Genomic DNA, 111,085 nt, shown 5'->3' with positions numbered 1-111,085 from the left:
ACCGCGCCACCCACCTGGCGCAGGAGGCCAGCAAGGTCGCGAACGAAGGCGGCAGCGTGATGCGCAATGTCATCGCCACCATGCAGGAGATCCATGTCCAGTCGCAAAAGATCACGGACATCATCAAGGTGATCGACGACATCGCGTTCCAGACCAACCTGCTGGCCCTCAATGCGGCCGTCGAGGCCGCCCGCGCGGGGGAGCAGGGGCGGGGCTTCGCCGTCGTGGCCGGGGAAGTGCGGGGGCTGTCGCAGCGCAGCAGCACGGCGGCGCGCGAAATCCGGGGGCTGATCACGGCGAGCGTGGATGGGGTCGAGCGGGGCTCGGCGCTGGTCGGCCAGGCGGGCGAGCGCGTGGCCAATACGGTGCGGCATGTCGATCAGGTGGTGGAGCTCATCAGCGAGATCCGGGACGCCGGCCAGGAGCAGTCCCGGGGCATCGCGCAGATCGGTGAAGCCGTGCGCCAGCTTGACGCCGCGACGCAGAAAAATGCGGCGCTGGTGGATGACAGCTCGTCGGCGTCCGCGGGCATGAAGCACCAGGTGCGGCGGCTGCTGGAAGTGATCCACCAGTTCCGCCTTGCCCCCGACGGCGCCGCCGCGGCGGTGGACGGGACGGCGCCGCAACCATCGGGCGGTGCGCGGCAGCTTCTGGCGGCACCGCCACGGCCCCAGGCGGCGCACAAGCGCCTGGCCACGGTGCCGCGCTAGGACGGAGCCCTTTCCATGAACAGGACCGATGTACTGATTGCCATTGCCGAGGTGGCGCGCACGGGAGGCGCTTCGAGCCCCGAGGACTCCATTTCGCAGCTGGCCATGGTCATCGACGGCCTGGAGCTGTCCAGCAGTGGTTCGGAGATGGCGATGGAGATGCTGCTCAAAAGCGCCGCCTGCCTGTGGAACCTGCAGCAGGAGCGGCTGCGCCTGTGAAGCACCGGGAGGCGGGCGCTGCCCCGGTGCGCCTTCTCAGCGCGGGGCCGGTGGCGGCTCTTGCGGGGCGGCCACGTCGAGGGACGCGATCTGGTTGCGCCCCTGGTGCTTGGCCAGGTACAGCGCCTGGTCGGTACGGTCCAGCATGTCGCGCAGGCTGCGGTCGCTTTGCCGGAAGGCGCCCAGCCCCAGGCTGGCGGTGATGCCATAGCCGTGGCCCGCCTCGTCGGCCAGGCGCAGCGCGCGGATGCTCTGGAGAATGCGCATGGCCACTTCCATGCCCTCGGCCAGCGCGGTCAGCGGCAGCAGCACGCCAAACTCCTCGCCCCCCAGCCGGCCCACCGTGTCGCTGGCGCGCAGCTGGCTCTTGACGGCCTGGGCAAACGCCACCAGCGCGCGGTCGCCCTCCAGGTGGCCAAAGCGGTCGTTGATGGACTTGAAGTGGTCCAGGTCCAGCATGAGCAGCGCGAGCGGCTCGCCGTTGCTGCGCGAGCGCGCGTACACCGATTCGGCGCATTCCAGGAACGCGCGGCGGTTGGCCATCCCCGTCAGCATGTCGGTGGTGGCCAGGCGCTGCAGCTCGCGCTCCAGGTTCTTGCGCTGCGTCACGTCGCGGTAGATGCCCTCCACGCCCGCGAAGTTGCCCGCATGGTCGTACAGCGCGTGGCTGCTGATGGAGATGTCGATCACCTGCCCGTCGCGCCGCACCATCTGGCCGGGAAAGTCCGACACCTCGCCTTTTTCCACGATGGCGGCCTTGAACGCGTCGCGGTCGGAGCTGTGCGGGTAGTACGACTCGGCGGTGCGGCCCTCGATCTCGTGGGGCTCATAGCCCAGCACGCGCCGCACGCCCGGGCCCACGTGCTGCACGACACCCTTGGCGTCCGTGCGGTAGTACACGTCCTGCATGTTCTCGAACAGGCGGCGGAAGTTCTGTTCGCTTTCGCGCAGCTGGTCCTCGATCTCGCTCTGGTGCGTCATGTCCAGGCCGCACATCAGCACGGCGGGGGCGCCCTGCCACTCCACCGCCACGCTGCTGATCAGCACCATGCGCAGGTTGCCCCGCAGCGTGCGGATGCGGAACTCCGACGGCTTGTTGGGCCGTCCTCCCTGCCCGGGCACGGTGACCTGCTGGACACGGTGGTTGGAGCGCACGCGGTCCATGGGATGCACGAAGTCGTCCGAGGGCCTGCCGATGAGGCTGTCCGGGCCCGGTGCCTCCAGGAGATCCAGGCCGGCGGCGTTGGCAAAGCGGATGATGCCCCCCTGGGTGACCAGTACAGCCGCTGGCAGCAGTTGCAGCAGACGGAGGTCGTTGAACATCGGCGTGACGTAACAAAAGGTAATGCCCCATTGTGGCACCGGGGTGGGCCGGTGGGAATCGATGTTTGTCACAGGCGGTACCATCGCCCATGAGAAAAACTTTCCAACTCCATGTTGAAGGCAAGAACCGCGACCGCGTTCTGGATGCCGTCAAGCACGAAATCCGCAAGTACATCAAGCGCGAACGGCGCCGCGAGCTGCCCGAAGGCGCTGACTTCTGGGACTTTGACTGCCAGTTCGGCCGGACCAGGGAAGACGCCGCCGTGGCGCACCTGTCGGCCTTGACCGGGCTCATCAACGAAGTGGCGGCAGAAGGCGGCCCGCAGTTCCATGTGGAGATCGTCGCCAGGCCCGGCAAGCGCACGCCCCGGCCCGAGGGCGAGCCCGGGGCCCCGTCCGGCCAGGACGGCGGCGGAATGGACGAGGCCGGCGAAGGGGCTTGACCCCGGGCCGTGGCGAGCGGGCGGCCAGGAGCCCCCGCGGGTGTTCGACAGGCTCCTTCTAGGAGTCTTTTTTGTTTGCGGCCGCCGCAGCGCGCAGCTTGTCCTTCTTGCTGGGCCGCTTTCCCTTGATGCCGCCGGTGCCCTGGGGGTCGGCGGCCGAGGCCGGCGCGGGGGCCTCGGTGGGCTCAAAGCCCGCAATCTGCTCGCGCGGCAGGCTCAGGTGCTGGCGTTTTTCGATGAGCCGGAAGTGCGCTTCGGCATCGGCCGTCACGAAGCTCACGGCCACACCGCTCTCGCCCGCGCGGCCCGTGCGGCCGATGCGGTGCACATAGTCCACGGCCGAGCGGGGCAGGTCGTAGTTCACCACGGCCGGCAGCTGCGCGATGTCGATGCCGCGCGCGGCCAGGTCGGTGGTCACCACCACCTGCCAGCGTTCGTCCTTGAACTCCTGCAGCACCTGCTTGCGCGCGCCCTGGCTCAGGCCGCCGTGAAAGGGGCTGGCGAAAATGCCGGCCTTGTACAGCTTTTCGGCCACATGCTCGGCCGCGTACTGCGTGGCCACGAACACCAGCACGCGCGGCCAGCCGTGCTCCTTGACCAGGTGCCGCAGCAGCTGGGTGCGGCGGGCAGCATCCACCGCGATGGCGCGCTGCTCGATGGCGGGCTCGTTGCCCGGGGTGTGGGGCACCTCCACGCGCACCGGGTTTTTCAGCAGGCCGTCGGCCAGCGCCTGCACGGCGGCGGGAAAGGTGGCTGAAAAGAACAGGTTCTGCCGCTGGGCGGGCAGCAGGGCCAGCACGCGCGCCAGCTCTTCGGCGAAGCCCAGGTCCAGCAGGCGGTCGGCCTCGTCGAGCACCAGGTGCGCCACGGCGGACAGCCGCAGCGCGTTGTGCTCCACCAGGTCCAGCAGGCGGCCCGGCGTGGCCACCACGATGTCGGCGCCGCCGCGCAGCCCCAGCATCTGCGGGTTGATCGACACGCCGCCGAACACGATGGCGATCTTCAGCGGCTGCTGCAGGTGCTGGGCCAGGCTGCGCAGCACCTCGCCCACCTGGGCGGCCAGCTCGCGCGTGGGCACCAGCACCAGGGCGCGCACCCTGCGCGGGCCGCCGGTGGCGCCCAGTTGCAGCTGCTGCAGCAGGGGCAGGGCGAAAGCGGCCGTCTTGCCCGAACCCGTCTGCGCGGCGCCCAGCAGGTCAGCGCCTTGCAGGACGGCTGGAATGGCTCCCGCCTGGATGGGCGTGGGTGCCACGAAACCCGCCTTTTCGGCAGCGTGGACAAGGGCAGGGGACAGACCGAGGGAGGCAAAGGGCATGGAGGCAGCGCTGGAGCGGCGTTGAAAGCGGACGCACGACAGCGCGAACGAGGAAAGATGGGGGGATTGTCGCCGCAGTTGCCCTTGGGGCCCGTGCGCCGCCTCGGCGCGCTGGCGTGCCGGGCTTGGCGGCGGGCCCCGTGGGTGGCCACCGCCCTGATAATCAGGCACCGGCGGTTCGCCGGTTTTTCCCTTGTCTTTCCCCGCACCATGGCCCTTACCCTTGATTCCTCTGCCATCACCCACGGCATCCAGCTGGCGGTGGCGCCCGTGTTTTTGCTCACGGCCGTGTCCGGCATGATCGGCGCCGTCGCGGGCCGGCTGGCCCGCATCATCGACCGGGCCCGCGTGGTGGAAGACCGCGCCCGTGCCAACACCGAGCCCGAGTTTCTGGCCCGCGCCTACAGCGAGCTGGCAGACCTGCGGCTGCGCGGGCGGCTGGCCAACGGGTGCATCGGGCTGCTCACGTTCTGCGCGTTCCTGATCGGCACCACCATCATCCTGCTGTTCCTGGGCGAGACCACCAACTTTCAGTCCAACCGGCTGGCGGTGGCGGGCTTCCTGGCGGGAGTCGCGTCGTTCTTGCTGGCGCTGGTGTGTTTCCTGACCGAGACGCTGCTGGCCACGCGGTTGCTCAACTTCCACATGCTGCAGCAAGAGGTGGAAGGTAAAAAGCCATGAAGTCGTTTGCCGACCTGGGCGGCCTGGTGTATTCCACCGACTCCGGCCGCATGTGCCCGGGCTGCCGCCAGCCCGTGGCGCAGTGCACCTGCCAGCAGAACAGACCCCTGCCCACGGGGGACGGCATCGTGCGCGTGTCGCGCGAAACCAAGGGGCGCGGCGGCAAGGCCGTGACGCTGGTCAAGGGCGTGCTCGTGGACGGTGCCGCGCTGGAGCAGCTGGGCAAGCAGCTCAAGGCCGCCTGCGGCAGCGGCGGGACGGTGAAGGACGGTGTGATCGAAGTGCAGGGTGACCATGTGGAGCGCGTGATGGTCGCCCTCCAGAAGCTGGGCCACAAGGTCAAGCGCGCGGGAGGCTGAGGCCCCCTGAAACGAAAAGAAGGCACCGCACCATGATGGATCCCGAAAAACTGCAGCGCCTGGTCACCCTGGAGATGCCCTATGGCAAGTACAAGGGAACGGTGCTGGCCGATCTGCCGGGCAACTACCTGAACTGGTTTGCGCGCGAGGGTTTCCCCAAAGGCGAGCTGGGGCAACTGCTGGCACTGATGCACGAGATCGACCACAACGGCCTGTCGGACCTGCTCAAACCGTTGCGTGGGGCGCGCGAACTGAACACTTGATCGCTGGTCGCGCACGCCTGCCTGCCTGCCTGCCTGCCTGCTGCGCGATCAGCATGGGCCCATGAATTGGCGAGGGCATACGAAGACCTGCCGAGCCCGTGCCGGTCCTTGCACCGGCCACAGGCCTCACCCCGGAAGTGGTTCTGTGCGCCCCTCAGCCCTTGTGCTGGCCTGTGCTGCTGTGCAAGCTGGCGTAGTTGATCGCAATGAGTTGCGCGATAGCGAGAATATCGGCGCGCGAGTGGTCGGCTCCGGGGAACAGATCTTTCGCCAGGCTCTGGGCTTCTATCACTTGTTTCGAGGCGAGTTCGCTGGCTCGATAGAGCCCTCGTGCAAGGACGATGTCTGTGTTCTGGGTCACGTTGTTCTCCTGATTTTTCTGAGAGCCTCAGTATGAACTCCCACCCGTTCTATGGGCTTGGGGGAATGCCATTGGCGCCTCCGGTGGGAGGGTATCGCCGGGCTGGCGCATAGAGATCAAAACAACCGGCTGGCGGACACAGGGAGCCACCAGTGGCACGGCGGCGGCCAGCTTCACGGCATTGAGCCTGCGGGACTCCTGGGGAGTCTGCGTGCCGCCATAATCGCCTTCGATACCAACTCACCACTCCGAGGGAATGCACATGAAGGGCAATATTGCGGCGATCGTCCTGGTCGTGCTGGGCGTGTTTTTTCTACTGACCAATCTGGGGCTGATCAGCATCAGCCTGCGCGAGTTGCTGCGGGTATGGTGGCCGGTCGCGCTGATCGCGGTGGGCGTGGCCCTGTTCTTTACGCCCGGTACCAAGGGCAAGTAAGGCCGGGTTCGCGGGGCACCCGCAACACCGACCATCGCCCCGCGCGCGGGGTCAGCCGCCGGCCCGCCGTGGGCCGTGCCCGTCGTCTTCGCGCGGCGGCACAAAGGCCGGGTCGCTGCCGAAATAGCCCCGGAACAGGTTGCGCGCGATGCCATGCGCCGCCACCTGCAGGCTGTCCGCCACCTCGGGCGTGAACAGGCGCTCGGTGTGGTGCTGCCACAGCCTTACCCAGGCGGCGAAGTGGGCTGGCGTGACGCCGTCCAGCGCCATGTGCTTGCCGAAGACATCGCCGCGGAAGCTGCGCGTGCCCAGCGCCACCGTGCTCCAGAAATCGACAAGCCGCTGCAGGTGGTTCTCCCACTGGCCGTGCAGTGCCTTGTCGAAAACGGGCCCCAGGAGCGGGTCGGCCCGCACATCGGCGTAAAAGCCATGCACCAGTTGCGTGATGCTCTGCACGCTGGGTGCCGAGGCCTTCCCGGGGGGCGTGGCTGCCGGATCGCTCATGGCCGTGCGGCTCCCGCTCAGCTGCACCCGCAGCCCGACGAACCGCAACCCTGCGAGGGGGCCGCCGCACCTGCCTCGAACGGCGGGAACAGCACGTTGTTTTCGAGGTGGATGTGGTTGACGAGGTCGTCACCCAGCTGGGCGATGCCCGCATACAGGGCGCGCCAGGTGTTGCAGGCGCCCTGGGGGGGCGTGGCGTCGTTGGTCAGGGCGTTGAGCTTGTCCAGCGCGGCGCCATGGTCCACGTGCTCGGCACGCATCATGCCGATGGGCTGGCCCACGAAGGGGTTGCCCCCGGCCTTGAGCATCGGAAACAGCACCTGTTCCTCCTTGGCCATGTGCGAAAGCAGTTCACCGTGCATGTCTTCCAGCAAGTCGGCCAGCCCGGCAGGCACCATGGGGTTGTCGCGGTGCACGGCTTCCACGCGGCGGGCCATGCGGATCAGTTCGGGCAACTGGGCGCGGTGCACCTCATGGTAGCGCGCCAGGATGTGGTCGATGAGCGCGCCGGGCGAGGCGGCTTCGGGCAAGGCGTCGCTGCGCTGCAGGGCCGCCAGTTCCGCCAGGACGGCATGGGCGTCCAGCCCCTTCTCGGCGGCGGCATGGGCCAGGCTGACCTGCCCGCCGCAGCAGAAGTCGAGCTTGAGCCGCCGGAACACCGCCGTGGCGCCGGGCAGCTGCACGGCAATCTGGCCGATCTGCTGATCCGCGCCGAGGGGCGCGTGTGCGGGGTGGGCGGTTTGCAGGTGATCAACGCGGGCGTTCATGGCGATCCTTTAAAGATTCATTTGATGTGAATATTTTATCCAATAAAATTCTCGGTAGATGCATCTTTTAATTGACCTGGGGCAAATCCCATGCGCCTGACCCAATGGACCGACTACACGCTGCGGGTGCTCATGTACTGCGCTGCCACCGAAGGCCGCCAGCAGCCGGTGACCATCACCGAGGTGGCGCAGGGCTACGGCATCTCGCGCAGCCACCTGATGAAGATCGTGCAGCAGCTGTCCGCCCAGGGGTTGCTGGAGACGACGCGCGGCCGGGGAGGCGGCATGCGGCTGATGCGGCCTGCGGGCACCATCAACATTGGCGCGGTGGTGCGGGCCACCGAGACGGATTTCAATCTGGTGGAGTGTTTCGACCCCGCCACCAACCAGTGCCGCCTGAGCAGCCATTGCCGCCTCAAGGGCGTGCTGTGGCAGGCCATGCAGGCCTACCTGGCGGTGCTCGATGGCGTGACGCTGGAGGATCTGATGGCGCCACAGGCCGCCGCCCTGGGCTTCGGCGCCCTGCCCACCGTGGCTGTGCCTCGCAACGGGGCCGCGCGGCGGGCCGCGCCGGATGGGGTTGAATTCTGAGCGAAAAAGGGCTGTGGCGCTTTACTGTCAAGCGCAAGGTGCTATTAAAAACATAGTCATCGAGGTGGGTTACCCCGGCTCCCCGAACGCCTGCCGGTAGCGGGCGGGGGTCAGGCCCACATGGCGCGCGAATTCGCGCGTGAAATGCGGCTGGTCCGCGAAGCCGCAGGCAAAACCGATCTCCGCCAGGCCGTGGCGCTCCTGCAGCAGCCACTGCGCGGCGGCGCGGGCCCGGGCCTCCGCCACGATGCTGCGGCAGCTCAGGCCGGTGCCTGACAAGGCCCTTTGCAGGCTGCGGCGCGCGAGCCCCGCCTGGCGCGCCAGCGCATCCACGGTGTGCGGGGCGGCGGGGTCTTGCAGCACATGGCGGGCAAGCGCATGCGCGAGGGGCGGCCAGGGCAGGGGGTCGCACAGGCCGGTGGCGGCACTCGGCGGTGGTGCCTCGGGGGCGCGTGCGCCGCTGGCTTGCCAGTGCAGCACCCACTGGTCCACCTTGCCGTGCGCCATGAGTTGCGCGAGCCGTCCGTCCAGGTCCCCGTCCAGTCCCCCTCCCCGCCGGTCATCGGCATCCCATCGCAGGCGGGACGCAGCCATCTCCACCCCCAGTGCGCGCACGCCCAGGGCCTTTCCGGCGCCCAGCAGCACACCCAGCACGGCGAGGCTTTCGGTGGGCAGGGGCGGCTGGGCCACGCCAGCGCGTGCATGATGGCGCAGTTGCAGGCGCCCTGGGCCCAGGGCCTGCACGCTGACCTGATGGCGGGAGTGGACGTAGCGCTCCAGGCGTTGCCAGCGGGCGAGCAGGGCGGCCATGTCGGCGGCGCCCATCAGGGCCCGGTGCACGGGGTCGCCTTGCAGCAGGTCCACCCGCTGGGCCAGCCGCAGCAGCATCGCGGGCCCGCCCTGCCGCAGGATGGCTTCCACCACCGCGCGCTTGCAGGCCAGGGGCACGCGGCTGCCCTGGGGACCGCCGTGCAGGCCATGGGGCGCGGGCGGCGGCGCCAGGCCGTGCGCGTGCATGGCGCGCACCAGCAGGCGGACCATGGCGGCGCTGGCGAAGTCTTGCATGGGGCCGGATTGTGCCCGCGCGGCCTAGCGCGGGGCCAGCGCGTGTTGCACGTCCGCGCGGCGCACGGGCAGGCGGGTGAACCGCACGCCGGTGGCGTCGCGCAGCGCGTTGGCGATGGCCCCCGCCCCCGCGACCATGGCGGTCTCGCCGGCGCCCGTCGGGGGCTCGCGGCTGTCCACCAGGTGCACGTGCAGCGGCGGCACGTCGCCCATGCGCGGCAGCGGATAGTCGGCGAAGGTGGCCGCCGCCACGCCCGAACGCGCCACGGGGACTTGCTCCAGCAGCACCATGCCCAGGCACCAGACGAGGTTGCCCTCGGTCTGGGCGCGCACGCCATCGGGCTGCAGGACGAGGCCGCAGTCGTGGGCGCACCAGATCGCGGTCACGCGCACCTCGCCCGTGCCCCGGTGCACCTCCACATCGGCCACTGCGGCGGCGTAGCTCACGCCCTTGTAGATACCGCCCGCGATGCCGCGGCCGCGCAGCGTGGTGGCGTCGCTGCGGGGGCGTTCGCCCCAGCGCGCGTGGCTGGCGGCTTGCGCCAGCACGGCGCCAAGGCGCGTGTCCGAGGTGTGGCGCAGGCGCCAGTCCAGCGGGTCGGCCCCCGCGAGGCGCGCGCATTCGTCCATGGCGCTTTCCACGGCCAGGGTGTTGGGCCCCGCGCCCAGGCCGCGCCAGGGGCCCGTGTGCACGGGCAGCCGGGCGGCGGTGAATTCGATGCGCTGCCGGGGCACGCCATACGGCAACTGCGCGCCGCGCGCCACGCCGCTGTCGCCCGCCAGGTCGGCCAGGCGTTGCATCCACACCGGCATGGCGGCGGGCGTGAACAGGATGTGGCTGCTGGCGAAGGCATGCCACCAGTGGGTCAGGCGCCCCTGGTGCACGCGGGCGCGGATGCGGTGGCTCGACGGCGGGCGCTGGAAGCCCTGGGCAAATTCCTGCGCGCGGCTCCATTGCACCTTGACCGGCGCGCCCGCCGCCTGGGCGAGCACGGCGGCTTCCAGCTCCACCGTGCACAGCGTGCGCCCGCCAAAGCCGCCACCCACGCGGCAGGCCTGCACCGCGATGCGCCCCGCCTCCAGGCCGAGCTGGCGGGCGAGCACGTCGCGGATGTAGAACATGTCCTGCGTCCCCGCCCATACGCGCAGCGCGGGGCCTTCGCCTTCCTGCGGCATCCACTGCGCGGTGGCGCTGCGGGGCTCGATGGGAGCGTGGGCGGCCAGCGGGATGTCCATGCGCAGGTCCAGCGTCCACAGGGTGTCCCCGGGCACGTCGTCCTGGCGCACGGCATGCTGCAGGCGGCCACGGCGCAGGTGCTGGTCGATGTCGATGCGCTCGTCGATGGCCGGCTGCCCGAAGGCGCCATCCACCTCCCACTGCACGGCCAGCGCGGCCTCGATGCGGTCGAGCGCGGCGGGCGTGCGCGCCACGATGCCCAGGCCCCGGCTGCCCATCTGCCGCAGGCGGGGGCTTTGCAGCACGGCCACGCAGGCGGGGTCGGCGCGCGCGGCGGCCTCGTCGAAGGACCGGGGGTGCGAGGTCAGCTCGGCCGACGCCGGTGCGCGCAGCACGCGTCCGTACAGCAGCCCGGGCAGGCGCGTGTCGCCCGCGAACAGGGGCTGGCCCGTGACGATGGCGTGCAGCTGGCCGGGGGCCGGGGCGGCGGGCGGCCGGGCGCCTGCGCGCGGCTGCAGGCTGCGCAGGGCGCTGGCAGGGATGGCGCGCGCGCCGAGCGTGCCCGTGGTCCGCCCCTGGGCCAGCGCCTCGCGCAGGGTGGCGCAGGCGCGTGCCAGCGGCAGGGCGAAGTCCTGCACGCTGGCGCTGCCCACGGTGGCGCGCATGCGGGCGATGTCGGTGGTGGCAGGCAGCCGCAGGTGCACCTGCGCGGGCGGCACGCCCAGCTCCTGGGCCGCCAGGCCTTGCAGCGCGGCGCTGATCTGCTGGCCCATCTCGGTGCTGGGCAGCCACAGCGTGTAGCGGCCGCCTTCGTGGCGTATCCAGCCCAGGGCGTCATCGGCGGTGGAGGTGGGGCGCTGGGGGATCACCGGCACCAGCGAGCAGCCCGCCAGCGTGACCGTGAGCGCCCCGGCGCCAGCGGTGGCCAGAAACTGGCGGCGCTTCATGGCGCGGTGCCCTGGGCGGCCTGGTGGATGGCCGCCCGCACCCGGTGCTGGGTGCCGCAGCGGCACAGGTGGGCCGACATGGCGGCGTCGATCTGCGCATCGGTGGGCCGGGGCGTGGCGCGCAGCAGCGCCACCGCGCCCATGATCTGGCCGCTCTGGCAGTAGCCGCACTGGGGCACGCGCAGGTCCAGCCAGGCCTGTTGCACGGGGTGCAGCGTGCCGTCGCCCGCAGCCATCCCTTCGACGGTGGTGACGGCGCGCCCCTGCAGCCCGCGTGCGGTGTGCAGGCAGGCGCGCTGCGCCACCCCGTCAACGAGCACCGTGCAGGCGCCACATTGGCCCACGCCGCAGCCAAAGCGGGTGCCGACCAGGCCCAGCGGCTCGCGCAGCAGCCAGAGCAGGGGTTCGTCCTCCCAGCCGGGCGGCACGGGCTGGTGTTGCTGGTTCAGGGTGATGTGCATGCGGGCCTCCGGTGGTGGTATGGAGGCCAGTGTGCAAAGGCAGGGGCGGCAGGTCTTGAAGATCTGCGCCAGACGGACCGGTGCGGCAAGGGGCTCGCCACACCAGGGATATGAATGAAAATGGCCGCTAGCGCTTATTCTTCAAGCGCTGGTAGCTATTATTTCGGGAGCATTGCATTCCACTGCGGCATGGTCTGCGCCCACCACAGGCGCAGGCGCATCGCCCATTGCGGCGTATAGCCCGAGGTGGCGAACCGCACCTGGCCCTGGGCGTCGATGACCACCAGCGCGGGCACGGCGCGCACGCCCCAGCTGCGCGAGAGCGTGCCCTGCGGGTCCACCGCCGTGGGCCAGGCCATGCCGCGTTGGCGCTGCACCTGCGCGACCCGCTCGGCATTGCCCGATTGCATGGCCACGCCCAGCAGGGGCCAGTCGGTGGACAGGCTGGCGATGCCGGGCTCTTCCAGCTTGCAGACCGCACACCATTCGGCCCAGAAATGCAGGGCCACGGCCTGGCCGGGGTGCTGCGCGCGCCATTGCGCCAGGGTGGTGCCGGCGGGCGGAGTGGTGGTGGCGCCGGTGGGGGTGGATGCCATCACCAGCAGTGCATCGGGCGCGGGCCCCCGGGGCAGATCGCGCGTGCGCCAGGTGTCCACCGCCACGACGGCGATCCACGCCAGCGCGAGGGTGGCCAGGTGCTGCTTCCAGCCAGTGCGCAGTGAGAACCATGCGCGGGCGAAGAAGGACCGGAGCATGGCGGGGCGATGCGCGGGCGAAGGACTGTGGATCAGCGCAGCACTTCCAGCAGGCGGTCCAGCCCGCCCTGGTTGATGGCCACCTTGGCCTGCGCACGCACGGCGGGCTTGGCGTGGTAGGCCACCGACAGGCCCGCGGCATCCATCATGGGCAGGTCGTTGGCGCCGTCGCCCACGGCGATGGCCTGGGATGGCGCAATGCCCATGAGCGAGGCCACTTCCAGCAGCGTGCGGCGTTTTTCCGCGCCGTCGCAGATGTCGCCCCAGGCCTGGTCCACCATGCGGCCGGTGAGCTGGCCGTTGTCCACCTCCAGCATGTTGGAGCGGGCGAAGTCGATGCCCAGCCCGGCCTTCACACGGTCGGCAAAGAAGGTGAAGCCGCCCGAGACCAGCAGCGTGGTCAGGCCCGCGGCCTTGGCGGCGGTGATCAGCTCCTGGGCGCCGGGGTTGAAGCGCAGGCGCTCGCTGAACACCTGCTCCATGTGCTGCACCGTCACGCCTTTGAGCAGGGCCACGCGCTGGCGCAGGCTTTCCTTGTAGTCGGTGATGATGCCCTGCATGGCGGCTTCGGTGATGGCGGCCACCTCGGCCTTGCGGCCGGCGGCATCGGCGATCTCGTCCACACACTCGATGTTGATGAGGGTGGAGTCCATGTCGAACGCGATGAGTTTGTAGGCGGACAGGGACAGCGGGGGTTCGATGCCCTGGACAACAAGGCCGGGGGCGAATTCGGTGGCGTTTTTCATGGCGGGGCGCTCTTGGCAAATGCGGAGATCGGAACCCGCAATGGTATCGCCCGTGCCCCGGGGCTCGGGCGGAGGCGGGCAGGGCCGCATCGGCCCGGCGCCTGCTGGCGATGCCGGCGTGGAAAAACGGCAACGCTCCCCGCACAGCGGGCCGGAGCGCGCACGGCCGGGCGCATATGATTCCCGCACAACATGCAACGGAGGGAGGCAGGCGATGGCGATGCACAGGGGACGCAGGGCGGCTGGGCAGGCCGGCGCCGCACCGATCAACCGCAGGCAGGCCACGGCCGTGCTGCTGGCCGGTGCCGCCGCACCCTTCGCGGTGGCGGCCGCGCAAGATGCCGCGGCGCCCGCACCCCAGGCCGCCCCCGCCGTGGCCCCATGGCCGGGCGACGACTGGGCCGAAAGCACGCCCGAGGCCCAGGGCATGGACTCCGCGGCGCTGGCCAGGCTCATCGGCTACGGCGCCGCGCAGGGCATGGACAGCCTGCTCGTCACGCGCCACGGCACCCTCGTGGCCGAAGCCTTCTACGCCCCCTACCGCGAGGGGCTCCAGCACGCCGTCAACTCCACCACCAAGGGCATCGTCGCCACGCTCACCGGCATGGCCATCCAGGACGGGCTGATCGCCTCGCGCGACGTGCCCGTGCTCGACTTCTTCGAAGGCCGCCAGGTCGCCAGCGCCGATGCCGCCAAGCAGGCCATGACCCTGGGCCACCTGCTGGACATGACCTCGGGCCTGCACTGGATCGAGCCGCTGAGCGACGCCGTGCCCGAGACCATGCTGCAGCTGGCCCGCGCGCGCGACTGGCAGGGCTTCGTGCTTGACCGGCCCATGGCCCAGGCGCCCGGCGCGGGCTTCAACTACAACAGCGGCAACACCCACCTGCTCTCGGCCATCCTCGCGCACAAGACCGGCGGCAGCACCCTGGCCTATGCGCAAAAGCGCCTGTTCGGCCCCCTGGGCATCACCGACGTGCGCTGGCGCAAGGACCCGCAGGGCATCGAAGTGGGCGGCTGGGGCCTGTACCTGCACCCGCGCGACATGGCGCGCATCGGGTACCTCTACCTGCGCCGGGGCCAGTGGAACGGCCGCCAGCTGCTGCCCGCCGCCTGGGTGGAGCAGGTCTTCAATCCGGTGGTGGACATGGGTTTCGGCAGCGCCGCGCCTGCCTTCAGGTACGCCAACGGCTGGTGGAGCATCCCGTCCAGGCGCGCCTACTTCACGGCCGGCTTCAACCGCCAGCTCATCGTGGTGCTGCCCGACCTGGACGTGGTCGTGGCGGTCACGGGCCGGCGCAACTACCCGCTGCCTCCGTTCCTCGACCAGATCATTGCGGCGGCCCGCTCGCACGAGCCGCTGCCCGCCGACAGCGCCGCGCAGGAGCAGCTGGCCGCGCGCATCCGCGACGCCGGGGTGGAAAAGCCCAGCGCCAGCCCGGCCATCACCCCCGAGCTGGCCGCCACCGTCTCGCGCAAGGCCTGGGTGCTGGAGCGCAACCCCCTGGGCATCCAGCGCCTGGTGCTGGACCTGACCCCCGCCAATCCGCGCTATGAAGTCACGTTCGATCCCGGCCGTCCGGAGCTGCCGCGCGAGCCCGTGGCCGGCCCCCTGGGCCTGGACGGCCTGTACCGCCCCGCCCCGCAGGGCCCCGACAGGGTCATCGCCATCAAGGGCCACTGGCTCGATGCGCAGAGCTTCCAGCTCATCTCGCGCTCGGTGGCCGATGGGGAGGTCACCGTCATCACGCTGACATTCGAGGATGGCGGGAAGGCGGTGAACGTGGGGCTGGAGAACAACTGGGGGGTCAGGGGGCAGGTGCGGGGGCGGGCTGCCGGGTAGGGGCGGCATGTGCGAGTTCCCTGGGCAAATTTCCACTGCAGCCTTGGCCCGGTTTGGGACATGATGGACGCACACCCGTGCCAAGACGCCTGAACAGCCATTTCGACCAGAAGCCCATGACCCTCGCCCAGTCCGCAGCACCAGCGCCATCCAGCTCCCTGGGCCGCCTGCGCGGCCTCCAATCCATCGCCCGTGAAATGTCCGACTCCCCGGTCGAGATCCGCGGCCAGATTCCCCCATGGCTCATCGGCGGCAGCCTGCTGCTCAACGGCCCGGCGCTGTGGGACCTGCCGCACGGCAGCTACGAACACTGGTTCGATGGCCTGGCCATGCTGCACCGGGTACGGCTGGCCCCGGGGGACATGGGCGGGGCCAGTGCCACCTACCGCAGCCGCTACCTGCAGACCGACGACCTGCGCGAAAGCCTGGTGGCGCGCAAGCCGGCGCGTGCGGCCTTTGGCACGCCGGACCCGGCGGGCTTCTTCACGCGCTTGCGCCACCTGCGCCACCCCAAGGTGACGGACAACGGGGCGGTGGTGATGGCGCGCATCGGCTCGCAATGGGTGGCGCAGACCGAGACGCCGCTGCTCACCAGCTTCGATCCCGACACGCTGGCCACCACGGGGCGCATCGTGTACGACGATGCCGAGGTGATCCACGTGATGTCGGCCCATGGCATGACGGACGCGCAGGGCGCCTACTGGAACGTGGGGCTGGAGGTGGGCCCCCAGTGCACCTACAAGCTGTTCAAGATCGTCCAGGGCAGCCGGCGGCGCGAGGTGCTGGCGCGCTGGTCCGTGCGTCAGGCCGGCTACCTGCATGCGTTTGCGATGACGCCCACCCATGCCATCGTGTGGCAGCCGGCCATGCGGCTCAACGCGATCAAGCTGGCGCTGTCGGGCAGGGGTTTCATCGACAGCTTTGCGTGGAACCAGTCCCTGGGCTCGCGCATCGACGCCATCTCGCTCATCGACGGCAGCGTGCGCAGCTGGGCCGTGCCGGCGATGACCGGTTTTCATGCCGTGCAGGCCTGGGACGAGCCCAGCCCCGACGGCCGTGGCGCACCCGTGCTGGTGCTGGACCTGTGCACCACCGATGGCCCCGAGATCTTCAGCGCCCTGCGTCTGGAGCGCCTGCGCGCCGGGGTGCCGGTGGGCGTGCAGCACCGCGTGCAGCGCTACCGGCTGGAGCCCGGCCGCAGCGATGCGCAGCCCCGGACGCTGGTGGAAGGCGCCAGCGTGGAGCTGCCCGCCGTGCATGGCGCCTACTGGGGCCGGAAGCAGTCCCGCCACGCCTGGTTCGCGGGCTTCGACCCCGAAGGCAAGACCCCCATGTTCGACCGCACCGTGAAGCTGGACCTGGACGGCGGCCGCATCGCCGGCACCTGGCAGCGCGAGGCCGCCGTGCAGATGGAGCCCCTGTTCGTGGACCGCCCCGGCTCCAGCGCCGAGGACGACGGCGTGCTGCTGGTGCCCACGCTGGCCGAGGACGACACCGGCACGGTGATCGGCGTGGTCGACCCGGCCAGCATGCACTGCCTGGCCACGCTGCACCTGCCGCAGGTGGTGCCGTTCGGCTTCCATGCGGCGTGGAAGCGGGCCTGAGATGAGCGTCTTCACCTGCACCGCAACCGCACCGCGCCGGTAGCCGCGGTGCGCCCGGCGGTTTGTGCCTTGCCCTGGGCCCGCCTTGCCGAGCCAGGTGGCCGGCGCTAGAACAGGTCCTGCTGGGCCGAGGTCAGGTGGGAGAAACTCTCGCCCAGCGGCTGCAGGATGGCGTCCGCGATCGGCTGGATCTGCTTGGTGAGGTAGTGCCCGTAGTCGATGGGGGAACGGCGCGCCTCCAGCGGCTCAGGCCCGTTGCGGGTCATGACGTAGCGGATCCAGCCACCGCTCTGGTACTGCTGGGGCCGGTCCCTGCGGGCGTTGTACTCGTCGGCCATGCGCGCCGCACGCACCTGCGGGGGCACGTTGGCGACGTAGGCGTCCAGGCGGTGGCGCAGGCGCTTGCGGTAGACGAGCAGGTCGTCCTTGTCGCCGGCCAGGGTGGCCTGCGCGTAGCCGGCCACGAAGTCCCGGTAGGGCGCGCCCTGGAACACGCGCGAGAGCAGGCCCTCCTGGAACTGCCGGGCCAGGGGCGTCCAGTCGCTGCGGGCCATTTCCAGGCCGCGGTAGACCATCTCCTCCTTGCCCTGCACGTCCACGCTCAGGCCGGCGTAGCGCTTCTTGCTGCCCACGTCCGATCCGCGGATGGTGGGCATGAAGAACTTCCTGTAGTGCGTGTCGAACTCGATCTCGAGGTAGTTCTCAAGACCCTGCTCTTCGCGCAGGGTGCGCGTCCACCAGGCGTTGATGTCCTTGACCAACCCCGCGGCCACGGCGTGCGCCTCGGCGTTGGTGTGGGTGCGCCTGAGCCAGATGAAGATGGAGTCGGTATCGCCGTAGATGGCCTCGTAGCCGCGCTGCTCCACGAAGTCGCGGGTGGCTTTCACCATCGCATGGCCGCGCAGGGTGATCGCCGAGATCACCTGCGGGTTGAAGAAGCGGCATTCCGACGCACCGAGCACGCCGGCGAACGAGTTCATCACCAGCTTCAGCGCCTGGGACAGGGGCTCGTTCTTCGCGCGCTTGGCCTCGTCGCGCGCGTGCCAGAGGGTGGTGACGATCTCCGGCAGGCAGTGCCTGTCGCGCGAGAAGCGCGTGCCCAGCGGGCCCCGGATCAGCGGCGCCGCATCGCTGGCGTGCAGGCCCTCCACATACCCCACCGGGTCGACGAGGAAGGTGCGGATGATCGAGGGGTACAGGCTCTTGTAGTCCAGCACCACCACGGAGTCGTAGAAGCCGGGCCGGGAGTCCATCACGTAGCCGCCGGGCGAGGACTTGCCCTGGATCTCGCCCACATTCGGGGCCACGTACCCCAGGCGGTGCATGCGTGGCAGGTAGTGGTGGCTGAACGCGGCGATGGAGCCGCCGAAGTGGTCCATCTGCAGGCCGGTGGTGTGGGCCCGCTCCATCACGAACTGCAGCAGCCGGGCCTTCTCGAAGATGCGCAGCACCAGCTCGCAGTCGCGGATGTTGTAGGTGGCCAGCGCGGGCTTGTCGTGCTGGTAGCGCCGCTCGATCTCGGCCATCTTGTCGTACTCGTCCCCGATCTCCTTGCCCTCGCCCAGCAGCTGCTGCGAGACGTTTTCGAGGCTGAACGACGCAAAGCTCCACACGGCCGCACGCAGCGCCTCGATGCCGTCGATGACCACCCGCCCGGGCATGGGCGCGAAGAGGTAGCCCTGCTTGCCCGGGTGCGTGCGCCAGGCAATGGGCCGGCGCTCGCGGCCCGGCAGCAGCGGCGTGGCGCACTCGTCGGCGGTCTTTTGCAGCACATGCAGGTCGAACTGGATCACGTTCCAGCCGATGACCACGTCCGGGTCGTTGCGCTCGAACCAGTCGTTGAGCTGCTCGATCATCGCTTGGCGGGTGGGGCAGTAGATGAGCGCAAAGCCCGGTGGCTCCGTGGGTGCGGAGGGCGGCTCGCCCAGCATGTACACCACGCGCTCGGCCACGCCGTCGAGCGCGATGGAGTACAGCGCCTGGTGCTGGCTGGTCTCGATGTCCAGCGACACGACCTTCAGCGTGGGCCGGTAGCCGGGCGCGGGCGCCAGCCTGCAGTCCACGCGGGCGCCGTTCTCGGTGCGCCCGCCTTCCACTTGCACACCGGCGGTGATGAAGCGTTCCATCAGGTAGCGCTCGTGCGGGCGCACATCGGCTTCGAGCAGGGAGATGCCCAGCTGCTGCAGCGAGCGCGCCAGGCGCCCCAGCTGGCGATAGTGCCTGGCGTAGACCCCGATCACGGGCTCCTGCTGAAAGCTCCTGAGGTCGAGCGCGCGCAGCTCCACGTCCGGCAGGGCCAGGAGCTGCGCGTCCACCGTGCCCTGGTGCCGCGCCTCGACGAAGGCCACCGAGGTCTGGCCGGTCAGCAGCACCTTCAGCGGCCCGGCATCCGTCGCCAGCCAGTACTCGATCTCGGTGCCCGCCGGTGTGTCCCGCCAGTGGCGCGTGAGGACGAAGCCCTTCATGGGGATGGAGGCCACGGGCAGGCAGAAGGCACGCAAGGGGGTGGGAAGATCGTCGGGGTGCTGATTCTCGCCGAAGCAGCGGGCGGATGCCGTTGCCCCGCCACGCTCACCCGGTGTGGCGCTGGCGCCTTGATTCACCGGCCCGGAGTGGGGCCTTTGCCGGCGATGCCCGGCGCTACGATGGCAGCCCCTGCAAGCACGGAGCATTCCGATGTTCAGTTTCCTGGTCGATATTGTTGTTGGCTTTTTCGAGTTCGTGGTCGATGTGCTGCTGTTCCGGTCCCAGCGCGACAGGCGCGGAAGCCGGGAGCGCAGCGTGGCCGAGGACACGCTGGCGGTGGCGCACTTCGACTTCGTGACGCTGGTGCTGATCTCGCTGGTGAGTGCGGGCCTGATGCTGCTGCTGGCCTTCGCAGTCGGTGTCCCGGTGGGCTGGAGCGTGGCCATCGGCCTGGCCGTGGGCGTGGCCTGGGGGCTGTGGCGCTATGCCCGGTTGCTGCGCGAGCCCTGACCGTACCGCCGCGTTGACGGGGTTGCCGAAGCCCGGCAGGTCCGCAGAGTGCCAGATCCATGGGTGTGGGTAGATTCTTCGGGGATGGTGCAGGCCTTTCGGGGTGGGAGGTCCGCCAGGGCGGCGGCCTACTGCGGCACCAGCCCCGCCGCCTTCACCAGCTCGGCATGGATCCTGATCTCCTGCGTGATCGCGTCCTTGAGTTGCTGGCTGGTGCCCGGCGCCACTTCCATGCCGCTGGCGGCCAGTTTGGCCTTGGTGTCAGGGTCGGCCAGGGCGGCGTGGGCGGCGCGCTGCAGCCGGTCGATGACGGGCTGGGGCGTCTTGGCCGGTGCCAGCAGGCCCACCCAGGCCGAGAGGTTCATCTCCGGCGCGCCCACTTCGGCCATGGTGGGCGTCTGCGGCAGGGTGGCGGTGCGCTGCGAAGCCATCAGGCCCAGCGCATGCAGCTTGCCCGACTGGATGTGCGGCAGCGCCTCGGGCAGCACGGCGAACAGCATGTCCACCGTGCCGGCCAGGGCGTCGTTGATGGCCGGGGCGCCGCCCTTGTAGGGCACGTGCAGCAGGTCGGTTTTGGTGCGGGTGGTGAACATCAGCCCCGCCAGGTGCTGCGGGCTGCCGTCGCCCGACGAGGCGTAGGTCAGCTTGCCCGGCGCGGCCTTGGCGGCGGCCAGCACGGCGGCCACGGTGGGGAATTTCTGCTTGTCCTTGACCACCAGCACCATGGGCTGGTTCACGAACTTGGTGACGGGCACGAAGTCGGCTTCGGGGTCGTAGGGCAGGGTCTTGAAGATGCTCTTGTTGGTGGTGAGGAAGGACGCCGGCGAGACCATCAGCGTGTAACCATCGGGCGCGGCGCGCGAGACCAGCGGCGTGCCGATCTGCCCGGATGCGCCTGCCTTGTTGTCCACCACGAAGGGCTGGCCCAGCTCGGCCGCCATCTTCTGCGTGACCACGCGCGCGATCATGTCGGCACTGCCGCCCGCGGGAAGCGCCACGATGACCTTGACGGGGCGGTCGGGGTAGGTGCCCTGGGCCCAGGCAGAGGCTGCGCAATACAGCGAAAGAACGGTACAGGCCAGGGCCGGGGCAAGACGTCGAAATTGCATGGAACAGCTCCCAAGGGTGGACGGACAGCACGCCAGGCGAGCCCCCGCGGGCGCGGATGGGCATCGCCTTTTCGCAGGTATACCGCGTGTTCCGTTCTCAAGCAATTCCTGCACCAGACCTCCCAGCACGCCAGGAAGAGGCCCCTCGAAGCGCACGTTTGCTCTTTTTTTGATAGCTGCTTGCGCTGAATGAAAAAGCGTTTCAGCCCTTTTTCTGATGCAGGTACAGATCGTCCGACCAGGTGGCCAGCCATTCGGGCTTGAACGCCACGAACACCGCGCACAGCATGCCGGTGACCACCGCGTCGCCCCAGGCCATCAGCCAGCGCGCCACGAGCGAGAGCTGGTCGCCCACACCGGGCAGCGTGTGGCCGCTCCATTGCGACAGGGTGCCCGCCACGAACAGGCACAGCGCAGTGCCCAGAAACCCCCGGCCCAGCACATAGACGAAGGCGCGCACGCCCGCGAGCGATCGGGCCCCCGCCAGGCGGCGCAGCGCCACGCCCAGCAGCAGCGCCAGCGTGGCGGGCACCACGCCCTGCCACACGGCGATGCCCAGCGCATCCCATCCGCCCAGGCCGGGCGAGACCCACGCAGCGATGGCGCCCACCGCCAGCAGCGTCGGCACGGCCAGCGGCCAACCCAGCATGAGCAGTACCAGGCACGCGCCCGACCACTGCAGTTGCAACGGCATCTGGTGCAGCGTGGGCAGGGCCCAGACCCAGGGCAGCAGGACGAGCGTGGCCAGCAGCGGCGTCCACAGCGGGGCGGGGGCGCCGTGCCCTGCCTCATGCGCCAGGGGCTTTCGGCTGGCCAGCAGCCGCCAGGGCCGGGCGGCCAGCGCGGCAACCAGGGCGATCAGGGCCAGGGCGGCTTCCATTTCTAAATTGCTATTGTTTTGATAGCTTCTGGAGCTTGATGGATAAGCGCTGGAGGCCCATTCGAATCATGTCTGCACGCGCTAGGCCACCACCGGCTGCCCCAGCGAGCGCAGGATGTCCCGCACCATCTGCGCGCGGTCCTTGGGGTCCTTGAGCTCGCGCTCGATGCGCAGCTTCTCGTTGCCTGCCAGCTTGATGTGCTTGTTCTTCTGGATGAGCTCGATGATGCGCATCGGGTCGATGGGCGGCTGGGGCTTGAAGGTGATGTGGATCACGCCCGGGGCGGCATCGACCTTCACCACGCCGTAGGGCTGGCTCAGCACGCGCAGGCGGTGCACGTCGATCAGGGTCTGGGCCTGCGGCGGCAGCTTGCCGAAGCGGTCCACGATCTCTTCGAGCAGGCCGTCGATCTGGTCGGGGTTCTTGGCGGTGGCCAGCTTCTTGTAGAACGACAGGCGCAGGTGCACGTCGCCGCAGTAGTCGTCGGGCAGCAGGGCGGGGGCGTGCAGGTTGATGTCGGTGGTGACGCTCAGGGGGCTGAGCAGGTCCGGCTCCTTGCCGGCCTTGAGTGCCTTGACGGCTTCGTTCAGCATCTCGTTGTACAGCTGGAAACCCACCTCCAGCATGTTGCCGCTCTGGTTCTCGCCCAGCACCTCGCCGGCGCCGCGGATCTCCAGGTCGTGCATGGCCAGGTAGAAGCCGCTGCCCAGTTCCTCCATCTGCTGGATGGCATCCAGGCGCTGGGCGGCGTGCTTGGTCAGGCCCTCGGTGTCGGGCACCATGAGGTAGGCATACGCCTGGTGGTGGCTGCGGCCCACGCGCCCGCGCAGCTGGTGCAGCTGCGCCAGGCCGAACTTGTCGGCGCGGCTCATGATGATGGTGTTGGCCGTGGGCACGTCGATGCCGGTCTCGATGATGGTCGAGCACAGGAGGATGTTGTAGCGCTGGGCCACGAAGTCGCGCATCACGCGCTCCAGTTCGCGCTCCGGCATCTGGCCATGGGCCACGGCGATACGGGCCTCGGGCAGTATCTCTTCGAGCTTCTGGCGGCGGTTCTCGATGGTCTCCACCTCGTTGTGCAGGAAGTAGACCTGCCCGCCGCGCTTGAGTTCGCGCAGCACCGCCTCGCGGATCACGCCCGTGCCCTCGTTGCGCACGAAGGTCTTGATCGCCAGACGCCGCTGCGGCGCGGTGGCGATGACCGACAGGTCGCGCAGGCCTTCGAGCGCCATGCCCAGCGTGCGCGGTATGGGTGTGGCCGTCAGCGTCAGCACGTCCACCTCGGCGCGCAGGGCCTTCATTTGCTCCTTGTGGCGCACGCCGAAGCGGTGTTCCTCGTCGATGATGAGCAGGCCCAGGTTGTGGAACTTGGTGGATTCGGAGAGCAGCTTGTGCGTGCCCACCACGATGTCCACCGTGCCGTCGCCGATGCCCTTGATGGCCGAGGTGATCTCCTTGCCCGAGCGAAAGCGCGACACCTCGGCCACCTTCACCGGCCATTTGCTGAAGCGGTCCACCAGCGTCTGGTAGTGCTGCTCGGCCAGCAGCGTGGTGGGCGCGAGGAAGGCCACCTGCTTGCCGCCCGTGACGGCCACGAAGGCCGCGCGCAGGGCCACCTCGGTCTTGCCGAAGCCCACGTCGCCGCAGACCAGGCGGTCCATGGGGCGGGGGCTGATCATGTCCTGGATCACCGCGTGGATGGCGGCGTTCTGGTCGGCCGTCTCCTCGAAGCCGAAGTCGTTGGCAAAGGTCTCGTAGTCCTGCGGGCTGTAGCGGAAGGCATGGCCCTCGCGCGCGGCGCGGCGGGCGTAGATGTTGAGCAGCTCGGCCGCGCTGTCGCGCACCTGCTCGGCGGCCTTGCGCTTGGCCTTTTCCCATTGGCCGCTGCCCAGCTTGTGCAGCGGCGCCTCGTCGGCACTCACGCCGGTGTAGCGGCTGATCAGCTGCAGCTGGCTCACAGGCACGTAGAGCACGGCCTTGTCGGCGTATTCCAGGTGCAGGAACTCCTGCATGGCGGGCGTGCCGTCGGGGTTCTTGTTGCCCACGTCCATGTTGACCAGGCCGCGGTAGCGGCCGATGCCGTGCGCGCTGTGCACCACGGGGTCGCCTACGTTGAGCTCGGCCAGGTCCTTGATCAGCGCCTCGACGTCGCTCACCTGCTCCTGCTTCTTGCGCCGGCGCGTGGTGGGGCCGGCGGCAAACAGCTCGGTCTCGGTGACGAAGTCGATGCCGTCCTCGACCCAGCTGAAGCCCACCGTGAGGCCTGCGGTGGCAATGCCCACCTTTTCGTCGGCCGTGCCCTGGAACTCGGCCAGCGAGTCGAAGGCCGGCGGGTTCACCCCGCTGGCGCGCAGAAAGTCGAGCAGGCTCTCGCGCCGGCCGGCGCTTTCGGCCAGCAGCAGCACGCGGTGTTGCGTGTTGCGGATGTGCGCGTGCAGGCGGGCCAGCGGGTCCTCGGCCCCGCGCACCACCGACAGGTCGCCGAGCTTGTGGAAGTGCGGGTTGTCATCCACGTCCTCCACGCCGGGGCGGATGGACAGCTGCGCATGCTCCTTGGCGCGCGTGTAGAACTGGTCGGCCGAGAGGAACAGCTCCTCGGGCGGCAGCACCGGGCGCTCGGGATCGCCCTGCACCAGTCGGAAGCGGTCTTTCGTGTCCTGCCAGAAGCGCTGGAAGGCGGGCTCCAGGTCGCCGTGCAGCACCACGGTGGCTTCTGACCCGAGGTAGTCGAACACCGTCGCTGTTTCATCGAAGAACAGCGGCAGGTAGTACTCGATGCCGGCCGTGGCCACGCCCGCGCCCATGTCCTTGTAGATGCGGCTCTTGGTCGGGTCGCCCTCGAGCATCTCGCGCCAGCGGCTGCGGAACTTGGCGCGCGCCTCATCGTCCATGGGGAACTCGCGGCCGGGCAAGAGGCGCACCTCGGGCACGGGGTACAGGCTGCGCTGGCTGTCGGGATCGAAGGTGCGGATGCTGTCGATCTCATCGTCGAACAGGTCCACCCGGTACGGCACCAGCGAGCCCATGGGGAACAGGTCGATCAGTCCGCCGCGCACCGCGTACTCGCCCGGGCTCACCACCTGCGAGACGTGGCTGTAGCCCGCCAGCGTGAGCTGGGCCTTGAACTTTGCCTCGTCGAGCTTTTGCTTGACCTTGAAATGGAAGGTGTAGCCGGCCAGGAAGGACGGCGGCGCCAGGCGGTACAGCGCCGTGGTGGCGGGCACCAGCACCACGTCGGCCCCGGTGTCCTTGTCCTTCTGGCTGATGCGCCAGAGGGTGGCCAGCCGCTCGCTGATCAGGTCCTGGTGCGGCGAGAAGGTGTCGTAGGGCAGCGTCTCCCAGTCCGGGAAGAGCGCGCAGCGCAGCGTGGGCGCGAAGAACGCCATTTCCTCGATGAGGCGCTGCGCATCGGTGGCATCGGCCGTGACGATGGCGGTGGTGCGGCCGGCGGCCTTGTCGCGCTCGGCCAGGCGGGCCAGCAGCAGCGAATCGGCGCTGCCCACGGGGCGGGGCAGGGTGAAGCGTTTTCCGGGGGAGAGTTTGGGCAGTTCCATGCGCGCTGTGTCGTCTGGGCCCACGGCATCCCCTGGCGCACAAAACGCACGCAGGCCGCACGGGTGGGCAACCGGAGATTCTAGAATGGGCGGGCCATGACTGCTGTGCTGTTGCCAACACCCCTCGTTCCCTTGTCCGCCCACGGACGTTTCTGGGCGCTGGTGCCCTGCGCGGGAACGGGGTCGCGCGCCGTGGCGGCCCCGCCTGCGGCAATGGTGCCGGCCCCGGGCCTGTCTGCCGGGTCCACGCTGGGGGTCTTTTCCGCGTCCGAGGCGGCGGCACCACCCGTCGCTGCGTTGCCCAAGCAATACCACCTGGTGGCGGGGCATCCCATGGTGCTGCACACGCTGGCGGCCTTTGCCGGGGTGGGCCGGCTGCTGGGCACGCTGGTGGCCGTGGCGCCGGGCGACCGTTTCCTGGATGCGCATGCGCACCCGGCGTACTTCGCGGTCGAATGCGGCGGCCCCACGCGCGCCGATACGGTGCTGGGCGGCCTGCGGGCGCTGCTCGCGCGGGGCGCGCAGCGGGATGACTGGGTGCTGGTGCACGATGCGGCGCGCTGCCTGGTCACCACGGCGCAGATCGACCACCTGATCGATGTGTGCGCGCAGGACAGCGTGGGCGGCTTGCTCGCACACCAGCTGGCCGACACGCTCAAGACCTCGATCGACGGCCCCGGGGGCGTGCGCGTGGCCTCCACCGTGGACCGCAGCAACAAGTGGCTGGCGCAGACGCCGCAGATGTTCCGCATAGGCCCCCTGATGGACGCGCTCGACAAGGTGGGATCGAACGTGACCGACGAGGCCAGCGCCATGGAAGCCATGGGCCTGCACCCGCGCCTGGTGCCCGGCGGCGCGCAGAACTTCAAGGTCACCTACCCCGACGATTTCGCGCTGGCCGAGGCCGTGCTGGCGCAGCGCGGCCATGGCACCACGCTGGCCCGCTTTGGTGGCGAACGCGGGCAGGGGGCGACCGAGACGGGGCGCAAGACGATTTTCTGAGCCTGCCCGCGCAAGGGCAGGACGACCATGAGCCCCGTGCGGGCAGAAGGCGAACGAACGGATGAACTTCAGGATTGGAGAAGGCTGGGATGTGCACGCACTGGTGCCCGGGCGGCCGCTGGTGATTGGCGGGGTGACCATCGAGCACACCCTGGGCCTGCTGGGCCATTCCGATGCCGACGTGCTGCTGCACGCCATTACCGATGCGATCCTGGGGGCCGCGGGCCTGGGGGACATCGGCCGCCATTTTCCCGATACCGATGCGCAGTTCCGGGGCGCCGATTCGGCCGTGCTGCTGGCCGAGGCCGCGCGCCGCGTGCGCGCCGCGGGCTACGCCATCGGCAATGTGGACAGCACGGTGGTGGCCCAGGCGCCTCGCCTGGCGGCCCACATTGCCGGCATGTGCGAGTGCATTGCGAAGGCCCTGGGGGTCGACCCCGGCCAGGTCAACGTGAAAGCCAAGACCGCCGAACGCCTGGGGCCCGTGGGGCAAGGCCTGGCGATGGAGGCACGGGCCACCGCCCTGATTTTCAAGGCCTGACCCTCTGCGGCGGCAGCGCGTCCTGGGGCGCGCTTCGTCAGGCGCTTTCGCGCCCGATGATCGCGAAGCCGATGTCCACCACCGGTTCGGCCACGGGTCGGCCCTCGGCGCGGTCGGCGATCAGTCGGGCAGCCGTCTGGCCCATGCGCGTGCCGTCGATGCGCACGGTGGAGAGGCTGGGGCTCACGGTCTGCGCGAAATCGATGTCGCCAAAACCCATCACGGCCAGTTGTTCCGGCACGGACATGCCGCGCACGCGGGCTTCGGTCAGCACGCCCAGGGCCAGCATGTCGGAGCTGCAGAACACGGCGTCGATGTCGGGGTGCCCGGCGAGCAGCGCGGCCAGGCCGTCGCGCCCATCGGCATGCGTGGTGGGTGACTTGCCCAGACGCACGGCAGGCGCGCGCAGGCCCAGGCGCTCGGCAGCGGCTTCGAAGCCCCGTGCGCGGCGTGCGGCGCGCTCGTCGCCGCCACTGAGCAGTGCCAGGCGGCGCCGGCCTCTGGAGTACAGATGCTCGCACACGGCAGCGCCCAGCTGTTCGTGCCGCAGCCCCACCAGCATGTCGATGGGCGTGGAAGTGAAGTCCCAGGTCTCCACGATGGGGATGCCCGATGCCATGAGCATGCGGCGCCCTTCGGGCGAATGCATGATGCCGGTGACCACGATGCCTTCCGGGCGCCGGCCGACGATGGCGCGCAGCAGCTCGTCCTCGCGCGAGTGTGCATAGCCGACCTGGCCCACCATCACCTGGAACCCTCGCAGCTCCAGCGCATCGGTGAGCGCCTGCACCATCTCGCCGAACAGCGGCCCCGTGAGCGTGGGCACCAGCGCGGTGACCACATGGCTGCGCGCCGATCGCAGTCCCCCGGCGACCAGGTTGGGCACGTAGCCCATGCTGGAGACGGCCTCCTGTACGCGCACCCGCGTCGCCTCCGACACCTGGTGCGGTGTGTTGATGGCGCGCGAGACGGTGATCATCGAGACCCCGGCCCGCTCGGCCACCTCGCGCAGCGTGACCGAAGGACGGTCGCGGGTGGCGGGCGCAAGGGAGGGGGAGGGCGGGGAGGCTGGCATGCGGGGAAGTCTATAAGAACCTGTTCAGTCTCCTTGGGGAGTCGCACAAGTGCTTTGCCGGGACGGGATGCCAGGCGCGGTGCGCAGCCGATGGCCCGTGCTATCGGCAAGCGCCGCAACGCCGCAGACCGCCCGGCAAGGCTGTTGCCCTTCTGGTTGGAGTGAAAACGGACGATTGGACGCCCCGGCTGCCTGCATGGGCATGAGCCCACGCGGCGCACCCGACGCGCCACTCATCCCGATTGCCCTCCGATGCGACCTCCAAAAAGAGACTGAGCCGGTTCTGAGACCCGTCGCGGCGGATGGCAGGCGGAGGCGGCCAAATGTCATTGCATCGACAGTCACGGACGGCGTCCATGCCTAGCATGCCGCCATGACCTGTTCACAAACACCTCCATCGCCGTTGGCACACGCTGTGCTGCGCGACTCGAACGCGCCCGTCCCCGCTCATGAGCTACAACGTGCTGTGGACTGGGCCATCGTCTCGCGGCGCAGCATCCGCGCATTCCTGCCCACGCCGGTCTCCCGCGAAGAGGTGCATTCCATCCTCGACGTGGCGCGCCATGCGGCCTCGGGCATGAACACGCAGCCCTGGCGCGTGCACGTGCTCACGGGGGCCGCGAAGGAGCGGCTGAGCACCGCCATCGCCGCCGTGGACAACGATGAGGATGGGGCTGCGACCCTCACCGAGCCCTACCACTACTACCCGCTCGAATGGGTATCGCCCTATGTCAACCGGCGCCGCAAGGTGGGATGGGACCTGTATGGCCTGCTCGGCATCGCCCGGGGCGACAAGGCGCGCATGCACGCCCAGCACGGCCGCAACTACCGCTTCTTCGATGCGCCCGTGGGGCTGATCTTCACGGTGAACCGGGTGATGCAGGCCGGCAGCCTGATGGACTACGGCATGTTCCTGCAGAGCGTGATGGTGGCGGCCCGCGCGCGCGGGCTCGACACCTGCCCGCAGGTGGCGTTCACCAAATTCCACCAGGTCATTGCCGCCGAACTGGGCATCCCCGATACCGAGATGGTGGTCTGCGGCATGAGCCTGGGCCACGCCGACCCGGCGGGCATCGAGAACACGCTGGTGACGGAGCGCGAGAGCGTCGAGTCGTTCACCACCTACCACCCATGAACGCGCAAAACAGGAGACCAGCATGAGCCAAGCAACCCACCACAGCCCCTACCAGCACGGCCTGGAACGCACCCCCGCCAACCACCTGCCGCTCACGCCGCTGGGCTTTCTGGACCGCAGCGCGCAGGTGCATCCCGAAGGCACTGCCGTGGTGCATGCGGGCAGCACGCAGACCTGGGCACAGACGCGCGAGCGCGCCTACCGCCTGGCCAGCGCGCTGGCACGGCGCGGTGTTCAGCGCGGCGACACCGTGGCCATCCTGGCGCCCAACACGCCCGCGATGCTGGAGGCGCACCTGGGCATCCCCCTGTGCGGTGCGGTCATCAACGCCGTCAACTGCCGGCTCGACGCCGAGGCCATCGGCTTCATCCTGCGCCACGGCGAGGCGCGCGTGCTGCTGGTGGACAGCGAATTTTCGGCGCTCGCGGCCCGGGCCGTTGAGGGCCTGGCGCAGCAGCCGCTGGTGGTCGCCATCCACGATGCGGGCCTGCCCGCGCAGCCGGCCCTTGGTGAGCTCGACTACGAAGCCCTGCTGGCCGAGGGTGATCCGGCCTTCGAAGGCCTGTGGCCCGAGGACGAGTGGGACCCGATCGCACTGAACTACACCTCGGGCACCACCGGCGACCCCAAGGGCGTGGTGCCCAGCCACCGCGGGGCCTACCTCATGAGCCTGTTGCAAATGACCGACTGGGCGATGCCGCGCCGCCCGGTGTATCTGTGGACGCTGCCCATGTTCCACGCCAACGGCTGGTGCTTCACCTGGGCTGTCACGGCGGCGGCGGGCACGCATGTGTGCCTGCGCAAGGTCACGGCCAAGGCCATCTTCGAGGCCATTGCCGAGCACGGTGTGGACCATTTCTGTGCCGCGCCCACCGTGCTGGCCATGCTGGCGAATGCACCGGCGCACGAGCGCATCGCGCTGCCGCGCCCGGTGCGCGTGCTCACAGCGGGCTCGCCGCCGCCGGCCGCCATTCTGCAGGCGATCGCCGCGATGGGCTTCGATGTGGACCATGTGTACGGCATCACCGAAGTCTCGGGCACGCCGATGAGCTGCGTGCGCCAGTCCGGCTGGGCGGCCCTGCCCGAAGCCGGGCGTGCCCGGCTGCAGGCGCGCCAGGGCGTGCGCGCCGCGGCGCTGGAGCACCTGCGCGTGCTCAACCCCGACACGCTGGAGCCCGTGCCGGCGGACGGTGTGACGGCTGGCGAAATCATGATCCGGGGCAACACCGTGATGAAGGGCTACCTCAAGAACCCCGGCGCCACGGCCAAGGCCTTTGCCGGCGGCTGGTTCCACACCGGCGACATCGCGGTGCTGCACCCCGACGGCTATGTGCAGATCACCGACCGCTCCAAGGACGTGATCATCTCGGGCGGCGAGAACATCTCCTCGGTGGAGGTGGAAGACGTGCTGCACCGCCACCCCGCCGTGCTGCTGGCCGCCGTGGTGGCCCAGCCCGACGAACGCTGGGGCGAGGTGCCCTGCGCCTTCGTGGAGCTCAAGCCCGATGCCGCAGGCAGCGTCAGTGCCGAGGAGCTGATCGAGTTCTGCCGTTGCCATCTGGCGCGCTTCAAGTGCCCGCGCCAGGTCGTGTTCGAGGTCTTGCCCAAGACCGCCACCGGCAAGATCCAGAAGTTCCGCCTGCGCGAGATCGCGGGCAGCCGCGAGGCCATCACGCGGCTGGCGCAGATTCAGACCGAGCCCGCAGGCTGAGCGTTCAGCCTTCGCGGGCAATCGACTGCAGCACCTTCAGGTCGATCACCTCGATCGAGCCATAGCCCAGGCGGATCGCACCCCGGTCCTGCAGTTCCTGCAGCGCCCGGTTGGCCACCTGGCGCGACACGCCCGACAGGCGCCCCAGCTCCTCCTGCGACAGCGTGATGCGCCGCGCGGTGTTGGGGAACAGCGCATCGTTGAACAAGCCCGACAGGCTGTAGGCCACCTGCGCCGTGGTGTCGCCCAGCCGGTCGGTCTGCACCTGCGCCACGTAGTGCGCCAGACGCGCGTTGAGCTGCCCGATCAGCCACAGCGCAAAAGGGTGGCTCCCTTGCAGCAGCCGCAGGAACTCGCTGCGCGGCAGCAGGGCCACCACGCTGTCGGTCAGCGCCGTCACGGCGTAGGGACGGGGCTCGTCCTTGAGCACCGAGCCCTCGCCGAACCAGGCGCCCGAGGGCACGCCCGCGAAGGTGCTGGTGCGGCCTTCGGCGGTGATGTTGTCCAGCTTGAGCATGCCTTCCATCACCCCGGCCCAATGCGCGGTGGGCGTGCCCTTCGAGAACACCGCGCCGCCCGCAGGGTAGCTGCGCAGCGTGATCGCCCGGCGCACGCGCGCGGCCTCCTCGGCGGTGAGGGCGGACATCCAGGGCGACTGGGCAAGGAAGAGGTCGAGGGGATCTGCGGTCATGGTGGCGTGGAAACAGGCACCGCCGGATTCTGCGGGAGATCACGCTCCGCGCCAATGGGGCCGGCCGGAAGGTTCAGGCGATGCCCGTCACATGGTCGCGCAGCAGCGGCACATGCACGATCAGCGAGCCCTTGTTGGGCTCGATGCGCACGATGCCCCGGCGCTTGAACACGCTGAGCGCCACGTTCACCCGCTGGCGCGAGAGCCCGCAGATCAGGGCCAGTTCCTGCTGCGAGATCAGCAGCTCCTGCACCGCCTCGCCCTGGCTGTCGGCCAGCATCAGAAGGGCCCGGGCCACCCGCGTCTCGGGCCCGCGCAGGCGCGATGCCTCCAGCATGCCCACGAACACCCCCATGCGCGCGTTCATGATGTCGCAGATCACGTGGTTGAACGCGATGGACGACTGGCGCAGCGTCTCGAAGGTCTCCACCGGCACCAGGCACAGGTGGGCCGGCGTGAGCGAGCGCAGGTCGTACTGGCGCAGTTCCTTCTTGAGCAGCGAGCCCTCGCCGCCCCATTCGCCCTCGCGCAAACAATACAGCGTGGTTTCGGCACCGTCCGACGCCACCACGTACATCTGCAGGAAGCCGCGCACCAGCCCGTGCCAGGGCGAGCTGTTCTGGGGCGGTGACCGCATGGAGTTGCTGGCACGGCGCCTGGAGGCCTTGCGCAACAGTGCAGATGCCAGTTGACGTGCGGCGAAACGAGCCAGAGGACGGGGTGGTGCGGGATGTGCAAGCAGGTGTGAGGGTGGTGGGGCTGGCCCGGCCCATGACGCCAGAATGACCCATTGCCCAAGCACTACCGGAAAGCCCCATGCCCCGCTGGAATGCCCTGTTGATGAAGGCTGTGCTGGCCGCCACCGCTCTCGGGCTGGTACATGCTGCGCTACCCGGGCCCGCTGCACGGGCGCGGACCGGTGGGTGTTGCTGAGTAGCATGGCCGGCGTCGAGGCCGAGAGTGCCGGCGGTGCCAACGTGCAGGGCGTGTACCTGGTAGCCACCGGGGCCGATGGCTACCAGCCCTGGTGTCGCTGGACAACCAGCGCGTGCTGATCGCCTGTCGGCTGGACGGCCAGCCACTGGCACGCGGTATGGCGCGGCTGGTGGTAGCGGGCGATGGCAAGGCCGGCCGCCCGGTCTCGGCGCTCGAAACCATCGAGGTGTTTGCGGCCGCGCCTGCGGTGCGGTAGCCGAGAAGGGGCACGCCGTCGGCACAACGGTCTCGTACCCGGCGTCCTCGGGGCATCGACGGGGGCCGTTCGGGCCAGCTCCGGTCAGCCCACGCCCCTTCCGCAATCTCCCAAGATGTCGCATAACAAAGGGTTTTCCCTATGGTTTGTGGAAATGTTAACGTTAACATTCATGCGTTGCTACCGTTCAGGCATGGTCTGAAGCGGGTTTTCAAGTCGCTTTGGTCGGTCTGAAAGGCGGCTCGTCCCCTTGAACATTGCTTGATACCGCCGAAGGCAGGGTGCTGCAAGCCGCTTGTACGACCTGTTGATACGCCCTGACCACCCACCAGACCTGATACCACCATCCATGACCCCGCAAGACCTCAAATCCATCATGGGCTCCGGCCTGCTGTCCTTCCCCATCACGGACTTCGACGAGCAGGGTGAATTCCGCCCCAGGACCTACATCGAGCGCCTGGAATGGCTCGCCCCCTATGGCGCCAGCGCCCTGTTCGCCGCCGGCGGCACGGGCGAGTATTTCTCGCTCTCGGGCCCCGAGTACGGCCAGGTCATCAAGACCGCCGTGGACACCTGCCGCGGCAAGGTGCCCATCATTGCCGGCGCCGGCGGCCCCACCCGCACCGCCATCGCCCATGCCCAGGAGGCCGAGCGCCTGGGCGCCCACGGCATCCTGCTGTTGCCCCACTACCTGACCGAAGCCGGCCAGGAGGGCCTGATCGAGCATGTGGCCGCCGTGTGCAACAGCGTGAAGTTCGGCGTCATCGTCTACAACCGCGACCGCACCAAGCTGACTGCCGATTCCCTGGCCATCCTGGCCGACCGCTGCCCCAACCTGATCGGCTTCAAGGACGGCGTGGGCAATATCGAGACCATGTCTTCCATCTTCATGAAGATGGGTGACCGCTTCTCCTACCTGGGCGGCCTGCCCACGGCCGAGGTGTATGCGGCGGCCTACAAGGCGCTGGGCACGCCGGTGTACTCCTCGGCAGTGTTCAACTTCATTCCCAAGACGGCGATGGACTTCTACAAGGCCGTGGCGGCCGACGACACGGCCACGCAACACAGGCTGCTCAAGGAGTTCTTCATGCCCTACCTGGCCATCCGCAACCGGGTGGAAGGCTACGGTGTCTCCATCATCAAAGCGGGCGCCAGGATCGTGGGCCACGACGGTGGGCCGGTGCGCGCGCCGCTGACGGACTTGAAGCCCAGCGAGATGGAAGAGCTCAAGGCGCTCATCGACAAGCTCGGCCCGCAGTAGGCGCGCCCCCCCTGTCCCACGCCAACCCTTCAACCCAAGGCCCCGCAGAGGGCCGCCGACCACCACCACCACCTCAGGAGACATCCCTCATGTTCGTCAAGCAACTGCTGCTCGTGGCCAGCGCCTGCACCCTGGCGTTTTCCGCATCGGCCCAGACGGCCGCCACGCCCTGGCCCGAAAAGCCCGTCACCATCGTTGTGCCGTTTCCGGCGGGCGGCTCCACCGACATGGTGGCGCGCGCCATGGCCCAGCACATGGGCGACAAGCTGGGCCAGAACTTCGTGGTGGACAACCGCCCCGGTGCCACGGGCACGCTGGGCGCCGGCGCGGTCAAGCGCGCCGCGCCCGATGGCTACACGTTGCTGGTGTCGTCCCTGGGCGCCTTCGTGGTGGCACCGCACCTGCTCAAGAGCGTGCCTTACGACGCGCTCAAGGATTTCGACTACATCACCGTGCCCGTGCAGGCGCCCAATGTGCTGGTGGCCTCGCCGGCGCAAAAGGCACGCACCGTGAAGGAGGTGATCGCGCAGCTCAAGGCCAACCCCGGCAAGGTGAGCTTCGCGAGTTCGGGCAACGGCTCGTCGGACCACCTCTCGGCCGAGGTCTTCTGGCAGCAAAGCGGCACCGAAGGCCTGCACATCCCCTACAAGGGCGGCGCGCCGGCCATCAACGACCTGCTGGGCGGGCAGGTGGAGTTCTCGTTCCAGAACGTGAACGCCGTGCTGCAGCACATCCGCGGCGGCAAGCTGCATGCGATTGCCGTCACCGGCGACAAGCGCAGCCCCGTGCTGCCCGACGTGCCCACCCTGGCCGAGGCCGGCGTGGCCGGTGCCGAGGTGTACTCGTGGCAGGGCATGGCCGCGCCCAAGGGCCTGCCTGCGGCCGTGAAGAAGAAGCTCTCGGACGCCGCCATCGCCGCCATGAACGATCCCGCCGTGAAGAAGCGCATGCTCGACCAGGGGCTGGAGATCGTGGCCAGCACGCCCGAGGCTTTCACCGCCTACCAGGCACGCGAATTCGCGCGCTGGAAGACGGTCATCGAAACCCGAAAAATCACTGCCGATTAAGCCTTGTCACGGGGCGTCTTTGCGCGCCCATCTTCGTTTCCAGACCACCATGACCACCTCTTCCATCCCTTCTGCCACCAGCACCCCCGTCGTCACCGAGCTGCGCGTGGTGCCCGTGGCGGGCCACGACAGCATGCTCATGAACCTGAGCGGCGCGCACGGCCCCTTCTTCACACGCAACCTGATCATCCTGCGCGACAGCGCGGGCAACACTGGGGTGGGCGAGGTGCCCGGCGGCGAGAAGATCCGCCAGACCATCGAGGACGCACGACCATTGATCGTGGGCCGGCCCATCGGCCACCACAACGCCGTGCTCAACGCCATGCGCGCCCGGTTCGCCGACCGCGATGCGGGCGGGCGCGGCCTGCAGACCTTCGATCTGCGCATCACCATCCACGCTGTGACGGCGGTGGAGTCGGCCTTCCTGGACCTCTTGGGCCAGCACCTGAACGTGCCCGTGGCCGCGCTGCTGGGCGATGGCGTGCAGCGCGAGGCGGTGCAGATGCTGGGCTACCTGTTCTACGTGGGCGACCGCGCAAAGACCGACCTGGCCTACCGCACCGAGCCCGGTGCCGACAACGACTGGTTCCGCCTGCGCAACGAGAAGGCCATGACGGCCGACGGCATCGTGCGCCTGGCCGAGGTCGCGTACGAGCGCTACGGCTTTGCCGACTTCAAGCTCAAGGGCGGCGTGCTGCGCGGCGAGGAAGAGGTCGAGGCCATCCGCGCGCTGCACGAGCGCTTTCCCGAGGCGCGTGTGACGCTGGACCCCAACGGCGGCTGGCTGCTGAAAGATGCGGTCCGCATCACGCGCGACCTGCACGGCGTGATGGCCTATGCCGAGGACCCCTGCGGTGCCGAAGGCGTGTTCTCGGGCCGCGAGGTGATGGCCGAGTTTCGCCGCGCCACGGGCCTGCCCACCGCCACCAACATGGTGGCCACCGACTGGCGCGAAATGGCGCACAGCCTGGCCCTGCAGTCGGTGGACATCCCCCTGGCCGACCCGCATTTCTGGACCATGGCCGGCTCGGTGCGCGTGGCGCAGATGTGCCAGGCCTTCGGCCTGACCTGGGGCTCGCATTCCAACAACCATTTTGACGTGTCGCTGGCCATGTTCACCCACGTGGGCGCCGCCGCACCGGGGCGCGTGACGGCCATCGACACGCACTGGATCTGGCAGGACGGTGAGCGGCTGACGAAGGAGCCTTTCCAGATCAAGGACGGCTTCATCCAGTTGCCCACCAAGCCCGGCTTGGGCGTGGAGCTGGACATGGAGGAGGTGGAGCGCGCCCACCGCCTGTACCTGCAGCATGGGCTGGGCGCGCGTGACGATGCGATCGCCATGCAGTACCTGATCCCCGGCTGGAAGTTCAACAACAAATCGCCCTGCATGGTGCGCTGAACGGGCCTGCGGCCCGGGGAGCGGATGCTTGAGTCAGGCGGTCTTGTCTTCCGCCCGGCGTCTTGGCAGCTGGCGCTTGATGGACGGCCGCTGCAGGCGCTGCTTGGGGTCGGCGCCGTCGGGCAGGTCGGTGGCACGCTGCAACTGCAGGTGGGCCACCAGACCGCCCGTGCTGGAATTGGCCAGCGCGAAGATGCCGCCCATGCGCTGCACCGTCTTGTCGACGATGGACAGCCCCAGCCCCGCACCGGCGGCGGCCGTGCGGGCGGAATCCCCCCGGAAGAAGGGTTTGGTCAGGTTGGACAGCTGCTCGGGCGGCACGCCCGGGCCATGGTCGCGCAGTTTGACCAGCACCCAGTTCTCCCGGCCTTTCGCGACGATGTCCACGCTGGTGATGCCGGTGTCCTCGGTCTTGCCATAGCGCCGGGCGTTCTCCAGCAGGTTGGAGATCACGCGCGCCAGTTCCACTTCATCAGCCAGCACGTTCAGGTCTTCGGGCACCGACATGGTGATCTGGAGTTCGCGGTGGTCCTGCACGGCGTACACGCAGGACGAGACCACCGCATGCAGGTTGACGGGTGTCAGCGTCACGTGGTCAGGCCGCGCGTAGTCGAGGAACTTGTCGATGGTGGCGTCGAGCTGCACGATGTCGGCCACCATGTGCTCGCGCGCGACTTCATCGTTCACGCTCATCTCGGTTTCGAGCCGCAGGCGCGCCAGCGGCGTGCGCAGGTCGTGCGAGATGCCGGCCAGCATCACGGCGCGGTCCTGCTCCAGCTTGGCGAGCTTCTGCGCCATGCGGTTGAAGCCGATGTTCACCTCGCGGATTTCACTGGTCACCACCTCTTCATCCAGGTGGCTGGCCGCGAAATCGCCGTCCTTGACGCGGTTGGCGGCGTACGACAGCTGCTTGAGCGGCCGGTTGATCAGCCGTGCAATGGCCGCGGCGCCTGCCAATGACAGCGCCCCCGCCGTGATCAGCCAGATCAGCCAGGTGCGGCCGCCCGCCGGGCTGAAGCGCGAGCGGTCCATCAGCAGCCAGTTGGGGTCGCCGTTGATGTTGAAGCCGACCCACAGGCCTGTTTCTCCATTCACGTTTTGCGCCACGATGGTGTCGGGGCCCAGGCGCTGGGTGAGCTCGTCGGTCAGGCGGTTGCCCAGGGCCGTGCCCTCCAGCAGTTCGAATTTGTCGCGCGGCTCGCGCGGCAGGATGCGCACGCCTTCCTGGTCGGCCATGGTCTTGATGAGCGACACGCGGGCGATGGCATCGGAGTGCACGAGCGCGGCGCGGCTCAGGTTCACCAGCGAGGCGATCTGCTGCGCGGTGTGCAGCGTGCGCGGTTCAAACTCCAGCGCCCGCAGTGTCTGCAGCCATGCCAGGATGCTGCCCACCAGGAGCAGCGCCAGCAGGAAGAAGGTGCGCCAGAAGAGATTGAGGCCCACGCGCGCCCGTTGCTCCCGAGCCTGTCTCAGGGACTCGAGGGGGGCGGGGCTGGTGGCGTCGGAAGGAGCGGTCACGGACTGCCGGAACGATGGTGATCTCGACCTCGGATGGCCGTCGGATTTGCGCATACAAGAAAGAAGGAAGGGGTCAGCTCGTTCCGTCCGGCACGAAAACGTAGCCCACGCCCCACACGGTCTGGATGTAGCGCGGCGCGGCGGCGTCCACTTCCACCAGCTTGCGCAGGCGCGAGACCTGCACGTCCAGGCTGCGGTCGAAGGGCTCGAACTCGCGGCCGCGTGCCAGCAAGGCCAGCTTTTCGCGCGACAGCGGCTGGCGCGGGTGGCGTACCAGGGCCTTGAGCATGGCGAACTCGCCCGTGGTCAGGGGCAGCTCTTCGCCATTGCGCTGCAGTGCGCGGGTGCCCAGGTCGAAGGTAAAGGGGCCGAAGGTCACGACCTCGTTGTCGCCCGAAGGCGCACCGGGGGCTTCCTGCGCGGGGCGGCGGCGCAGCACGGCGTGGATGCGCGCGAGCAGTTCGCGGGGGTTGAACGGTTTGCCCAGGTAGTCGTCGGCGCCCACTTCCAGGCCCACGATGCGGTCCACGTCCTCGCCCTTGGCGGTGAGCATGATGATGGGCGTGCGGTCATTGGCCGCACGCAGGCGGCGGCAGATGGACAGGCCGTCCTCGCCCGGCATCATCAGGTCGAGCACGATGATGTCCACGGTCTCGCGCAGCAGCAGGCGGTTGAGTGCCTTGCCGTCTTCGGCGACCATGACTTCAAAGCCTTCCTGGGTGAGGTAGCGGCGCAGCAGATCACGGATTCGTGCATCGTCATCCACCACCAGAACTTTGTCGGTGCGATTGGTTGTTGTGGCCATCTTGATCCCAAGTCCAATTTGTAACAGAGCCGATTCTGACCACTTGGAACGCCGAAGTTCGGGTTTTGGCCTTGGGTTTGACCAACTGTTACAAGTTTTGCCCAGCTTCGCACAGTGCGCGGCGGGGCTTCATCACGGGCGGGATGCCACGCGGTTATCGTGGTGCCCCGCGCTGCCCAACGAAGGGCGGCGCTTTGATGCCAAGGATGTTTCCGCCATGAAGATGACTACAAAAATGATAGCTGCAGGCGCCTTTCTGGCTTGCGCTGGAGCCGCATTTGCTCAGAATTCCCCAGCGACGGAGCCGCGCAATGTGGTGCAGCTGTCAGCCACGGGCACGGTCGAAGTGCAGCAGGATCTGCTGGTGCTCAGCCTCGCCACCAGCAAGGAGGCCGCGGATGCCGCCACCGTGCAGGCGCAGCTCAAGCAGGCGCTCGACACGGCGCTGGCCGAAGCCAAGCGCAATGCCCAGCCGGGCCAGCTGGATGTGCGCACGGGCCCGTTCGGCCTTTTCCCGCGCTACAACAAGGACGGCAAGATCAATGGCTGGCAGGGCCGCGCAGAACTGGTGCTGGAAGGCCGCGACTTCGCCCGCATCACCACCACGGCGGGCAAGATCCAGACCATGGCCATCCACCAGGTCGCGTTCGGCCTGTCGCGCGAGGCGCGTGCCAAGGTGGAGGATGAGGCCCAGACCCAGGCCATCGAGCAGTTCAAGGCCCGCGCGGCCGAGCTGGCCAAGGGGTTTGGCTTCAGCAACTACAGCCTGCGCGAGGTGGCGGTGAACAGCAATGAGATGGCGCCCGGTCCCCGCCCGCGCATGATGGCCGCCGAGGCCAAGATGGGCGGGGCCTATGCGGACTCCGCCGTCCCGGTGGAAGCGGGCAAGGCCCAGGTGGTCGTCAACGTGTCGGGCTCGGTGCAGATGCGTTGAGACCGGCCGGCCCGGCCGCAGCGCCAAGGCTGAAAGTCAAATCCCGCCTGAAAGTGCCGTCTGTTCTGGGCTGAGCAGCGGCACCTGCTGTTGAAAATGGAGCATCTGCCGGGGGCATGTGGCCGTGGCCCCGTGCCCCCGGGGGCCCAGCCCCTTACTGCGCCGCCCAGCCGCCGTCCATGTTCCAGGCCACCCCGCGCACGTTGTTGGCGGCGGGGGAGCAGAAGAACACGGCCAGCTCGCCCAGTTCTTCCGGCGTGGTGAACTGCATGGAGGGCTCCTTTTCGCCCAGCAGCAGCTTCTTGGCGTCCTCGTTGGACAGGCCATGTTCCGCTGCCTTGGCATCCACCTGCTTTTGCACCAGGGGCGTCAGCACCCAGCCGGGGCAGATGGCATTGCAGGTCACGCCGGTGGTGGCGTTTTCCAGCGCGGTCACCTTGGTCAGGCCGACGATGCCGTGCTTGGCCGCCACGTAGGCGGCCTTCTGTGCCGAGCCCACCAGGCCGTGCACCGATGCCACGTTGATGATGCGGCCCCAGTTGGCGCCCTTCATGGCGGGCAGCGCCAGGCGCGAGGTGTGAAAGGCGCTCGTGAGGTTGATGGCGATCACCGCGTCCCAGCGTTCCACGGGGAAGTCTTCCACGTTGGCCACATGCTGTATGCCGGCGTTGTTCACGAGGATGTCCACGCGCCCGAACTGCGCGGTGCTGTACTTTATCATGTCTTCGATGTCGGCCACACGGCTCATGTCGGCGCCGTGGTAGGCCACCTGGACACCTGCGGCCTCGCCAGCGGCCAGCACCTCGGCGCGCGGGCCTTCCACGTCTCCGAAGCCATTGAGCACGATGTTGGCGCCCTGGCGGGCCAGTGCCTTCGCGATTCCAAGACCAATGCCACTGGTCGAGCCGGTGACGAGGGCGGTTTTGCCTTTCAGCATGAGAGTCTCTCCGAATGAATTACGATGAACGCAAGGGAAGGGCGGCACGGATTGCGTGGCACGCGGCCACCCGGATCAGGATGGATGCAGGGCGCAAATCGCAGCGACAGCCACGGCGGTCGGGGATTTGCAGCGCGGCAGACACCCGGGACTGCGGATGGACGCAGTGCGGCGATCCGTGCCGACCTTCCCGGCATTATCAAGCGCTGCCCCTCGATTCCGCTCCCCATGATTGAACCTACGCTGAACTACGTACTGTGCCCTGGCCCCGCGGCCACCGGGGTGTCTTCTGGTAACGCCTCCGTTGCCGAGTCTCGCCACCGCATGGCGTACTGGGAGTGGAATGCCACGGGCAATCCAGCACATCCGCACGTGGTGCTCTGCGTGCACGGCCTCTCGCGCCAGGGGCGGGACTTCGACACCCTCGCGCGCGCGCTGAGCGCGCATGCCCGCGTCATCTGTCCTGATGTGGTCGGGCGGGGCCAGAGCGACTGGCTGGCCGATCCCATGGGCTACCAGATCCCCCAGTACGCGGCCGACATGCTCGCGCTGGTGGCCCAGTTGCAGGGGCAGGGCCCCATCGCCACCCTCGACTGGGTGGGCACCAGCATGGGAGGGCTCATCGGCATGGGCGTCGCGGGGCAGCCAGGGCTGCCGCTGCCCGTGCCCGTGCGGCGCCTGGTGCTCAACGACGTGGGGCCGGTCATCCAGTGGGAAGCCCTGCAGCGCATCGGGCTCTATCTGGGACAGCTGGCACGGTTCGAGTCGCTGCAGCAGGCGGCGGATGCCATGTGGGCCATTTCGACGAGCTTTGGCCCGCACACGCCGCAACAGTGGCTGGAACTTTCGCGCCACATGGTGCGCACGCTGCCGGAGGGCGGCATCACACTGCACTACGACCCTGCCATCGCGGTGCCGTTTCGGGCATTGACGCAGGAGTCCGCCGCGGCGGGGGAGGCCATGCTCTGGCAGCTGTACGACCATATCGCCGCGCGCACGCTGCTGCTGCGCGGTGCGCAATCGGATCTGCTGTCCCGCGAAACCGCGCAGGCCATGGCGCAGCGAGGCCCCCGTGCGCGCTTGGTGGAGTTCGAAGGCGTGGGGCATGCGCCCACGCTGGTGGCGGCCGACCAGGTCGCTGCGGTCACCGGTTTCCTGCTGGCGGCGGAAGGTGCTTTGGCCGGATGAAAACCTACCCTCCCGCACAGGCGTCCCTCGCCCCCCAGGCCGAGGTTCTCCCCCAGCTCATTGCAGCCACTGCGCACACGCTGCCCGAGCAGGTCAACGCGCTGGCCCGCGCCCGCGCCTTCGCCGAGCCCCTGATGGCGGGCGAGACCCTGGACTCGGGCGAAAACACGCTGGCCCATGCCGATGCCGTGGCCGCCATCCTCAAGGGAATAGGCGGCTCCGAGGCCATGCAGGCGGCCAGCTACCTGGTGCACGCATGCATTCACCTCAACAAGCCCGAAGAGGTCATTGCCAAGGCCTTTGGCGAGAACTTCGCGGCGCTTGCGGTGGAGACCACCAAGCTCATGCGCGTGCAGCAGCAGGCCCGCGCCGCCGAGCACCTGGACGACCCCGCCATCCAGACGGAGAACGTGCGCAAGATGCTGCTCGCGTTCTCGCGCGACCTGCGCGTTGTGATGCTGCGCCTGGCCTCGCGCCTGCAGACGCTGCGCTTTCATGCGTCCGCCAAGCGCCCCGTGTCGCCCAGCCTGGCGCGCGAATCGCTGCAGGTATTCGCGCCGTTGGCCAATCGCCTGGGCATCTGGCAGGTCAAGTGGGAGCTGGAGGACCTGTCCTTTCGTTTCCTGGAGCCCGACACCTACAAGGAAGTGGCGCGCCTGCTCGACGAAAAACGCGGCGAGCGCGAGGTGTACATGGAGCAGCTGCGCGCGCGGCTCGAAGCTGACCTGCGCGCGCGCAGCATCAGCGCCAGCGTGCAGGGGCGCCCCAAGCACATCTACAGCATCGTCAAGAAGATGCGCGGCAAGTCGCTCAACTTCGACCAGGTGTTCGACATCCGTGCGCTGCGGGTTGTCGTGCCCACGGTGAAGGATTGCTACGCCGCCCTGAGCTGGGTGCACGAGCAGTTCAAGCCCATCGTGGAGGAGTTTGACGACTACATCGCCAAGCCCAAGCCCAACGGCTACCAGTCGCTGCACACCATCGTGCGCGACGACCACGGCAAGCCCATCGAAATCCAGATTCGAACCCAGGCCATGCATGACCATGCCGAACACGGCGTGGCCGCCCATTGGGCCTACAAGGAGGCGGGGAGCAAGGGCTATGCGGGGGTTTCTGCCTCGGGCGAATACGACGCCAAGATCGCGGTGCTGCGCCAGCTGCTGGCATGGGAGCGCGACCTCTCGGGTGCTGTACCCAATCGGGGGCTGTTCGAGGACCGCATCTACGTGCTGACGCCCGATGCCGCCGTGGTGGAGTTGCCGCAGGGCGCCACGCCCGTGGACTTCGCATATGCCGTGCACACCAGCCTCGGGCACCGCTGCCGGGGGGCCCGGGTGGATGGCGCCATGGTGCCACTCAACACCCCGCTGCAAAACGGGCAGACCGTGGAGATATCGACTGTCAAGGAGGGCCGCCCCTCACGCGACTGGCTCAATGCCGAGCTGGGCTACCTCACCAGCCATCGCGCCAAGGCCAAGGTGCGTGCCTGGTTCAACGCCCAGGCGACACACGAAACCGTGGCGCGGGGCCGCGAGGCGGTCGAGAAGCTGCTGCAGCGCGAGGGCAAGACCGCCGTCAAGCTGGACGACCTTGCGGTGCAGCTGGGTTTCAAGTCCGCCGACGCCTTGTTTGAGGTGGTGGGCAAGGACGAGTTCTCGCTGCGCAACATCGAAACGGTGCTGCGACCGCCCGAGCCTGTGATGCAGCCGGATGACTACCTGCTGCTCAAGAAGGCCCGCACGAATGCCGCTCCGAAGGGCGGCGTACTGGTCGTCGGCATCGACTCGCTGATGACCCAGCTGGCCAAGTGCTGCAAGCCGGCACCGCCCGATTTGATTCGCGGCTTCGTGACGCGCGGCAAGGGGGTCAGCGTGCACCGGGCCGATTGCAGCAACTTTCGCGAGATGGCCGCGCGCAGCGTCGAGCGTGTCATCGAGGTGGAATGGGGCGCGCCAAAGTCAGCGGCGGTTGCAGCCGTGTATCCCGTCGATGTGGCCGTGGAAGCCGCCGACCGCCAGGGCCTGTTGCGCGACATCTCTGAAGTCTTTGCCCGGGAAAAAACCAATGTGATCGGCGTGCAGACCCAGTCGGTGAAAGGCACTGCGTGGATGACCTTCACGGTGGAGGTCGCCGATTCAGGCCGCCTCAACAAGGTCCTCGGCATCGTGGCCAGCGTGCCGGGCGTGCGCTCGGCACGCCGCCGTTGAGCGGCTTGCAGGACAGGCATGCAAAGGGCGCCAGTGAGTTCTATGCGAAGTGTTGCCTGTTTTTTGGCAAGCCCCTCATTTTTATGGCTATAATCGTAGTCTAAACAACGACAGGCGCGTAGCTCAGCTGGTTAGAGCACCACCTTGACATGGTGGGGGTCGTTGGTTCGAGTCCAATCGCGCCTACCAAGTTTCCTTCTGAAGTGAACCAGACTTCGGGTTTTCGGGATTCTTGAGGACCCTGTTTTTTGGGTTCCTGATCAAATTAAGCCGCCTCCACTGGGCGGCTTTTTTGTTTCTGCGCCACGTCCAGCTTTGCCCTGTCTGTCCTGGCCCCAGGCCGTTGACCCATTCCGCATGGCGGTTGAAAGGCAACTGGGCAATCCCGCGGCCTGTCTGTGGGGCGACGGGTGAGTGGCTCGGCCCGCGCCACAATCACTCGTGATCGCATATGTGCAATGCTCCACAGGCGCTTGCCACGGAGGCATCCATATAAGAAGGGTGATTGATGTCGTGGCTCATGGTGCCTTGTGGCGAGATTTGGAGCCTGGCGCACACCCATCGGCGGGTGGCTGCACGCAGATTGGCGTTTGTCTGACACGGCGAGATGTTTCGCCGCGTTAACTTGGGGGCTCCAGAGAGAAGGGTCACCACCATGAACACACCAGCCAATTCTTCCCGCATGCAACACGTTCTCGTGGATACGGATCCAGAACTGGGCATGTACGACACCCGCGTCTTCTGGCTTGCCGCAGTGGTTGCCACGGTGGCGGTGCTGGCGGTGGCGTATTTCAAGATGGGCTATTGAATCGTTCGATGCCGCCATCGCCTGTGCCGGCGTTCCCGTCTCCCATCAACCGCACCGCCAAGCGCGGTGCTTCATCGCGCTGGTGCTATCTCTTGAGTGCAAGCGGCACCGCTGGTCTTGATTCTTGACGTATCCCTGTATACCAGCAGCCTGCACGGCGCATGACATGGCTGGCACTTTGCGCCCACCAAAGGCCGCGTGGCCCATCTCTGCCGCAGCCCTTCGCGACCCTGATCGCGCGGCCATCCTGAGCGGTAAGAAACTTCATCCCTCCCCTTCGAAGCACCGGCGCCACGCGGTGCGGGCCGACCTGAGCTGCTTTCGCCGAAGCCGCCCGCTAGCTAGAAGTGGGGCGGCGGGTCTTGCACCGGGGGTGTGCCTGGCTGCGCTGGCGGATCGACCTGGGGTGGCTCGGGCGTCCAGGGGGGCGGGGTGTCCACGGGAGGGAAGGGGGGTACGGGGGAGGGGGCGGGTACGTGGGTGTGAAGCATCGCGGTCTTTCCTTTCGAGTGGACCTGGGCAATGGCCTCACGTTATCGCCTTCCCGTGGCGCTTTGTGCCAGCCAACACGCCGACCCGGCCTCAGCCTCGTGCGATAGGCCCGGGCAGGGGCCGTTACGTCTCGACAGGCAAGTTGCTTGCGTTGTCAGCGCGTAACGCCGATAGGGGCCTACGATGCTTCTGTCAGGCTCTCTCCCTGACACCTCCCCTCCTCTTGCTTTTTTCATGCGAGAGTTCGGCCCGCCTGGTGCGGGCTTTTTTTTGCCTGGGCTGGGGGCCTCCCCACGCGCGCCGCGCGCCTGCCCCTGGGGTGCAACGCCTGCCACTGCGGGCAGGCGTCAGCCCACGTCCGGAGCGGGTGAGGCGGCACCTGCGGGCACCGGGGGGCTGCCTTGCCCGTGCAGGCGCACCTGTGGGAGGCAGTCGGGATGCTCGCGCTGGATGAAGGTCATCAGTGCCTCGCGCACGCGGCACCGCAGGTCGAAGGCCAGGCCCGAAGAGCGCGCGGAAACCAGCACGCGTATCTGGAGGGTGCGCTCGGTCACGTCGGTCAACTGAAGAATGCCGACGCGCCGGTCCCATTCGGGGGCCGCCTCCAGCACGCGCTGCAATTCGGCGCGCAGGGGATCGAGCGGCAGGCGGTAGTCGGCGAAGAGGAACACGGTGCCCAGAATCTCGGAACTGGTGCGCGTCCAGTTCTGGAACGGGTGTTCGATGAACCACTGCAGCGGAATGATCAGGCGCCGTTCGTCCCAGATGCGCAACACCACATAGGTGCCGGTGATCTCTTCCACGCGGCCCCATTCGCCCTCGATGATGAGCACGTCGTCGATGCGAAGCGGCTGGGCCAGCGCGATCTGCAGGCCCGCGATCATGTTGCTGAACACCGGGCGCGCTGCGATGCCGGCGACGATGCCCACCACGCCGGCCGATGCCAGCAGGCTGGCGCCCACCTGCCGCGCCCCTGGAACGGTCATGAGCATGAGGGCCACGCCGGCCATCACCACGCCGGTCATCGCGGTGCGAGACAACACGCGTGCCTGCGTGGCGATGCGCCGCGCCGTGAGGTTGTCCTCCACGTCCGCAGGATGCTGCGCGATGATGCCATTGGCAAGTCCGCCAATGGCCGCGATCAGCAGCCAGCACGCTCCGCCGATCACCAGCAGGCCGTTGAGATGCCGCACGCTGCCGATGTACCTCAAGTCGTCGCTGGCCGCCTGCCAGACGAGCTGGAGCGCGATCAGCGGCAGCAGAACCCGCATGACGGGAATGCAGGCGATGACCACCGCGCGCACCACCGGAACCGGGGCCGTGGCACGGCGCAGCACCACCGCGGCGATGCGGTGGGCCATGGCGGCGACGGCCACGGCCAGGAGGGCGGCGAGGGCGGTGGCAGACCAGGGAGACAGGTGAAGTCCTTCGGGCATGGCTGGGCAGGGTGGGGCGAGGCCGCGAACGGCAGATGGGCGGGAACAGCGACTCTCGCATCGGCACCGGGCGCTGTCTGTCGGACGGGGCGCCGCGCCTGTTCGCCGTGCATGCGCGTGGGCCCCGCCGTGGGCTGCCGGCAAGCGGGTGCACAACCCGTTGCAGGCGCTCCTGCGGCAGCGGTGGACAAGTTGCCATCAGGGTATTCCTTTGCAATTGCCGGGGCTCTCCCTCCCTAGAATGTGTTGCACTGCAATACATGGGTTTCCGAGCCCGAGGAGTTCGTTGTGTCCGAACAGAAAAGTGCCGCGTCCAAATCGGCCCAGCGCGTGATCAAGAAGTACCCCAACCGTCGTCTGTACGACACGGATACCTCCACCTACATCACGCTGGCGGAAGTGCGCCATCTGGTGATGGACCACCAGAGCGTGGTGGTGCGCGACGCCAAGACGGGCGAGGACCTCACGCGCAGCATCCTGCTGCAGATCATCCTGGAGGAGGAGGCCGGCGGCGCACCCATGTTCACCGAGGCCGTGCTGGCCAACATCATCCGTTTCTATGGCCATGCCATGCAGGGCTTCATGGGGGCCTACCTGGAGAAGAACGTCCAGGCTTTCACCGACATCCAGGCCAAGCTGGCCGAGCAGTCGCAAAGCGTGACCCCGGAGATGTGGGCGCAGTTCATGAGCCTGCAGTCGCCCATGCTCAAGGGCATGATGGGCAACTACGTGGAGCAGTCGCAGTCCATGCTCACGCAGATGCAGGAGCAGATGCAAAAGCAGACGGAGCAGATGCTGGGCGCCTTCGGCATCAAAAGATAGCCCCCTGAGTCACTGGCGACGCGGATTCCACGGCGTCCGCTGGCCCCGGGCGCGCCGGTTTCACGGGCCGCCGGGCACGGCAAACGTTCGGGAAATGGGCAATCCCACCCTGTTGCACGCCGGAACTGGGACAATACGGGGATATGAGCGAAGTACTGTCCCCCACGAAAACACCCAAAGTCGGTTTTGTGAGCCTTGGCTGCCCCAAGGCCCTCACGGATTCCGAGCTGATCCTCACGCAGCTGAGCGCCGAGGGTTATGAAACCTCCAAGACCTTCCACGGGGCTGACCTCGTCATCGTCAACACCTGCGGCTTCATCGACGATGCCGTGAAGGAAAGCCTGGACACGATTGGCGAGGCCCTGGCCGAGAACGGCCGGGTGATCGTCACCGGCTGCCTGGGCGCGCGCGCGGGCGAGGATGGCGGCAACATGGTGCGCCAGATGCACCCCAGCGTGCTGGCCGTGACCGGCCCGCACGCCACGCAGGAGGTGATGGACGCTGTCCACCTGAACCTGCCCAAGCCGCACGACCCCTTCATCGACCTGGTGCCCGGCAACTTCGGCATCGCGGGCATCAAGCTCACGCCCAAGCACTACGCCTACCTCAAGATCAGCGAGGGCTGCAACCACCGCTGCACCTTCTGCATCATCCCCTCGATGCGCGGCGACCTGGTGTCGCGCCCCATCGGCGACGTGCTGAGCGAGGCCAAGGCCCTGTTCGAAGGCGGCGTGAAGGAGCTCTTGGTGATCAGCCAGGACACGTCTGCCTACGGCGTGGACGTGAAGTACCGCACCGGCTTCTGGGACGGCAAGCCCGTCAAGACCCGCATGCTGGAGCTGGTGCAGACCCTGGGCGAGATCGCCGAGCCCTACGGCGCCTGGGTGCGGCTGCACTATGTGTACCCCTACCCGAGCGTGGACGAGGTGCTGCCGCTCATGGCCACGGGCAAGGTGCTGCCGTACCTGGACGTGCCGCTGCAGCACAGCCACCCCGATGTCCTGAAGCGCATGAAGCGCCCGGCCAGCGGCGAGCGCAACCTGGAGCGCATCCAGCGCTGGCGCGAGGTGTGCCCGGAGCTGGTCATCCGCAGCACCTTCATCGCCGGCTTCCCCGGTGAGACGGAAGAAGAGTTCGCGCACCTGCTGGACTTCGTGCGCGAGGCGCAGATCGACCGCGCGGGCTGCTTTGCCTACAGCGACGTGAACGGCGCTGCCGCCAACGAACTGCCCGGCATGCTGCCCATGGACGTGCGCGAGGAACGCCGCGCCCGCTTCATGGCCGTGGCCGAAGAGGTCTCCATCGCCCGCCTGCAGCGCCGTGTGGGCGCCACCATGCAGGTGCTGGTCGACTCCGCCCCGGGCCTGGGCCGCAAGGGCGGCGTGGGCCGCACCTACGCCGATGCGCCCGAGATCGACGGCACGGTGCAGCTGCTGCCGCCCGAGAAGATCAGCAAGACCATGAAGGTGGGCGAGTTCACCAGGGCCCGCATCGTGGGCGTGCGCGGGCACGACCTGGTGGCACAGCCTATCTGAATGGGTGATTGAAAAAAGTGAGCTGCTAGCGCTGGTGTGTAGCGGGTTTCAGGGTGTTTTCTCCTGGGAACCTATAGGCAGCAGGCGGCGGCAGCTCATTTTTTGATAGGGCCGTGGGGCAGGCCCCCATGAAAAAAGGCTTCCCGAGGGAAGCCTTTTTGCTGGGTGCCACACGATGCTTACACGCGCTTGCGGTATTCGCCGGTGCGGGTGTCGATTTCGATCTTGTCGCCTTGCGAGACGAACAGGGGCACGGGCACTTCGAAGCCGGTGGCGATCTTGGCGGGCTTGAGCACCTTGCCGGACGTGTCGCCCTTGACGGCGGGCTCGGTCCAGGTGATTTCGCGCTCCACGCTGGTGGGCAGTTCGACCGAGATGGCCTTGCCGTCGTAGAACACCACTTCCAGGGACATGCCGTCTTCCAGGTAGTTCAGTGCGTCGCCCATGTTCTCGGCTTCGACTTCGTACTGGTTGAACTCGGTGTCCATGCAGACATACATGGGGTCGGCGAAGTAGGAGTAGGTGCACTCCTTCTTGTCCAGGATCACGTTGTCGATCTTGTCGTCGGCCTTGAACACGTTTTCGGTGCCGAAGTTGCCGATCAGGCTCTTGAGCTTCATGCGCACGGTGGCGGCACCGCGGCCGCCGCGGGCGTATTCGGTCTTCAGGACCACCATGGGGTCCTTGCCGTGCATGATGACGTTGCCGGCGCGGATTTCTTGAGCGATTTTCATAGCAAGTTGCTTGGGTTGGGGCCGCTCAACGCGCGGGCCGGCAAATTCGCTGGGTGGACCAGCTGGTTTTGCCCTGCCGATGCATGTTCCGCGGCGGGAATGCGCCAGGGCTGGACACCGGTGTGCCGCCCCTGTTTTGCGCAAAGCCCTGGATTTTACCGTTTTTCAGCGACAAAGCCCAAAAGCTGTGCGACGAGATTGTCCTGCGTCAGCAGCCGTGCACGGGCCGCCTGGATGCACGCGGTCCATTCCGCCAGGGTGGCGTCATCGGGCCACTGCAGCGCAGCCTGGTCCAGTCCGTTCCAGGTGGCATGAAACCGCCGCAGCGAAGGCGGCGCCTGCAGCCAGTCCAGGAACGCCCGCAGCTTGTCGTGGTGCGCGTTGTCGTGCTGGGGATAGATCTGCCAGACCAGCGCCTGCCCGGCCCAGAGTGCGCGCACCAGCGAGTCCTCGCCCCGCACGGCGTTGAAGTCGCAGGCCCACAGCATCTCGTCGAAGGCGGGCTGGGGCCGGTGGGGCAGGTATGAAATGCAGAGCTGCTCGCGCTTGTCGGACAAGGGCTGGCGGTCAATTTGGCTCGTCGTCTTGGCGCTGTCTTCCGCCAGCGCTGCCCGCACGGCGGCGGTGGGGCGACCGGGTGTGACGAGCAACTGCGTGGGCTGTGCCTGGCTGTGGCGCAGCAGCTCAGGCAGGGCGGCGGGTTCGTAGCAGAATAGCGAAACCCAGCGCTGCTCTGGGCCGCCATGGCCCAGGCCGAACGCCGACGCGTGCCGTGCACGCCAGGCGCTGCGGTCAAACACCACGCGCCGTGCCATCAGGCCGGGCTCGCGCAGCAGCCCGCCCGTGCCGGGGGTGAAGCCGGGATAGAAGAACCAGCGTGTCCAGCCGGCAGCGGGGCCGGACGAGAGGAGCGAGGAGAGCCTGTGATGGCGCTCCACATAGCTTTCAGCCGACAGGTATTCCAGATTGATCCAGACCGGTTTTGGGTGCTTTGGGCTCATGGCGCTTGATTGGCAAGCGCTGTAAGCTATGAATTCAGGAGCAATATCGCAACCGAACGCTTCCACCATCACATCGGGTGGCGGCTCGCCGGGGCCGGGCGGTGGCGAGCCCCAGGCGCGCAGCTCCACGCCGGGGCAGCCTGTGGGAGCCATCCATTGCAAGGCCGAGGCGTCGTCCACCCACAGCCGAACGCGGTGGCCCAGGCCGGCCAGCTGCGCCACCAGGCGCCAGCACACGCCAATGTCGCCAAAGTTGTCGATCACGCGGCAGAACACGTCCCACTGCAGGGGGGCGGAAGACTGGGTCATGGGGCGGGGGGGGATGGCGGGGGGCTGCGCAGGTGATCGACCAGCAGCCGGGCGACGCTGGAGAGCGCCTCTTCCGAGCGCACGCACAGCGCCAGCCGCCGGTGTGCCCAGGGCTCGTTCAGCGTGAGGGTGCGCACGGCCAGCTTGCCCTGGTACAGCGCGGCGCTGCCGCGCGGCATCACGCCCACGCCCAGGCCGGCGTTGACCATGAGGCACAGCGCGTCGTAGCTGGTCACCTGGATGCGCAGGCGCAGGGGCAGCCCCGCCGCGGAGGCCGCCCGGGCCAACTGGTTGTTGATGGCGCTGTTGGGGTGGGCACCCACGAAGTCGAACGGGAGGGCATCGGCCAGCCGCACCGCCTTGCGGCGCGCCAGCGCGTGGCCGGTGGGAACCACCAGCACCAGTTCGTCGGTGCGGTAGGGCAGCAGCGTCACGCGCTCGCCGTAGTGGCCTTCGTTGAGGATGCCCACGTCGGCCGCGTTCTCGGCCACGGAATGGGCGATGGCACTGCTGATCTGCTCCTGCAGGCGCACATCCACCTGCGGGTGCAGCGCCATGAAGCTCTGCAGCTCGGCCGGCAGGAACTGCGTGATGGCCGAGATGTTGGCCACCACGCGCACATGGCCGCGCACGCCCGTGCCGTAGTCATGCATCTGCGTGGCAATGCCGTCCAGGTCGTTGAGCACGCCCCGTGCCATGTTCAGCAGCGCAAACGCGGCGGCGGTGGGCTCGGTGCCCTTGTTGCTGCGGGTGAACAGCTCCACGCGCAGGGCCGCCTCCAGGTCGGCCAGGCGGCGGCTCACGGCCGAGGCGGCCAGGTGCTCGCGCGCGGCGGCGGCGGCGATGGTGTTTTCTTCCATCACGGCCACGAACAGGCGCAGGGAGACGGGGTCGAGTTTCATGGACCGTGGATGGTACCCCGCCATGCTGGTTTGCGATGGCAGCTTCGTGCTTGAGCGATTTACGGCGCCGCGCGTGCTGCGCATGATTCGCGCACACCGGCCCGGAGCGAGGCCGCAGGAGACTGTATTTCCATGGATTCCGTTGCTTCCCCCGCCGCGCTGCAAGGCGTGCGCGTCATCGAAATGGGCCAGCTCATCGCCGGGCCCTTCTGCGGCAAGACGCTGGGCGAGTTCGGCGCCGACGTGATCAAGATCGAGGCCCCCGAGACAGGCGACCCCCTGCGCAACTGGCGCCTCATCAAGGAGGGCACCTCCGTCTGGTGGCAAGTGCAGTCGCGCAACAAGCGCTCGGTGGCACTCGACCTGCGCCAGAAGGAAGGCCAGGACATCGCCCGCCAGCTCATCGCCGAGGCGGACGTGCTCGTCGAGAACTTCCGCCCCGGCACGCTCGAAGGCTGGGGCATGTCGCCCCAGGAGCTGCACGCGCTCAACCCCGGCCTGGTCATGCTGCGCATTTCGGGCTACGGCCAGACGGGGCCGTACCGCGACCTGCCGGGCTTTGGTGCCATTGGCGAGGCCATGGGCGGCCTGCGCCACCTCACGGGCGAGCCCGGCCGCGTGCCGGTGCGCGTGGGCGTGTCGATCGGCGACACGCTGGCGGCGCTGCACGGCACCATCGGCGTGCTCACGGCGCTGTACCACCGCAAGGTCAACGGCGGCCAGGGCCAGGTGATCGACGTGGCGCTGCACGAGGCGGTGTTCAACGTGATGGAAAGCCTGATCCCCGAATACAGCGCCTTCGGTGCCGTGCGCGAGGCCGCGGGCAGTGCGCTGCCGGGCATCGCGCCGTCCAACGCCTACCCCTGTACCGACGGCTGGGTGCTGGTGGCGGGCAATGGCGACAGCATCTTCAAGCGCCTGATGGACGCGATTGGCCGGCCCGACCTGGGCGCCGCGCCCGACCTGGCCAACAACACCGGCCGCGTGGCCCGCGTGGAAGAAATCGACGCCGCCATCGGCGCCTGGAGCGCGCAGCGCACGGTGCAGCAGGTGCTGGACGCCCTGGGCGCTGCCCGCGTGCCCGCCGGCAAGGTCTACACCGCCAAGGACATTGCGCAAGACCCGCACTACCGCGCCCGCGACATGCTGCTCACGCAACAGACGCGCGACGGCTACAGCGTGGAGGTGCCCGGCATCGTACCCAAGCTCTCGGCCACGCCGGGCAGCATCCGCAGCAGCGCTCCGCACCTGGGCGACGACACCGATGCGGTGCTGGCCGAGGCAGGCCTCACGGCCGAACAGATTGCGCTGCTGCGCAGCAAGGGGGTGATTCAATGAGTGCATCCAATACGGTGTGGCAGGGCGCAGGCCGCCGCATCCACATGCAGGAAGTCGGCCTGCGCGACGGCCTGCAGATGGAGAAGGCCTTTGTGCCCACGGCCGACAAGATCGCGCTGTGCAATGCGTTGTCGGCAGCGGGTCTGGCCAAGATCGAGGTGACTTCGTTCACATCGCCCACCGCCATCCCCGCGCTCAAGGATGCCGAGGTCGTGATGCGCGAGATCACGCGCCGCCCTGGCACGGTCTACACCGCGCTGGTGCCCAATCTGCGCGGTGCGGAGCGCGCCATCGAGTCGCGCACGGACGAGCTGAATCTCGTCATGTCGGTGAGTGCCACGCACAACCTGGCTAACCTGCGCATGACGCCGGAACAGTCGTTCGCGGCGCTGGCGCAGGTGGTGGCCCTGGCGCAGGGCGCCAAAGTGGCGGTGAATGTGTCGCTGTCGTGTGTGTTTGGCTGCCCCATGGAAGGTGACGTGCCCCAGGCCGATGCGTTCGGCTGGGTGCAGCGTTTTGTGGATCGGGGCGTGCGTGGCATCACGCTGTGCGACACCACGGGCATGGCCTATCCCACGCAGGTGCACGAGCTCACGGCGGCGGCCCGCGCGCGCTGGCCGGGTGTGGAGTTCACCCTGCATTTCCACAACACGCGTGGCATGGGGCTGGCCAACGTGCTGGCGGCCATTGACGCGGGTGCGGACCGGTTCGATGCCTCGCTGGGCGGCCTGGGCGGCTGCCCCTATGCGCCGGGCGCCAGCGGCAATGTGTGCAGCGAGGAGATCGTGCATGCGCTGGCGCTGATGGGTTATGACACCGGGGTGGATCTGGTGCAACTCGTGGCGGTGGCGCAGCAACTGCCTGCGCTCATCGATCACGACATTCCCAGCCAGATCGCCAAGGCGGGTCCGCGCCTGGCGCTGCACCCGGTGCCTGCCGATTTCGAGGCGATCCGCGAAAGGGCGCTTGCCCGCTGAACACGGGTGAGCCCGCATTACCCCAATAACACGAGGAGACAAACGCCATGACATTTCACACCCCGCTGTCCCGCCGCATCTTTACCGTCGCCGTGCTGTGCTCCGCCGCCTTGGCCGCGGGCGCGCAGGACAAGTACCCCTCCAAGCCCATCACCGTGGTGGTGCCCCAGGCGGCGGGCGGCGCCAACGACGCCATTGCGCGCGTGGTGGCGCAAAAGCTCGGCGAGCAACTGGGCCAGAGCGTGATCGTGGACAACCGCCCCGGCGCGGGCGGCACGCTGGCCACGGGCGCCACGGCCCGTGCGCGCAACGATGGCTATACCTTGCTGCTCACGGCCGACAGCGCCCATGTGATCGGCCCCGCGCTATACAAGAACCCGGGGTTCGATCCCGTCAAGGATTTCGCGCCCGTGGCGCCCGTGGCCACGGCGGGCTATGTGTTGGTGGCACACCCATCCTTCCCCGCCAGTACGGTGGCTGAAATGGTCGCATTGGCCAAGGCCAGCCCCGGCAAATATTCGATCGCCTCGGCCGGCAATGGCACGCTGAACCACCTGATCGGCGAGATGCTGCAGAAGGCCGCCGGCATCCAGCTGCAGCACATTCCGTACAAGGGTTCCGCCGCTGCAGCCACCGACGTGGTGGGCGGGCAGGTGCCGCTGTCGGTGCAAAGCCTGCCGTCGGCCATTGCGTTCATCAAGGCGGGCAAGCTCAAGGTGCTGGGCGTGGTCAATGAAAAACGCGTGGCGGCCTTGCCGGATGCCCCCACCATTGGCGAGACGATCAAGGGCTTTGGCCAGGCGCCCTGGTACGCGCTGTTTGCCCCGGCCGGCACGCCCGCGCCCATCGTGGCGCTGCTGCAGGCCGAGGTGGCCCGCGCGCTGGAGCACAAGGACGTGGTGGACAAGCTGGCCACCGTGGGCTGCGAGCCCTTCAAGGGCACGGCGGCGCAGCTGGCCGCGCTGGTGCAATCCGATCTGCCCAAGTGGAGCCGTGTCGTCAAGGACACGGGGGCGACGGTCGATTGAGGGGCGGCCGCCGCCCCTTTCGGCTTTTCACTTTTTTGGGGGTCAAACCCTTCGCAACAACGACAACGGAGACATCGCGTTCATGAACACAACCCGCAAACAATTCACCATCCTGGCCCTCGCGGCCCTGGGCACCTGCTGTGTTGGCAGCGTGGGGGCGCAGGGCGCTTACCCGTCCAGGAACGTGACCCTGGTGGTGCCCACCGCCGCCGGCGGCACCACGGACCTGTCGGCCCGCATGCTGGCGCAGGCGCTGGCGCCCGTGCTCGGCCAGTCGGTGGTGGTGGACAACAAGGGCGGCGGCAACGGCAACATCGCGGCATCCGCCGTGAAGCGCGCCGAGGCCGACGGCTACACGCTGCTGATGCAGTACTCCGGCTACCACGTGATCTCGCCCCACATCACCAGGCAAAAGCAGTGGGAGCAAGGCGACTTCCAACCCGTGGCCAACGTGATCTCGGCCCCGCAGATCATCGTGGTGCGCAACGACCTGCCCGTGAAGACGCTGGCCGAGCTCATCGCCTACGCCAAGGCCAACCCGGGCAAGCTCAACTACGCCTCGTCGGGCAATGGTTCGCTGCAGCATGTGACCGGCGCCATGCTGGAGCAGCAGGGCGGCGTGAAGATGGTGCACGTGCCCTACAAGGGCACGGGCCCCGCGCTGCAGGACCTGCTGGGCGGCCAGGTGGACCTGACTTTCGGCACCGCGCCCCCGTTCATGCCCCACATCGCCAGCGGCAAGCTGCGCGTGCTGGCCGTGACCGGCAAGCAGCGCCTGCCCAGCCTGCCCGACGTGCCCACCACCGCCGAGGCGGGCTACCCCAAGGTCGATGCCACCTCGTGGTTCGCGGTGTTCGCCCCGGCCGCCGTGCCCAAGGCCGTGGTGGACAAGCTCACGGCCGACATCCGCACCGTGGTGCAGAACCCGGCCTTCCAGCAGAAGGCCCAGGAGCAGGGCGCCACGGCCGACTACCAGTCGCCCCCGCAGCTGGGCGAGAAGGTCAAGGCCGACCTGGCCAACTGGGCCTCGGTGGTGAAGACCTCGAAGATCGAAGCGGAATAAGGATCAAATTGGTCTTCGGTGCTTGATTGACAAGCGCAAGTAGCTATCATTTGTGTAGCATTTCGGGGGGAGGTGGCTGTGCGCTGTCCTGCGCGCAGCCACAATATGCGGCATGTCTGATGTGCATTCCGAAGAACTGCTGGCGCAGGTGGCTGCGCTGCCCGCGCTGCCCGGTGTCTACCGCTATTTCGACGCCCAGGGCGCGCTGCTGTATGTGGGCAAGGCGCGCCACCTCAAGCGCCGCGTATCGAGCTACTTCACCAAGAACCATGGCGGCACGCGCATCGGCCACATGGTCGGCAAGATCGTGCGCATGGAGACCACGGTGGTGCGCTCCGAGGCCGAGGCGCTGCTGCTCGAAAACAACCTGATCAAGACGCTGAACCCCAAGTTCAACATCCTGTTCCGCGACGACAAGAGCTATCCCTATCTCAAGATCACCGGCACGCCGGGGGCTGCCGGGGCGGGCCGCGGGGATTCGCCCTCGCAGGTTTTTCCGCGCATGGCGTACTACCGGGGCGCCGTGGACAAGAAGCACCGCTACTTCGGCCCGTACCCCAGCGCCTGGGCGGTGAAGGAGTCCATCCAGCTGCTGCAGAAGGTGTTCCGCCTGCGCACCTGCGAGGACACGGTGTTCGCCAACCGCACGCGGCCCTGCCTGCTGTACCAGATCAAGCGCTGCACGGGGCCGTGTGTCAACCTGATATCGCCCGAAGCCTATGCCGCCGACGTTGCGCATGCCGAGGCCCTGCTGCGCGGCGAGACGCAGGAGGTGCTGCAGGCCATGGAGGCGCGCATGATGGCGCACTCCGGCCAGCTTGAGTTCGAGCAGGCCGCCGAGGTGCGCAACCAGATCCAGGCGCTGTCGCGCGTGCTGCACCAGCAGTCCATCGAGATTGCGGACGACAAGGATGTGGACATCCTGGCCGTGCGGGTGTTGGGCGGCCGTGCCTGCGTGAACCTGGCCATGGTGCGTGGCGGGCGGCATCTGGGCGACCGCCCGTACTTCCCCGTGCATGTGGAGGACGCCGCGGCCGTGTTCGAGGAAGAGGGGGGCGAAGGCGCCGACGACGCCACCCCCAACCGCGTCGCCCGCCGCGTGGAGGTGCTGGTGCTCGAGGCCTTCATTGCACAGCACTACATCGGCGTGCCCGTGCCCCCGGTACTCGTCACCAGCGAGCCGGTGGACAAGGCGCTGCTGGAAGCCCTGGGGGACCAGTGCGGCCTGCGCGTGACCGCCGTGCACCAGCCCCGCGAGCAGCGGCGCGCCTGGCTGGACATGGCGCAAAAGAACGCCGACCTGCAGCTGGCGCGCCTGCTGGCGGAAGAGGGCTCGCAGCAGGCGCGCACGCGCGCCCTGGCCGAAGCGCTGGACCTGCCGCCCGAGGACCTGGACCAGCTCACCATCGAGTGCTTCGACATCTCGCACACGGCCGGCGAGTCCACCCAGGCCTCGTGCGTGGTGTTCCACCACCACAAGATGCAGAGCAGCGAATACCGCCGCTACAAGATCGAAGGCATCACCGGGGGCGACGACTACGCCGCCATGCGGCAGGTGCTCACGCGCCGCTACAGCAAGGTGGCCGAAGCCGCGCGCGAGGCGGGGGGCATCGACTTTGCGGCCAACCCGGCGCCAGGGGCCGGCGAGCCCGTTCAGCCCCGGGGCGTGGCCCGCCTGCCCGACCTGGTGCTGATCGACGGCGGCAAGGGCCAGGTGGGCGTGGCGCGCGAGGTGTTCACCGCGCTGGGGCTGGACCTCACCCGCATCGTGGGCGTGGAAAAGGGCGAAGGCCGCAAGGTGGGCCTGGAGGAGCTGGTGTTCGCCGACGGGCGCGAGAAGGTCTACCTGGGCAAGGACTCGGCCGCGCTGATGCTGGTGGCCCAGATCCGCGACGAGGCCCACCGCTTCGCGATCACCGGCATGCGCGCGGCTCGCGCCAAGGTGCGCGTGGGCGGGGGCCAACTGGAGGAGATCGCGGGAGTGGGCCCCAAGAAGCGCGCCCGGCTGCTGCAGCGCTTTGGCGGTGTGCGGGGCGTGGCATCGGCCAGCGTGGAAGACCTGGCCACGGTGGACGGCATTTCGCGCGAGCTCGCCGAGGAAATCTACCGCGCATTGCGCTAGACGCCGTGCTGATCGCGGCGCACCCGGAGTTCCCGGTGCCGCCGTGACACAATCGCCGCCATGTTCTGGACTATCCCCACCTTGATGACCTGGACGCGCATCGTCGCGATACCTTTGATCGTGGGGGTGTTCTATGCGCCGCTGGACCCCGCCACGCGCAACCTGATCGCCACCGTGATGTTCGTGGTGTTTGCCGCCACCGACTGGCTGGACGGCTATCTGGCCCGCAAGCTGAACCAGACCTCGTCCTTTGGCGCCTTCCTGGACCCGGTGGCCGACAAGTTCCTGGTCTGCGCGTCGCTCCTGGTGCTGGTCCATCTGCAGCGCGCCGATGTGTTCGTGGCGCTCATCATCATCGGGCGCGAGATCGCCATCTCGGCCCTGCGCGAGTGGATGGCGCAGATCGGCGCGAGCAAGAGCGTGGCCGTGCACATGATCGGCAAGGTCAAGACGACGGTGCAGATGATCGCCATCCCGTTCCTGCTGTACGACGGGCGTCTGTTCGGAATGATCGACACCGGGGTGTGGGGCACCTGGCTGATCTGGGCATCCGCCGTGCTCACGGTCTGGTCCATGGTCTACTACCTGCAAAAGGCATTGCCCGAGATCCGCGCGCGCGTGAAGTGACATGGAACCGTGGGCCGCAGGCGCCATGGCCTGGGCCAGGCCCGACTTTTCGCCCCCTTTCGGCGCGCGCCCAGGCCGGGGCGCCGGCTCCCTGGGGGGCGGGGGCCGCGTACTTCTTGTCACCCCGCCGACGCCCTGCATTCCGGTGCGCGGCAACGTGTTTCAGCCCGCCGTGCAGTGCTGGAACTGGGGTGTCAATACGGAATGCTGCCCATACGGCATGTTTGAGACAAAAACGCCCCACAAGCCCTGTCGCAGCGTGAAATACGACTAGAATTCGACGCAACGCTGCTCCAAAGCAGCGTGTTGTATTGACACCCGGAAACTCGATGGCTTTAATCTGATGCAGCAGCCACTGCTGTGTATGCCAGTCATTCCCCCGTCTGTTTTCAACCAGCCCTTGGCTGTGCTTTCGGACGTGTGAAGACCAGATATCCGCGAGACATTCCATCAACTCTTTTCCGAGAGGCTTCTTGTGAACAAAACCGAACTGATTGAGCACATCGCTACCAACGCCGACATCTCCAAGGCCGCTGCTGCTCGTGCCCTGGAATCCACGATCGAGGCCGTCAAGAAGACCCTGAAGAAGGGCGGCACCGTTTCGCTCGTCGGTTTCGGCACTTTTGCGGTCGGCAAGCGCGCTGCCCGCACGGGCCGCAATCCCCGCACGGGCGCAACGATTAAAATCAAAGCTGCTAAAGTTCCGAAGTTTCGTCCTGGCAAGGCATTGAAAGATGCCTTGAACTGAGGATCAGTTTAGGTGGGGTCCTTAGCTCAGTTGGTAGAGCGGCTCCTTTACACGGAGTAGGTCGGCGGTTCGAGACCGTCAGGACCCACCATCACCGAACAAAGGCGAACGCAAGTTCGCCTTTTGTTTTTTGCCTTCTGAAAGATCGACCATGTTTGAATCCATCCGCAAGCACTCCAAGATCGTCATGGTCTTATTGTTCTTGCTGATCATTCCATCGTTTGTGCTGGTGGGCATTGACAGCAACTACTTCTCTGAAAAGAGCCCTGTGGTCGCGCGCGTCGATGGCAACAAGATCAACCAGACCGACTGGGACAACGCACATCGCATGGAGACTGACCGCGTGCGCGCGCAGTCTCCCTCGGTCGATCCCAAGCTCCTGGACTCGCCGCAGGCCCGCTATGCCACGCTGGAGCGGCTGGTGCGCGACCGGGTACTGGCCGCCGCCGCGAAGGACATGCATCTGGTGACGAGCGACTCGCGCCTGGCCCGCAGCCTGCAGGAGATCCCCGCGATCGCCGGGCTCAAGCGCGCGGACGGCACGCTCGATGCGGAGGCCTACCGGGCCCTGGTGGGTACGCAAGGCCTGACACCCGAAGGCTTCGAGGCGAACGTACGGCGTGATCTTTCCACCAGCCAGGTCCTTGGCGGCGTGATGGGTTCGGTGTTCGGCACCAATGCCCAGGTCAAGGTCGCGCTGGATTCGCTGTACGAGCAGCGCGAAGTCCAGGTGGCCCGTTTCAAGTCCACGGACTTCGCCGGCAAGGTGGTGCCCACGGATGCGGACCTGGAGGCGTACTACAAGACCCACTCCGCCCAGTTCCAGCAACTGGAGCAGGCCGCGGTGGAGTACGTGGTGCTGGACCTCGACAGCGTGCGTTCCGGCATCACGCTCAATGAGGATGATCTGCGCACCTACTACAAGGAAAACGTGGCGCGCATGGCAGGCAAGGAAGAGCGCCGTGCCAGCCACATCCTGATCAATGCCCCCAAGGAGGCCTCTTCGGCCGACCGCGAGAAGGCCAAGGCCCGCGCCACCGAACTGCTGGCACAAGTGCGCAAGGCGCCCGCCACGTTCGCGGAGGTTGCCAAGAAAGCTTCGGACGACAAGGGCTCGGCCACGGGCGGCGGCGACCTGAATTTCTTTGGGCGTGGCGCCATGGTCAAACCGTTTGAAGACGCGGCCTTTGCGCTCAAGAAGGGCGACATCAGCGATGTGGTGGAAACAGACTTCGGCTACCACATCATTCAGCTGACCGACATCAAGGCGCCCCGCCAGCCTTCCTTCGAAGAGCTGCGCCCCGCCATGGAGGCGGAGCTCAAGCAGCAGCAGGCCCAGCGCAAGTTCGCGGAAGTGGCCGAAGCGTTCACCAATGGTGTGTACGAGCAGGCTGACAGCCTCAAGCCGGTGGCCGACAAGCTCAAGCTGAAGGTGCAGGCGGCATCCGGCATCACCCGCACGCCCGCGCCCGGTGCGGCTGGCCCGCTGGCCAATGCCAAATTCCTCGAAGCCCTGTTTTCTTCGGACTCGCTGCAGAACAAGCGCAATACCGAGGCCGTGGAAGTCGGGCCCAGCCAGATGGCAGCCGGCCGCGTGGTGCAGTACACCCCCGCCAGGACACTGCCGCTGGAAGAGGTTCGCGCCCGCGTGCGGGAGCTTTACATTGGGCAGAAGGCCTCGGAGCTGGCGCGCAAGGAAGGCGAAGCCAAGCTGGCAGCGTGGAAGGCGACTCCGTCCAGCGCCAGTGGCTTGAGCGCCCCTGTCCAGATTTCACGCGAGCAGGTGCAGGGCCTGCCCCGGCCGGTGATTGATGCCGCGCTGCACACACCCACGGAACCCCTGCCGGCCTGGACTGGCGTGGACCTGGGGGCTGAAGGCTACGCGGTGGTGAAGGTCAACCGTGTTGTGCCACGCCAGGCCCCCGATGCGCAGCGTGCCCAGCAAGAACGTCAGCAATACCTGCAATGGTGGGCATCGGCCGAGGGCCAGGCGTACTACGAGATGCTGAAGAAGCGCTTCAAGGCAGAGATCAAGGCGCCTCGTCCGTCCGCCCTGGCACAAGCTACCGCAGAAAATTGATCAAATTGGCCGTGGGATGAAAATCCCAGGCTATAATACAAAGCTACGGTGGCTGTAGCTCAGTTGGTAGAGTCCAGGATTGTGATTCCTGTTGTCGTGGGTTCGAGCCCCATCAGCCACCCCAAACATGCAAAAGCGCTGCAACGATAGTTGCAGCGCTTTTTTGCTTTTGAGGCCCGCAACGGAGTTTTCGGTCACCAGCTCGCCCCAGGCGGGGGCATCTTGGTGGCTGAAGGCCTCAGTGGTTGCCGCAGATCTTGTGGCACAGCGCATACTGTGCCTTCATTCCTTTTCGGAGCCTTCCATGAGCCTTGTGATCCGCGATGCGTCGCCCAGTGAAAAGCGTGGCAACGCCATGTCCGCAGCCCTTGCCAAGGAGCAACTGGAGTACGCGGTCCAGATCGTGCGCGAGGTTCTACCCCAGAGCGCGGGAGATGGCGCCTTGATCGGAGCGGTGGTGCAGGCCATTGCCATGAACTACGCGGCAGTTCCTCAGCCCAACCGATAGTGGTTCCCGCTGTCCGGGGCATGGGGCTGCCCGGGCAGGTGGGTGCGAAACCGCATGGATGCCTTTGTGGCCTGTGCCTTGCTTTTTGCAGAGGGGCTTGGTACAGCGCCTGGCCTGTAAAGGAAGCTGGCCTGCCCGGAGGGACTCGAACCCCCGACCTATAGCTTAGAAGGCTATTGCTCTATCCAGTTGAGCTACGGGCAGATAGATGGAGATGGGCTTTTGGCGCACGGGGGCCTACTTGCCTTGCGGAAATCTTCCGCAACCGCGCGATTGCGCAGAACGTGGATCATAACCCGTGGCCAGTGCTGCCCTGGACAGCCCCGCCCGCGCTGATGCGGTGGTAGCAGGGGCAAGGCGGATGCGGTTATAACGAGGCCACACGCGCTCGCCATCCATTTCCTCGATCTGGCCACACCATGCCCCACAGCGTCACGCTCATACACACCATTGCTGCTGCGCTGGGGCTTGCTTTGGCGTTGGGTTTCGTGGCCGCGCGGTTGCGGCTGCCCGCGCTGGTCGGGTATCTGCTGGCGGGGGTGGTGATCGGACCTTTTACACCCGGTTTTGTGGCGGATGCAGCGATGGCCAGCCAGCTGGCAGAAATTGGTGTGATGCTGCTGATGTTTGGCGTCGGCCTGCATTTCTCCCTGGGGGATCTGCTGGCCGTGCGAAAAATCGCCGTGCCCGGGGCTGTGGTGCAGATGATGGTGGCCACCGCGCTCGGCATGGCGCTGGCCACCTGGTGGGGATGGGGGCTGGGCGGTGCCCTGGTGTTTGGCCTTGCGCTGTCGGTGGCCAGCACGGTGGTGCTTTTGCGTGCCCTTGAAAGCCTGGGTATTCTGGACAGCCACACAGGCCGCATTGCCGTGGGCTGGCTCGTGGTGGAAGACCTGGCCATGGTGCTGGTGCTGGTCTTGCTGCCGCCACTTGCCGGCTGGCTGGGCGGCAGCGGACCCGATGGCGCCGCGGCGAAGGATGTGGATGGCGCGGCACTGTGGCAGGCCCTGGGATGGACGCTGCTGCAGGTGGGCGGCTTTGTCGCGTTGATGCTGCTGGTGGGGCGCCGCCTGTTTCCGTGGGTGCTCTGGCAGGTGGCACGCACGGGCTCGCGGGAGTTGTTCACGCTGTGCGTGGTGGCGGCCGCCGTGGGCATTGCCTTTGGCTCAGCGGCCCTGTTTGGGGTTTCGTTTGCGCTGGGGGCCTTTTTTGCCGGCATGGTGATGCGTGAATCAGAGTTCAGCCACCGGGCCGCGCAAGAATCCCTGCCGTTGCGCGACGCTTTTGCCGTGCTGTTCTTTGTCTCCGTCGGCATGCTCTTCAACCCGGCCGTGCTGTGGGACCGCCCGGTGCAGGTGCTGGCGGTGGTGGCGATCATCATGCTGGGCAAGACGCTGGCCGCGGCCGCGCTGGTCCTGGCATTTCGCTATCCGCTCAATACCGCCCTCACGGTGTCCGCGAGCCTGGCCCAGATCGGGGAGTTCTCCTTCATCCTGGTGGCGCTGGGTTCTTCGCTGGGGCTGCTGCCACCTGAAGGGGCCAGCCTCGTGCTGGCGGGGGCACTGATTTCGATGGCGCTCAACCCCATGCTGTTCCACGCCATCGCTCCCTTGCAGACCTGGCTGCGCGCTCGCTCGGAGCTGGCGCGGCGGCTGGAGCAGCGGGACGATCCGCTCGCGGAGCTCCCCATGAGCACCGACGCCCGGTATCTCGCTCGGCAGGTGGTGCTGGTGGGCTATGGCAGGGTGGGGCGCCGCGTGGCACAGGTGCTGGTTGCCAATGACATTCCATTCGTCGTGGCGGAGCAGAACCGTGAACTGGTGGAGTCATTGCGGGAAGCGGGCATTGCGGCGGTCTTTGGCGACGCCGTGGACCCCGCGGTGCTGATACAGGCCCACATCGCACGGGCCGCGATGCTGGTGATCGCAACACCGGACACGCTCAATGTGCGCCAGATCATCACTACCGCGCGCACCCTCAATCCCCACATCGAAACCGTGGTGCGCAGCCATAGCGGGGACGAGGCCCGCAGACTGGCGCAGGAATGCGACAGCACGGTGTTTCTGGCCGACGAGGCACTGGCGCAGGCCATGGCCCGCCATGTGCTGGAACGCACGGAGGCCCGCCTTGCACGCCACACCAGCCCGGCATCGCTGCACAGCCGGGTCTAGCTTGGTCTTTGAGGCCTGTAGCGCTTTGGTGGAAAGCGCTGAATGCTATGAATTGAATAGCAAATCAGTCGGTTTCTTCAAATACCAGTGCTGGAGGCGCCATGATGCGCGCCGTATTCCCCAGCTCTTCGATCAGGTGGTTGGCGAAATAGCTGTTTTGCGTGTCCGGCTCCAGCGCGGCAAGGGCCAGGTTGGCGCGGGGCTGGTTCAGCGGCACGTAGAAGCTGCCCGCGGGCACGTCGATGGCGCTGCGCACGGGCGACACCTGTACACGCACGATTCCTGCGCCACCCGCGATGGTGCCGATCACATCCTGGCGGTCGCCTGCCTCGCGGGCGGTTTCACGGTAGATGTCGGCCAGCGCGGAGCCCGGCTCGGCCACGCGCATGACCTGCAGGCCCAGCAGCCTCAGGCGCTCGACGGCGGCGGTGGAGCTGGCCGAAAGCCAGTAGCCGCAGGGCCGGGCCCGGGTCTTGGTCGGGCGCAAGGTAAGGGAGGAGTTCCAGTCCACGCGGATGGGGCGGTCTGCCCCTGTCTCCGGGTCGAGGAAGTCCAGCTCCCGCTGGGTGGGCGTGGCGGCGGCCTCGATCACGGCCTGGTCGCGGCAGGCGAGGGCACTCACATCCCGCGCGACAAAGGAGCGGACCTGCTCCAGGTTGCCGGCGCGCTCGGCCGTGCTGCGCAGCGCGCTGGCGATGGCCGTGACCTGCGAATGCACGCGGCGCTGGATGTGCATGCGCCCGATGCCCACGCCCCGTGTTTCGATCAGCAGGCTCACCGTGTTCTTCAGGCCGTTCACGTTGCGGCCCGTGTCGGGCTGTGTGCCGCCCATGGAGATGCGCTTGTCCTCCGGATTGGTCGAGGTGGTGTAGTACCAGTCGCTCGTGAGGCCCTGCGCCTTGAGCGCTGCCACCATCGGCTGGTGGTACCACTCCTGCGAGGCCTTGGTCAGGAACTCGGGGTAGTTGGCGGTGGTGGTGTATTGCAGCAGTGCGTCGTAGCGCTGGATGGCATTGAATTTTTGCAGGTAGCGGCCCACCACGGTGTATTCGTGGGCGTCCACGACGAGGATGGGGCGGTAGTCATTGACCACCTTGGCCAGCGCGCGGGCCTCCGGGGTGTTGAGCAGCAGGTGGTCGCGGTTCATGTCCACGCCATTGGCCGTGACACGCGTACCCACGGCCGCGCCGTCGGGATTGGCCCGGGGCACCACCACCACATTGATGCGGTCGAGCAGGGGCTCGAGCAGCCCCTGCACCAGTTCGCGGCTGATCACCAGCAGGGCCTCGCTGCCCGCAGGTTCGTCGCCATGCTGTTGCCCGACCAGAACGACCGTCGGCCGGCCACTCGTGTCCAGGTTGGCGGGCTCGGTGCCAGCGGCACGGGTGACCAGCAGCCCCTGGATGGGCTCCCCGCGTTGGGACGTGCCCAGATGGAGCAACTTGGCGCGCGTGGAGCCGCGGGGGGCCGGTTCAGCCAGCGAGAGCAGCCATTGGCCGAGTTCGGCATTGGTGGTGAAAGCCCGGCGGTCCGGGCCCAGGCCAGGCGTGCTGTAGGCCACGGCGGGGTCGGGGAAGCGGGCTGCCACGGCTGCGCCATAGGGCGGTGCCATGGGGCCTTCGTTTTGGACCACCAGCGCGGCGGGTGGTGGCAGGGGGCTGGCGATGGCCCCTTGACGTTGCGCCTGCGATGCCTGGCCCAGCGGCGTGGGCACCACGGTGCCCTGCTGCACACGCGGCAGCGGGGCCGGTGCGGTGGTCCTGGCGGCAGGGGTGGACGGCCAGGGGGGCAGGGGCGTGCTGGAGCAGGCCGTCAGCAGCACGGCGACCAGCAGCGCCGACGCGCGCAAGGGCATCCGCCTTGTCGAAAAGGCGGGCGCAACCAGGGCGGCAGGGGCGTCCGTTGGGTGGCGGAGAAAAGGGGAATGCATGGTCATGGTGGTTTCTGCCATTGGGAGCCTCGCGGGCGGCTTGTTACGGTGATGTTACCTGCCTGCCCCCGCCATACCGTGTCAGCGTACATCCCGTTGCAAACGCAGGGTTGACACCCGGATTGCCGCTTTTCCACGCAGTTTCACCGGCGACTCTCGAAGGCGCCTTGCCGCCCAGGCTGGGTGATCGCAGCCCCTGGGGGCTCAGCGCCGTCCCCCCCGCGAGCGCGGGCACGGGCTGTGCCATCCCGCAACCGCCGAATGCGCGCCGGGCCGCGGTGTGCCCTGCCCGCGCTTACATGCCCGGGCCGGAAGCGAGCGGGCTGGATGGAGGCTCCGCCGCCGCATGCGCGGCCGCTGGCGCCCCGGGTGCAGCCGTGGTCGCCGGCATCATTTTCAGCCGCAGCAGCGCGCGCACGAACCCGTGGTCCGAACGGGTGCGGTCGCGCCCTTCATGCAGGTGGTCATTGAAGTAGTCCACCCGCCGCACGTCGCCGATGCTGTTTCGGCCGTTGTGCACGAACTCCTCGCTCACCAGGATCTGGTCGAGCACGCTGGGCGAGCCCTGGTGGATGTGCGAGTACGCCACATCCTTCTTCAGCGCCGCGTCGCCCTGCAGGTCGTAGGCATTGAACAGGGCCACATCGCGGGCGGAGCGGTCGTAGGCGATCTCGTTCGTGGCGCAGATGAGCTGCGTTGTCACGCTGTCGGGCGTGTCGTTGAAATCCCCCATCACCACCAGCGGCACGCTGGTGCGGTGCAGCAGATCGATCACCAGGCAGCGCAGCGCCATGGCCTCCGCGCCCCGCATGATCAAGGAACGCAGGGAGGCCAATGCCATCACCTTGCGGTCGTCCCGGTCTTCCGTCGGGTTGCCCTGCGCATCCTGCAGGAATTTGGGGCGCTTGGACTTGAGGTGCGCGGTCAGCACATTCAGGCGCTGACCATGCTTCATGCGCAGCGTCAGGACCAGTGGCGGCCGCTCAAAGCGCGCATGCACCGCCAGCCCTGGTACATCCACGTGAAAGCCCGGCGGGAATTCCGGGAACGACTGCAAGGCTTCCACCTGGAGCCTCGTGGCGATGCCCACGCGTGGCGTGCCCTGTGCACCGCCATGCGTGGCGTCGTTCTCCGCCCCGGGCACGGCCACGAAGTCGTAGCGCAGGCCGCTGCGGCCGATGGCCCCCTTGAAGGCCGCGTCGTCCCATACCTCCTGCACCGCCAGCACATCGGCATTGAGCATGCGGAAGCGGTCGCCCAGCCAGGTGAGCTTGCGATCAAACTCGGCCTGGGTGTACGGATCCTGGTTCTCATAGAACAGGCGGCCCGGGTTGGCCAGGTTGAGCACGTTGCAGGTGGCCACCATCAGGGTGGCCAGGGGCTGGGGTGGGTCGTTGGGGCGCATGGGCAGAGCATCGCACAAGGATGCCGCGGCTGCGGTCCGCACCGGCTGGCAGGGTCAGAAGGCCCGCAGCGCGTCGCCCGCCAGCACATGCAGTCCGGCAGGGCCTGACCGCACGGCCCGCACGAGCGCCCGCGCCACATCGGTGCCCGGACGGGCGCGGTACTTGGCGGGAATGACCGGATCCAGCCACCTGAACAACTTGATGGAGATGGATTCGGCGGGGCGCGCTGCCTGTTGCAGGGCCTGGCGTTCCCCGATGAGCAGGGAAGGGCGCGCGATCACCAGCGTGGCAAAGCCCAGGCTCTGAAGGTCGCGCTCGACCTCGCCCTTGACGCGGTTGTAGAAGATGCCCGACTGCGCGTTGGCGCCCATGGCGGTGACCACGCCGCAGCGGGTGGCCCCGGCGGCACGCGCTGCGCGGGCGGTGGCCAGCACGGCGTCATGGTCCACGGCGCGAAAAGCGCTCTGGCTGCCCGCGGCAGCCATGGTCGTGCCCAGCGTGATGTAGACCTCGTCAATGGGCGGCAGGGCGGGCAGGGCGGCAAAGTCCACCGCGTGCAAGTGCAGGCGGGGGTGGCTCGTGGCTGGCGCGCGCCGTCCCTTGGCGTGCAGCACATGCACGGCTGCCACGCGGGGGGCGCCTGGAGCGCCCCCCGCCTCATCCGTCTCAGCGGTTAAAAGACCCGCGAGAACCGCCTGGCCCACGAGACCCGTTGCCCCGGCCACCAGAACCACCCGTGCCTCCGCCATAGCCGCCACCTCCACCGTTGCCGCCACGATAACCGCCACCACCACGGCGACCGCCGCCGCCCATGCTGTCCACGCTGGTGCGCATCGGATCAGGCTGGCCGCCCGCGCCGCCGCCGGCATGGCCGGAACTGCGGTGGCCCGGGTTGGCGTGGCCCATGTGCGTGCCCAGGTGGGCATTGGCGCGTGGAGGTTGCGAGTCGTCATAGCGGTTGCCGCCTTCGTAGCCGCCGCCACCACCACCGCCGCCGGAGCGGCCGCGTGCAGGGGCCTGGCCACCAGCGCGTGCGCTGCCGCCCTGGCCGCCACCACCGCCGGCACGGGCGCCGCGCGGGCTGTTGCTGCCACCGCCGCCGCCTGCTGCTGCGCCACCACCGGCGCGGCCGCCACGGCCGCCGCCATTGCCACCGCCGGCTGGGCGGGGGCCACGGTCACCGCCGCCGCCACCGCCGCCAGCACCCTGGCCTGCCTTGTTGGTGCGGATGCGTTCCATCATTTCGCTGCGCGCCGCCTTGGCGGCGGCCTGCATCACTTCGCGGCTCGGGGGCTTGCCGGCGCCACCCCAGATGGTCTGGCGGCCCATGGCGATGGGCTCGGCCTTCTCGCCTGGCTCGGGCCCAAAGCCTTCGATGATCTGCACCGGGATCTGCTGCTTGGTGAAGCGCTCGATGTCCATCATGAAGCCCTCTTCGTCCATGCAGACCAGGCTCACGGCTTCGCCGGTGGCGCCAGCGCGGCCCGTGCGGCCGATGCGGTGCACGTAGTCTTCCGAGACGTTGGGGATTTCATAGTTGACGACGTGGGGCAGGTCGTCGATGTCGATGCCGCGCGCGGCAATGTCGGTGGCCACCAGCGCGCGGATGTCGCCGCTCTTGAAGCCAGCCAGGGCCTGCGTGCGGGCGCTCTGGCTCTTGTTGCCGTGCAGGGCCATGGCCTGCACGCCGTTCTTGGTCAGGAACTCGGCCACGTTGTTGGCGCCGAACTTGGTGCGCGTGAACACCAGCACCTGGCTCCAGTTGTGCTGCTGGATGATGTGCAGCAACACCTGCTTCTTCTTGCCGCGGCCCACGGGGTGGATCACTTGCGAGATGCGCTGCACGGTCGTGTTGCGCGGCGTGACCTGGATGCTCTGCGGGTTCTTGAGCAGCGTGCCCGCCAGCTCGCGGATCTCGTCGCTGAACGTGGCGGAGAACAGCAGGCTCTGCTTGTCCTTGGGCACCAGGGCCAGCACCTTCTTCACGTCGTGGATGAAGCCCATGTCCAGCATGCGATCGGCTTCATCAAGCACCAGGACCTGCACGGTCGACAGATCCAGGAAACCCTGCTGCTGCAGGTCCAGCAGGCGGCCCGGGGTGGCCACCAGGATGTCCACGCCGCGCTTGATGCGGTCGATCTGCGGGTTCATGCCCACGCCGCCGAAGACCACGGTGGAGTTGATGTCGAGGTACTTGCCGTATTCGCGCACGGACTCTTCCACCTGGGCGGCGAGTTCGCGGGTGGGGGTCAGCACCAGGGCGCGGATGCCCTTGCCGCCGAACTTGTTCTTGGGTGCGGCGCTTTGCGAGAGGCGGTGCAGCATGGGCAGGGTGAACGCGGCGGTCTTGCCGGTGCCAGTCTGCGCGCCGGCCAGAAGATCGTGGCCTTCCAGAACGGCGGGGATGGCCTGGGCCTGGATGGGCGTGGGGGTTTCATAGCCCGTTTCGTGCACGGCCTTCAGGATGGCAGGAGCCAGGTTCAGTTCGTCAAATGTCATGTCGTTGATTGCGCCCGTCCGGGGCGCTGGGTATCAACCTGTCGTGCAACCGGGGGGTTGCCGAGCCAGTCTCAGGCTGATGAGGTTCAGGATTGGGAGCCCGGAAGCGTTGCTTCTTTCGTCCCCAGCAGTGTGCTGATGTGACGGGCAACTGGAGCCCGCTACGGTGGGTATTGTCGCATGGCCCGATAATCTCGGTTTGCACGCAGAATTTCTGCTCACTTTTGCAGGTTTGACATTCAATGGCCCAATACGTTTTCTCCATGAACCGCGTCGGCAAGATCGTGCCGCCCAAGCGGCAGATCTTGAAAGACATCTCCCTGAGCTTCTTCCCGGGCGCCAAGATCGGCGTGCTGGGAACCAACGGTTCGGGCAAGTCCACCCTCCTGAAAATCATGGCGGGCCTGGACAAGGAAATCGAGGGCGAAGCCATTCCCATGGCGGGCCTGAACATCGGCTACCTGCCCCAGGAGCCCCAGCTGGATCCCACGCAAACCGTGCGGGAGAGCGTGGAAGCGGGCATGGGCAAGCTATTTGCCGCCAAGGCCCGCCTGGAGGAGGTCTACACCGCCTACGGCGCCGAAGACGCCGACTTTGATGCGCTGGCCGCCGAACAGGCCGAGCTGGAGGCCATCATCGCCACCGCCGGCACCGACTCCGAGCACCAGCTTGAAATTGCCGCCGACGCGCTGCGCCTGCCCCCGTGGGATGCCAACATCGGCGTGCTTTCCGGTGGTGAGAAGCGCCGCGTGGCCCTGTGCCGCCTGCTGCTCTCCAAGCCCGACATGCTGCTGCTCGACGAACCCACCAACCACTTGGACGCGGAATCCGTGGACTGGCTGGAGCAGTTCCTGCAGCGCTACTCCGGCACCGTGGTGGCCATCACCCATGATCGCTACTTCCTGGACAACGCGGCCGAGTGGATCCTGGAACTGGACCGTGGCTCCGGCATTCCCTATAAGGGCAATTACTCCGACTGGCTCACGCAAAAGGGCGCACGCCTGGAAGCCGAGCAAAAGGGCGAAGAAGCCCGTGCCAAGGCCCTGAAGAAGGAACTGGAATGGTCGCGCCAGAACCCCAAGGCCCGCCAGGCCAAGAGCAAGGCCCGCCTGGCCCGCTTCGAGGAATTGAGCGACTACGAATACCAAAAGCGCAACGAAACGAACGAAATCTTCATTCCCGTGGCCGACCGCCTGGGCAGCCAGGTGATCGAGTTCAAGAACGTCACCAAGTCCTTTGGAGACCGGGTGCTGATCGACAACCTGAGCTTCAACATTCCCGCGGGCGCCATCGTCGGCATCATCGGCCCCAATGGCGCAGGTAAATCCACGCTGTTCAAGCTGATTGCTGGCAAGGAAAAGCCGGATTCGGGCGAAGTCGTCATTGGCTCCACCGTCAAGATGGCCTTCGTGGACCAGCACCGCGATGACCTGTCCAACGACAAGACGGTGTGGGAAGACGTGTCCGGCGGACTCGACATCCTCAATGTCGGCAAGTTCCAGATGGCGAGCCGCGCCTACTGTGGCCGGTTCAACTTCAATGGCGGCGACCAGCAAAAGAAGGTCGGCATGCTTTCCGGCGGCGAACGCGGCCGCCTGCACCTGGCCAAGACGCTGATTGCTGGCGGCAACGTGCTGATGCTCGATGAGCCGTCCAACGATCTGGACGTGGAAACTTTGCGGGCTCTGGAAGATGCGCTGCTGGAATTCGCCGGCACGATGTTGGTAATCAGCCACGATCGCTGGTTCCTGGACCGGATCGCCACGCACATCCTGGCCGCCGAAGGTGACAGCCAGTGGACGTTCTTTGACGGCAATTACCAGGAATACGAGGCGGACAAGAAGAAACGCCTGGGTGAAGAGGGTGCAAAGCCCAAGCGGATGCGTTTCAAAGCCCTCAAATAAGGCGTCAGGTCAAGTAGCATTGCATCTGGAAACTTGTCGTCCGATTCCTTCCCCCACCATGTCCCAGACTGCGTCTCGCTCGAGAACCGTTTTCCGTGCCTGTGTCGTCAACGCCGTGCGCGGGGGCGAGGCGCTGATGCAGCAACTGGTCAAGGTCACGCAGGCGGCCTTGACGGAGGAAGAGTCGGCCAACCGCAACATCCAGCAGCGCAACCTGGTCGGCGACAGCCTGCGGCTGCTGAACCAGCATGAGGCTGTGCTGGTCAAGGGCTACCCCATGGCCTTGCTGGAGATCTTCGCCGAAGGGCCGGGCATCGCCAAAGGCCGCAGTTCGGCGGAAGACACGGGCATGGACTTCGGCGAACTCTCGCTCATGGATGAGAGCGAGATGCAGGCGCAGGTGGAACTCTCCAAGGCGCAGCAGTCGGCACTGCACGCCACCGACGCGGTGCTGGCTGAACTCAATACCCTGGTCAGTTCGGCGCAAGGCCTGCGCAGCGTGCAGCCCGAGCGCAACCCCTTGCGCCCTGAAAGCTACATCCGCGCCCTCCAGCAGGTCGTGGGCGACACCGGTGTCTCGCCCGAGGTGCGCCAGCTGTGGATGCAGCACATGCGCGATCTGCTGGGCAAGCTCCTGGTCGATGAGTACAAGAAAACCGCTGCGAGCCTGAGAGAGCACGGTGTGCAGCCGGTCGGCTATGCGGTGCTGGGCACGCCTTCCGGAAACTCGGGGCGCGGCGGAGGATACGGCGGCCCTGGCATGAACACCGGCATGGGGACGGGCTATGGCGGGGGGTATTCCGGCTACGGAAACTCCATGGCAGCACCGATGGGAGACTATGGCACCACCGGCTATGGCCGGGGAATCGGCCCGTCGACCGGCTGGAGCGGCGATTCCATGCAGTCGCCCATGGCGCCCGCCGCGGAAGAGGCCCTGTTGACCGTGGGCATCCTGCGCCAGATGCTGGCGGGTGGCGACCCCTTCGATCCGCGTGCGTACGGGGCGGGGATGCCCTCGCAGCCGGTGGCGCTGCAGCCTGCGTGGGTGGCGGCGCCTCAAGTGGGGGGCGCCGTGGCCGGAGCACAGGCGATGCCCCATGGCGGTGGCTATTTCCCTGCGGGTGCCGCGGCGGAGGCCATCGAGGACATGGCCCAGCTTGAACGCCTGGTGGGCCGCCTTGCAAGTGGCAGCCAGTCGGCTTCGCTGTCGGCCCCGCTGTCGGGATGGCGGGGCCCCGGGGTGGCGCCGGTGGTCTATGCGGCCATGCCGATGGAGGCCGCCACGCAGTCCACGGCCATGGCCATCGAAGTGGTCGGCCGCATGATGGAGAACATTGCGCAAGACTCCCGCCTGCTGCCGCAGGTCCAGCAGGCCGTGAAGAGTCTGGAGCCTGCGCTCAAGCAACTGGTGCGGCACGATGGGCGGTTCTTCTCCGACGGAACCCATCCCGCCCGGCGCCTGCTCGACGAGCTGACGCAGCGCAGCCTCGCTTTCACCGCGGAATCCACGCCCGGGTTCAGCCGCTTCATGCGCCTGCTCAATGGGGCGGTGGAGCACCTCACCACCAACGAAATCAAGGATGCGGGGCCCTTCGACACGGTGCTCAAGGCCCTGCAATCCGCCTGGGAGGCGCAGGAGCAGAAGATCAAGGCCCACCAGGAGGCGCAGCAGAAAGCCCTGTTGCATGCCGAACAGCGCGAAATGCTGGCTGAGAAGATTGCGGCGGACATCCGCAAGCTGCCGGATCTGGAGAATGTCCCTGCCGACGTGCTCGATTTTGCGGCAGGTCCCTGGGCCGATGTGATCGCGCTGGCGCAGGTATTGAAGGCGGACGACAGCCGGGATGAAGATCCTGGTGGCTATCTGGCGCTGGTTCCAGTGCTGCTGTGGAGTTCGCAGCCAGACCTGACGCGCAAGGAGCCTGACCGCCTGAATGAGACGATTCCCGGCTTGCTGGCCAAGCTGCGCAAAGGTCTCAAGACCGTCAACTACCCTGCCGTCCAGACCAGCGCCTTCTTGCAGCGGCTGGTGGGCCTGCACCAGTCTGCCTTTGAAAAGCCCGCGCCCGCCCCCGTGGCGGCAGCGCCTCAGGCAGAGCCAGAGCCGGAGGCCGATGCTCCGCCGCCGGCGCCGCAGCCTGCCGAAGCCGCATCCTCCGCCCCGGCACCGGAGGACAGCGCACAGGCGCCTGTCGAGGCAGCCCCCGATCCCTATGCCGATTTCGTGATCGGTGCCTGGGTCGAACTCATCACCAATGGCCGGCTGGTGCGCACCCAGCTCACCTGGGCCAGTCCGCATGGCACGCTGTTCCTGTTCACGGCGCCCGATGCGAGCACGCAGTCCATGACGCGGCGCATGCGCGACAAGCTGGCCGCGGAGGGTTCGTTGCGCGTCGTGCCAACCCTGCCGGCCACCACCCGTGCCCTGGATGCCGTCGCCGCAGGAGCGGCCCGCAAGGGTTCGGGCGGATCCGGGTCGACGTCGGGCTCCAGGTCTTCCTCTTCCAAGACGCGCTAGAAACCAACCGGCCCCGGCCCCGGCTCCGGCGGCATTCCAGGCCCTGGTCCAGCGGCTGCGACGGGGCGCCTTTCCCCGCCATGGGGGTCAAGCCCCGTGGGTCATGCGCGCAGCAGCTTCTTGCGCACCAGGTGAATATGGTTGCGCAGCGCGTACAGCTCGTCGGCGTAGGACAGCGGCACGCTCACCTTTTCGGCCTGTGCCTCCAGCGTGTTCAGGGCCTTGAGGAGTTCGGCCGAATCCGCCTTGCCCGCTTCCATGTCGTTCTCGATCTCGCGAAGCCGGCCATACCAGCGGAACACGCGTGAACGCACCCGGAACTGGTACAGCGGCGGCACGATGCGCGACAGTGGCAGCATGATCGCCAGCAGGATGCCCAGCACGAGCCACATGCGCTCAATCAGATTGGCCATCCAGAACGGCAGGTAGCGCTGCAGCATGGGGACGGGCTCGTTCATGGCACGGTCGCCTTCCTTGGCGATGGGCAGTTCGCTGCTGCGCGAGTTGGGGAACTCCCGTGCGCGGTTGAACCAGCCCGAGCCGCCGTGCAGCTTCTGCGCGTTCTGTGCGAACAGGGTCAGCAAAGCGGGGTGCGTGCCCTCGCGCGCCAGCAGCGAGGTGGTGGAGGCGACCAGGCGCACGTCCCGTGTGGGCACATTGGCGGCCAGGTCCACCACGCCACGTGGCAGGGTCACCGGCGTCAGGAACGGAAAGCGCCTCGCATAGGCCTCATGCTGGGCGAAGTCGAGCAGTTGCACGCCGGGCGTCTGCAGCAGCATCTGCACCATCAGCGATTCAGGGGCGGAGGCAAAAACCAGCGCATCGAGCTTGCCCGCCAGAAAATCCATGGTGGCAGGCGTCTGCTCCAGCCGCGACATCTTCACCGCGCCGGGCTCCACCTTGTTCGCGTCGAGCAGGCGTTCCATCAGCTTGGGCACGCCACTGCCTTCGGACCCCACATTCACACGCCAGCCGCGCAGCTGGCGCAGGCTGTCGAGCCTGGGTACGTTGTAGGCACGCTCGGCGGATTCCGTCCGGTAGAACAGCCACACGGGCTCTACAAACAGGCTGCCCAGCGATACCAGCGCGTCCGCATCATCAGGCTGCAGTTCGGCCGTGCCGCCCTGCACGAATGCCACGTCGGCCTTCCCCTCGCGCAGCAGCTGGAGGTTGTGCGAGGACCCGTCGCTGGGCAGCAGCACGACCTCGATGCCGTCCACCGCCAGCGCTTTCTGGTAACGCTTGCCAAACTCTTCATACGCACTCTGACCGGGGCCGGTGGCCAGCGTCACCGTCTTGGGCGGGTTGGGGTTGAGCCACCAGTACGCCACCATCAGCAGCCCCACCGCCAGAAAGGCAAGCGGGCCGGCCGACACGATCAGGTCGCGCAGGGAAAGCAGGGTGTTGCGAAAGGCCTGGGACATGTGATCGGTGTGGAGTGCAAAGGGTGGACGGCGGGGGCTGCGAGAAGGGAGCGGGTACGGGTATCACGCCGGAGGCGGTTGAATCAGGGCGGATGGCCGGCCGCGGTGCCGGCGATGCTCCCTGCGGGGCCGGGGCACGCTGATTATCCGTGCATGCGCGGCCGCGCCAGGGGAGCAAACGTATCCGTTGGTGCGGTATGTGCCGGGCCCCGCCCCTGCGGCCCCGTGCGCAGGACGGGGGCAGCATGGCAAACTGTCTGCTGCTTCATCTTCCGTGCCCACCCTGGCGCCGTCGCTCCCATGACGATCCTGACCCGCGAGAACCTCGGCAACGGCAGCTTTCGCAGCCACCTGGCCATGCCGGAACATGCCTCATGGACGGATGCACGGCTCGATCAGTCCTTTGCAGAGACCTGGGCCCAGCGCCCCGGCGGCCCTGTCTGGGTCTTCGGGTATGGCTCGCTCATCTGGAACCCGCTCATGGTCTTCGAAGAACAGCGCACGGCCACGCTGCGGGGCTGGCACCGCAGCTTCTGCCTGCGCTCCATCTCGGGGCGGGGCAGTCCCGGGCAGCCTGGCCGCGTGCTCTCCCTGCTGTCCGGCGGCGAGGTCCAGGGGGTGGCGCTGAGGCTTGCCACACCCACGGCCCGCGACGAAGTCCGCCTGCTGTGGACGCGCGAGATGACGGGCGGCAGCTATGTGCCGCGGTGGTTGCCGGTGCAGCTGGCCGGGGGCGGTACGGTCCATGCCATTACTTTCGTGGCCAACACCGAGCACCCACAGCACGAGCAGGACGCGTCAGCCTCCACCGTGGCACGGCTGGTCGCCCGCGCCCGTGGCGTGTTTGGCCCCAATATTGACTACGTGCTGGCGCTTGATCGTGCGCTGCGGGAGCACGGGCTGCATGATCCCTACATCGAGGCGATCATGGCCAGGATGCGGGAAGCGTCCGAGGCGCCGTAGCCTACGCCGCATCCCGGGGCTCCCACGGCATCTACGGCTTGCTGCTGCGCCGCTGGCGCTCGTAGGCCACGCATTCCTGCAGCGACAGCTCGTCATTCTGGTCCGTGTCCGCGGCTTCGAAGTAGGCCATGCGGGTTTCCACAACCTCCTTGAACGAAAGCCTGCCGTCACCGTCCTTGTCGGTGGCCGCCAGCCGCTTCAACCGGCCCTTGCCCATGCGGGGCACGTTCGCCAGGCCGGAGAGCGGGACATAGCCGTCCGCGTCAGGGCCCAGGCTGTGCCAGCTGCGCACGATGTCCTGGTGAAACTCATCCAGCGAGACGCTGCCATCGTGGTTGAGATCGGCGGAGGAGCAGATGGCCTGGAGCCGGTTGGCGAGGGGCTTGGGTGCGGGTTTCTGGCCGGCAGCGGCAGGCCTGGGCGGCGTGGCGGGCGAGGACACGGGGGTGTCGGCTGCGTGGCCCGCTGCCACCAGCGCCAGCGTGCAGGCGGCAGCGCCAAGAAGGCGAAGGGCGGGATTCGTCATCGTCGTCATCTCGGGCTCCTTACCACCACCAGCGCTGGCTGGGGCTGCGGTTGCATGGCCACACCATGGTGGGCGCTCCCTGGCGGACCCGGCCGTCTTCCACGTCCAGGCACTTGCCATTGAGCTGGCTCACGATCTGCCCACCCCGTGTGGACCAGCTCTGGCTGCGGGAGCCGGAGCACGACCACAGCACCACGCGCGCGCCGTCGCGTGGATCGCCACGGTCCACATCCACGCACAGGTCACGCACGCGGATTTCGCCGCTCCGGCCCACGCTGAAGCGCTGGGATGCCGTGCCGTTGCAGTCATACACCTGCAGCGGGGTGCCAGGCCGGATGTTGCCCTTGGTCACGTCCAGGCACAGGCGGCCGTCCACACGGATCTCGCCGCCACGGCCACCGTAGTCGGGATAGTCCGGGTACTCGGGCCTCCGGTCGTCGTCATGCCGGTTGTGGTTGGCCAGCAGGGCAATGCCTGCGATGGCGGCGACGGCAGCCACGGCCGCGCCGGCATTGGAGCCGCTCTGGTTGTTGCCGGACGCGTAGGCCCGGGTGACCTTGAAGCGGCCGCCGCAGCCGCCGTTGGTCCACAGCTCGCGGCGGGTCAGGTCATAGCCCCAGGTTCTGTTGAAGCGGCAGGCGCCTTGCGTCTGTTCGCTCAGGTCCACCTGGGTGGTGTCGTCCGGCAGGCGGTAGGAGGCATAGCCTCCGTTCGACTGCAGGTCCACGAACTGGTCCTGGGCCATCGCGGCCTGGGCGTTCACCAGGAGAGGCAGGCACAGCAGCCAGGCGCGCCGTAGACGGGTCGGGTCTTTCATGGGTTCTCCTCGTTGCAATCGGAACTGTGGTGCTCGAAGCCCGCCGCGCGGCCGGGCCGCACTGCACGGCTGCCGGAAGCCCGGCGCATGGGGGCCGTCCGGCGTATGCATCATAGGGGCTTCCGGGGGGCTTGCCGTGTCGGCTGTTCCAGCCGCCGTGCCTGGAATCCTCTGGCGAGGGGCGCCGTTGCGCCGGGCCGGCGGGGGGCAATGCGCACGCCTTCTTCGGCGCTGGCCTGCCGTGCGGTGGCCCGCGCGGGAAGCCCCAGCGGCAGTGCCTGCATCGGCGTCAACCGGGCAGGCGTGGCCGGCCAGGGATCAGGGAAGCGTCATCCCAGGTCGCCCGCCCAGGGCAGGTGCAGTCCCTCCGCCGTGGTGATCGCGCGTGCTGCCCGTGCCGCCCGCGCCGTGGCGATGGCCGTGGCTTCCGCGGCCATGGTGGCCAGGACCATCATGCCCAGGCTCTTGTTGGCGCGGCCGGTGCCCAGGCTGAAGATCGTGTCGCCATCCGACATGGTGTGCACGGGGTTGATGCTGCGGGCCAGCCCGTCGTGGGCGGCAACGGCCAGGCGATGGGCCTGGACCTTGGTGATGGCGGCGTCGGTGGCGACCACGCCGATGGTGGTGTTGGTGCCCGCCAGCAGCGGCTGTGGCGGGTCGCCGCGCAGCAGGGCGCGGCGGGTGTCGCGCAGGCGCAGGCCGTCGTCGGTGCGGGCGCCGGCGATCACCTGGGCGGTGTCCGGGTCCACCACGTCGCCCAGCGCATTGCAGGCAATGAGGGCCCCCACGGTCACGCCATCGACCGTGACCGAGGCGGTGCCGATGCCGCCCTTCATGGCGCGCTGGATGCCGAAGATCTTGCCCAGGGCCGCGCCGGTGCCAGCGCCCACATTGCCTTCCGCGGGGTCTGCGGTGGAGGCCGCATCGCACGCCGCATACCCCGCCTCGGCATCCGGGCGGATGCGCATGTCTCCCACCAGCAGATCGAACAGCACGGCGGCGGGCACGATGGGCAGGCGACCCACCGCCACGTCGAAGCCGATGCCGCGCTCTTCGAGCCAGCGCACGGCGCCGGTGGCGGCATCCAGCCCCCAGGCACTGCCCCCGGCCAGCATGATGGCGTGCACCTTGTCCACCAGATTCGACGGGTCGAGCAGATCCGTCTCGCGCGTGCCGGGCGCGGCGCCGCGCACGTCCACGCCTGCCACCGCGCCCTCGCGGGTGATGATGACGGTGCAGCCCGTGGGGCGACGGGTTTCTGTGAAGTGGCCGACTTCGATGCCGGCCACGCGGGTGATGCTGCCGGCGCTGCCGGCCAGGACGTGGGGGGATGAACTCATGGCTTTGATTATGTGCCCGGGCACCGCGCTGTCCTTGCGCGGTGTCAGGGCTCCGGGCGATCCTGTCAGGGCGCTTTTTCGAGGCGCGTGACGTGGTAGGCCCCGCCCACCTGTTCGGCCCTGAAACGCACCTTGTCGCCGGGTTTCAGGTCGCCCACCACGCTGGCGTCCTGCACGCGAAAGACCATGGTCATGGGTGGCATGTCCAGGTTTTTTATCTCTCCGTGGCGAAGGGTGACGCGCAGCGTGCGCGCGTCCCAGCGGGTGATCTCGCCTTCGCTGAGCGCATCCTGGCCACCGGCGTGCGCGGACGCTGCTTGGCCGGGGGCGGCCGCAGGCACCTGGGCCACGGCGTGCTGCGCCGCTGCAGCCAGCGCGAGCGCGGCCAGGACCGGAAGGAGGGTGGAGGCGGTGATGGCTTGCAAGGATTTCATGGGGTGCCTTTCGCTGTGGTGGCGCGGTAGCTGTTGAAGACGCGGGTGGTGCCGTCGCGGGCGACCAGCAGCACGTCGTAAGGGTCGCGGCGGTTGCCATAGGCGGCGCCATCCATGCCGGGCGAGCCGATGGGCATGCCCGGCACGGCCAGCCCCAGGGCCGGGGGCTTTTGCCGCAGCAAAGTGCGGACATCGCTCGCGGGAACGTGCCCCTCGATGAGGTAGCCGCCCACCAGCGCGGTGTGGCACGAGCCCAGCTTTGGCGGCAGGCCGAGGCGGGCGCGCACGGCGTTGTTGCCGGTCTCGTGCACCGTCACCTTGAAGCCGCTGGCTTGCATGTGGTCCACCCAGTCCTTGCAGCAGCCGCAACTGGGGTCTTTCCACACTTCCACCGGGGTGGCGGTGCCCGTAGCGGCCCGGGCCAGCCCCGGCAGCGTGGCGGTTGCCAGCGCGGTACCCAGCAGGGGCAGCGTGGTGGCCAGCCACTGGCGGCGGCTGGACTGGCCTGCGGATGTTGTCGTGCCCGTGGCTTGGGGCAGGGCGGCGCCGTGCGCGGCCGTGGTGTATCGGTTCATGGGTTCTCCTGGGGTGCGGGGCGGTATCACGGCTTGCGGGGCAGCACGGTGATGGTGCCGGTCATGCCCGCCTGGTAGTGGCCCGCGATGAGGCAGGCAAAGTCGAACTGGCCCGCGCGGTTGAACTGCCACACGATGTCGCCTTTCTTGCCCGCGCCCACATGGGCCATGTAGGGCTCGTCGTGCTCCATGCCGGGGTGTTTGGCCATCATCTCGGCGTGTGCGTCCAGGTCGGCCTTGGTGCCGATCACGACCTCGTGCAGCACCTGGCCCTTGTTCTCGGCGCGCAGCCGCACGGTTTCACCCTCGCGCACTTCGATGTGGCTGGGGGTAAAGCGCATGTCGTCCGTCATGCGCAGGGTGATGGTGCGGGCCACGGCCTGGGTGTCGCCCGCGATGCCCCATGCCTTCTGTTCCTTCACCGCCGCTGCGCGGGCCCCGGGGTGCGGCATGTTTTCATGGGAGAAACTGCTGGTTGCGGATGCCAGTAAAGCGATGGCTGCTATGAATTTGATAGTTTTCATGATGGATGATTCCTTTTCAATGGGGGAGGTGCTGGCCGTGGATGTCAGTGCCGATGTCCGCTGGCCGCGGGCTTGCGCGCGGAGGCCGCGCCGGTTGCTGTGCCTGGCGTGTCGCCGCGGGGCGGGTGCGGGGTGCTGGCCACGAGGCCCTTCCATTCCTGGGCCTGGGTGCCGGGCGGCTGCTGGTAGTCGCCCGGGTCCCGGTAGTCGCCCGCCGCCTGGCCGGCGCGCACCTTGAAGGTGGTGAACATGCCGCCCATCTCCAGCGGGCCATAGGGGCCGGTGCCGGTCATCATGGGGAAGGTGTTGTCGGGCAGGGGCATTTCCATCGCACCCATGTCGGCCATGCCGCGCTCGCCCATCACCATGTAGTCGGGCACGATCTTCTGGATCTTGCCGACAAGGCCCTCGTGCTGAACGCCGATCATGGTGGGCACGTCGTGCCCCATGGCACCCATGGTGTGGTGGCTCTTGTGGCAGTGCAATGCCCAGTCGCCGGGCTCGTCGGCGATGAGCTCGATCTGGCGCATCTGGCCCACGGCCACGTCGGTGGTCACCTCGGGCCAGCGCGCGCCTTTGGGCACGGGGCCGCCGTCGGTGCCGGTCACCTCGAACTCGTGCCCATGCAGGTGGATGGGGTGGTTGGTCATGGTGAGGTTGCCCACGCGGATGCGCACGCGCTCGCCCTGGCGCGCCACCAGCGGGCTGATGGCGGGGAACACCCGGCTGTTCCAGCACCAGATGTTGTGGTTCAGCATGGTGTTGACCTTGGGCGTGCGGCTGCCAGGCTCCACGTCGAAGGCGTTGAGCAGGAAGGCATAGTCGCGCTGCACGGGGGCGATGTGCGGGTGCGCCGCCTTCGGGTGCGTGATCCACAGGCCCATCATGCCCATGGCCATCTGCACCATTTCGTCCGCATGCGGGTGGTACATGAAGGTGCCCGGGCGGCGTGCCGTGAATTCGTAGACAAAGGTCTTGCCCGGCTGGATGGCGTTCTGGTTGAGCCCGCCCACGCCGTCCATGCCGTTGGGCAGGCGCTGGCCGTGCCAGTGGATGGTGGTGTGCTCGGGCAGCCGGTTGGTGACGAAGATGCGCACGCGGTCGCCCTCCATCACCTCGATGGTGGGGCCGGGGCTCTGCCCGTTGTAGCCCCACATGTTGACGACGAAGCCCGGCGCGACCTCGCGCACCACGGGTTCGGCAACCAGGTGGAACTCCTTGACGCCCGCGTTCATGCGCCAGGGGGTGGTCCAGCCGTTGAGGGTGACCACGGGGTTGTAGGGACGGCCCGTGGGCGGGTGCAGCGGCGCGGACGTATCGGCGCTGCTTTGCATGGCGGGCTCGGGCAAGGCGGCCAGGGCCGCGCGGCTGACGGAAACGGCGGCCACGGCCGTGGCGGCGCCGGAGAAGAAATGGCGTCTTTGCATGTCAGTGGCCTTGTGGTGATGAGGAGGGGGCAGCGCTGGCTGCCAGGTCTTGCAGCGCGCCCGGCGACGTGCCGGTGAGGGTGAGCTGCAGGTCGGTCTCGGCCAGCCAGAAATCGCGCTGGGCTTCGATGGCGTTGGCCACCGACTGCGTGCTGGCGCGCGCCTCGGCCAGCAATTCCCAAACGCTGGCGAGCATGCCGTTGTAGCGCAGGGTGGTCTCCTGGGTGATGAGCTGGCGCAGGGGCACCACCTCGTCGCGCTGCTGGCGCGCCAGGTCGAGCGCGGTGCGGTAGGTGAGCCAGGCGGCGCGCACTTCGCCACGGGCGCGCACGGCGGTCTCCTGCAGCTGGGCAGCGCTTTGCTCCACCTGGGCCTGGGCCCGGGTGCGGGCGGCACCGCCCCAGTCGAACAGGGGAAGGGGCGCATCGATCTCCCAGCCGCGCGTGATCTCGCGGTGGCCGGAGCCGCGCTCGGCGGCGGTGTTGCGGCTGTAGGCCAGGCCCACGTCGCCAAACACGGCCCCCGCGCGGCTCCAGCCCTGGCGGACCGCCTGGGTGTCGAGCTGGCGGCGTGCGGCCTGCACATCCAGCCGCTCGCGCAATGCGATGGATTCGATGCCGTCCGCGGGCAAGGCGCCGTCTGGAAGGGGTGGAAGCGCGTCCGCCAGGCGGTACTGCGCCTGCAGTCCCCACAGGCCCATGCGGCGGTTGAGCTGTTCGCGCTCGGTGGCGGCGGCAAGCCGGGCGCGGGAACGCAGGCGGATGGCCTCTTGCAGCACCGCCTGTTCACGGGCGTGCTGCAGGCGGCTCCAGTTGCCTACGCGCGCCATGCGGCGGGCCAGTTCGGCCCCGGCTTCTGCGGCTTGCACCATGCGGTCGTGCGTGGCGCTGACCTGTTCGGCAGCCACGGCGCGCAGCCAGGCGCGTCGTGTGTCGGCGGCCAGCGCCACCACCTCCTGCGCGGCTTGCAGCGTGGCGATCTGCATGCGCTCTTCCTGGCGCTGGCTGCGCCATGGCAGGGTGATGAGATCCAGCAGGCTGAAGGCCAGGGTGCGCTCGATTTCACGCTCCTGGCTGTTGGTGAAGCGCCCCAGGGCCAGGTGTGGGTTGGGCAGCGTGATGGCCTGCACGCGTTCGGCATCCGCCACGCCCAGGGCGGCCAGCCGCGCCTGCAGGCCGGGGTTGTTGAGCAAGGCGATGCGCACGGCGGCATCCTGCGTGAGGGGCTGGGCCAGCCACCCCTGCAAGGACTGCTCCGCCTTGGCCCGGGCTGCCGTGTCGTTGGCGGGCAGGGCCGCGGCCTGCGTGCTGCCCGTTCGGCCCGCGGTGAGCGCGGCCACGTCGCCCCGCAGGCCGTCGGGCGAGACGCTGGCGCAGCCCGCGAGCACGGCCGCAGCGGCCAGCACGGACAGGCGTGCGGGACGGCGGCGTGCCGTTGAAGAAAGGAACTGCGGCGCGCTCATGGCCGGCTCCCGGGCGCGTGGTGGTGGCCATGCGGGGAGGGTTGCGGGGTTGCGGAACCGCCCTGGCTTCCGTGGATGCCGTGGGAGTCGCCGCGTCCGGCGCGGGGCCCCTGTGGCGTCGGGGCGCTGGGGGTGGGAGGCTGGGCGCCCTGCCGGGCCTCCCAGGCCAGGATGTCGGCATGGCCGCGGGGGAAGGCGGCCACCGCCCTGTGCGCATCACGCCATGCATGGGGTGCGGGCGCCTCCTCCGCCAGTGCAGGCTGGGGCCCGGTGGCGCGGTGGACCAGCGCCGCCGTGGGCGCATCGGGGTCCGCCGCAGGGAAGGGCAGGGATCCCGTGCCCGGGGCGGCGGTGCCGTTGGCGAGTGAAAGTGCCGGTGCGAGCAGCACCAGGCAGGCTGCTCGCCGGAGCGGCGGTAAAGACAGGAAAAATGAAATGGGGGCGCGCATGGCGATCTCCAGACAACAGACGAACAGGGCATGGCGCTGCCGCCCCGCCACCCGATGGCGGGTGGCTGTGGGGCTCGGGCAGACGCACTTCGGGCGTCAGAGGTCAGGCGATGGGTGGCTTGATGGCCAGTGCCGCGGGAGCACTGTCAAACTGCGCGGAGGCGACGGGCAGCATGGCGCCCGTGGGGGGGTGATCCGGTGCTGGCGCCATGGGCGCATCCAGAATCGCGGAATGGCAGATCTCGCACGCCGAGCAGGCGGCGGAGTGGTGCTCGTGCGCCGCGCAGCCGGCACTGGTGCCGTCGCACCCGGCGGAGGCAGCGGCCAGCATGGCATGGCCAGGGGCGTGGGCAGGGTCCTGTCCGTCCCCGCCCTCTCCGGCAGGCAGGCCCTGGTGGTGCTCCTGCCCCGCCATGCCGATGGAGTCGCCGCCAGCGGCATGGTGATGGGAATGTTCCTGCGGGTGCGACGTGCCCGCGGGGAGCAGCGGCGGCAAGACGCCCGCGGCCATGGCCGTGCCGGTGAGGCCCCGAAGGACCAGCACCAACATCAACACGAAATAGAGGCCGCGACGCATCCACCAATGATACGGCGGCGGGCCCCAAGGTTCCCGGCGCCTTTCCATATTGTCATCTGGCGGCCATCGCCGGGCCGCCCAGGCCGCTCATACCGCCATGTAGCGCCCCGGGCGGTGGTTCATGGCCAGCACCAGGTTCAGCGCCACGGCCCCGGCGATGGACCAGGCGACGCGAAGGGGTTCCACCGTCCACAGCGCCAGCAGCACGATGCCGCAATCCACGGCCATCTGGATCTTGCCCGCGCGCCAGCCATAGCGTTCCTGCAGGTAGAGCGCGGCGATCCCCACGCCGCCCAGGCTGCACCGGTGGCGAAACAGCACCAGGAACCCCGTGCCCGTGATAAGTCCCCCCGCGATGGCCGCATACGGCGGCTGCAGCTGTGCAAACTGCAGGAACTGCGCCTGCAGTTCGGTCAGCAGCGACAGCAGCAGCACGGCGGCAAAGGTCTTGACCGTGAACGCACGCCCCAGCTTGCGCAGGGCCAGCCAGTAGAAGGGCAGGTTGAGGACGAAGAAAATCTTGCCGAAACCGATGCCCGTGGCGTAGTGCAACAGGAAGGCAAGGCCTGCCGTGCCCCCGGTGAGCAATCCCGCATTGGTGAAAAACGCCACGCCCACTGAGATCAGCAGCACCCCCGTGAAGATGGCCACCGCGTCTTCCGTGAGCGTGTGGGGCGCTACGGCGGCAGCGGGCGTGGGGGTGGAGGGCATGGGAGGAACAGCGGGAGAACTCGGCATGGTGCGCAGCGACGGGCCGTGGGGGGAGGGACAACCGCCGGATTGGACCATGCAATCCCCGTGCCCGGCTTGAGCGGCGTCAAGGCTTGTGCGCGCGGGGAAGGAGGTGGGGAGGCGCTCCCGCCGGCACGGGCCCCTGGCCAGGTTTTTGCCTTGGACCAGATGTAACACCTGCAACCTCGGGCCCGGCGCGGCAGGGCGGCCCGCGGTTCCTGCGAAAATAGCTGGTTTTGCCCACTGGGGACCGGTTCCCTGATGCCCCTGCCCCCCGGGAGGGCGGCAAGAAGCGCAGTGAAATGGTTTTCCAGGGATGTATCCGCACCACAGACTCAGCAGCTCAGGACTGGTTGTCCTGCTCCAGCAATGGATGCAGGCCGATGCGGGTGCGGCCGCGCGCGCCGACGTGGCGCAGGAGCTGGGCCAATGGCTGAGCACGGTGGACGCCGTCACGCTGAGCCGTTCGCTGCATGCCATCGACGCCTTCCCGCAGGGGGAGGTTGCGGGCGCGGACGGGGCGGACCTGCAGGCACTGCAAGCGCTGTTTCAGCGCACCCAGGCAGAGCTGACGGCGCTGGCGTCGTCCAAGCCCGCACCCGCCAAGCCGGCCCGCGAGCGCGCCGACAACACGCGCGCCCAGGCGCCGGACCCGCAGGCCGAGGCCGAGTACGGTTTTCATGCGCCGCGCTACCTGGGCCTGCAAAAGCAGATGGATGCGAAGTTGCTGGGCTTGCGCGCGCAGGTGCGCCACGGGGTGTCGCAAGGCTCCCGGGGCCTCAGGCAACTGGCGGCACTCGATGCCGTGATGGAACAACTGAGCTTTGTGCGCGAACAGCGCCTGTGGGCCTCCCTGTCCGCGCACCTGGACCGGCGCCTGGTGCAATTGCGCCGCGCCCACCAGGAGCGGCTTTCGGCCCAGGGGCTGCCGGATGACCCGCAGCGCTGGCGCCTGCCCGGCGGGTGGCTGCACGCGTTCGAGCGCGACATGCAGGCGCTGCTTCTGGCCGAGATGCATGTGCGGCTGCAACCGATCCTGGGCCTGCTGGAAGCAGCCCGCAACGAGAACTTGGAACGACACGAATGAACAAGAGTGTGATGGCCGCCGTATTTGCCCTGGGCCTGGCGGCAGTGGGATGGGTCGGTGGGGGATTCGTGGGGTCGAGCCCGCTGGCACTGGCGATGACGGTGGTGATCGGCGCGGTCTATGTGCTGGGCGCGCTGGAGCTGGTGCAGTTTCGCCGCGGCACCGTGGCATTGGCCACGGCGCTGGCGGATGGCGCGCAGCAGCCCCTGGTGGACCTGGGCTCCTGGCTCGACCGCCTGCCCGCCGCGCTGCGCCACCCGGTGCGCCAGCGCATCGAGGGGGAGCGTGCCGTGCTCCCGGGGCCGGCCCTCACGCCGTATCTGGTGGGACTGCTGGTCATGCTGGGCATGCTCGGGACCTTCCTCGGGATGGTGGTCACCTTCAAGGGCGCGGTGTTTGCCCTGGAGACCTCGGGCAGCCTGGAGGGCATCCGCGCCGCCCTGGCCGAGCCCATCAAGGGCCTGGGCCTGTCGTTCGGCACCTCGGTGGCGGGCGTGGCGGCCTCGGCCATGCTGGGGCTCATGTCCGCGATCGCCCGTCGTGAGCGGCTGGTGGCGGTGCGGCAGCTCGATGCGCACATTCCCACCGTGTTCCGCCCGTTCTCTGCGAGCCATCGCCGCGAGGAGACCTTCCAGGCGCTGCAGGCCCAGGCACAGGCCATGCCGCTGATCGCCGAGCGCCTTCAGGGCCTGGTGGAAGGGCTGGAACGCCGCCACGACAAGCTGGCCGCGCAATTGCTGGCGCAGCAGAAGGATTTCCATGGTGAGGCGTCGTCGGCCTACACCCGGCTGGCGGGCGCCGTGGGCGCATCGCTGCACGACAGCCTGGGCGCCAGCGCCCGCGTGGCCGGCGAAACGCTGCGGCCCGTGGTCGAGCAGGCCATGGCCGAACTGGCGCAGGAATCGCAACGCGCGCACCAGCGGCTGACCGAAGCCACGGCGGCCCAGATGCAGGCGCTGTCGGCCCAGTGGGAGGGCACGGCCCGCCAGGTCTCGGACACCTGGACATCGGCCCTGGACAAGCACACGCAGGTGCAGGACCGCCTGATGGGAGGCTTTGATGGCGCATTGCAGTCTGTGACCCAGGCATTCGAGCAACGCTCCGCGGCGCTGCACGCGGCGCTGCAGGACACGGCGGCGCAGTCGTACGCCGCCCAGAAGGCGGCCGACGAACAGCGCCTGGCCGGGTGGACCCGGTCGATGGAGGGCATGGGCCAGACGCTGGCGGCGCAGTGGGAGCGGGCGGGCACACGCGCCGTGGAGCAGCAGCAGGGCATGCGCGACGCGCTGGAGGGAGCCACGGCGCGCCTGGACCAGTCCCTGCTGGCGGCCACCCAGGCTTTCGAGCAGCGCTCCACGGCCCTGGTCGCGTCGCTGCAGGACACGGTGGCGCACACCCACGCGGCCCAGGCAGCGGCCGACGAGCAGCGCATCGCCGGCTGGCGCGCATCGATGGAAGACACGGCCCGCTCACTCGCCGCCCAATGGGAGCGCGCGGGCGAGCAGGCCGCAGCCCAGCAGCAGGGCGTGGCGCAGGCGCTCGCAGGTGCTGCCGCGCAGCTGGGCGAGTCGCTGCAATCGGCCACGCAGTCGTTCGACCAGCGCTCCAGCGCGCTGCTGTCGTCGTTGCAGGACACGGTGGCGCAGTCCCACACCGCACAGATGTCAGCCGACCAGGCGCGCCTGGCCGGCTGGAACGCGTCCATGGAGGGTATTGCGCAGTCGCTGACGGCCGAATGGCAACGCGTGAGCACGCATACGCTGGAGCGCCAGCAGGCCGTGTGCGATGCCCTCGAGACCGCGGTGACCGGGCTCACCGGCCGCATGGGCGAGCAGGTGGCCAAGACCCTGGACGGCACCGCGCGCCTGATGGACCAGTCCGAAGCGTTGCTGCGCACCCGCACCGACGCGGAGGCCCAGTGGCTGCAGGCGCAAGGCGACCGCATGGATGCGCTGGCAGGCGTGTGGCGCACCGAGCTGGCGGCGCTGCGCGATGCCGAGGCCGAACGCGGGCGTGCGGCGGTCGACCGCCTGGAGGCCTTGCAGGAGGCCGTGGCCCAGCACCTGGCCACGCTGGGGTCCGCGCTGGAAGCACCGCTCACGCGCCTGCTGCAGACGGCGTCTGACGTGCCGCAGGCGGCTGCGGAGGTCATCGCCCAGCTGCGCCATGAGATGACGCAGCTGAGCGAGCGCGACAACGTGGCGCTGGCCGAGCGCACGGCCATGATGGAGCAGCTGGGTACGCTGCTCCAGTCCGTCAACGAGACCGCTGTAGAGCAGCGCGGTGCCATCGAATCCCTGGTGGGCACGGCCGCTTCGGTGCTGGAGCAGGCGGCATCGCAGTTTGCACAGGCGCTGGACAGCCAGGTCGGCAAGGCGGACGAAGCGGCCACCCACGTGGTCGCCAGCGCGGTGGAGCTGTCGAGCCTGGGCGAGGCCTTTGGCCACGGCGTGGGGCTGTTCACCGCCAGCAACGAAAAGCTCATGGACAGCCTGCAGCGCATCGAAGGCGCCATCGGCCAGTCCCTGTCGCGCAGTGACGAGCAACTGGCCTACTACGTGGCGCAGGCACGCGAAGTGATCGACCTGAGCATCGCGTCGCAGCAGGGCATTGTGGAAGACCTGCGCCGGCTCAAGGGCAGGGCGGTGGCCGCTGCCGAACCGGAGGTGGCCGGATGATGGGCCTGGACGACGCCCTCGACGAGGGGACCGAGCAGACCGCGCCGGTATGGGCCGTGTTCGGCGATCTCATGGCCGGCCTGCTGGGCGCCTTCGTGCTGATCCTGGTGGGCGTGCTGGTGGTGCAGATCGATCTGGTGGCCAGCCTCAGGCAGGAGGTGGAAAAGCGCCAGCAGGAAGAGCAGCGCCGCATGGCCCTGGAGAAGGCGCTGGCCATCCCCTTGGCCAGCGGCCGTGTGACGGTGAATGACGGCCGCATCGGGATCAGCGGCAGCGTGCTGTTCGCCACGGGCTCCGACGAGTTGCGGCCCGAAGGCCGCCAGCTTCTCAGAAGCCTCGTGCAGCCCCTGCAGGTGTACCTGCGCGAACGCGACGAGATGCTGATGGTGAGCGGGTTCACCGACAACACCACACTGCTGCGCGGCAGCCAGCAGCGCTTTGCCGACAACCTCGAGCTGTCCGCCCAGCGGGCGCTGACGGTGGCGCGGGCGCTGATCGACGAAGGCATGCCGTCGTCGCAGGTGTTCGCCGCAGCGTTCGGCGCGGAGCAGCCGGTGGCCTCCAACGCGGATGAAAAAGGCCGCGCGCAGAACCGCCGCGTGGAAATGGCTCCCGTGCCCAAGGCATCGGGTGCAAAGCCTGCGCGGCATGAGTGAACCCACGCTCGAATCCCTGCGCGCCGAGGGTGCGGACCGCCACGACCCCGTGCGCTACCGCTACCTGGAGGTGCTGGCCGCGCGCCTGCCCGCACAGCCCCCCGCGGTGCAGCAGATACTGGAACAGCGGCTGCGGCGGGCCGTTGGGGCCTATGCGGACGGAGCCCGCGCGGCCGGCGGGCCGGCCCGCGGCGCGGTCGAGCCACCGGCGGCATCACCCCTGGCCCGGCTCAACCGCGACCTGGATGCACGGGCGCAGGCCGATGCGGAACGGGTGCGCATCGAAGGCGGTGCCAGCGCGTCGGACATGAAGAGCGTGCGCCAGTTCGGCGAGGTGTGGTCCCGCATTGCCGCGGAGCAGCAGGTGGTGCAGGCGCTGGACCGTGGACCGGAGAACGCGGGGCCGCTCAACCCGCACAAGCTCATGCTGCGGTCGCTCAGCCTGATGCGGGGCCTCTCGCCCGACTACCTGCGGCGCTTCCTGTCGCAGATGGACTCGCTCCTGTGGCTGGAACAGGCGAATGCAGCACGCCCGAGAAACCTGGGCCCCGCAGCCCGCGGGGGGCGAAGCCGGCCCAGGGCATAAGAAGTCCCTGTCGAATCCGGCGGGCCTGTCCAGGGAGGGCCTGGCGCCGCACCGGCCGCCCCAGGGTTGCCTGGCCTGCGCCCATGCCCCTCACTGGGGCTTGGCCGCGATGTGGCGTTGCAGCAGCGCGTTGGACTGGTCGAGTGCCTCGGCGGTGTCGCTCAATTGCTGCTCGAGCTGATCCGTGCGCTCCACCGCCGCCTGCAGGTCGCCTTGCAGGGCGTCGGTGGGAATTTGTGTCGTGAGCACCGCGTGCACGACATCGAGCTCGTTGGCCGTGGCCTTGATCTGCTCGGCCGTTTCCAGGTTGCGGTTCAGTACCTCATCGATCTCGGAGGGCTGGGGCTGCTTCGTTGCGCTGGGCATAGGTAAGTCTCGCTGAGTATGAAGAATCAACTTCTGCCATCGGGGACGCGGCGCCATCGCCTACAGGCCGGGAGGTCGGATCAGGCGACATTGTAGGCAGCATCACAACAGAAAACGCAGCTCCCAGATGCCCCTCAACACCATCCTTGTCGAAGACAGCAAAACCATCCAGGAAACTCTGGTGCCCGCGCTGGAGGAACTGGCGGACGCGCGCGTCCTCGCCATCGCCGAAACCGCCAGCGACGCCACGGAGGCCGTCGCGCACTGGCGGGAAGACTGGCAGCTCATGGTGGTGGACCTGTTCCTGCGCGAAGGCTCCGGGATCGAGGTGCTGCAGGCCCTGCAGCGCGGGGATCGGCTGCGCGCAACGCCTGGCGCACGGCAGGGCAGGCCCGGACAGCATGTCTACGTGTTGTCCAACTATGCGACGGCGGACATGCGCCGCCGGTGCGAGGAGTTGGGCGCCGATGGGGTATTCGACAAGTCCACCGAGCTGGACGCCTTTTTCGAGCGTTGCAGCGAGCTGCCGCGCCGCGCAGGCACTGGCAGTTCCGCCGCAGCGGATCGCCGGTAGCCCCCGGGCTACCGGACGGCCGGGCCGGGATCGCTGACTGTGCCATCCTCCAGCGCCCGTTCGATGAGCGCAGCCACCGCGGGGTCCGGTGCCATGGGCCGGAAGGCGCTGACGTGCGCGCGTCCGATGTTCCCGGCGGGCAGGCGGGCCAGCAGGTGGCCCAGTGGTACCAGCGCGAGCCGCGCCATCTGGCCGGCGGCCTCGTGCGAATCCCGCAGCTGCAGCGCGTAGCGCAGCATCGCGCAGTGCGATCTCCAGTGCAGGGGCAGGGAAGCCTGGCCCAGCACATGCGCTGCCTCCAGCCACCGCCAGCGCACCGCCGGGGGGGCCTCCGGCTGGCCCGCAAAACCGGCGAGCAGATGCTCGAACGCTCGGCGTTTGTGTTGCGCACAGGAGGGCGCTGCATGTTCTGCCGCCCGCAGCCCCGCGTGCTGTTCCGCCAGCTCGCGCCAGCGGCGCTGGCGATGCCGGTAGAACACCTGGGCGAATGCCGTGCTCAACGGCGTCATCAGCCAGGGCAGGTGGCGGGCCACGACCTTCACGTCGTCGGTGTACAGGGTCGTGCCGTCCGGCAGGGGCTCGAGCGTGATGCGGTGGTCCCAGCGGCGCATGAGCAGGCCGTCGCCGTTGTCGCGCAGCGTGGGCCAGCCGCCAGCCTGCGGTGGCGGCTCGATGGAAATGCGCACGGTCTGGGGGCCCATGGGCAGCACGCCCAGCAGCCGCATGTCCAGCGCGAACTCGCCCTGTTCCCAGTGCGCGGGCCATCGCGCGCCTTGCACGGGCCGGAACCGCATGAGGGGCGCGGTGATGTGGCGAAAGACGGCGGTGCTTTGCAGCTGCGTGGCCACCCACTCGGGCGGCGCGTTCAAGCGGGTGGACAGGTGCACGCGCATGGCTCAGTGCCCTTGCGGCTGCGGGCGGGCAGCACCACCCGCCAGTTCCTGGCGTGCCTGGCGGATCACGCTCCAGCCCCCGGTGATGGCCAGCCATGCCATGACGGCAGCCACCGCCAGGTCCGGCCAGGCCGTGCCCGTGCCGAACACCCCCAGCGCCGCGCCCATCACCGCGAGGTTGCCCAGCACGTCATTGCGCGTGCACAGCCACACGCTGCGCATGTTGGCATCGCCTTCGCGGTAGGCGTACAGCAGCACCGCCACGCCCAGGTTCGCGGCCAGGGCCAGCAAGCCCACGCTGCCCATCGTCAGGGGTTCGGGCGCAATTCCTTGCCAGGCGCCCCAGGCCACGCGTCCCACGACCACGAGGCCGAACACCAGCATGCTGGCCCCCTTGACCAGCGCAGCGCGTGCGCGCCATGCCAGGGCCATGGCCAGCACCCACAGCGAGAGTGCGTAGTTGGCCGCGTCGCCCAGGAAGTCGATGGCGTCGGCCAGCAGCGATGCCGAACCGGACTGCAGGCCCGCTCCGATTTCGAGCAGGAACATCGCGGCATTGACGATGAGCGCCACCCACAGGATGCGGCGGTAGCGCGGGTCCGCGCTGGTGGGGGCACCGTGGTCGTGGCCGTCGTTGGAATGGTGATGGCAATGTGCGGACATGGCGGTTCTTCTTTCTCCCGGGAGGGTTTTCAATGTGATGGCATCATTGGAAACCTTGAAGTCACTTGAGGGTCAAGCGATGGCACAGCCGGTTGCACAAACTCCCCAGTACCGCATCGGCGAGGCAGCCCGGCAATCGGGCGTGTCCGCCGCGAACATCCGCTACTACGAAAAGGAAGGGCTGCTCGCGCCCGGTGTCCGGGAGGACAACAGCTATCGCCTGTACAACGCGGACGATGTGCACCGCCTGCGCTTCATCCGCCTGTGCCGCGCGATGGACATGTCGCTGGACGAGGTGCGCACCCTGCTGGCGCTGGACTGGACCCGCAAGCAGGACTGCGAAGCCGCGCGCGACACGCTGGATGAGCACCTTCAGCATGTGCGCGGCCGCCTGGCGGAACTGCTCACGCTGGAGGCCGACCTGCTCGCGCTGCGCAACCGCTGCGACGGGTCGGACACGCACTGCCACATCATCGAGGCCCTGCATGCGCGCGCCGATGAGCAGTCTGCCGTGGCTGCCTCGGCCGGCGTGGGAAAGCGCCATGTGTAGGCCAGCCGGGCGGCCCGCCGGCGGCACGGCCATGCCGGGTGGCCGCGAGGATGTGAAGAGCTGTTTCCTCCGTGCAGCCTATTGCTCCTGAAATGATAGCTTTTAGCGCTTATGAATGAAGCGCTGGAGGCCAAAAACACTCGCAATGGCCCTGGCGGCTCGTGGTCGGTGCGGGCCCGGGTCACGCCGCTATGATCCGGCCATGATTTCGCGCTTGCCCGGCCTCTCCCTGCCCGAACGCGTGTGGAATACCGCGCGGCGCTGGGCGGTCGCGTGGTGGCGCATCCTGTACCTGGGCGCCGTCGTGCTCGTGCTGGTGCTGTCTCCGTCCAGTTACGGCAAGGGCACGCGCAGGGCGCTGGCGCGCCATCTGTACCTCGATACGGCACCCGTGCTGCTGGGGTTCACGGTGCTGGCGGCGCTGATCAGCCTGGTGCTGACGCGCATCGTCGTGGTCACGGCGCTCAGCTATGGCCTTTCGCGCTATGCGCTGGAGATGGTGATCCGCGTGCTGGTGCTCGAGCTGATCCCGCTCACGGCCGCGCTGTTCGTGGCGATGCGCTGCACCATTCCCAACGGCACGCAGATCACCCGCCTGCGGCAGAACGGCCGGTTCGACGCGCTGCGCGCCCAGGGCTCGGACCCGGTGCGCATCGAGCTTCTGCCGCGGGTGATCGCGGGCGTATTCGCGTGCATCACGCTCGCCGCGCTCAGCTGCGTGGTGGCACTGGTGCTGGCCTATCTGGGGGTGTATGGTTTCAACTTGGCGGGGGCACCCAGCTACACGCGCATGTTCGGCCAGGTGTTCACGCCCAGCGTGACGATGGTGTTCGTGCTCAAGACGGTGTTCTTCAGTCTGGCCGTGGCGCTCATTCCCATGGCGGCTGGCCTGTACGACACTGGTGACCGCACCCAGCCCGATTCGGAGCTGGGGGGCCTGGCCCGCATGTTCGCCGTCCTGCTGCTGATCGAGGTCGCCTCGCTCATGGGCAACTACTACTGACTCCTGCCTGCCGACATCCGCCAGACCCTTACATCCCGCGACCCACGCCCGGCATCCATGAACGACGAGAACCCCCACCACCGCCCCACACCGCCCCCCGGGCCAGCGCCAGCGCCTGCGGCCGCCGACGTGCCGCCGGTGGAAACCTTGCGCCCGGTAGCCTACCTGGAGCTCAAGGCGGCGGCGCTGCTGCTGTTCACGCTGGCGCTCATCGTGGGATCGGGCCTGTACCTGCTGTACGCGCGCGGTGCGTTCGAGCCCACGCAGACCCTGGTGCTGACCGCCGACGACTCCGAAGGCGTGGTGGTGGGCATGGACATGACCTTCTCCGGTTTCCCCATTGGCCGCGTGCGCCGCATCGAACTGGCCGAAACCGGCAACGCCCGCATCATCGTGGACGTGCCGCGCAAGGACGCCCACTGGCTGCGCGAATCCAGCGTGTTCACACTGGTGCGGGGCATCGTGGGGGGCACCAACATCCGTGCCTACACGGGCATGCTGAACGACAAGCTCCTGCCGGACGGCTCCGTGCGCCCCGTGCTGCGCGGTGATGCCACCGCCGAGATCCCGCAGCTCATGGCCTCGGCCCGCGAACTGCTGTCCAACCTCAATGCCCTCACCGCGCAGGACGCGGCCCTGGGCGGCAGCCTGGCCAACGTGCGGGCGCTGACCGACCGCATCAACGGCCCGGGGGGCGTGCTGGGCGTGCTGATGGGCAACGAGGCCGATGCGAAGAAGATCGTGGCCACGCTGGAACGTACCAACGCACTGCTCGCGCGCCTGGATGGCATGGCGGCACGTGCCGATAAACAGGTGTTTGGGGCCGATGGCAGCAAGGACGCGCTGGTGCCCGAAGTGCGGGCCACGGTGGCCCAGTTGGGGGGCCTGCTGGCCGACACCCGCGCGAGCCTGCAGAAGGTGGACGCGGTGCTGGTGGAGGCGCAGGCCATCGGTGCCAATGCGCGGGAAGCCACGACCGACCTGGGCGCATTGCGCGCCGAGGTGGAAAGCAACCTGCGCAAGGTGGAGAGCCTGGTCAATGAGATCAACCGCAAATGGCCTTTCGCGCGGGACACGGAGCTCAAGCTGCCATGAAGCGTCTTATCCCCACGCCCCCTGCTGTGCTGCGGCGGCACCTGACCCATGCCGCGCTCCTGGCGGCGGTGCTGCTGCTGTCCGCCTGCTCCGGCAAGCCCCGGGTGCCCGACTGGCAGATGAACGCCCAGGCCTCCGCGCAAAAGGCGCTGGAAGCCTATCTGTCAGGCAATGACCGTGTCGACAGGCTGGAGTGGGACCGCGCCCGCGCGGAGGTCGCCCGCACGGGCCGCCCGGATCTGCTGGCCCGCCTGGAGCTCATGCGCTGCGCGGCGCAGGTCGCCAGTCTGGTGGCTGGCCCGTGTGAACGCTTTGAGCCATTGCGCGCGGATGCGGCGGCGCCGGAGCGTGCCTATGCCGACTACCTGGCCGGCAGCTTGCCGCCGCAAGGGGCAAGCCTGCTGCCCGAAGCGCAGCGCAAGGTGGCCGTGTCGGGGGATGGGGCGGCCTTGTCCGCCATCGAGGATCCGCTCTCGCGCCTGGTGGCGGCCGGGGTGCTGTTTCAGGCAGGGCGTGCCAGCCCGGCCGTGATTGGCAACGCCATCGATGCCGCGTCCACACAGGGCTGGCGGCGGCCTTTGATGGCCTGGTTGACGCTGCAGGCGCAGCGCGCTGACGCTGCAGGAGACGCGGAGTCGGCATCGGCGCTGCGGCGGCGCATTGCCATCGTGGAGCAGGGCGCCGCAGGCTTGCGCTAGCGGGCCGGGACTCCAGGGGCGATTCTCAGCGCAACCGTGCCTGCAGCTGTGTTTCGATGTGGTCCCGCTCCGAGGCAAACTGCTGGGCGCTGATTTCATTTGCCTCGTATTTGCGCGCCGTGGAAAGCAGAAGCACGGTGTTCTCCAGCCGTGTGTCTTGCTGCAATGAAGGGGGCAGGGCCGTCAGGCGGTCGAAGCTTTGTTTGTAGAGTTCGCTCCAGCTCAGCGTCCCCGCCTGGGCCTGGGCGCGGGCGCCATCATGCCAGCGGGCGAACTCTTCGAGGGAGCTGTCGCGCGGGCTCGTGCAGCCCAGGAGGCCCGCGATCAGCGCCAGGGCGGACCAACGCCATGCGATGGCGTGAGAGGAAGAGGAATTCAGGCCTGCAGAGATTCGAAAACGTGTGGTCACGATCGTCCTCCATTCTTGAATGACAACGGAAATGCCGTTGTGCAGCGCCAGATGGTACTCCGATGCTATGATTTTTTCTACTTTGCCAAAAAAGTGCAGAAGCGCGCACCGGATGTGGGCAATCTACGTGCCCTGGCAACCCAGTGCCGGCAGTCCGCTACTGGAACAGGCTCGTGGGCAGGAGCTGGTCCAGCCCATGGGGCAAGAGCGACATGGAGTCCACCGACTGCACCGCCACATCGGGCATCAACAAGGATGCCGCTGCAAGTACCGCAAGCACGACCGTACCGGCAAACGCTGCAAGTGCGCGGGCTCCGGGGGGCAAAGGGTGGCGTTTCATGATGGTTCCTTTGTCAAAAAAGGTGGGAGTCGCAATGACATCCCGGGCCAGCCTCAATGGCTGATAGCGGAGATTTCAGCAAAGCAACCGGTGTGCGTCTGTCAGACAACTGCGATACCGGGCGCTGGCTGGACGCTGTTGCCTTTGGTTGCAATTGCTGGGATGAAGAGCCCCCGGGTGTCCGGGTGCTCGCAGGGGTGAATCTGTAGGACCCGGCCCATGGCGGATGGGCAAGGCTTCCGACCTGCCGGCCGGGCAAGGCACTCCCACAATCACCGCAGCCCGGCAGGGCCCTTCAGGCGAGGGCTGGCGCGACCGGGCTTTTCCCTTGGCTGCTTGCAGGCCGTGCGCTGCGGATCGGCGGCGGCAGCCCTCCGGCCCTTGACCAGTCAGCGAGAAAGGAAGTCCCCATGAAAGAGCCACTACTGCAGCAGGGCGAGGGCACGGATGCGATGGGTGCCATGCCTTCGACCAGCAGCCCGTCTTACGCCACCCGTACCTCCGTGCAGGCGGCCTTTGACCATTTCGCATCGCATGTCACGCGGTGGGCCGGATCTCCCGGCATGTTCTGCGCCGCGCTCCTCATGGTGCTGGCCTGGGCCGTCACCGGGCCGATCTTTCACTTTTCAGAGAACTGGCAACTGGTCATCAACACGGGAACCACCATCGTGACGTTCCTGATGGTGTTTCTCATCCAGCAAAGCCAGAACAAGGACAGCGTGGCCATTCACCTCAAGCTCAATGAGCTGCTGGCGGCCAATCGGCATGCGAGCAACCGCATGATCGGCATCGAGGACCTGGACGAACAGGACCTGCGCGAGGTCGCGAGCTTCTATGTGCGCTTGGCCGAACGGGCCAGACAGGCCGGCAGGGACAAGTGCGCGCACTCCATTGACGAAGAAGGCATGTCCGCTTCGGCCATGGACGCGCATCGCCCCGCCCATGCGCGCCAGGCCGTTGCGGTTCTCGGCGCAGGCTGCAGTGGGCGGGAAGGGGCTTTGTGAATGGGGGCGTGGTTCCTGCACGCCCAGCTTGAAAACGTCCGCAGGTGCTAGGAATCCAATGTCGTCCGTGTCGCATCGCGTTCCATGCGGCAGCTGTCCAGCGAGGGCAGCCAGTCGGGAATGATGGAGCCGGAAGACAAGGTGGAGGTGAACCTGAAGGCGTGGTGGGGATAGGCTTTTGCCAATGCCGCGCGACCTTGCTGGGAAATGCCGAAGACCTCCGCCACCTGGTCGCGGGCCCCCACATCCGGGAGCCGCACGTCAACAAGCTGCGCGGCCGCCAGCACCCGAAGCTTGTCCACGTCGCAAGGCTTCTCGACGGTCTTGGGCAACTCGGTCTGTGCAAGGGCGAACAGTAGCTCCATGGGCATGTTGCACTCCGTTAGGGGGGTGGAGTGACTTATTGTGAATAGAGCAGATTCTCATGACAACAGATCGCGCTTTTTGAAACAAATTCTGCAATTTGTTGCAATTTCGGTTGTGTTGCCACGACCACGTGTCCGACTGGCGGGCAGGCATATGACTGACATCCGCGCACGAACGCGGGGCATTCAATGAAGCTTGCATGACGGGCCCGTGGGGCGATTGCCAGCGCTGGAGACGGCACCGAGAAACGGGCCCCCTGGCGATGAGAATGCGAGGCTGAGATGCAAAATGACCTGTTGAATCAAGCGCATGTCCGGGAATCCATTGCCGGGGAGGAGGATCCGGGCGCCGCGCTGGACGTGGTAAGGGCCATGGTGGGCCGAAATCCTGATGAGGCGCATTCCCCGCATGGGGTCAACGCAAAAATCAATTTCAGCTGCAGTGATGGCAAGGAGAACATCGCCGTCGACGTGGTCTGGCCGCGGCACCATGCAAAGGAAGATGTCGCAAAGCTGCTGGGGCTTGTGATGGCCCACCATGGCGCCATCGCGGACACGGCCTGGTCCTTGTTTGCCGCCACCGGAAAGAGCCCCATGGAGCTCGAGGTGGACGAGGGACAGGACGGCGTCTTCTATATCAATCGCAGAGATGCGTGAGGCGAAAGCAGGGGCGGTCGATGACGTTCCTGGCGGAGTTTTCATCGATTTTTGAAGCGGCGTGTCTTTTTGAAGCGGCGTGTCTTCGTCGAATGGAGTTTTAGGGTGGCGCGGCTTCAGTCCAGCGCTTTCAGGGCGCTGGATATCGACACCGCAGCCTGCCCATAGCCCTCCCAGGCGCCATTGCCCGCGGGCAAACGTGGACCTACGTTCTGGATATTCCAGTGCGCACCGCTGCCCAGCATGTCCAGTTCCGGCCACGATACCGGGACCGATATGCCCATCCCGGGGCGTGCGCGGGCCGTCCAGGCGCTTGCTGTCGTCGCTCCGAACCCATTGCGAAGGTAGTCCACGAAAACCTTTCCCACGCGGTTTTTGGGCCCGCTCTTGGCCACGAACCGCTGTGGAATCGTCTGTGCCAGATGCCGCACCACCGCCTGGCTGAATCCCTTGACCGTTTCCCAGTCATGAAGCCGCTTGATCGGCACGACGATGTGCAGGCCTTTGCCTCCGCTGGTCTTGAGAAAGGCGGGCAGGCCCAGCTCGGTGAGCATCAGGCGCACCAAGGTCGCCGCTTCCTGCACGTGGGTCCAGGGCACTCCCTCGCCGGGGTCCAGGTCAAAGGTCATCCGGTCCGGTCGCCCTATCCTGTCCTTGCGGGCATTCCATGTATGCAACTCGACCGTGTTCATCTGCGCGGCCGACAGCAGCCCTTGCGGGCCCGCGATTTCAAGCAGAGCAGGGTGCCCGGGAAAAAGGCTCTCCGCGAGCTGCCGCACGCCCTCCATGCGGCCAGTCTCCAGGTGCTTCTGAAAGAACAGTTCACCGCTCACCCCGTCTGGTGCTCGGACGAGGGAAACCGGGCGGCCTTCCAGGTGGGGCATCAGCAGCGGCGCCACGGTGGCGTAGTAGCGGATGAGGTCGATCTTCGTGGTGCCGGTGGATGGGTCAATGACCCGCTCGGGATGCGATACGCGCAACGAACCGATCCCGGAGCCGGCGGCGGCCGGGTGTTTCGCCCACTGCTTCGGCCTTTCCTGGACAATGGCCTGGGGCGGCTTGTCATCGCGCAGGCCATGAAACACGGAGTGCCGGATTCTGCCTTCCTTTGTCCATTCTCCAAACGAGACTTCGGCGAGGAGCTTCGGCTCGACCCAGTGGGCTTTTTTCCCGATGGTGCGCGGATTGGCGAACGGGCTCGCGCTGGCGCGCAGTGCACGGAGCCTTCGGCTCAGATCGGCCAAGACGCGTTCACTGAACCCCGTACCCACATTGCCCGCATAGCGCAGTGCGCCGGTGTCGTCGTGGACACCGAGCAGCAAGGACCCAATCCCCGTGCGAGATCCCTGCGGGTCGGTGTAGCCGCCGATCACGAATTCCTGGCGGTGGGTGCACTTGAGCTTGATCCACTCCGCGCTGCGCCGAGAAGCGTACCCGCCCGCCTTGAGTTTTCCGATGACCCCTTCAAAGCCCAGCTTGCAGGCCGAGGAAACCAGGTCGGCCGGCCGCGCTTCAAAGGCCTCGCTGAAGCGCACCCGGTCGGTGGGTGCCCCTTCCACGACCTTGCGAAGATGCTCCCGCCGCTCCACGAGAGGAAGCGCACGAAGGTCATGGCCATCCGCGTAGGGCAAGTCGAACACATAGAAAACCAGTGCTTGCGTGGACTGGCCATCGAATGCATTTTGCAGCGCCTGAAAGTCTGGGACGCCATGGGCATCGGGCATGAGCACTTCACCGTCGATCCAGCCGGACTTCAACGCAAGCCTGGCGATGGCCGCCGCCAGGTCCGGCATCCTGGCCGTCCAGTCATTGCCGTTGCGGGTGAACAGCCGCGCCTTGCCTCGTTCCACGCGGGCCAGGAGGCGGTAGCCGTCGAACTTCAGCTCCCAGATCCAGCCCGTGGTGTCATGGGGTGGACCGTCCACCAAGGTGGCGAGCTGGGGCGACAGCGTCTCCGGGAGCGGCGCTCTGGGCGCCGTCATCGCGCTCGCCTGGCGCTTGGCGGACGGCACCACGCCGCCGGGCCTTGCCGGGGCCTTTCGGGGCGCGGAGACCGCGGGCGCCGCCGCGACGCTGTCGGGCATTTCATCCACCACGCTGAACTCGTGGCCGGGGCGTTCCAGCCCGTCGTGTTCCTTGATGAGCAGCCAGGGTGGCTGCTTTTCGCCTGCACCGCCGTGCATGCGCACCAGCGTCCAATGGCCCTGGAGCTTGTGCCCGTGAAGCTCGAACTTCAATTTCCCCTTGCGGTAGCCCTCGTGGGGGTCCCCGACCGGCACCCAGTAGCCGCGATCCCAGATGATGACCCGGCCGGCACCATACTGCTTTGCCGGAATCTGGCCTTCAAAGCTGTTGTAGGCGATGGGATGGTCTTCCACCTGCACGGCCATGCGCTTGTCGGCCGGATCGTAGCTCGGCCCTTTGGGCACGGCCCAGCTCTTCATCGTGCCGTCCAGTTCAAGCCGCAAGTCATAGTGCAGGCGGCTGGCCCAGTGCTTCTGGATCACGTACTGCAGGGCATCGCCGCCCGGCACACCGCCTTCCGCGGGCTCCGGCGTCAGCGCAAAGTTGCGCTTCTTCCTGTACTGGGCCAAGGGCTCCTTCATGGTGGCTCGAGGCGACTATGCCGCAGAACGGCGTCCGGGGTGGGCGCGTTGCCTTGGGGGTGCCATGGCAGGCCCCACTACCGCGAAACCAGGTACTCGCGGACCTTGTCGGCGGACGGGCCGGCCGGGGCTTCCGCGACGCCCAGGCTATGGGCCCAGTCGCGCACTTCACAGGGTTCGCTGAGGTTGATGAAACGGCGGTCCTGTACCGTCTGGCTTTTGTCATCGCTCATTGCCGGCTCCTTGAATGAACGGCCAAAGCTATCACGGGGCTAGCCTGCACGGTGTAGGACAAGACTTCTATGAAGCGGTGCGCGACACACCCGGCCTTCTGAACGGCATCCACTGAAGAAGCGGGCCTGTCGGGTGCTTTCCAATCCGCTACCAAGGCAGGGTGAACGTCTTGCAGTTGGTGAACGATTTGATCGCCTCTTGCACCCCTTCCTTGTAGCCCAGGCCCGAGTCCTTGATGCCGCCAAACGGCGTCAGCTCGATGCGGTAGCCCGGCACCTCCCAGAGGTTGACGGTGCCCACCTGCAGCTCCTTGGCAAAGCGGGTCACGTCGTCCATGCGGTTGGTGCAGATGCCCGAGGACAGGCCGAACGCCGTGCCGTTGGAGATGCGGATTGCCTCGTCGATGTCCTTGAAGGTGATGATGGGCGACACGGGGCCGAAGGTCTCCTCGCGCACCACGGTCATCTCGGGGCGCACGCGGTCGAGCACCGTGGGGGAGTACAGCGCGCCCTCGCGCACATTGCCCGCCAGCAGGCGCGCGCCCTGGGCGATGGCCTCGTTCACCACCTTCTCGAAATGCAGGGCCGCCGCCTCGTCGATCACCGTGCCCATCTCGTTGGCCTTGTCCATGGGGTCGCCATGGCGCCATGCCTTCGTCTTGGCCACCACGCGCTCGGTGAACTCGGCCGCCACCTTCTCATGCACCAGCATGCGCTTGACCGCCGTGCAGCGCTGGCCCGAGTTCTTGTACGAGCCCTGCACCGCCAGGTCGCTGGCCTTGTCCAGGTCGGCATCGTCCATCACGATCAACGGGTCGTTGCCGCCCAGCTCCAGCACCATGCGCCGGTAGCCGGCCTTCGACGCAATGTACTTGCCAATGGCCACCCCGCCGGTGAAGGTGACCAGATCGACGTGGCGGTGGGTCAGCAGCTCGTCGGCGATCTCTCGCGGATCGCCGGTCACCACCTGCAGCATCTCCACGGGCAGGCCGGCCTCGTACAGCAGGTCGGCAAAATAGTAGGCCGACAGGGGCACCTTCTCCGAAGGCTTGAGCACCATGCGGTTGTTGGTGGCCACGGCCGGCACCACCTTGTGCGCCACCTGGTTCATGGGGTGGTTGAAGGGCGTGATGGCCGTGATGACACCCAACAGCGGCTCGCGCGTGGTGATCACCTTGCGCTTCTTGCCGTGCGGCGTGAGGTCGCACGAGAACACCTGCCCATCGTCGCGCAGGGCCTCGTTGGCGCCGAAGTTGAGCACGTCTGCCACGCGCCCGATCTCGTAGGTGCTGTCCTTCTTGCACAGGCCCGACTCGGCGGTGATGATGTTCGACGCCTCGTCGGTGCGCTCGCGCAGCAGCGCCGCCGCACGGTTGAGGATGGCCGAGCGCTCGTAGCGCGACAGCGTGGGCACATAGGCATGGGCGATGTCCATCGCCCGGCGCACGTCCTCCACGCTGGCCATGCCCACCGTGCCCACGCGCTCGCCGCTGTAGGGGTTGACGACGTCGATGCTGCGCTCCGTGCGCACCCTGGCGCCGCCGATGCGCAGGGCCTCCGCGCGGAAGTCCGCGCTTTCCATGATGCAACTCATGCTGCCTCCTTGAGTGCTGCCGTGTTGGCTCCGATGAAGTTCTTGCCGCGTGCGCCGGTCAGCGCATGAGCCACCATCTGCTGCGCCTGGTCGTCACTCACGCCGTAGTCGGCAAAGCGCGTCCTCACGCCCAGTTCCTCGATGAAGCGGGCCAGCCGGGCCGGCGCGCCGGCCAGGTTTCCCAGCGCGCTTTCCAGCACGGCGTCGCGCTCCGGGTTCTGGCCAATGGCGCGCTCCAGCACCATGGGCAGCGGAAAGCTGCAGGCAATGCCGTGCGGCAGCCCATAGCGCAGCGTCATCTCGTAGGAGATCGAGTGCGCCAGCGCCGTGCGCGTGTTCGAGAAGGCCATGCCGGCCTTCAGGGCCGCCAGGGCCATGCGGCCGCGCAGCGTCGCGTCGTCCAGGTGTTCCATCAGCTGCGGCAGGGCTTCCAGGATCTCATGCACCGCCGCCACCGCGAAGGTGTCGGACACGGGGTTGGCATTCACGTTCCAGATCGACTCCAGCGCGTGCGACAGCGCGTCCAGCCCGCTTTGCAGCGTGACCGAGGCGGGCAGCGACAGCATGAGCTCGGGGTCGATCAGCGCGATGCTGGGCCAGGTCTCGGGCAGGTGCAGCGAGTACTTCTTCTGCGCACCGCGGTCCCATACCGTGGCCCAGGGCGTCACTTCGCTGCCGGTACCGGCCGTCGTCGGCACGGCGATGAGCGTCTTGGTCCGCGCTGGCGTGAAGGCCTTGCCGGATGCCAGCAGCGCCACCAGTTCAGAGAAGCGCCCGCTGGGCGTGGCCACCATCAGCGCCTTGGCGGTATCGATGGCACTGCCACCGCCCACCGCAATGATCACCTCGGCACTGGCGGCCTCGCCGGACCAGAAGGCGTCGTAGACCGCCGCAAGCTCCGCGACATCCGGGTTGGGCCGCACATCGTCGATCACGCCGGCCAGCTGCTCGCCCAGCAGGCCCTCGATGCGGGCCACCAGGCCCAGCTGGCGGGCCTCCGGAAAGGTGACCAGCAGTGCCCGCCGGCCATCCAGCAGCTTTGGCAGGGACAACAGTTCCCCTGCCCCGTAGACACTGCGTACGGGGTTCAAGTATTCATGTGGCATGGAAAGACCTTTAGGCGGAGGGAAGAGCGTGGTTCAACGCGAGGTCGAACACGTCGAAATTGCGCAACCGCCGGCCGGGGGCGACGCCCTTCAGGGGCCGGTTGAACAGCAGCGGCACCTTCTGCTCCGAGATGCCGCCGTGCGAGCGCAGGGGCACGGTCAGCCCGCTCAGGTCGTGCCGCGCCGCACTGGTGCCCAGCACCGTGAGGTGGTCCGACACCACCACCAGATCGCCGATGCGGTCGCCCGCCAGCTCGAAGCGTTGCACCGCCTCTTCCCGCGTCAGCACCACCTCCACGCCCGGCAGTGCCAGCAACGCGCTGCGCACGCCCTCCAGCGTGGCGCCGGCATTCACGTAGATGGTCGCGAACGAGCCCAGGGCGCCGTGGTGCACCACATAGGGATCGGTGATGGGCAGGATCACCCGAGTGCTGCCCGCGCCGAGCTGTGCATCCAGCTCCTGCTGCAGGTAGACCACGCGCGGGTTGCCCGCGGCGTCGGTCTTGGGGCTCATGCCATGGTCGGCGGTGAGGCCGATGACCGCGCCCAGCGCATCGAGCTGGGCGAGGTAGCCGTCCATCATCGCGTAAAAGGCATTGGCCTCTGGCGTGCCCGGTGCGCACTTGTGCTGCACGTAGTCGGTGGTCGACAGGTACATCAGGTCCGGGCGGCGGGTCTCCATCAGGCGCACGCCGGCCGCAAAGACGAACTCGCTGAGGTCGGCGCTGTACACCGAGGGCACGGGCTTGCCCACCAGCTCTAGCACATTCTCGATGCCGCACTCGGCCAGCGTGGCCTTGTCGGCCTTCTCGGCTGAAAAGCAGATGCCCTTGAGGCCGTGGCCGAGCATGGTGCGCAGCTTGTCCTTGGCCGTCACGGCCGCCACCAGCGCACCGGCATCGGCAAAGGCGGCCAGGAGCGTCGGGGCACGCAGGTACTCGGGGTCGTTCATCATGACCTCGCGGTCGGCGGCCACGTCGTAAAAGTAGTTGCCGCAGATGCCGTGCACCGAAGGCGGCACGCCGGTCACGATGGACACATTGTTTGGGTTGGTGAAGCTGGGGACCACGCAGTCCCCGATCAGCGAACTGCCCCGCGCCAGCATGCGCTTGAGGTACGGCGCCGCGCCAGCCTGTATGGCCTGCGTCAAGTAGTCGGGCTCGCAGCCATCCACGCAGACCACCACCACCGGGGCTTGGGGTCGGGCATACTGCCGGCCGTTGGCCTGCACGGTGTCAACAACGGTATTCATCAACGGGCTCCTTTTTGAATCCAGGCACGCAGCCGGGTCGAGATGGTGTCGGCCACCATCACCATGGCGATGATCACGGCGATGCAGGTGGCGGTGTCCTGGTACTGGAACAGCTTCATGCTGCCCACCAGTTCGAATCCGATGCCGCCCGCGCCCACCATGCCCAGCACGGTGGCCTGGCGCAGGTTGGTCTCGAAGCGGTAGAGGACCACGGCGATCCATGCGGTCACCACCTGGGGCAGCACGGCAAAGATGATGGTCTGTATGGGCCCGGCCCCCGTGGAGCGCAGTGCCTCGATGGGCCCCTGGTCTATCTCCTCGATCGACTCGGCGAAGAACTTGCCCAGCATGCCCGCACCATGCACCGCCAGGGCCAGCACGCCCGGAAACGGCCCCAGCCCCACGGCGGCCACGAACACCAGCGCCAGGATGATCTCGTTGACTCCGCGCGTCACGTTGAACAGCTGGCGGGTGAACTGGTAGACCACCACGTTGGGCGTGAGGTTGCGCGCGGCGAAGAAGCACACGGGGATCGCCAGGAGCACGGCGAGCAGCGTGCCCCACACGGCGATCTGGATGGTCTCGATCGCCGGGACGATCAGCTTGTCCAGAAACGCCCAGTTGGGCGGCAGCATGCGCCCCAGGAAATCGCCGATCCACGGCAGGCCCTTGGCCAGTTCGCCAAAGCTGACCTGCGCGCCGCGCGCGGCCCACCACAGCACGCCGACGAACAGCGCACCGATGCCGATGCGCGGCCACCACCCCAGCCCGCCGCTGGGCCGGGCCACCAGAAAAGTGTAGGAACCGATGTTCATGCGCTTGCCTCCTCAAGTTTCAACTGGCGCAGCGCGGGCGCTGCTGCGGCTGCCACGGCAGGGGCGCTGCGGCTGCGGGCGTCGCTCTCGTCCAGTCCGGGGTAGATGCGCTTGAGCACCTCGTCCGTCAGGCCCTCGGGCCCACCGTCATAGACGATGCGCCCGCCCGACACGCCCACGATGCGTTCGCCGAACTCGCGTGCATAGTCGATCTGGTGCAGGTTGCAGACCACGGTGATGCCCAGTTCGCGGCTTGCCTGCTTGAGGTAGTTGAGCACCGTGCGCGAGGTCTTGGGGTCCAGGCTGGCGACCGGCTCATCGGCCAGGATCACCTTGGGCTGCTGGGCCAGCGCACGCGCAATGCCCACACGCTGCTTTTGCCCGCCCGAGAGCGTGTCGGTGCGCAGCCCGGCCTTGTCCTGCAGTTCCACGCGGCGCAGGCATTCGAGCGCAATCGCCACGTCCTTGCGAGGAAAGATCTGCAGCCACGACAGCACCGCAGGCACCGCCCCCATGCGGCCCGTCAGCACGTTCTTCTGCACCGACAGGCGGGGCACCACGTTGTAGTGCTGGAAGATCATCGCCACCTGGCGGCGCAGGCCGCGCAAGCTTGCGCCGCCGGACTGGGCCAGTTGTCCGTCGATGTGGATCTCGCCGCTCGTGGGCTCGGCCAGGCGGTTGATGCAGCGCAGCAGCGTCGATTTGCCGGCACCCGAAGGGCCCAGCACGACCAGGAACTCGCCCGGTGCCACGTCGAGGTCGATGCCCGTGAGCGCGTCGAAGTCGCCGTAGCGCTTGTTCAGACCACGGATCCTGATCATTTCATGGCCCTCAGGTCGAGGTTCAGGATCTTGGCCGTCTCGCGGATGATGTCGTAGGCCTTGTCGTTCGTGGGATGAAAGCCGTTGAGCATGCCCTGGTCCGACCAGGGGATGTCCTTCACGTCCAGGAAGGCGGCCTGCACGCGCTTCTTGAGGTCCGCATCCAGGTCCTTGCGCCAGACGGTGGGCGACTCGGGGATCGGGTCCGACTTCCACACCACCACCAGGTCCTCGCGCTTGGCCAGGCCCTTGGCGATGGCCGCATCCAGGATGCGGTCGGCAATCGCCACGGCCTCGATCTTCTTGTTCTGCACCGCCACGGCATTCGAGTCGTGCGAGCCGGAGAAGATCACGCGGCCGAAATCCTTGTCGGTGTTGAAGCCTTCCTTCATCAGCCCGGCCTTGGGGAACAGGTGGCCCGAGGTGGACGTCGGGTCCACGAAGGCGAAGGTCTTGCCCTTGAGGTCGGCCACGGTCTTGATGCCGCTGTCCTTGTGGGCCACGATGAGGGAGTGGTAGAAGGCCCGGCCGGCCTTCTTGGTCTCGGCCACGGCAAAGGCCTCGATGGGCGCCACGGTGGTACCCATCACGTACGAGAAGGGGCCGAGGTAGGCAACATCCAGCCGCTTGGAACGCAGGGCCTCGATCACGCCGTTGTAGTCCGCCGCCACGAAGGGCTTGACCGGCATGCCCAGCGACTTGGACAGCATGTCCATCATGGCCTGGCTGTTGGCGATCATGGCCCGCGAATCCTCGGAAGGGATCAGGCCTACCGTGAGGACGTTGGCAGCCCTGGCAGGGTTGAGGCCGGCAAGCGGCGGGGTTAGCAGCACGGATGCGCTGGCCAACAGAGATCGGCGCGTGAGTTTCATCGATGTCTCCTGTCTGGTGGGTTTGAACCTCTTTTTGCACTGCCTACCAAGCACAGTGCATGGGGCAACTGTCGGTGGTGCGGGACTATCTTGCAAATTCAAGTTTTTTTACCGATCCATTCATTTAATCTATAGTTGGCCCGGGATAACACGGAGGCGACTGTCATGCGGTTGACGCAATTGAGGTCTTTTCATGCGGTGGCGACCGAAGGGAGCTTTACCCGCGCAGCGCAGGCCTTGCACGTGAGTCAGCCCACCGTGACCACGCAGGTTCAGCAACTCGAGGAGCTGTACAAAGTTGAACTTTTTCACCGAACGGGGCGCCGCATTCGCCCGACGGAAATCGGAGAGCGATTGCTCCAGCTTTCGCGCCAGATGTTCGACCTTGAGCAAGAAGCCGTGCAAATTCTTCGAGACGCAGGCGAACTGCGTTCGGGGCATTTGCGTGTTGCGGCCGTGGGCCCTTCACACGTGACGAAGATGCTGGCGGCGTTTAACCAGAGATACCCGGAGATCCAGATTTCGGTAGGAACCGGCAACTCGGAAGACGTGTTGAGCCGGCTGCTGGACTACCGGGCGGACGTCGGTGTCCTGGCGCAGGTGCTCAAAGACAAGCGTTTCGTGTCGGTTCCGTACAGCGAACACCCCATCGTGATTTTCTGCAATGCAGACCATCGGTTCGCCCGCCGCCGCAGCATCCGCACCGCAGAGCTGCAAGGCGAAAAATTGATTTTGCGCGAGCAAGGGTCCACCACACGCAAGGCCATAGAACTGGCGCTCAAGGCTGCGGATGTGCAGCCGACAGTCGTCATGGAGGTTGCCAGCCGGGAGATCATCCGGGAGGCCGTGCTCCAAGGACTGGGCGTCGCGGCGGTCTCGGAGGTGGAGTACGTGCCCGGTTCAGGTTTGCACGCGGTGCGAATCAGCGATGCGCAAATCAGGACCTATGCACACGTCGTGTGCCTGGCCGAGCGCAGGGACACGCGTCTCATCCGGGCGTTCTTCAACATCATCGGGCGTGACTCTTAGTCTCTTGGTCGCGCAGCTGCGTACGGATGGAGGGACAGGCTGCGTGTCGCTCGCCAGCGAGGCTGACATGGAGCGATTCCTGGGCCGGGTGCCTGGCTACTAGCAGGCGGGGGCCTTGCGCAGCTTCTTGTCCTCGTACATCCTCATGTCGGCATTGCGCAGGATGTCCCTGGAGCTCTCACCGTCCTGGGGCCAGACGGCGCCTCCGATACTGACCTTGATTTCGATGGGCTGGCTGTGGCCCAGCAGGGCGAAGCCGTTGAGGTGCGGCTTCAGCCTGTCGACGATGAAATGCAGGTTCTTTGCATTCTCAGCATCGCGAATGATCATCACGAATTCATCGCCTCCAAGCCTGGCCACAAAATCCGTGTTCCTCGCGTGCTTCTTCAAGCGCTGCGCGAATTCCACCAGCACCTGGTCTCCCACGGAGTGTCCATGGCGATCATTGATCTGCTTGAACTCATCGAGATCAATCAAGGCCAATGCGAACCTGTGGGTCTCGCGTTTCGCACGCTCGATGGACTCATTCAGGATGACGTCAAAGGACCTGCGATTGGGCAGGCTTGTCAGTGGATCGGTATTGGCGATGCTGTCCACTTTCTTGTGGGCGCTTTCCTCGCACACGAGAATGATGCAGCAGTTCCAGGCAATCGTGAACGAGATCAGGACCAGGTATAGATACGCGTGATACGGACTCTGGATGACCGCCGCGCGGTCTTCCGCGAAGAAAATGAAACTCCAGCGCAAGCAGAATGCGATGGAGAGCGATGTGAGATACAGCGCGGAGAGATTCTGTGCGGAGAAGCGCACCGGCCAGTTCCAGTGAGCGATGTGGTAGGCCATGCCCAGGGTAAAGGCCACGACCACAGCGTCAAGAATGAGGTACCTGGCGGCATCCTTGCCGTAGACAGCTGCCATGGTGACGATCATCACCACGGCAAACCACGGCATTGCCAGAAAGGTGATGCTGGCCAATTTCGTCTTGCCGCGAAAATGCAAGGTGCCATGGAGCATGAAGGCCAGCGCCATGATGCCGAAGAAGTCATTGATGAAGCGTGCCGCAGGCGCCTTCAGTTCCACGAATATCGGGATCGAGAAGCCGATCATTGTGGATACCGACCCAGCAATCCACCAGTTGACGCCTTTGACGTCCTTGTTGCCTTTCCAGA

General features: G+C 67.8%; 104 protein-coding genes and 4 tRNA genes (2 of these 108 only partly in view). 53 read left to right on the top strand and 55 right to left on the bottom strand.

What is annotated here, in order from left to right:
• A protein-coding gene (locus tag AC07PV_RS05590; protein WP_494629658.1) for a methyl-accepting chemotaxis protein crosses the window boundary here: on the top strand, positions 1-710 show its 3' portion. 946 nt of this gene lie to the left of the window's left edge; the window shows 710 of its 1,656 coding nt (coding positions 947-1,656); its start codon lies beyond the left edge, outside the window; it ends in the stop codon at positions 708-710.
• 15 nt (positions 711-725) lie between these two features.
• The gene (locus tag AC07PV_RS05585) at positions 726-929 is read left to right on the top strand and encodes a hypothetical protein (RefSeq protein ID WP_218294188.1); all 204 of its coding nucleotides are present in this window, start codon (positions 726-728) and stop codon (positions 927-929) included.
• A 36-nt stretch (positions 930-965) separates the two neighbouring features.
• Here the strand turns inward: AC07PV_RS05585 and AC07PV_RS05580 are convergent, their stop codons facing one another.
• Positions 966-2,252 (bottom strand): sensor domain-containing diguanylate cyclase, encoded by a 1,287-nt coding sequence (locus AC07PV_RS05580; protein WP_218294189.1) that lies wholly within the window; start codon positions 2,250-2,252, stop codon positions 966-968.
• An 89-nt stretch (positions 2,253-2,341) separates the two neighbouring features.
• Here AC07PV_RS05580 and AC07PV_RS05575 point away from each other — a divergent pair, with 89 nt between their 5' ends.
• Complete coding sequence (locus tag AC07PV_RS05575; RefSeq protein WP_218294190.1) at positions 2,342-2,695, top strand: DUF6172 family protein; 354 nt, start codon at positions 2,342-2,344, stop codon at positions 2,693-2,695.
• Between the two features lie 58 nt (positions 2,696-2,753).
• Here the strand turns inward: AC07PV_RS05575 and AC07PV_RS05570 are convergent, their stop codons facing one another.
• Positions 2,754-4,010, bottom strand: a complete 1,257-nt coding sequence (locus AC07PV_RS05570) for a DEAD/DEAH box helicase (RefSeq protein ID WP_494629656.1) — start codon at positions 4,008-4,010, stop codon at positions 2,754-2,756.
• 210 nt (positions 4,011-4,220) lie between these two features.
• Here AC07PV_RS05570 and AC07PV_RS05565 point away from each other — a divergent pair, with 210 nt between their 5' ends.
• Genes AC07PV_RS05565 through AC07PV_RS05555 form a run of 3 tightly spaced genes read left to right on the top strand, consistent with a single transcriptional unit; the run spans position 4,221 to position 5,313 of the window.
• Positions 4,221-4,691, top strand: a complete 471-nt coding sequence (locus AC07PV_RS05565) for a DUF2721 domain-containing protein (RefSeq protein ID WP_218294192.1) — start codon at positions 4,221-4,223, stop codon at positions 4,689-4,691.
• The gene (locus AC07PV_RS05560) at positions 4,688-5,050 is read left to right on the top strand and encodes a translation initiation factor Sui1 (protein WP_494629655.1); all 363 of its coding nucleotides are present in this window, start codon (positions 4,688-4,690) and stop codon (positions 5,048-5,050) included. The genes AC07PV_RS05565 and AC07PV_RS05560 overlap by 4 nt, the downstream gene beginning before the upstream one ends.
• A gap of 35 nt (positions 5,051-5,085) precedes the next feature.
• A complete protein-coding gene (locus AC07PV_RS05555) occupies positions 5,086-5,313 on the top strand; it encodes a DUF3820 family protein (protein WP_218340833.1) in 228 nt (75 codons plus the stop codon).
• A gap of 154 nt (positions 5,314-5,467) precedes the next feature.
• On the opposite strand, the gene AC07PV_RS05550 is transcribed toward AC07PV_RS05555, so the two are convergent.
• Positions 5,468-5,674, bottom strand: coding sequence for a hypothetical protein (locus tag AC07PV_RS05550; protein WP_218294195.1), 207 nt, complete (start codon positions 5,672-5,674; stop codon positions 5,468-5,470).
• 262 nt (positions 5,675-5,936) lie between these two features.
• On the opposite strand from AC07PV_RS05550, the gene AC07PV_RS05545 reads away from it, so the two are divergent.
• Complete coding sequence (locus AC07PV_RS05545; RefSeq protein ID WP_218294196.1) at positions 5,937-6,110, top strand: LiaI-LiaF-like domain-containing protein; 174 nt, start codon at positions 5,937-5,939, stop codon at positions 6,108-6,110.
• Between the two features lie 51 nt (positions 6,111-6,161).
• Here the strand turns inward: AC07PV_RS05545 and AC07PV_RS05540 are convergent, their stop codons facing one another.
• Positions 6,162-6,614, bottom strand: a complete 453-nt coding sequence (locus tag AC07PV_RS05540) for a group III truncated hemoglobin (protein ID WP_218340834.1) — start codon at positions 6,612-6,614, stop codon at positions 6,162-6,164.
• A 17-nt stretch (positions 6,615-6,631) separates the two neighbouring features.
• On the bottom strand, positions 6,632-7,381 hold the full coding sequence (ytfE, locus tag AC07PV_RS05535) for an iron-sulfur cluster repair protein YtfE (protein ID WP_492255019.1): 750 nt from the start codon (positions 7,379-7,381) through the stop codon (positions 6,632-6,634).
• Between the two features lie 90 nt (positions 7,382-7,471).
• On the opposite strand from ytfE, the gene AC07PV_RS05530 reads away from it, so the two are divergent.
• The gene (locus AC07PV_RS05530; RefSeq protein WP_218294199.1) at positions 7,472-7,972 is read left to right on the top strand and encodes an RrF2 family transcriptional regulator; all 501 of its coding nucleotides are present in this window, start codon (positions 7,472-7,474) and stop codon (positions 7,970-7,972) included.
• Between the two features lie 69 nt (positions 7,973-8,041).
• Here the strand turns inward: AC07PV_RS05530 and AC07PV_RS05525 are convergent, their stop codons facing one another.
• The 5 genes from AC07PV_RS05525 to serB form a co-directional block, all read right to left on the bottom strand.
• Positions 8,042-9,037, bottom strand: a complete 996-nt coding sequence (locus tag AC07PV_RS05525; protein ID WP_494594858.1) for a helix-turn-helix transcriptional regulator — start codon at positions 9,035-9,037, stop codon at positions 8,042-8,044.
• Between the two features lie 24 nt (positions 9,038-9,061).
• On the bottom strand, positions 9,062-11,161 hold the full coding sequence (locus AC07PV_RS05520) for a xanthine dehydrogenase family protein molybdopterin-binding subunit (protein ID WP_492255022.1): 2,100 nt from the start codon (positions 11,159-11,161) through the stop codon (positions 9,062-9,064).
• The gene (locus tag AC07PV_RS05515) at positions 11,158-11,622 is read right to left on the bottom strand and encodes a (2Fe-2S)-binding protein (protein WP_494629653.1); all 465 of its coding nucleotides are present in this window, start codon (positions 11,620-11,622) and stop codon (positions 11,158-11,160) included. The genes AC07PV_RS05520 and AC07PV_RS05515 overlap by 4 nt, the downstream gene beginning before the upstream one ends.
• 158 nt (positions 11,623-11,780) lie before the next feature.
• Positions 11,781-12,377 carry a redoxin domain-containing protein gene (locus AC07PV_RS05510; RefSeq protein WP_218294203.1) on the bottom strand — a complete coding sequence of 199 codons (597 nt, stop codon included), beginning with the start codon at positions 12,375-12,377 and terminating at the stop codon, positions 11,781-11,783.
• A gap of 32 nt (positions 12,378-12,409) precedes the next feature.
• Positions 12,410-13,123 (bottom strand): phosphoserine phosphatase SerB, encoded by a 714-nt coding sequence (gene serB, locus AC07PV_RS05505; RefSeq protein WP_218294204.1) that lies wholly within the window; start codon positions 13,121-13,123, stop codon positions 12,410-12,412.
• A gap of 214 nt (positions 13,124-13,337) precedes the next feature.
• Between serB and AC07PV_RS05500 the strand changes: the two genes are divergently transcribed.
• Positions 13,338-14,966, top strand: a complete 1,629-nt coding sequence (locus AC07PV_RS05500) for a serine hydrolase domain-containing protein (RefSeq protein ID WP_494629652.1) — start codon at positions 13,338-13,340, stop codon at positions 14,964-14,966.
• Positions 14,967-15,043: 77 nt separating this feature from the next.
• Complete coding sequence (locus AC07PV_RS05495) at positions 15,044-16,570, top strand: carotenoid oxygenase family protein (RefSeq protein WP_494629651.1); 1,527 nt, start codon at positions 15,044-15,046, stop codon at positions 16,568-16,570.
• A 107-nt stretch (positions 16,571-16,677) separates the two neighbouring features.
• On the opposite strand, the gene AC07PV_RS05490 is transcribed toward AC07PV_RS05495, so the two are convergent.
• The gene (locus AC07PV_RS05490) at positions 16,678-19,035 is read right to left on the bottom strand and encodes a DNA polymerase II (RefSeq protein WP_494629857.1); all 2,358 of its coding nucleotides are present in this window, start codon (positions 19,033-19,035) and stop codon (positions 16,678-16,680) included.
• Positions 19,036-19,246: 211 nt separating this feature from the next.
• Between AC07PV_RS05490 and AC07PV_RS05485 the strand changes: the two genes are divergently transcribed.
• Positions 19,247-19,546: a hypothetical protein gene (locus AC07PV_RS05485; protein ID WP_218294206.1), complete on the top strand. Its 300-nt coding sequence runs from the start codon at positions 19,247-19,249 to the stop codon at positions 19,544-19,546.
• A gap of 128 nt (positions 19,547-19,674) precedes the next feature.
• On the opposite strand, the gene AC07PV_RS05480 is transcribed toward AC07PV_RS05485, so the two are convergent.
• From AC07PV_RS05480 to mfd, 3 genes are all read right to left on the bottom strand, one after another.
• The gene (locus AC07PV_RS05480; RefSeq protein ID WP_494629649.1) at positions 19,675-20,655 is read right to left on the bottom strand and encodes a Bug family tripartite tricarboxylate transporter substrate binding protein; all 981 of its coding nucleotides are present in this window, start codon (positions 20,653-20,655) and stop codon (positions 19,675-19,677) included.
• Positions 20,656-20,857: 202 nt separating this feature from the next.
• The gene (locus tag AC07PV_RS05475; RefSeq protein ID WP_218294208.1) at positions 20,858-21,535 is read right to left on the bottom strand and encodes a hypothetical protein; all 678 of its coding nucleotides are present in this window, start codon (positions 21,533-21,535) and stop codon (positions 20,858-20,860) included.
• A gap of 81 nt (positions 21,536-21,616) precedes the next feature.
• Complete coding sequence (gene mfd / locus AC07PV_RS05470; RefSeq protein WP_494629648.1) at positions 21,617-25,090, bottom strand: transcription-repair coupling factor; 3,474 nt, start codon at positions 25,088-25,090, stop codon at positions 21,617-21,619.
• A gap of 96 nt (positions 25,091-25,186) precedes the next feature.
• Between mfd and AC07PV_RS05465 the strand changes: the two genes are divergently transcribed.
• Both AC07PV_RS05465 and ispF read left to right on the top strand, forming a co-directional pair.
• The gene (locus tag AC07PV_RS05465) at positions 25,187-26,092 is read left to right on the top strand and encodes an IspD/TarI family cytidylyltransferase (RefSeq protein ID WP_218294210.1); all 906 of its coding nucleotides are present in this window, start codon (positions 25,187-25,189) and stop codon (positions 26,090-26,092) included.
• Positions 26,093-26,153: 61 nt separating this feature from the next.
• Positions 26,154-26,633 carry a 2-C-methyl-D-erythritol 2,4-cyclodiphosphate synthase gene (ispF, locus tag AC07PV_RS05460; protein WP_218340843.1) on the top strand — a complete coding sequence of 160 codons (480 nt, stop codon included), beginning with the start codon at positions 26,154-26,156 and terminating at the stop codon, positions 26,631-26,633.
• Positions 26,634-26,670: 37 nt separating this feature from the next.
• Here the strand turns inward: ispF and AC07PV_RS05455 are convergent, their stop codons facing one another.
• Positions 26,671-27,708 (bottom strand): LacI family DNA-binding transcriptional regulator, encoded by a 1,038-nt coding sequence (locus tag AC07PV_RS05455; RefSeq protein ID WP_218340844.1) that lies wholly within the window; start codon positions 27,706-27,708, stop codon positions 26,671-26,673.
• Between the two features lie 373 nt (positions 27,709-28,081).
• Between AC07PV_RS05455 and AC07PV_RS05450 the strand changes: the two genes are divergently transcribed.
• Together AC07PV_RS05450 and AC07PV_RS05445 are read left to right on the top strand one after the other, a co-directional pair.
• A complete protein-coding gene (locus AC07PV_RS05450) occupies positions 28,082-28,843 on the top strand; it encodes a nitroreductase (protein ID WP_494629647.1) in 762 nt (253 codons plus the stop codon).
• 22 nt (positions 28,844-28,865) lie between these two features.
• A complete protein-coding gene (locus AC07PV_RS05445) occupies positions 28,866-30,554 on the top strand; it encodes an acyl-CoA synthetase (RefSeq protein WP_494629645.1) in 1,689 nt (562 codons plus the stop codon).
• Positions 30,555-30,558: 4 nt separating this feature from the next.
• Here the strand turns inward: AC07PV_RS05445 and AC07PV_RS05440 are convergent, their stop codons facing one another.
• A complete protein-coding gene (locus AC07PV_RS05440; RefSeq protein WP_494629644.1) occupies positions 30,559-31,245 on the bottom strand; it encodes a Crp/Fnr family transcriptional regulator in 687 nt (228 codons plus the stop codon).
• 73 nt (positions 31,246-31,318) lie between these two features.
• Positions 31,319-31,882 (bottom strand): Crp/Fnr family transcriptional regulator, encoded by a 564-nt coding sequence (locus AC07PV_RS05435; RefSeq protein WP_494629643.1) that lies wholly within the window; start codon positions 31,880-31,882, stop codon positions 31,319-31,321.
• A 411-nt stretch (positions 31,883-32,293) separates the two neighbouring features.
• On the opposite strand from AC07PV_RS05435, the gene AC07PV_RS05430 reads away from it, so the two are divergent.
• The 4 genes from AC07PV_RS05430 (at position 32,294) to gudD (ending at position 36,167) form a co-directional block, all read left to right on the top strand.
• Positions 32,294-32,437 carry a hypothetical protein gene (locus tag AC07PV_RS05430; RefSeq protein WP_218294223.1) on the top strand — a complete coding sequence of 48 codons (144 nt, stop codon included), beginning with the start codon at positions 32,294-32,296 and terminating at the stop codon, positions 32,435-32,437.
• A gap of 349 nt (positions 32,438-32,786) precedes the next feature.
• Positions 32,787-33,698 (top strand): 5-dehydro-4-deoxyglucarate dehydratase, encoded by a 912-nt coding sequence (kdgD, locus tag AC07PV_RS05425; RefSeq protein WP_218295311.1) that lies wholly within the window; start codon positions 32,787-32,789, stop codon positions 33,696-33,698.
• Positions 33,699-33,787: 89 nt separating this feature from the next.
• A complete protein-coding gene (locus AC07PV_RS05420) occupies positions 33,788-34,765 on the top strand; it encodes a Bug family tripartite tricarboxylate transporter substrate binding protein (protein ID WP_492806385.1) in 978 nt (325 codons plus the stop codon).
• Positions 34,766-34,814: 49 nt separating this feature from the next.
• A complete protein-coding gene (gene gudD, locus AC07PV_RS05415) occupies positions 34,815-36,167 on the top strand; it encodes a glucarate dehydratase (RefSeq protein WP_494629641.1) in 1,353 nt (450 codons plus the stop codon).
• Positions 36,168-36,200: 33 nt separating this feature from the next.
• Here the strand turns inward: gudD and AC07PV_RS05410 are convergent, their stop codons facing one another.
• Together AC07PV_RS05410 and ompR are read right to left on the bottom strand one after the other, a co-directional pair.
• Positions 36,201-37,739 (bottom strand): ATP-binding protein, encoded by a 1,539-nt coding sequence (locus AC07PV_RS05410; protein WP_218294227.1) that lies wholly within the window; start codon positions 37,737-37,739, stop codon positions 36,201-36,203.
• 19 nt (positions 37,740-37,758) lie between these two features.
• Positions 37,759-38,490: an osmolarity response regulator transcription factor OmpR gene (ompR, locus tag AC07PV_RS05405; protein WP_010460834.1), complete on the bottom strand. Its 732-nt coding sequence runs from the start codon at positions 38,488-38,490 to the stop codon at positions 37,759-37,761.
• 217 nt (positions 38,491-38,707) lie between these two features.
• Here ompR and AC07PV_RS05400 point away from each other — a divergent pair, with 217 nt between their 5' ends.
• Positions 38,708-39,424 carry an SIMPL domain-containing protein gene (locus AC07PV_RS05400; RefSeq protein ID WP_494629639.1) on the top strand — a complete coding sequence of 239 codons (717 nt, stop codon included), beginning with the start codon at positions 38,708-38,710 and terminating at the stop codon, positions 39,422-39,424.
• Between the two features lie 154 nt (positions 39,425-39,578).
• Here the strand turns inward: AC07PV_RS05400 and AC07PV_RS05395 are convergent, their stop codons facing one another.
• Positions 39,579-40,361, bottom strand: a complete 783-nt coding sequence (locus AC07PV_RS05395) for a 3-hydroxybutyrate dehydrogenase (RefSeq protein WP_494629637.1) — start codon at positions 40,359-40,361, stop codon at positions 39,579-39,581.
• 228 nt (positions 40,362-40,589) lie between these two features.
• Between AC07PV_RS05395 and AC07PV_RS05390 the strand changes: the two genes are divergently transcribed.
• From AC07PV_RS05390 to AC07PV_RS05375, 4 genes are all read left to right on the top strand, one after another.
• On the top strand, positions 40,590-41,549 hold the full coding sequence (locus tag AC07PV_RS05390; protein ID WP_369642241.1) for an alpha/beta fold hydrolase: 960 nt from the start codon (positions 40,590-40,592) through the stop codon (positions 41,547-41,549).
• A complete protein-coding gene (locus AC07PV_RS05385) occupies positions 41,546-43,756 on the top strand; it encodes a RelA/SpoT family protein (RefSeq protein ID WP_218340856.1) in 2,211 nt (736 codons plus the stop codon). The genes AC07PV_RS05390 and AC07PV_RS05385 overlap by 4 nt, the downstream gene beginning before the upstream one ends.
• A 112-nt stretch (positions 43,757-43,868) precedes the next feature.
• Positions 43,869-43,945, top strand: a tRNA-Val gene (locus tag AC07PV_RS05380).
• Positions 43,946-44,411: 466 nt separating this feature from the next.
• Positions 44,412-44,564 carry a hypothetical protein gene (locus AC07PV_RS05375; protein ID WP_218294232.1) on the top strand — a complete coding sequence of 51 codons (153 nt, stop codon included), beginning with the start codon at positions 44,412-44,414 and terminating at the stop codon, positions 44,562-44,564.
• Between the two features lie 839 nt (positions 44,565-45,403).
• On the opposite strand, the gene AC07PV_RS05370 is transcribed toward AC07PV_RS05375, so the two are convergent.
• Positions 45,404-46,492, bottom strand: coding sequence for a mechanosensitive ion channel family protein (locus AC07PV_RS05370; protein ID WP_494629636.1), 1,089 nt, complete (start codon positions 46,490-46,492; stop codon positions 45,404-45,406).
• Between the two features lie 288 nt (positions 46,493-46,780).
• On the opposite strand from AC07PV_RS05370, the gene phaR reads away from it, so the two are divergent.
• Together phaR and rimO are read left to right on the top strand one after the other, a co-directional pair.
• The gene (gene phaR, locus AC07PV_RS05365) at positions 46,781-47,314 is read left to right on the top strand and encodes a polyhydroxyalkanoate synthesis repressor PhaR (protein WP_218294234.1); all 534 of its coding nucleotides are present in this window, start codon (positions 46,781-46,783) and stop codon (positions 47,312-47,314) included.
• 143 nt (positions 47,315-47,457) lie between these two features.
• Positions 47,458-48,849 carry a 30S ribosomal protein S12 methylthiotransferase RimO gene (gene rimO / locus AC07PV_RS05360; protein ID WP_492255108.1) on the top strand — a complete coding sequence of 464 codons (1,392 nt, stop codon included), beginning with the start codon at positions 47,458-47,460 and terminating at the stop codon, positions 48,847-48,849.
• A 179-nt stretch (positions 48,850-49,028) separates the two neighbouring features.
• Here rimO and efp read toward each other — a convergent pair whose 3' ends face one another.
• The 3 genes from efp to AC07PV_RS05345 all read right to left on the bottom strand — a co-directional run bounded on the left by efp (position 49,029) and on the right by AC07PV_RS05345 (position 51,795).
• Positions 49,029-49,583 (bottom strand): elongation factor P, encoded by a 555-nt coding sequence (gene efp / locus AC07PV_RS05355; protein ID WP_057223504.1) that lies wholly within the window; start codon positions 49,581-49,583, stop codon positions 49,029-49,031.
• Between the two features lie 155 nt (positions 49,584-49,738).
• Positions 49,739-50,893 carry an elongation factor P maturation arginine rhamnosyltransferase EarP gene (gene earP / locus AC07PV_RS05350; protein WP_218294236.1) on the bottom strand — a complete coding sequence of 385 codons (1,155 nt, stop codon included), beginning with the start codon at positions 50,891-50,893 and terminating at the stop codon, positions 49,739-49,741.
• Positions 50,890-51,795 (bottom strand): LysR family transcriptional regulator, encoded by a 906-nt coding sequence (locus AC07PV_RS05345; RefSeq protein WP_218338936.1) that lies wholly within the window; start codon positions 51,793-51,795, stop codon positions 50,890-50,892. Before AC07PV_RS05345 ends, earP begins: the two co-directional genes overlap by 4 nt.
• Before the next feature lie 132 nt (positions 51,796-51,927).
• Between AC07PV_RS05345 and AC07PV_RS05340 the strand changes: the two genes are divergently transcribed.
• From AC07PV_RS05340 to AC07PV_RS05290, 11 genes are all read left to right on the top strand, one after another.
• On the top strand, positions 51,928-53,133 hold the full coding sequence (locus tag AC07PV_RS05340) for a CaiB/BaiF CoA transferase family protein (protein WP_492255109.1): 1,206 nt from the start codon (positions 51,928-51,930) through the stop codon (positions 53,131-53,133).
• Entirely contained in the window at positions 53,130-54,110 is a 981-nt protein-coding gene (locus AC07PV_RS05335) for a hydroxymethylglutaryl-CoA lyase (RefSeq protein WP_492255110.1), read from the top strand. The genes AC07PV_RS05340 and AC07PV_RS05335 overlap by 4 nt, the downstream gene beginning before the upstream one ends.
• Before the next feature lie 47 nt (positions 54,111-54,157).
• On the top strand, positions 54,158-55,138 hold the full coding sequence (locus tag AC07PV_RS05330; RefSeq protein ID WP_492255111.1) for a Bug family tripartite tricarboxylate transporter substrate binding protein: 981 nt from the start codon (positions 54,158-54,160) through the stop codon (positions 55,136-55,138).
• Between the two features lie 82 nt (positions 55,139-55,220).
• Positions 55,221-56,201 (top strand): Bug family tripartite tricarboxylate transporter substrate binding protein, encoded by a 981-nt coding sequence (locus AC07PV_RS05325; RefSeq protein ID WP_218294241.1) that lies wholly within the window; start codon positions 55,221-55,223, stop codon positions 56,199-56,201.
• 112 nt (positions 56,202-56,313) lie between these two features.
• Entirely contained in the window at positions 56,314-58,323 is a 2,010-nt protein-coding gene (gene uvrC, locus AC07PV_RS05320) for an excinuclease ABC subunit UvrC (protein ID WP_494629632.1), read from the top strand.
• 60 nt (positions 58,324-58,383) lie between these two features.
• Positions 58,384-58,950 carry a CDP-diacylglycerol--glycerol-3-phosphate 3-phosphatidyltransferase gene (gene pgsA, locus AC07PV_RS05315; RefSeq protein WP_218294243.1) on the top strand — a complete coding sequence of 189 codons (567 nt, stop codon included), beginning with the start codon at positions 58,384-58,386 and terminating at the stop codon, positions 58,948-58,950.
• A gap of 475 nt (positions 58,951-59,425) precedes the next feature.
• A complete protein-coding gene (locus tag AC07PV_RS05310) occupies positions 59,426-59,698 on the top strand; it encodes an HU family DNA-binding protein (RefSeq protein WP_008906675.1) in 273 nt (90 codons plus the stop codon).
• 15 nt (positions 59,699-59,713) lie between these two features.
• Positions 59,714-59,789, top strand: a tRNA-Val gene (locus AC07PV_RS05305).
• Between the two features lie 60 nt (positions 59,790-59,849).
• A complete protein-coding gene (locus AC07PV_RS05300) occupies positions 59,850-61,778 on the top strand; it encodes a SurA N-terminal domain-containing protein (protein WP_218294244.1) in 1,929 nt (642 codons plus the stop codon).
• Between the two features lie 48 nt (positions 61,779-61,826).
• Positions 61,827-61,902 (top strand) — tRNA-His (locus tag AC07PV_RS05295).
• Between the two features lie 180 nt (positions 61,903-62,082).
• The gene (locus AC07PV_RS05290; protein ID WP_055400780.1) at positions 62,083-62,286 is read left to right on the top strand and encodes a hypothetical protein; all 204 of its coding nucleotides are present in this window, start codon (positions 62,083-62,085) and stop codon (positions 62,284-62,286) included.
• Positions 62,287-62,413: 127 nt separating this feature from the next.
• On the opposite strand, the gene AC07PV_RS05285 is transcribed toward AC07PV_RS05290, so the two are convergent.
• A tRNA-Arg gene (locus tag AC07PV_RS05285) sits at positions 62,414-62,490 on the bottom strand.
• Between the two features lie 215 nt (positions 62,491-62,705).
• Here AC07PV_RS05285 and AC07PV_RS05280 point away from each other — a divergent pair.
• Positions 62,706-64,457, top strand: coding sequence for a cation:proton antiporter domain-containing protein (locus AC07PV_RS05280; RefSeq protein ID WP_218294245.1), 1,752 nt, complete (start codon positions 62,706-62,708; stop codon positions 64,455-64,457).
• Between the two features lie 64 nt (positions 64,458-64,521).
• Here AC07PV_RS05280 and AC07PV_RS05275 read toward each other — a convergent pair whose 3' ends face one another.
• The 4 genes from AC07PV_RS05275 to AC07PV_RS05260 form a co-directional block, all read right to left on the bottom strand.
• On the bottom strand, positions 64,522-66,393 hold the full coding sequence (locus AC07PV_RS05275) for a M14 family metallopeptidase (protein WP_370628445.1): 1,872 nt from the start codon (positions 66,391-66,393) through the stop codon (positions 64,522-64,524).
• Between the two features lie 289 nt (positions 66,394-66,682).
• Positions 66,683-67,792 (bottom strand): endonuclease/exonuclease/phosphatase family protein, encoded by a 1,110-nt coding sequence (locus tag AC07PV_RS05270; protein ID WP_218294246.1) that lies wholly within the window; start codon positions 67,790-67,792, stop codon positions 66,683-66,685.
• Positions 67,793-67,846: 54 nt separating this feature from the next.
• Positions 67,847-68,422, bottom strand: a complete 576-nt coding sequence (locus AC07PV_RS05265) for a Rossmann-fold NAD(P)-binding domain-containing protein (protein ID WP_369642251.1) — start codon at positions 68,420-68,422, stop codon at positions 67,847-67,849.
• Between the two features lie 37 nt (positions 68,423-68,459).
• On the bottom strand, positions 68,460-70,292 hold the full coding sequence (locus AC07PV_RS05260) for a DEAD/DEAH box helicase (protein WP_218294248.1): 1,833 nt from the start codon (positions 70,290-70,292) through the stop codon (positions 68,460-68,462).
• Between the two features lie 242 nt (positions 70,293-70,534).
• On the opposite strand from AC07PV_RS05260, the gene ettA reads away from it, so the two are divergent.
• A complete protein-coding gene (gene ettA, locus AC07PV_RS05255; RefSeq protein ID WP_010460919.1) occupies positions 70,535-72,196 on the top strand; it encodes an energy-dependent translational throttle protein EttA in 1,662 nt (553 codons plus the stop codon).
• Positions 72,197-72,254: 58 nt separating this feature from the next.
• On the top strand, positions 72,255-74,714 hold the full coding sequence (locus AC07PV_RS05250; protein ID WP_494629629.1) for a DUF1631 family protein: 2,460 nt from the start codon (positions 72,255-72,257) through the stop codon (positions 74,712-74,714).
• Positions 74,715-74,815: 101 nt separating this feature from the next.
• Here AC07PV_RS05250 and AC07PV_RS05245 read toward each other — a convergent pair whose 3' ends face one another.
• Positions 74,816-76,138 (bottom strand): TAXI family TRAP transporter solute-binding subunit, encoded by a 1,323-nt coding sequence (locus AC07PV_RS05245; RefSeq protein WP_218294250.1) that lies wholly within the window; start codon positions 76,136-76,138, stop codon positions 74,816-74,818.
• A 300-nt stretch (positions 76,139-76,438) separates the two neighbouring features.
• On the opposite strand from AC07PV_RS05245, the gene AC07PV_RS05240 reads away from it, so the two are divergent.
• Positions 76,439-77,101 (top strand): gamma-glutamylcyclotransferase, encoded by a 663-nt coding sequence (locus AC07PV_RS05240; protein WP_218338904.1) that lies wholly within the window; start codon positions 76,439-76,441, stop codon positions 77,099-77,101.
• A gap of 31 nt (positions 77,102-77,132) precedes the next feature.
• Here the strand turns inward: AC07PV_RS05240 and AC07PV_RS05235 are convergent, their stop codons facing one another.
• The 10 genes from AC07PV_RS05235 to AC07PV_RS05190 all read right to left on the bottom strand — a co-directional run bounded on the left by AC07PV_RS05235 (position 77,133) and on the right by AC07PV_RS05190 (position 85,943).
• Positions 77,133-77,636, bottom strand: coding sequence for an EF-hand domain-containing protein (locus AC07PV_RS05235; RefSeq protein ID WP_218294252.1), 504 nt, complete (start codon positions 77,634-77,636; stop codon positions 77,133-77,135).
• A gap of 10 nt (positions 77,637-77,646) precedes the next feature.
• A complete protein-coding gene (locus tag AC07PV_RS05230; protein ID WP_369642256.1) occupies positions 77,647-78,444 on the bottom strand; it encodes a lectin in 798 nt (265 codons plus the stop codon).
• 329 nt (positions 78,445-78,773) lie between these two features.
• The gene (locus AC07PV_RS05225; RefSeq protein ID WP_492255116.1) at positions 78,774-79,784 is read right to left on the bottom strand and encodes a P1 family peptidase; all 1,011 of its coding nucleotides are present in this window, start codon (positions 79,782-79,784) and stop codon (positions 78,774-78,776) included.
• Positions 79,785-79,849: 65 nt separating this feature from the next.
• On the bottom strand, positions 79,850-80,218 hold the full coding sequence (locus AC07PV_RS05220) for a copper-binding protein (protein ID WP_218338901.1): 369 nt from the start codon (positions 80,216-80,218) through the stop codon (positions 79,850-79,852).
• Positions 80,215-80,793 (bottom strand): DUF411 domain-containing protein, encoded by a 579-nt coding sequence (locus tag AC07PV_RS05215; protein WP_492255117.1) that lies wholly within the window; start codon positions 80,791-80,793, stop codon positions 80,215-80,217. The genes AC07PV_RS05220 and AC07PV_RS05215 overlap by 4 nt, the downstream gene beginning before the upstream one ends.
• 26 nt (positions 80,794-80,819) lie before the next feature.
• Entirely contained in the window at positions 80,820-81,317 is a 498-nt protein-coding gene (locus AC07PV_RS05210) for a cupredoxin domain-containing protein (protein WP_218338899.1), read from the bottom strand.
• Between the two features lie 44 nt (positions 81,318-81,361).
• Complete coding sequence (locus AC07PV_RS05205) at positions 81,362-82,744, bottom strand: multicopper oxidase family protein (RefSeq protein WP_494629627.1); 1,383 nt, start codon at positions 82,742-82,744, stop codon at positions 81,362-81,364.
• A gap of 1 nt (position 82,745) precedes the next feature.
• Positions 82,746-84,206 (bottom strand): TolC family protein, encoded by a 1,461-nt coding sequence (locus AC07PV_RS05200; RefSeq protein ID WP_492255119.1) that lies wholly within the window; start codon positions 84,204-84,206, stop codon positions 82,746-82,748.
• Between the two features lie 552 nt (positions 84,207-84,758).
• On the bottom strand, positions 84,759-85,205 hold the full coding sequence (locus tag AC07PV_RS05195; RefSeq protein WP_494629626.1) for a hypothetical protein: 447 nt from the start codon (positions 85,203-85,205) through the stop codon (positions 84,759-84,761).
• 114 nt (positions 85,206-85,319) lie between these two features.
• A complete protein-coding gene (locus tag AC07PV_RS05190) occupies positions 85,320-85,943 on the bottom strand; it encodes a YitT family protein (RefSeq protein WP_218338895.1) in 624 nt (207 codons plus the stop codon).
• A 337-nt stretch (positions 85,944-86,280) separates the two neighbouring features.
• On the opposite strand from AC07PV_RS05190, the gene AC07PV_RS05185 reads away from it, so the two are divergent.
• From AC07PV_RS05185 to AC07PV_RS05170, 4 genes are read left to right on the top strand one after another with little or no spacing between them, the layout of a single operon-like run.
• On the top strand, positions 86,281-87,051 hold the full coding sequence (locus AC07PV_RS05185) for a DUF3348 family protein (protein ID WP_218294262.1): 771 nt from the start codon (positions 86,281-86,283) through the stop codon (positions 87,049-87,051).
• Positions 87,048-89,729, top strand: a complete 2,682-nt coding sequence (locus tag AC07PV_RS05180; protein ID WP_494629625.1) for a DUF802 domain-containing protein — start codon at positions 87,048-87,050, stop codon at positions 89,727-89,729. The genes AC07PV_RS05185 and AC07PV_RS05180 overlap by 4 nt, the downstream gene beginning before the upstream one ends.
• Entirely contained in the window at positions 89,726-90,385 is a 660-nt protein-coding gene (locus AC07PV_RS05175; RefSeq protein WP_218294264.1) for an OmpA family protein, read from the top strand. The genes AC07PV_RS05180 and AC07PV_RS05175 overlap by 4 nt, the downstream gene beginning before the upstream one ends.
• Positions 90,378-90,971 (top strand): DUF2894 domain-containing protein, encoded by a 594-nt coding sequence (locus AC07PV_RS05170; RefSeq protein ID WP_494629623.1) that lies wholly within the window; start codon positions 90,378-90,380, stop codon positions 90,969-90,971. The genes AC07PV_RS05175 and AC07PV_RS05170 overlap by 8 nt, the downstream gene beginning before the upstream one ends.
• Before the next feature lie 90 nt (positions 90,972-91,061).
• Here AC07PV_RS05170 and AC07PV_RS05165 read toward each other — a convergent pair whose 3' ends face one another.
• A complete protein-coding gene (locus tag AC07PV_RS05165) occupies positions 91,062-91,337 on the bottom strand; it encodes a hypothetical protein (RefSeq protein ID WP_218294266.1) in 276 nt (91 codons plus the stop codon).
• A gap of 127 nt (positions 91,338-91,464) precedes the next feature.
• Between AC07PV_RS05165 and AC07PV_RS05160 the strand changes: the two genes are divergently transcribed.
• Positions 91,465-91,911: a response regulator gene (locus AC07PV_RS05160; RefSeq protein ID WP_218294267.1), complete on the top strand. Its 447-nt coding sequence runs from the start codon at positions 91,465-91,467 to the stop codon at positions 91,909-91,911.
• Between the two features lie 8 nt (positions 91,912-91,919).
• Here the strand turns inward: AC07PV_RS05160 and AC07PV_RS05155 are convergent, their stop codons facing one another.
• Positions 91,920-92,804, bottom strand: a complete 885-nt coding sequence (locus AC07PV_RS05155) for a DUF3703 domain-containing protein (RefSeq protein WP_494629622.1) — start codon at positions 92,802-92,804, stop codon at positions 91,920-91,922.
• Between the two features lie 3 nt (positions 92,805-92,807).
• Entirely contained in the window at positions 92,808-93,467 is a 660-nt protein-coding gene (locus tag AC07PV_RS05150; protein ID WP_218294269.1) for a cation efflux transmembrane domain-containing protein, read from the bottom strand.
• Positions 93,468-93,546: 79 nt separating this feature from the next.
• Here AC07PV_RS05150 and AC07PV_RS05145 point away from each other — a divergent pair, with 79 nt between their 5' ends.
• The 4 genes from AC07PV_RS05145 (at position 93,547) to AC07PV_RS05130 (ending at position 96,813) form a co-directional block, all read left to right on the top strand.
• A complete protein-coding gene (locus AC07PV_RS05145; RefSeq protein ID WP_492806425.1) occupies positions 93,547-94,017 on the top strand; it encodes a Cd(II)/Pb(II)-responsive transcriptional regulator in 471 nt (156 codons plus the stop codon).
• Between the two features lie 202 nt (positions 94,018-94,219).
• Positions 94,220-95,020 (top strand): MlaE family ABC transporter permease, encoded by an 801-nt coding sequence (locus AC07PV_RS05140; protein ID WP_218294271.1) that lies wholly within the window; start codon positions 94,220-94,222, stop codon positions 95,018-95,020.
• Between the two features lie 57 nt (positions 95,021-95,077).
• A complete protein-coding gene (locus AC07PV_RS05135; RefSeq protein ID WP_218338889.1) occupies positions 95,078-96,115 on the top strand; it encodes an MlaD family protein in 1,038 nt (345 codons plus the stop codon).
• The gene (locus AC07PV_RS05130; RefSeq protein ID WP_492255125.1) at positions 96,112-96,813 is read left to right on the top strand and encodes a hypothetical protein; all 702 of its coding nucleotides are present in this window, start codon (positions 96,112-96,114) and stop codon (positions 96,811-96,813) included. The genes AC07PV_RS05135 and AC07PV_RS05130 overlap by 4 nt, the downstream gene beginning before the upstream one ends.
• Positions 96,814-96,838: 25 nt before the next feature.
• Here AC07PV_RS05130 and AC07PV_RS05125 read toward each other — a convergent pair whose 3' ends face one another.
• Together AC07PV_RS05125 and AC07PV_RS05120 are read right to left on the bottom strand one after the other, a co-directional pair.
• Positions 96,839-97,222 carry a hypothetical protein gene (locus tag AC07PV_RS05125; RefSeq protein WP_369642265.1) on the bottom strand — a complete coding sequence of 128 codons (384 nt, stop codon included), beginning with the start codon at positions 97,220-97,222 and terminating at the stop codon, positions 96,839-96,841.
• A 157-nt stretch (positions 97,223-97,379) separates the two neighbouring features.
• Entirely contained in the window at positions 97,380-97,562 is a 183-nt protein-coding gene (locus AC07PV_RS05120) for a hypothetical protein (protein ID WP_218294274.1), read from the bottom strand.
• 410 nt (positions 97,563-97,972) lie between these two features.
• Between AC07PV_RS05120 and AC07PV_RS05115 the strand changes: the two genes are divergently transcribed.
• On the top strand, positions 97,973-98,566 hold the full coding sequence (locus tag AC07PV_RS05115) for a low affinity iron permease family protein (RefSeq protein ID WP_492806431.1): 594 nt from the start codon (positions 97,973-97,975) through the stop codon (positions 98,564-98,566).
• Between the two features lie 47 nt (positions 98,567-98,613).
• Here AC07PV_RS05115 and AC07PV_RS05110 read toward each other — a convergent pair whose 3' ends face one another.
• Positions 98,614-98,931: a hypothetical protein gene (locus tag AC07PV_RS05110; protein ID WP_492910609.1), complete on the bottom strand. Its 318-nt coding sequence runs from the start codon at positions 98,929-98,931 to the stop codon at positions 98,614-98,616.
• A 282-nt stretch (positions 98,932-99,213) separates the two neighbouring features.
• Here AC07PV_RS05110 and AC07PV_RS05105 point away from each other — a divergent pair, with 282 nt between their 5' ends.
• Positions 99,214-99,588, top strand: a complete 375-nt coding sequence (locus tag AC07PV_RS05105) for a glycosyltransferase family protein (protein ID WP_218294277.1) — start codon at positions 99,214-99,216, stop codon at positions 99,586-99,588.
• Positions 99,589-99,704: 116 nt separating this feature from the next.
• Here the strand turns inward: AC07PV_RS05105 and ligD are convergent, their stop codons facing one another.
• From ligD to phnD, 8 genes are all read right to left on the bottom strand, one after another.
• A complete protein-coding gene (gene ligD / locus AC07PV_RS05100) occupies positions 99,705-102,194 on the bottom strand; it encodes a DNA ligase D (RefSeq protein WP_494629620.1) in 2,490 nt (829 codons plus the stop codon).
• Between the two features lie 77 nt (positions 102,195-102,271).
• A complete protein-coding gene (locus tag AC07PV_RS05095; RefSeq protein ID WP_492255127.1) occupies positions 102,272-102,427 on the bottom strand; it encodes a DUF3606 domain-containing protein in 156 nt (51 codons plus the stop codon).
• Between the two features lie 148 nt (positions 102,428-102,575).
• A complete protein-coding gene (phnY, locus tag AC07PV_RS05090) occupies positions 102,576-104,021 on the bottom strand; it encodes a phosphonoacetaldehyde dehydrogenase (RefSeq protein WP_494629619.1) in 1,446 nt (481 codons plus the stop codon).
• Positions 104,018-105,127, bottom strand: coding sequence for an iron-containing alcohol dehydrogenase PsrA (gene psrA, locus AC07PV_RS05085; protein ID WP_494629618.1), 1,110 nt, complete (start codon positions 105,125-105,127; stop codon positions 104,018-104,020). Before psrA ends, phnY begins: the two co-directional genes overlap by 4 nt.
• A 10-nt stretch (positions 105,128-105,137) precedes the next feature.
• Entirely contained in the window at positions 105,138-106,379 is a 1,242-nt protein-coding gene (gene phnA, locus AC07PV_RS05080) for a phosphonoacetate hydrolase (RefSeq protein WP_494629617.1), read from the bottom strand.
• Positions 106,379-107,194: a phosphonate ABC transporter, permease protein PhnE gene (phnE, locus tag AC07PV_RS05075; protein ID WP_218338880.1), complete on the bottom strand. Its 816-nt coding sequence runs from the start codon at positions 107,192-107,194 to the stop codon at positions 106,379-106,381. Before phnE ends, phnA begins: the two co-directional genes overlap by 1 nt.
• Positions 107,191-108,015, bottom strand: a complete 825-nt coding sequence (phnC, locus tag AC07PV_RS05070) for a phosphonate ABC transporter ATP-binding protein (protein ID WP_492806439.1) — start codon at positions 108,013-108,015, stop codon at positions 107,191-107,193. Before phnC ends, phnE begins: the two co-directional genes overlap by 4 nt.
• A complete protein-coding gene (gene phnD, locus AC07PV_RS05065) occupies positions 108,012-108,887 on the bottom strand; it encodes a phosphonate ABC transporter substrate-binding protein (RefSeq protein WP_218338878.1) in 876 nt (291 codons plus the stop codon). The genes phnC and phnD overlap by 4 nt, the downstream gene beginning before the upstream one ends.
• Before the next feature lie 165 nt (positions 108,888-109,052).
• Between phnD and AC07PV_RS05060 the strand changes: the two genes are divergently transcribed.
• The gene (locus AC07PV_RS05060) at positions 109,053-109,916 is read left to right on the top strand and encodes a LysR substrate-binding domain-containing protein (RefSeq protein ID WP_218294286.1); all 864 of its coding nucleotides are present in this window, start codon (positions 109,053-109,055) and stop codon (positions 109,914-109,916) included.
• Between the two features lie 99 nt (positions 109,917-110,015).
• Here the strand turns inward: AC07PV_RS05060 and AC07PV_RS05055 are convergent, their stop codons facing one another.
• Positions 110,016-111,085, bottom strand: the 3' portion of a protein-coding gene (locus AC07PV_RS05055) for a GGDEF domain-containing protein (protein ID WP_494629615.1). Its footprint extends 85 nt past the window's final position; 1,070 of the gene's 1,155 nt are visible here — the last part of the coding sequence; its start codon lies off the right edge, out of view; it ends in the stop codon at positions 110,016-110,018.

The sequence above is a fragment of the Acidovorax sp. GW821-FHT09A11 genome (genome assembly GCF_059418365.1).
The sequence above is the reverse complement of the archived record's forward strand: the minus strand, read 5'-3'. Positions and strand labels throughout refer to the sequence as shown.

Bases quoted from the DNA above. Each gene is read 5' to 3' on its own strand.
- AC07PV_RS05585 (WP_218294188.1), top strand. From the start codon at position 726: ATGAACAGGACCGATGTACTGATTGCCATTGCCGAGGTGGCGCGCACG.
- AC07PV_RS05580 (WP_218294189.1), bottom strand. From the start codon at position 2,252: ATGTTCAACGACCTCCGTCTGCTGCAACTGCTGCCAGCGGCTGTACTG.
- AC07PV_RS05575 (WP_218294190.1), top strand. From the start codon at position 2,342: ATGAGAAAAACTTTCCAACTCCATGTTGAAGGCAAGAACCGCGACCGC.
- AC07PV_RS05570 (WP_494629656.1), bottom strand. From the start codon at position 4,010: ATGCCCTTTGCCTCCCTCGGTCTGTCCCCTGCCCTTGTCCACGCTGCC.
- AC07PV_RS05565 (WP_218294192.1), top strand. From the start codon at position 4,221: ATGGCCCTTACCCTTGATTCCTCTGCCATCACCCACGGCATCCAGCTG.
- AC07PV_RS05560 (WP_494629655.1), top strand. From the start codon at position 4,688: ATGAAGTCGTTTGCCGACCTGGGCGGCCTGGTGTATTCCACCGACTCC.
- AC07PV_RS05555 (WP_218340833.1), top strand. From the start codon at position 5,086: ATGGATCCCGAAAAACTGCAGCGCCTGGTCACCCTGGAGATGCCCTAT.
- AC07PV_RS05545 (WP_218294196.1), top strand. From the start codon at position 5,937: ATGAAGGGCAATATTGCGGCGATCGTCCTGGTCGTGCTGGGCGTGTTT.
- AC07PV_RS05540 (WP_218340834.1), bottom strand. From the start codon at position 6,614: ATGAGCGATCCGGCAGCCACGCCCCCCGGGAAGGCCTCGGCACCCAGC.
- ytfE (WP_492255019.1), bottom strand. From the start codon at position 7,381: ATGAACGCCCGCGTTGATCACCTGCAAACCGCCCACCCCGCACACGCG.
- AC07PV_RS05530 (WP_218294199.1), top strand. From the start codon at position 7,472: ATGCGCCTGACCCAATGGACCGACTACACGCTGCGGGTGCTCATGTAC.
- AC07PV_RS05525 (WP_494594858.1), bottom strand. From the start codon at position 9,037: ATGCAAGACTTCGCCAGCGCCGCCATGGTCCGCCTGCTGGTGCGCGCC.
- AC07PV_RS05520 (WP_492255022.1), bottom strand. From the start codon at position 11,161: ATGAAGCGCCGCCAGTTTCTGGCCACCGCTGGCGCCGGGGCGCTCACG.
- AC07PV_RS05515 (WP_494629653.1), bottom strand. From the start codon at position 11,622: ATGCACATCACCCTGAACCAGCAACACCAGCCCGTGCCGCCCGGCTGG.
- AC07PV_RS05510 (WP_218294203.1), bottom strand. From the start codon at position 12,377: ATGCTCCGGTCCTTCTTCGCCCGCGCATGGTTCTCACTGCGCACTGGC.
- serB (WP_218294204.1), bottom strand. From the start codon at position 13,123: ATGAAAAACGCCACCGAATTCGCCCCCGGCCTTGTTGTCCAGGGCATC.
- AC07PV_RS05500 (WP_494629652.1), top strand. From the start codon at position 13,338: ATGGCGATGCACAGGGGACGCAGGGCGGCTGGGCAGGCCGGCGCCGCA.
- AC07PV_RS05490 (WP_494629857.1), bottom strand. From the start codon at position 19,035: ATGAAGGGCTTCGTCCTCACGCGCCACTGGCGGGACACACCGGCGGGC.
- AC07PV_RS05485 (WP_218294206.1), top strand. From the start codon at position 19,247: ATGTTCAGTTTCCTGGTCGATATTGTTGTTGGCTTTTTCGAGTTCGTG.
- AC07PV_RS05480 (WP_494629649.1), bottom strand. From the start codon at position 20,655: ATGCAATTTCGACGTCTTGCCCCGGCCCTGGCCTGTACCGTTCTTTCG.
- AC07PV_RS05475 (WP_218294208.1), bottom strand. From the start codon at position 21,535: ATGGAAGCCGCCCTGGCCCTGATCGCCCTGGTTGCCGCGCTGGCCGCC.
- mfd (WP_494629648.1), bottom strand. From the start codon at position 25,090: ATGGAACTGCCCAAACTCTCCCCCGGAAAACGCTTCACCCTGCCCCGC.
- AC07PV_RS05465 (WP_218294210.1), top strand. From the start codon at position 25,187: ATGACTGCTGTGCTGTTGCCAACACCCCTCGTTCCCTTGTCCGCCCAC.
- ispF (WP_218340843.1), top strand. From the start codon at position 26,154: ATGAACTTCAGGATTGGAGAAGGCTGGGATGTGCACGCACTGGTGCCC.
- AC07PV_RS05455 (WP_218340844.1), bottom strand. From the start codon at position 27,708: ATGCCAGCCTCCCCGCCCTCCCCCTCCCTTGCGCCCGCCACCCGCGAC.
- AC07PV_RS05450 (WP_494629647.1), top strand. From the start codon at position 28,082: ATGACCTGTTCACAAACACCTCCATCGCCGTTGGCACACGCTGTGCTG.
- AC07PV_RS05445 (WP_494629645.1), top strand. From the start codon at position 28,866: ATGAGCCAAGCAACCCACCACAGCCCCTACCAGCACGGCCTGGAACGC.
- AC07PV_RS05440 (WP_494629644.1), bottom strand. From the start codon at position 31,245: ATGACCGCAGATCCCCTCGACCTCTTCCTTGCCCAGTCGCCCTGGATG.
- AC07PV_RS05435 (WP_494629643.1), bottom strand. From the start codon at position 31,882: ATGCGGTCACCGCCCCAGAACAGCTCGCCCTGGCACGGGCTGGTGCGC.
- kdgD (WP_218295311.1), top strand. From the start codon at position 32,787: ATGACCCCGCAAGACCTCAAATCCATCATGGGCTCCGGCCTGCTGTCC.
- AC07PV_RS05420 (WP_492806385.1), top strand. From the start codon at position 33,788: ATGTTCGTCAAGCAACTGCTGCTCGTGGCCAGCGCCTGCACCCTGGCG.
- gudD (WP_494629641.1), top strand. From the start codon at position 34,815: ATGACCACCTCTTCCATCCCTTCTGCCACCAGCACCCCCGTCGTCACC.
- AC07PV_RS05410 (WP_218294227.1), bottom strand. From the start codon at position 37,739: ATGCGCAAATCCGACGGCCATCCGAGGTCGAGATCACCATCGTTCCGG.
- ompR (WP_010460834.1), bottom strand. From the start codon at position 38,490: ATGGCCACAACAACCAATCGCACCGACAAAGTTCTGGTGGTGGATGAC.
- AC07PV_RS05400 (WP_494629639.1), top strand. From the start codon at position 38,708: ATGAAGATGACTACAAAAATGATAGCTGCAGGCGCCTTTCTGGCTTGC.
- AC07PV_RS05395 (WP_494629637.1), bottom strand. From the start codon at position 40,361: ATGCTGAAAGGCAAAACCGCCCTCGTCACCGGCTCGACCAGTGGCATT.
- AC07PV_RS05390 (WP_369642241.1), top strand. From the start codon at position 40,590: ATGATTGAACCTACGCTGAACTACGTACTGTGCCCTGGCCCCGCGGCC.
- AC07PV_RS05385 (WP_218340856.1), top strand. From the start codon at position 41,546: ATGAAAACCTACCCTCCCGCACAGGCGTCCCTCGCCCCCCAGGCCGAG.
- AC07PV_RS05375 (WP_218294232.1), top strand. From the start codon at position 44,412: ATGAACACACCAGCCAATTCTTCCCGCATGCAACACGTTCTCGTGGAT.
- AC07PV_RS05370 (WP_494629636.1), bottom strand. From the start codon at position 46,492: ATGCCCGAAGGACTTCACCTGTCTCCCTGGTCTGCCACCGCCCTCGCC.
- rimO (WP_492255108.1), top strand. From the start codon at position 47,458: ATGAGCGAAGTACTGTCCCCCACGAAAACACCCAAAGTCGGTTTTGTG.
- efp (WP_057223504.1), bottom strand. From the start codon at position 49,583: ATGAAAATCGCTCAAGAAATCCGCGCCGGCAACGTCATCATGCACGGC.
- earP (WP_218294236.1), bottom strand. From the start codon at position 50,893: ATGACCCAGTCTTCCGCCCCCCTGCAGTGGGACGTGTTCTGCCGCGTG.
- AC07PV_RS05345 (WP_218338936.1), bottom strand. From the start codon at position 51,795: ATGAAACTCGACCCCGTCTCCCTGCGCCTGTTCGTGGCCGTGATGGAA.
- AC07PV_RS05340 (WP_492255109.1), top strand. From the start codon at position 51,928: ATGGATTCCGTTGCTTCCCCCGCCGCGCTGCAAGGCGTGCGCGTCATC.
- AC07PV_RS05335 (WP_492255110.1), top strand. From the start codon at position 53,130: ATGAGTGCATCCAATACGGTGTGGCAGGGCGCAGGCCGCCGCATCCAC.
- AC07PV_RS05330 (WP_492255111.1), top strand. From the start codon at position 54,158: ATGACATTTCACACCCCGCTGTCCCGCCGCATCTTTACCGTCGCCGTG.
- AC07PV_RS05325 (WP_218294241.1), top strand. From the start codon at position 55,221: ATGAACACAACCCGCAAACAATTCACCATCCTGGCCCTCGCGGCCCTG.
- uvrC (WP_494629632.1), top strand. From the start codon at position 56,314: ATGTCTGATGTGCATTCCGAAGAACTGCTGGCGCAGGTGGCTGCGCTG.
- pgsA (WP_218294243.1), top strand. From the start codon at position 58,384: ATGTTCTGGACTATCCCCACCTTGATGACCTGGACGCGCATCGTCGCG.
- AC07PV_RS05300 (WP_218294244.1), top strand. From the start codon at position 59,850: ATGTTTGAATCCATCCGCAAGCACTCCAAGATCGTCATGGTCTTATTG.
- AC07PV_RS05290 (WP_055400780.1), top strand. From the start codon at position 62,083: ATGAGCCTTGTGATCCGCGATGCGTCGCCCAGTGAAAAGCGTGGCAAC.
- AC07PV_RS05280 (WP_218294245.1), top strand. From the start codon at position 62,706: ATGCCCCACAGCGTCACGCTCATACACACCATTGCTGCTGCGCTGGGG.
- AC07PV_RS05275 (WP_370628445.1), bottom strand. From the start codon at position 66,393: ATGACCATGCATTCCCCTTTTCTCCGCCACCCAACGGACGCCCCTGCC.
- AC07PV_RS05270 (WP_218294246.1), bottom strand. From the start codon at position 67,792: ATGCGCCCCAACGACCCACCCCAGCCCCTGGCCACCCTGATGGTGGCC.
- AC07PV_RS05260 (WP_218294248.1), bottom strand. From the start codon at position 70,292: ATGACATTTGACGAACTGAACCTGGCTCCTGCCATCCTGAAGGCCGTG.
- ettA (WP_010460919.1), top strand. From the start codon at position 70,535: ATGGCCCAATACGTTTTCTCCATGAACCGCGTCGGCAAGATCGTGCCG.
- AC07PV_RS05250 (WP_494629629.1), top strand. From the start codon at position 72,255: ATGTCCCAGACTGCGTCTCGCTCGAGAACCGTTTTCCGTGCCTGTGTC.
- AC07PV_RS05245 (WP_218294250.1), bottom strand. From the start codon at position 76,138: ATGTCCCAGGCCTTTCGCAACACCCTGCTTTCCCTGCGCGACCTGATC.
- AC07PV_RS05240 (WP_218338904.1), top strand. From the start codon at position 76,439: ATGACGATCCTGACCCGCGAGAACCTCGGCAACGGCAGCTTTCGCAGC.
- AC07PV_RS05235 (WP_218294252.1), bottom strand. From the start codon at position 77,636: ATGACGACGATGACGAATCCCGCCCTTCGCCTTCTTGGCGCTGCCGCC.
- AC07PV_RS05230 (WP_369642256.1), bottom strand. From the start codon at position 78,444: ATGAAAGACCCGACCCGTCTACGGCGCGCCTGGCTGCTGTGCCTGCCT.
- AC07PV_RS05225 (WP_492255116.1), bottom strand. From the start codon at position 79,784: ATGAGTTCATCCCCCCACGTCCTGGCCGGCAGCGCCGGCAGCATCACC.
- AC07PV_RS05220 (WP_218338901.1), bottom strand. From the start codon at position 80,218: ATGAAATCCTTGCAAGCCATCACCGCCTCCACCCTCCTTCCGGTCCTG.
- AC07PV_RS05215 (WP_492255117.1), bottom strand. From the start codon at position 80,793: ATGAACCGATACACCACGGCCGCGCACGGCGCCGCCCTGCCCCAAGCC.
- AC07PV_RS05210 (WP_218338899.1), bottom strand. From the start codon at position 81,317: ATGAAAACTATCAAATTCATAGCAGCCATCGCTTTACTGGCATCCGCA.
- AC07PV_RS05205 (WP_494629627.1), bottom strand. From the start codon at position 82,744: ATGCAAAGACGCCATTTCTTCTCCGGCGCCGCCACGGCCGTGGCCGCC.
- AC07PV_RS05200 (WP_492255119.1), bottom strand. From the start codon at position 84,206: ATGAGCGCGCCGCAGTTCCTTTCTTCAACGGCACGCCGCCGTCCCGCA.
- AC07PV_RS05195 (WP_494629626.1), bottom strand. From the start codon at position 85,205: ATGTTGGTGCTGGTCCTTCGGGGCCTCACCGGCACGGCCATGGCCGCG.
- AC07PV_RS05190 (WP_218338895.1), bottom strand. From the start codon at position 85,943: ATGCCCTCCACCCCCACGCCCGCTGCCGCCGTAGCGCCCCACACGCTC.
- AC07PV_RS05185 (WP_218294262.1), top strand. From the start codon at position 86,281: ATGTATCCGCACCACAGACTCAGCAGCTCAGGACTGGTTGTCCTGCTC.
- AC07PV_RS05180 (WP_494629625.1), top strand. From the start codon at position 87,048: ATGAACAAGAGTGTGATGGCCGCCGTATTTGCCCTGGGCCTGGCGGCA.
- AC07PV_RS05175 (WP_218294264.1), top strand. From the start codon at position 89,726: ATGATGGGCCTGGACGACGCCCTCGACGAGGGGACCGAGCAGACCGCG.
- AC07PV_RS05170 (WP_494629623.1), top strand. From the start codon at position 90,378: ATGAGTGAACCCACGCTCGAATCCCTGCGCGCCGAGGGTGCGGACCGC.
- AC07PV_RS05165 (WP_218294266.1), bottom strand. From the start codon at position 91,337: ATGCCCAGCGCAACGAAGCAGCCCCAGCCCTCCGAGATCGATGAGGTA.
- AC07PV_RS05160 (WP_218294267.1), top strand. From the start codon at position 91,465: ATGCCCCTCAACACCATCCTTGTCGAAGACAGCAAAACCATCCAGGAA.
- AC07PV_RS05155 (WP_494629622.1), bottom strand. From the start codon at position 92,804: ATGCGCGTGCACCTGTCCACCCGCTTGAACGCGCCGCCCGAGTGGGTG.
- AC07PV_RS05150 (WP_218294269.1), bottom strand. From the start codon at position 93,467: ATGTCCGCACATTGCCATCACCATTCCAACGACGGCCACGACCACGGT.
- AC07PV_RS05145 (WP_492806425.1), top strand. From the start codon at position 93,547: ATGGCACAGCCGGTTGCACAAACTCCCCAGTACCGCATCGGCGAGGCA.
- AC07PV_RS05140 (WP_218294271.1), top strand. From the start codon at position 94,220: ATGATTTCGCGCTTGCCCGGCCTCTCCCTGCCCGAACGCGTGTGGAAT.
- AC07PV_RS05135 (WP_218338889.1), top strand. From the start codon at position 95,078: ATGAACGACGAGAACCCCCACCACCGCCCCACACCGCCCCCCGGGCCA.
- AC07PV_RS05130 (WP_492255125.1), top strand. From the start codon at position 96,112: ATGAAGCGTCTTATCCCCACGCCCCCTGCTGTGCTGCGGCGGCACCTG.
- AC07PV_RS05120 (WP_218294274.1), bottom strand. From the start codon at position 97,562: ATGAAACGCCACCCTTTGCCCCCCGGAGCCCGCGCACTTGCAGCGTTT.
- AC07PV_RS05115 (WP_492806431.1), top strand. From the start codon at position 97,973: ATGAAAGAGCCACTACTGCAGCAGGGCGAGGGCACGGATGCGATGGGT.
- AC07PV_RS05110 (WP_492910609.1), bottom strand. From the start codon at position 98,931: ATGGAGCTACTGTTCGCCCTTGCACAGACCGAGTTGCCCAAGACCGTC.
- AC07PV_RS05105 (WP_218294277.1), top strand. From the start codon at position 99,214: ATGCAAAATGACCTGTTGAATCAAGCGCATGTCCGGGAATCCATTGCC.
- ligD (WP_494629620.1), bottom strand. From the start codon at position 102,194: ATGAAGGAGCCCTTGGCCCAGTACAGGAAGAAGCGCAACTTTGCGCTG.
- AC07PV_RS05095 (WP_492255127.1), bottom strand. From the start codon at position 102,427: ATGAGCGATGACAAAAGCCAGACGGTACAGGACCGCCGTTTCATCAAC.
- phnY (WP_494629619.1), bottom strand. From the start codon at position 104,021: ATGAGTTGCATCATGGAAAGCGCGGACTTCCGCGCGGAGGCCCTGCGC.
- psrA (WP_494629618.1), bottom strand. From the start codon at position 105,127: ATGCCACATGAATACTTGAACCCCGTACGCAGTGTCTACGGGGCAGGG.
- phnA (WP_494629617.1), bottom strand. From the start codon at position 106,379: ATGAATACCGTTGTTGACACCGTGCAGGCCAACGGCCGGCAGTATGCC.
- phnE (WP_218338880.1), bottom strand. From the start codon at position 107,194: ATGAACATCGGTTCCTACACTTTTCTGGTGGCCCGGCCCAGCGGCGGG.
- phnC (WP_492806439.1), bottom strand. From the start codon at position 108,015: ATGATCAGGATCCGTGGTCTGAACAAGCGCTACGGCGACTTCGACGCG.
- phnD (WP_218338878.1), bottom strand. From the start codon at position 108,887: ATGAAACTCACGCGCCGATCTCTGTTGGCCAGCGCATCCGTGCTGCTA.
- AC07PV_RS05060 (WP_218294286.1), top strand. From the start codon at position 109,053: ATGCGGTTGACGCAATTGAGGTCTTTTCATGCGGTGGCGACCGAAGGG.